At 71.6% G+C, this 92,908-nt stretch carries 84 protein-coding genes and 3 pseudogenes (1 of these 87 cut by a window edge); 54 read left to right on the plus strand and 33 right to left on the minus strand.

Annotated features, from left to right (window positions below; genetic code table 11):
- Positions 1-465, plus strand: partial view of an EF-hand domain-containing protein gene (locus tag ACH4F2_RS07540; RefSeq protein ID WP_398131748.1) — the 3' portion only. Its footprint begins 87 nt before the window's first position; only the last 465 of its 552 coding nucleotides appear in the window; its start codon lies beyond the left edge, outside the window; the stop codon is at positions 463-465.
- A gap of 983 nt (positions 466-1,448) precedes the next feature.
- On the opposite strand, the gene ACH4F2_RS07545 is transcribed toward ACH4F2_RS07540, so the two are convergent.
- Positions 1,449-1,757, minus strand: a complete 309-nt coding sequence (locus ACH4F2_RS07545; protein ID WP_398131749.1) for a hypothetical protein — start codon at positions 1,755-1,757, stop codon at positions 1,449-1,451.
- Between the two features lie 395 nt (positions 1,758-2,152).
- Between ACH4F2_RS07545 and ACH4F2_RS07550 the strand changes: the two genes are divergently transcribed.
- The 3 genes and pseudogenes from ACH4F2_RS07550 to ACH4F2_RS07560 all read left to right on the plus strand — a co-directional run.
- Positions 2,153-2,605 (plus strand): MarR family winged helix-turn-helix transcriptional regulator, encoded by a 453-nt coding sequence (locus ACH4F2_RS07550; protein WP_398131750.1) that lies wholly within the window; start codon positions 2,153-2,155, stop codon positions 2,603-2,605.
- A 428-nt stretch (positions 2,606-3,033) separates the two neighbouring features.
- A complete protein-coding gene (locus ACH4F2_RS07555) occupies positions 3,034-5,136 on the plus strand; it encodes a multicopper oxidase family protein (protein ID WP_398131751.1) in 2,103 nt (700 codons plus the stop codon).
- Positions 5,137-5,343: 207 nt separating this feature from the next.
- Positions 5,344-5,532 (plus strand): annotated as a pseudogene (locus tag ACH4F2_RS07560) (hypothetical protein); the annotation flags it as partial.
- 299 nt (positions 5,533-5,831) lie between these two features.
- Here the strand turns inward: ACH4F2_RS07560 and ACH4F2_RS07565 are convergent.
- On the minus strand, positions 5,832-6,521 hold the full coding sequence (locus ACH4F2_RS07565; protein ID WP_398131752.1) for a response regulator: 690 nt from the start codon (positions 6,519-6,521) through the stop codon (positions 5,832-5,834).
- Positions 6,518-7,816 (minus strand): sensor histidine kinase, encoded by a 1,299-nt coding sequence (locus ACH4F2_RS07570; RefSeq protein ID WP_398131753.1) that lies wholly within the window; start codon positions 7,814-7,816, stop codon positions 6,518-6,520. Before ACH4F2_RS07570 ends, ACH4F2_RS07565 begins: the two co-directional genes overlap by 4 nt.
- Before the next feature lie 220 nt (positions 7,817-8,036).
- Here ACH4F2_RS07570 and ACH4F2_RS07575 point away from each other — a divergent pair, with 220 nt between their 5' ends.
- Together ACH4F2_RS07575 and ACH4F2_RS07580 are read left to right on the plus strand one after the other, a co-directional pair.
- Positions 8,037-8,729, plus strand: coding sequence for an ABC transporter ATP-binding protein (locus ACH4F2_RS07575; protein ID WP_398131754.1), 693 nt, complete (start codon positions 8,037-8,039; stop codon positions 8,727-8,729).
- Entirely contained in the window at positions 8,726-11,176 is a 2,451-nt protein-coding gene (locus ACH4F2_RS07580) for an FtsX-like permease family protein (RefSeq protein ID WP_398131755.1), read from the plus strand. The genes ACH4F2_RS07575 and ACH4F2_RS07580 overlap by 4 nt, the downstream gene beginning before the upstream one ends.
- Positions 11,177-11,325: 149 nt before the next feature.
- Here the strand turns inward: ACH4F2_RS07580 and ACH4F2_RS07585 are convergent, their stop codons facing one another.
- On the minus strand, positions 11,326-12,678 hold the full coding sequence (locus ACH4F2_RS07585) for a class I SAM-dependent RNA methyltransferase (protein ID WP_398131756.1): 1,353 nt from the start codon (positions 12,676-12,678) through the stop codon (positions 11,326-11,328).
- 63 nt (positions 12,679-12,741) lie between these two features.
- A complete protein-coding gene (locus tag ACH4F2_RS07590) occupies positions 12,742-14,805 on the minus strand; it encodes an APC family permease (RefSeq protein WP_398131757.1) in 2,064 nt (687 codons plus the stop codon).
- Positions 14,806-14,880: 75 nt separating this feature from the next.
- Between ACH4F2_RS07590 and ACH4F2_RS07595 the strand changes: the two genes are divergently transcribed.
- The 3 genes from ACH4F2_RS07595 to ACH4F2_RS07605 all read left to right on the plus strand — a co-directional run bounded on the left by ACH4F2_RS07595 (position 14,881) and on the right by ACH4F2_RS07605 (position 16,704).
- Positions 14,881-15,111 (plus strand): hypothetical protein, encoded by a 231-nt coding sequence (locus ACH4F2_RS07595; protein ID WP_398131758.1) that lies wholly within the window; start codon positions 14,881-14,883, stop codon positions 15,109-15,111.
- A 244-nt stretch (positions 15,112-15,355) separates the two neighbouring features.
- Positions 15,356-16,027: an NAD-binding protein gene (locus ACH4F2_RS07600; RefSeq protein ID WP_398131759.1), complete on the plus strand. Its 672-nt coding sequence runs from the start codon at positions 15,356-15,358 to the stop codon at positions 16,025-16,027.
- Positions 16,027-16,704 (plus strand): potassium channel family protein, encoded by a 678-nt coding sequence (locus ACH4F2_RS07605; protein WP_398131760.1) that lies wholly within the window; start codon positions 16,027-16,029, stop codon positions 16,702-16,704. Before ACH4F2_RS07600 ends, ACH4F2_RS07605 begins: the two co-directional genes overlap by 1 nt.
- A gap of 585 nt (positions 16,705-17,289) precedes the next feature.
- Here ACH4F2_RS07605 and ACH4F2_RS07610 read toward each other — a convergent pair.
- Complete coding sequence (locus ACH4F2_RS07610; RefSeq protein ID WP_398131761.1) at positions 17,290-19,212, minus strand: FAD-dependent oxidoreductase; 1,923 nt, start codon at positions 19,210-19,212, stop codon at positions 17,290-17,292.
- A gap of 482 nt (positions 19,213-19,694) precedes the next feature.
- Here ACH4F2_RS07610 and ACH4F2_RS07615 point away from each other — a divergent pair, with 482 nt between their 5' ends.
- The 9 genes from ACH4F2_RS07615 (at position 19,695) to ACH4F2_RS07655 (ending at position 27,520) form a co-directional block, all read left to right on the plus strand.
- Positions 19,695-20,930: a SchA/CurD-like domain-containing protein gene (locus tag ACH4F2_RS07615; RefSeq protein WP_398131762.1), complete on the plus strand. Its 1,236-nt coding sequence runs from the start codon at positions 19,695-19,697 to the stop codon at positions 20,928-20,930.
- A gap of 113 nt (positions 20,931-21,043) precedes the next feature.
- Entirely contained in the window at positions 21,044-21,529 is a 486-nt protein-coding gene (locus tag ACH4F2_RS07620) for a cupin domain-containing protein (protein ID WP_398131763.1), read from the plus strand.
- Positions 21,526-22,797: a beta-ketoacyl-[acyl-carrier-protein] synthase family protein gene (locus tag ACH4F2_RS07625; RefSeq protein WP_398131764.1), complete on the plus strand. Its 1,272-nt coding sequence runs from the start codon at positions 21,526-21,528 to the stop codon at positions 22,795-22,797. Before ACH4F2_RS07620 ends, ACH4F2_RS07625 begins: the two co-directional genes overlap by 4 nt.
- Complete coding sequence (locus ACH4F2_RS07630) at positions 22,794-24,083, plus strand: ketosynthase chain-length factor (protein WP_398131765.1); 1,290 nt, start codon at positions 22,794-22,796, stop codon at positions 24,081-24,083. Before ACH4F2_RS07625 ends, ACH4F2_RS07630 begins: the two co-directional genes overlap by 4 nt.
- Positions 24,084-24,284: 201 nt before the next feature.
- Positions 24,285-24,554, plus strand: coding sequence for an acyl carrier protein (locus ACH4F2_RS07635; RefSeq protein ID WP_398131766.1), 270 nt, complete (start codon positions 24,285-24,287; stop codon positions 24,552-24,554).
- A 1-nt stretch (position 24,555) separates the two neighbouring features.
- The gene (locus ACH4F2_RS07640; protein WP_398131767.1) at positions 24,556-25,035 is read left to right on the plus strand and encodes an SRPBCC family protein; all 480 of its coding nucleotides are present in this window, start codon (positions 24,556-24,558) and stop codon (positions 25,033-25,035) included.
- 71 nt (positions 25,036-25,106) lie between these two features.
- Positions 25,107-25,442: a TcmI family type II polyketide cyclase gene (locus ACH4F2_RS07645; protein ID WP_398131768.1), complete on the plus strand. Its 336-nt coding sequence runs from the start codon at positions 25,107-25,109 to the stop codon at positions 25,440-25,442.
- A 267-nt stretch (positions 25,443-25,709) separates the two neighbouring features.
- Positions 25,710-26,630 (plus strand): DUF3152 domain-containing protein, encoded by a 921-nt coding sequence (locus ACH4F2_RS07650; RefSeq protein WP_398131769.1) that lies wholly within the window; start codon positions 25,710-25,712, stop codon positions 26,628-26,630.
- Positions 26,631-26,773: 143 nt separating this feature from the next.
- Positions 26,774-27,520 carry a DUF4142 domain-containing protein gene (locus ACH4F2_RS07655; protein ID WP_398131770.1) on the plus strand — a complete coding sequence of 249 codons (747 nt, stop codon included), beginning with the start codon at positions 26,774-26,776 and terminating at the stop codon, positions 27,518-27,520.
- 13 nt (positions 27,521-27,533) lie between these two features.
- On the opposite strand, the gene ACH4F2_RS07660 is transcribed toward ACH4F2_RS07655, so the two are convergent.
- Entirely contained in the window at positions 27,534-28,094 is a 561-nt protein-coding gene (locus ACH4F2_RS07660) for a MarR family winged helix-turn-helix transcriptional regulator (protein WP_398131771.1), read from the minus strand.
- A gap of 207 nt (positions 28,095-28,301) precedes the next feature.
- Here ACH4F2_RS07660 and ACH4F2_RS07665 point away from each other — a divergent pair, with 207 nt between their 5' ends.
- Together ACH4F2_RS07665 and ACH4F2_RS07670 are read left to right on the plus strand one after the other, a co-directional pair.
- A complete protein-coding gene (locus tag ACH4F2_RS07665) occupies positions 28,302-28,862 on the plus strand; it encodes a nitroreductase family deazaflavin-dependent oxidoreductase (RefSeq protein ID WP_398131772.1) in 561 nt (186 codons plus the stop codon).
- Positions 28,863-29,049: 187 nt separating this feature from the next.
- On the plus strand, positions 29,050-29,568 hold the full coding sequence (locus ACH4F2_RS07670) for a hypothetical protein (protein WP_398131773.1): 519 nt from the start codon (positions 29,050-29,052) through the stop codon (positions 29,566-29,568).
- Positions 29,569-29,613: 45 nt separating this feature from the next.
- Here the strand turns inward: ACH4F2_RS07670 and ACH4F2_RS07675 are convergent, their stop codons facing one another.
- On the minus strand, positions 29,614-30,843 hold the full coding sequence (locus ACH4F2_RS07675) for a Ku protein (RefSeq protein ID WP_398131774.1): 1,230 nt from the start codon (positions 30,841-30,843) through the stop codon (positions 29,614-29,616).
- A 78-nt stretch (positions 30,844-30,921) separates the two neighbouring features.
- On the opposite strand from ACH4F2_RS07675, the gene ligD reads away from it, so the two are divergent.
- Positions 30,922-31,803 carry a non-homologous end-joining DNA ligase gene (gene ligD / locus ACH4F2_RS07680; RefSeq protein ID WP_398131775.1) on the plus strand — a complete coding sequence of 294 codons (882 nt, stop codon included), beginning with the start codon at positions 30,922-30,924 and terminating at the stop codon, positions 31,801-31,803.
- A 53-nt stretch (positions 31,804-31,856) separates the two neighbouring features.
- On the opposite strand, the pseudogene ACH4F2_RS07685 reads toward ligD, so the two are convergent.
- Positions 31,857-32,277, minus strand: a pseudogene (locus ACH4F2_RS07685) (NERD domain-containing protein); the annotation flags it as partial.
- A 169-nt stretch (positions 32,278-32,446) separates the two neighbouring features.
- Between ACH4F2_RS07685 and ACH4F2_RS07690 the strand changes: the two are divergent.
- The 10 genes from ACH4F2_RS07690 (at position 32,447) to ACH4F2_RS07735 (ending at position 42,258) form a co-directional block, all read left to right on the plus strand.
- Positions 32,447-33,280, plus strand: coding sequence for a hypothetical protein (locus ACH4F2_RS07690; RefSeq protein ID WP_398131776.1), 834 nt, complete (start codon positions 32,447-32,449; stop codon positions 33,278-33,280).
- The gene (locus tag ACH4F2_RS07695; RefSeq protein ID WP_398131777.1) at positions 33,277-34,521 is read left to right on the plus strand and encodes an ATP-binding protein; all 1,245 of its coding nucleotides are present in this window, start codon (positions 33,277-33,279) and stop codon (positions 34,519-34,521) included. Before ACH4F2_RS07690 ends, ACH4F2_RS07695 begins: the two co-directional genes overlap by 4 nt.
- Before the next feature lie 119 nt (positions 34,522-34,640).
- Entirely contained in the window at positions 34,641-35,141 is a 501-nt protein-coding gene (locus ACH4F2_RS07700; RefSeq protein WP_398131778.1) for an SH3 domain-containing protein, read from the plus strand.
- 43 nt (positions 35,142-35,184) lie between these two features.
- Entirely contained in the window at positions 35,185-36,567 is a 1,383-nt protein-coding gene (locus ACH4F2_RS07705) for an FtsW/RodA/SpoVE family cell cycle protein (RefSeq protein WP_398131779.1), read from the plus strand.
- A gap of 16 nt (positions 36,568-36,583) precedes the next feature.
- Positions 36,584-38,041 (plus strand): penicillin-binding transpeptidase domain-containing protein, encoded by a 1,458-nt coding sequence (locus tag ACH4F2_RS07710; protein ID WP_398131780.1) that lies wholly within the window; start codon positions 36,584-36,586, stop codon positions 38,039-38,041.
- Between the two features lie 45 nt (positions 38,042-38,086).
- Positions 38,087-38,590 carry a DUF3291 domain-containing protein gene (locus ACH4F2_RS07715; RefSeq protein ID WP_398131781.1) on the plus strand — a complete coding sequence of 168 codons (504 nt, stop codon included), beginning with the start codon at positions 38,087-38,089 and terminating at the stop codon, positions 38,588-38,590.
- A 410-nt stretch (positions 38,591-39,000) separates the two neighbouring features.
- Positions 39,001-39,939: a diiron oxygenase gene (locus tag ACH4F2_RS07720; protein WP_398131782.1), complete on the plus strand. Its 939-nt coding sequence runs from the start codon at positions 39,001-39,003 to the stop codon at positions 39,937-39,939.
- 35 nt (positions 39,940-39,974) lie between these two features.
- Complete coding sequence (locus tag ACH4F2_RS07725) at positions 39,975-40,628, plus strand: TetR/AcrR family transcriptional regulator (protein ID WP_398131783.1); 654 nt, start codon at positions 39,975-39,977, stop codon at positions 40,626-40,628.
- Positions 40,629-40,679: 51 nt separating this feature from the next.
- Positions 40,680-40,991 carry a hypothetical protein gene (locus ACH4F2_RS07730; RefSeq protein WP_398131784.1) on the plus strand — a complete coding sequence of 104 codons (312 nt, stop codon included), beginning with the start codon at positions 40,680-40,682 and terminating at the stop codon, positions 40,989-40,991.
- A gap of 106 nt (positions 40,992-41,097) precedes the next feature.
- On the plus strand, positions 41,098-42,258 hold the full coding sequence (locus tag ACH4F2_RS07735) for an NlpC/P60 family protein (protein WP_398131785.1): 1,161 nt from the start codon (positions 41,098-41,100) through the stop codon (positions 42,256-42,258).
- On the opposite strand, the gene ACH4F2_RS07740 is transcribed toward ACH4F2_RS07735, so the two are convergent.
- Genes ACH4F2_RS07740 through ACH4F2_RS07760 form a run of 5 tightly spaced genes read right to left on the minus strand, consistent with a single transcriptional unit; the run spans position 42,222 to position 48,109 of the window.
- The gene (locus ACH4F2_RS07740; RefSeq protein ID WP_398131786.1) at positions 42,222-43,484 is read right to left on the minus strand and encodes a styrene monooxygenase/indole monooxygenase family protein; all 1,263 of its coding nucleotides are present in this window, start codon (positions 43,482-43,484) and stop codon (positions 42,222-42,224) included. The two genes, ACH4F2_RS07735 and ACH4F2_RS07740, sit on opposite strands and share 37 nt — an antisense overlap.
- 15 nt (positions 43,485-43,499) lie before the next feature.
- Complete coding sequence (locus ACH4F2_RS07745; RefSeq protein WP_398131787.1) at positions 43,500-44,141, minus strand: GTP-binding protein; 642 nt, start codon at positions 44,139-44,141, stop codon at positions 43,500-43,502.
- Complete coding sequence (locus tag ACH4F2_RS07750; protein ID WP_398131788.1) at positions 44,122-44,580, minus strand: DUF742 domain-containing protein; 459 nt, start codon at positions 44,578-44,580, stop codon at positions 44,122-44,124. The genes ACH4F2_RS07745 and ACH4F2_RS07750 overlap by 20 nt, the downstream gene beginning before the upstream one ends.
- Complete coding sequence (locus ACH4F2_RS07755) at positions 44,577-45,116, minus strand: roadblock/LC7 domain-containing protein (RefSeq protein ID WP_398131789.1); 540 nt, start codon at positions 45,114-45,116, stop codon at positions 44,577-44,579. The genes ACH4F2_RS07750 and ACH4F2_RS07755 overlap by 4 nt, the downstream gene beginning before the upstream one ends.
- Complete coding sequence (locus tag ACH4F2_RS07760) at positions 45,113-48,109, minus strand: nitrate- and nitrite sensing domain-containing protein (RefSeq protein WP_398131790.1); 2,997 nt, start codon at positions 48,107-48,109, stop codon at positions 45,113-45,115. Before ACH4F2_RS07760 ends, ACH4F2_RS07755 begins: the two co-directional genes overlap by 4 nt.
- Before the next feature lie 440 nt (positions 48,110-48,549).
- Between ACH4F2_RS07760 and ACH4F2_RS07765 the strand changes: the two genes are divergently transcribed.
- On the plus strand, positions 48,550-49,341 hold the full coding sequence (locus tag ACH4F2_RS07765; RefSeq protein ID WP_398131791.1) for a protein phosphatase 2C domain-containing protein: 792 nt from the start codon (positions 48,550-48,552) through the stop codon (positions 49,339-49,341).
- Positions 49,342-49,636: 295 nt separating this feature from the next.
- On the opposite strand, the gene ACH4F2_RS07770 is transcribed toward ACH4F2_RS07765, so the two are convergent.
- Positions 49,637-50,131 carry a MarR family winged helix-turn-helix transcriptional regulator gene (locus tag ACH4F2_RS07770; protein WP_398131792.1) on the minus strand — a complete coding sequence of 165 codons (495 nt, stop codon included), beginning with the start codon at positions 50,129-50,131 and terminating at the stop codon, positions 49,637-49,639.
- A gap of 252 nt (positions 50,132-50,383) precedes the next feature.
- Here ACH4F2_RS07770 and ACH4F2_RS07775 point away from each other — a divergent pair, with 252 nt between their 5' ends.
- Positions 50,384-51,211 (plus strand): lysozyme, encoded by an 828-nt coding sequence (locus tag ACH4F2_RS07775; RefSeq protein ID WP_398131793.1) that lies wholly within the window; start codon positions 50,384-50,386, stop codon positions 51,209-51,211.
- A 71-nt stretch (positions 51,212-51,282) separates the two neighbouring features.
- Here the strand turns inward: ACH4F2_RS07775 and lon are convergent, their stop codons facing one another.
- Positions 51,283-53,706: an endopeptidase La gene (gene lon, locus ACH4F2_RS07780; RefSeq protein ID WP_398131794.1), complete on the minus strand. Its 2,424-nt coding sequence runs from the start codon at positions 53,704-53,706 to the stop codon at positions 51,283-51,285.
- A gap of 186 nt (positions 53,707-53,892) precedes the next feature.
- Here lon and ACH4F2_RS07785 point away from each other — a divergent pair, with 186 nt between their 5' ends.
- The 5 genes from ACH4F2_RS07785 (at position 53,893) to ACH4F2_RS07805 (ending at position 61,109) form a co-directional block, all read left to right on the plus strand.
- Complete coding sequence (locus tag ACH4F2_RS07785) at positions 53,893-54,597, plus strand: spermidine synthase (RefSeq protein ID WP_398131795.1); 705 nt, start codon at positions 53,893-53,895, stop codon at positions 54,595-54,597.
- A gap of 122 nt (positions 54,598-54,719) precedes the next feature.
- Positions 54,720-55,460 carry a response regulator transcription factor gene (locus tag ACH4F2_RS07790; RefSeq protein ID WP_398131796.1) on the plus strand — a complete coding sequence of 247 codons (741 nt, stop codon included), beginning with the start codon at positions 54,720-54,722 and terminating at the stop codon, positions 55,458-55,460.
- A complete protein-coding gene (locus ACH4F2_RS07795; RefSeq protein ID WP_398131797.1) occupies positions 55,457-56,581 on the plus strand; it encodes a sensor histidine kinase in 1,125 nt (374 codons plus the stop codon). Before ACH4F2_RS07790 ends, ACH4F2_RS07795 begins: the two co-directional genes overlap by 4 nt.
- A gap of 294 nt (positions 56,582-56,875) precedes the next feature.
- A complete protein-coding gene (locus ACH4F2_RS07800) occupies positions 56,876-60,724 on the plus strand; it encodes a multifunctional oxoglutarate decarboxylase/oxoglutarate dehydrogenase thiamine pyrophosphate-binding subunit/dihydrolipoyllysine-residue succinyltransferase subunit (RefSeq protein ID WP_398131798.1) in 3,849 nt (1,282 codons plus the stop codon).
- Between the two features lie 202 nt (positions 60,725-60,926).
- On the plus strand, positions 60,927-61,109 hold the full coding sequence (locus tag ACH4F2_RS07805; RefSeq protein WP_005312030.1) for a DUF6104 family protein: 183 nt from the start codon (positions 60,927-60,929) through the stop codon (positions 61,107-61,109).
- Between the two features lie 308 nt (positions 61,110-61,417).
- Here ACH4F2_RS07805 and ACH4F2_RS07810 read toward each other — a convergent pair whose 3' ends face one another.
- Positions 61,418-62,233: a hypothetical protein gene (locus tag ACH4F2_RS07810; protein WP_398131799.1), complete on the minus strand. Its 816-nt coding sequence runs from the start codon at positions 62,231-62,233 to the stop codon at positions 61,418-61,420.
- Positions 62,234-62,370: 137 nt separating this feature from the next.
- Between ACH4F2_RS07810 and ACH4F2_RS07815 the strand changes: the two genes are divergently transcribed.
- Both ACH4F2_RS07815 and ACH4F2_RS07820 read left to right on the plus strand, forming a co-directional pair.
- A complete protein-coding gene (locus ACH4F2_RS07815; protein ID WP_398131836.1) occupies positions 62,371-63,321 on the plus strand; it encodes a DUF4097 family beta strand repeat-containing protein in 951 nt (316 codons plus the stop codon).
- A 1-nt stretch (position 63,322) separates the two neighbouring features.
- Entirely contained in the window at positions 63,323-64,399 is a 1,077-nt protein-coding gene (locus ACH4F2_RS07820; RefSeq protein ID WP_398131800.1) for a helix-turn-helix transcriptional regulator, read from the plus strand.
- 161 nt (positions 64,400-64,560) lie between these two features.
- Here the strand turns inward: ACH4F2_RS07820 and ACH4F2_RS07825 are convergent, their stop codons facing one another.
- The 4 genes from ACH4F2_RS07825 to ACH4F2_RS07840 form a co-directional block, all read right to left on the minus strand.
- Positions 64,561-65,124 carry a Clp protease N-terminal domain-containing protein gene (locus ACH4F2_RS07825; RefSeq protein WP_398131801.1) on the minus strand — a complete coding sequence of 188 codons (564 nt, stop codon included), beginning with the start codon at positions 65,122-65,124 and terminating at the stop codon, positions 64,561-64,563.
- The gene (locus ACH4F2_RS07830; RefSeq protein ID WP_398131802.1) at positions 65,124-65,333 is read right to left on the minus strand and encodes a helix-turn-helix domain-containing protein; all 210 of its coding nucleotides are present in this window, start codon (positions 65,331-65,333) and stop codon (positions 65,124-65,126) included. The genes ACH4F2_RS07825 and ACH4F2_RS07830 overlap by 1 nt, the downstream gene beginning before the upstream one ends.
- Positions 65,334-65,461: 128 nt before the next feature.
- Entirely contained in the window at positions 65,462-66,427 is a 966-nt protein-coding gene (locus ACH4F2_RS07835) for a zinc-binding dehydrogenase (RefSeq protein WP_398131803.1), read from the minus strand.
- A gap of 304 nt (positions 66,428-66,731) precedes the next feature.
- Positions 66,732-67,961 carry an NADP-dependent malic enzyme gene (locus ACH4F2_RS07840; RefSeq protein ID WP_398131804.1) on the minus strand — a complete coding sequence of 410 codons (1,230 nt, stop codon included), beginning with the start codon at positions 67,959-67,961 and terminating at the stop codon, positions 66,732-66,734.
- A 642-nt stretch (positions 67,962-68,603) separates the two neighbouring features.
- On the opposite strand from ACH4F2_RS07840, the gene ACH4F2_RS07845 reads away from it, so the two are divergent.
- From ACH4F2_RS07845 to ACH4F2_RS07855, 3 genes are read left to right on the plus strand one after another with little or no spacing between them, the layout of a single operon-like run.
- Positions 68,604-69,569 (plus strand): ABC transporter substrate-binding protein, encoded by a 966-nt coding sequence (locus ACH4F2_RS07845; RefSeq protein WP_398131837.1) that lies wholly within the window; start codon positions 68,604-68,606, stop codon positions 69,567-69,569.
- Between the two features lie 38 nt (positions 69,570-69,607).
- Positions 69,608-70,546 (plus strand): amino acid ABC transporter permease, encoded by a 939-nt coding sequence (locus tag ACH4F2_RS07850; RefSeq protein ID WP_398131805.1) that lies wholly within the window; start codon positions 69,608-69,610, stop codon positions 70,544-70,546.
- Positions 70,543-71,316 (plus strand): amino acid ABC transporter ATP-binding protein, encoded by a 774-nt coding sequence (locus ACH4F2_RS07855; protein ID WP_398131806.1) that lies wholly within the window; start codon positions 70,543-70,545, stop codon positions 71,314-71,316. The genes ACH4F2_RS07850 and ACH4F2_RS07855 overlap by 4 nt, the downstream gene beginning before the upstream one ends.
- Positions 71,317-71,472: 156 nt before the next feature.
- Here the strand turns inward: ACH4F2_RS07855 and ACH4F2_RS07860 are convergent, their stop codons facing one another.
- Positions 71,473-72,255: a class I SAM-dependent methyltransferase gene (locus ACH4F2_RS07860; protein ID WP_398131807.1), complete on the minus strand. Its 783-nt coding sequence runs from the start codon at positions 72,253-72,255 to the stop codon at positions 71,473-71,475.
- Positions 72,256-72,355: 100 nt separating this feature from the next.
- Here ACH4F2_RS07860 and ACH4F2_RS07865 point away from each other — a divergent pair, with 100 nt between their 5' ends.
- Positions 72,356-72,979: a CGNR zinc finger domain-containing protein gene (locus ACH4F2_RS07865; RefSeq protein WP_398131808.1), complete on the plus strand. Its 624-nt coding sequence runs from the start codon at positions 72,356-72,358 to the stop codon at positions 72,977-72,979.
- On the opposite strand, the gene sodX is transcribed toward ACH4F2_RS07865, so the two are convergent.
- Positions 72,889-73,320, minus strand: a complete 432-nt coding sequence (sodX, locus tag ACH4F2_RS07870; protein ID WP_398131809.1) for a nickel-type superoxide dismutase maturation protease — start codon at positions 73,318-73,320, stop codon at positions 72,889-72,891. The genes ACH4F2_RS07865 and sodX overlap by 91 nt on opposite strands.
- Positions 73,321-73,465: 145 nt before the next feature.
- Here sodX and sodN point away from each other — a divergent pair, with 145 nt between their 5' ends.
- Positions 73,466-73,861, plus strand: coding sequence for a superoxide dismutase, Ni (gene sodN / locus ACH4F2_RS07875; protein WP_064729779.1), 396 nt, complete (start codon positions 73,466-73,468; stop codon positions 73,859-73,861).
- A 174-nt stretch (positions 73,862-74,035) separates the two neighbouring features.
- Here the strand turns inward: sodN and ACH4F2_RS07880 are convergent, their stop codons facing one another.
- From ACH4F2_RS07880 to ACH4F2_RS07905, 6 genes and pseudogenes are all read right to left on the minus strand, one after another.
- Complete coding sequence (locus ACH4F2_RS07880) at positions 74,036-75,583, minus strand: hypothetical protein (RefSeq protein WP_398131810.1); 1,548 nt, start codon at positions 75,581-75,583, stop codon at positions 74,036-74,038.
- Positions 75,580-76,212 carry an ATP-binding cassette domain-containing protein gene (locus ACH4F2_RS07885; RefSeq protein ID WP_398131811.1) on the minus strand — a complete coding sequence of 211 codons (633 nt, stop codon included), beginning with the start codon at positions 76,210-76,212 and terminating at the stop codon, positions 75,580-75,582. Before ACH4F2_RS07885 ends, ACH4F2_RS07880 begins: the two co-directional genes overlap by 4 nt.
- 34 nt (positions 76,213-76,246) lie before the next feature.
- Positions 76,247-76,831, minus strand: coding sequence for a dihydrofolate reductase family protein (locus tag ACH4F2_RS07890; RefSeq protein ID WP_398131812.1), 585 nt, complete (start codon positions 76,829-76,831; stop codon positions 76,247-76,249).
- Positions 76,832-76,924: 93 nt separating this feature from the next.
- A pseudogene (locus tag ACH4F2_RS07895) lies at positions 76,925-77,344 on the minus strand (hypothetical protein).
- Positions 77,345-77,658: 314 nt separating this feature from the next.
- Positions 77,659-78,819 carry a family 2 encapsulin nanocompartment cargo protein polyprenyl transferase gene (locus ACH4F2_RS07900; RefSeq protein WP_398131813.1) on the minus strand — a complete coding sequence of 387 codons (1,161 nt, stop codon included), beginning with the start codon at positions 78,817-78,819 and terminating at the stop codon, positions 77,659-77,661.
- An 87-nt stretch (positions 78,820-78,906) separates the two neighbouring features.
- Positions 78,907-80,313 carry a family 2B encapsulin nanocompartment shell protein gene (locus ACH4F2_RS07905; RefSeq protein ID WP_398131814.1) on the minus strand — a complete coding sequence of 469 codons (1,407 nt, stop codon included), beginning with the start codon at positions 80,311-80,313 and terminating at the stop codon, positions 78,907-78,909.
- 328 nt (positions 80,314-80,641) lie between these two features.
- Here ACH4F2_RS07905 and ACH4F2_RS07910 point away from each other — a divergent pair, with 328 nt between their 5' ends.
- A complete protein-coding gene (locus ACH4F2_RS07910; protein WP_398131838.1) occupies positions 80,642-81,220 on the plus strand; it encodes an N-acetylmuramoyl-L-alanine amidase in 579 nt (192 codons plus the stop codon).
- A gap of 36 nt (positions 81,221-81,256) precedes the next feature.
- Positions 81,257-82,168, plus strand: a complete 912-nt coding sequence (locus ACH4F2_RS07915) for a 1-aminocyclopropane-1-carboxylate deaminase/D-cysteine desulfhydrase (protein ID WP_398131815.1) — start codon at positions 81,257-81,259, stop codon at positions 82,166-82,168.
- 86 nt (positions 82,169-82,254) lie between these two features.
- Here ACH4F2_RS07915 and ACH4F2_RS07920 read toward each other — a convergent pair whose 3' ends face one another.
- A complete protein-coding gene (locus tag ACH4F2_RS07920; protein ID WP_398131816.1) occupies positions 82,255-83,847 on the minus strand; it encodes a Na+/H+ antiporter in 1,593 nt (530 codons plus the stop codon).
- A gap of 61 nt (positions 83,848-83,908) precedes the next feature.
- Between ACH4F2_RS07920 and ACH4F2_RS07925 the strand changes: the two genes are divergently transcribed.
- The 3 genes from ACH4F2_RS07925 (at position 83,909) to ACH4F2_RS07935 (ending at position 85,906) form a co-directional block, all read left to right on the plus strand.
- Positions 83,909-84,169, plus strand: a complete 261-nt coding sequence (locus ACH4F2_RS07925) for a UBP-type zinc finger domain-containing protein (RefSeq protein WP_398131817.1) — start codon at positions 83,909-83,911, stop codon at positions 84,167-84,169.
- 250 nt (positions 84,170-84,419) lie between these two features.
- Positions 84,420-84,833, plus strand: a complete 414-nt coding sequence (locus tag ACH4F2_RS07930) for an anti-sigma regulatory factor (protein WP_003973726.1) — start codon at positions 84,420-84,422, stop codon at positions 84,831-84,833.
- Positions 84,830-85,906: an RNA polymerase sigma factor SigF gene (locus tag ACH4F2_RS07935; protein WP_398131818.1), complete on the plus strand. Its 1,077-nt coding sequence runs from the start codon at positions 84,830-84,832 to the stop codon at positions 85,904-85,906. The genes ACH4F2_RS07930 and ACH4F2_RS07935 overlap by 4 nt, the downstream gene beginning before the upstream one ends.
- A 72-nt stretch (positions 85,907-85,978) precedes the next feature.
- Here the strand turns inward: ACH4F2_RS07935 and ACH4F2_RS07940 are convergent, their stop codons facing one another.
- Positions 85,979-86,425 carry a hypothetical protein gene (locus ACH4F2_RS07940; protein WP_398131819.1) on the minus strand — a complete coding sequence of 149 codons (447 nt, stop codon included), beginning with the start codon at positions 86,423-86,425 and terminating at the stop codon, positions 85,979-85,981.
- Positions 86,426-86,572: 147 nt separating this feature from the next.
- Here ACH4F2_RS07940 and ACH4F2_RS07945 point away from each other — a divergent pair, with 147 nt between their 5' ends.
- Positions 86,573-87,541: a diacylglycerol/lipid kinase family protein gene (locus tag ACH4F2_RS07945; protein ID WP_398131820.1), complete on the plus strand. Its 969-nt coding sequence runs from the start codon at positions 86,573-86,575 to the stop codon at positions 87,539-87,541.
- 321 nt (positions 87,542-87,862) lie between these two features.
- On the plus strand, positions 87,863-88,120 hold the full coding sequence (locus ACH4F2_RS07950) for a WhiB family transcriptional regulator (RefSeq protein ID WP_003973730.1): 258 nt from the start codon (positions 87,863-87,865) through the stop codon (positions 88,118-88,120).
- Between the two features lie 217 nt (positions 88,121-88,337).
- On the opposite strand, the gene ACH4F2_RS07955 is transcribed toward ACH4F2_RS07950, so the two are convergent.
- Together ACH4F2_RS07955 and ACH4F2_RS07960 are read right to left on the minus strand one after the other, a co-directional pair.
- A complete protein-coding gene (locus ACH4F2_RS07955) occupies positions 88,338-89,813 on the minus strand; it encodes a sensor histidine kinase (RefSeq protein WP_398131821.1) in 1,476 nt (491 codons plus the stop codon).
- Between the two features lie 415 nt (positions 89,814-90,228).
- Positions 90,229-90,873, minus strand: a complete 645-nt coding sequence (locus ACH4F2_RS07960; protein ID WP_398131822.1) for a TetR/AcrR family transcriptional regulator — start codon at positions 90,871-90,873, stop codon at positions 90,229-90,231.
- A gap of 97 nt (positions 90,874-90,970) precedes the next feature.
- On the opposite strand from ACH4F2_RS07960, the gene ACH4F2_RS07965 reads away from it, so the two are divergent.
- Positions 90,971-91,732 (plus strand): SDR family oxidoreductase, encoded by a 762-nt coding sequence (locus ACH4F2_RS07965; protein WP_398131823.1) that lies wholly within the window; start codon positions 90,971-90,973, stop codon positions 91,730-91,732.
- Between the two features lie 143 nt (positions 91,733-91,875).
- Positions 91,876-92,661: a glucosamine-6-phosphate deaminase gene (nagB, locus tag ACH4F2_RS07970; protein ID WP_398131824.1), complete on the plus strand. Its 786-nt coding sequence runs from the start codon at positions 91,876-91,878 to the stop codon at positions 92,659-92,661.
- The last annotated feature ends 247 nt before the right edge of the window (positions 92,662-92,908 follow it).

The raw sequence follows: 92,908 nt of genomic DNA on the forward strand, positions 1-92,908 counted from the left end.
CGCGCCATGAGCGAGCGCTACATCGCCGCCAGAGACACCGCGCCGGACTCCGCGACCGCCCGCCGCCTCATCGAGGGAATGGACGGGTTCTGGACGAATGTGATCGCCCCGATGGATCAGGACGGTGACGGGAAGGTCGATCTGCGGGAGATGACCGAAGGCTTCAGGAGCGTACTGACCGACCCCGCCCTCTACCCTCAGCAGATCGCGCCGGTCACCAACTGCTTCTTCGACCTCGTCGACCTCAACGCAGACGGCAAGATCGACCAGGCCGAGTTCCAGCAGATGTTCGACTCGGTCGCCGGTGTGCCCGGCGAGGACTGCGCCACGGTCTTCGCCGCTCTGGACAGGGACGGCTCCGGTGGGCTGGATCGCGCCGAATTCCACCAGGCCCTGACCGAGTTCTTCTACGGCAACGACCCGGATGCTCCTGCCAACCACCTCTTCGGCAGGGTCACCGCCTGACAGCCCCGAATACCACCCGGGGTCCGACCGCCCACGCCACTGCTGGTGTGGGCGGTCGGCGTCGGGGCCCAGGCCGGGCAGTCCCTGGCGCGTCCCGTCGGTCGGCGGCCGACTCGTCGTTCTCGTCCCGCTCCGGCGCGTCCGGGTCGCGTAGCGGCCGCAGGGCACCGGCGGCCGGGGGCGAGGCGGTGAAGCTGCAGCGGCCGAGCATGTTCAGGTTGCGGTGCTTGAGCGGGGACAGCCGGGCGATGGCGATGCCCTCCTCGCGGAGCTCGTGGCCCTCCGCCGTACCGGACCAGCGCCGCCATGCGGTTCGGTGGGACCTGAGACAGCTTCAGCCGGCCGAGCCCATACACGCTGATCTCGCCCACGCGCTCCGGCGCGCGGGCGGCTGACGTCGCGCATCGGCCAGCGGTGGGCGTCGAACGAGCGCCAGGACGTCTCCTGAGTCACGCTCACAAGATCGAGGGCAGCCTTACCGGCGAGGCAGTGCGAGCTATCAGGTCAACCCTGCGACGCCGGCGCCGCGCGCCCCTGACCCCCGCGCCCGCCGGATACCCGGCGGGCGGACCTTCGCGTCCGCCGCTGCCGCTGGGAAGCCCGGCCTGCGCGTCCGCTCAGCCACTTCAGTCGGCATACGCAACCGCAGCCGCCCCGGCACAGCGGCGGGCCGGCCTTGGCTCGTCCTGGAACGTCCGACCTGCAGTGACGGCTCGACAGAACGAGCTTCACGGCGGACAGTGCCGGGGCGACATCGGACCACCCGGCCTCGCGGGCGAGCGAGCGGGAGCCCTCGGGATGATCCGGTTGCCGCAGTCTGAGAACTGGTCGCACTCGTCGAGCAGGATCAGCAGTCGGCGACGGGAGTCCCCGTCCAGCCAGGCCCGGAGCCCGAATGCCGGCGCGCACCCGCTCAGAGGTCTCCTGTCGCTTTCCGCGCCCCCGCGGCCGGTCATCGAGTACCTGTGCCACGGTCAGCTCTCTCAGGAGGACGCTCCACAGCGCCTCCGGCCCGCGCGCGAGCTGCCCTTGCCGATGTTCTCCTGGTCGAGGTTGACGTACACCGTCTGGTGATACCCGGGGCGCTGCTCCGTGAACAGTTCCCCGGCGTCGGCGAGCAGCGCCGACTTACCCAGGCCCCGGCCGCCGTAGAGGACCTGGGTGCCGCGCGGGTCGAGGATGCTCTTGCGTTCCGCGTCGCGGCCGTAGAACATCTCGCCGCCGATCCGGCCTCGCTTCGTGGCGTCCCTGGCGAATGATCGCCGTACGCGGTGGCGTCGTGCCGGGTCCACGCGTCCTTCATCGAGCGCAGGGTGTCGCAGACAGCCCGATGATCGTCGATGGTAGCCGTGCCTGCCGGGGTCGCGGTGACTTCGGGCTTGACCGCGTTGCAGTCCCGCACGCCGAGGTTCTTCGCATCGGAGACGGCGTCGAGCCATAGGTATCCAACGCCGGTGGCTGCGGCCAGCGTCAGCACCGTGACACTCGCAGTGATCTTGATGCGGCGACGGCGGTGCCTCCTCGAGACCGGGGCGGGGGTGAGGGCGGAGACGGTCTGCCTGCTCGGGTCGGTCTGTGCTGTGCTGATGGCATCCATGGTCAAGGGCTCCCATGGTAATTTCGTGGACAAAGTTACTGCATAGGCGAAGTTTCTGCTTGCAAGAAGGAATTAGGAGTGAGGCAACTCATGTCAACGCCGGCGAAGCGCCCAGACGCAGGCGCGATCTACCGCCAGTACCTCAGCGCGGTGCTGCTCCACAGTCATGCGAGCGCCCGCGCCTGCGGGCTCGGCGCAACCGACCTGTACGCGCTCAACATCCTGCAACTGACGGGCGCGATGACCCCCGGCGAACTCGCCGCGCGGACCGGCCTGACCACCGGGCCGACCACCCGGCTGATCGATCGCCTGGAGCAGGCGGGTTACGTGCGCCGCACCCCCGACCCCGTCGACCGGCGCAAGGTGACCGTCGACCCGATCAGTGAACCCGCGAACCTCGACCGCGTCATGGCCCCGGCGCGACAGAAGGTCGGTCAGATCCTCGGCCGGTATGAGCCCGAGCAACTCGACGTCCTGTTCGACTACTTCACCCGAGCCGCCGAGGCGTACCAGGAAGCCGCCGAGCAGTTGCGCGACGGGTGAGACGAGGCCCGGCTCTGCCCGCGACTTGAACCTCTCCCTGCGGCCACCCTTTGCCCTACCACCCGGGGCGAGCGGCCGCTGTCGCCCCACGTCGCGCCCCCCGTAGACAACCGGGCGGGCGCCGACGCGGCTCTGGCTCAGTTCGACGTGACCGTGACCCGCCCGCCCGGTGACACGGACGCCATGGGCGAACCCTGCACGTTCCCTTGGGAGTTGACACGCGATCCACTTCCCCCTAGTTTCTTCCTGAACGCAGAGACATCCTCACTGAAGAAACATCTCTCAAGAAGTTACCGCGGCGGATGCCGCGTCCTGCCCAATACGCACCGGCCGGCATTGACACCGCACCAGCCTGCGCCGTCAGCCATCGCTCGGGACCCCTGTGTCGCTCACATCCATCTGCATCCGTCCGATGAGGAGCATTTCCGTTGTTCGCCGCTCTGTATTGGGTCAATGCCGTGCTGACCGTCGTGGCCCTGGCGCTCTGGCTGCCGGCCGGGCACTTGACGAGCCGGCTGCGCAAGGCCCGGACGCTGGGACCATTAAGGTGCGTATCCTGGGCAGCACTGGCCGCAACACTCCTGGCAATCGTGCCGACCGCCACCACTGCGGCGCTCATCGGCGGAGCGCTGGCCTCCTACGGGACGGTCGTGATGGCCGATCGGCTGTACGTGCAATTCCCGATGCTCCTGGCTTCGCTCGCGGTCGTTCTCGTGAAGGGACTGCCCGGGCTGTGGCGCGCCGCCAGGACCAGCGGCGACCCGGCCGACCCGGTGCCGGTCGACCGCGCCCGCGCTGTCACCGACCCCTGGCTCGTCGTACCCGTGCAGATCAACGCCGTGGTCACGGCCATCAGCGCCTATCTGTGGTGGGTCTCCCCGCCGCTCGGCAGGACCGCGATGGTGTGGTGGGCCGTGCTGGTCGTCGCCGCACTGGCCCTCGTCATCCGCCAGCGTCGGCGACTCAGCGCTCTCACCTCTGAGAACAAGGGCGAGCCACGCCTGGTGTCGATGATGCGGATCGCCGCCGCAGTCCTCGCGGTGGCGGTCACGGTCGGCGGCGGGCTGATCTGGTCGGCCGAGAGGAGCAGGCTGCCCGAACGCCACTCGGCCAACGGCCACGGCGACTACGACCTCGGTGGCGGAACCGACGTACCCAGGGCGGCCATCGGTCAGACGACCACCGGCCACCAGCATGGTGCACACGCGCCCGCCGCCGTCTCCGGTCGGAGCGTCGACAGCCTCACCGAGCAGAACCTGTCGGGGCCTGTACGCCGCTTCACACTCACCGCCCGAACAGCCAGGATCCGCCTCGACTCGGGCCGCACCATCGACGCCTGGACCTTCAACGGAAGCTCCCCGGGCCCTGAACTACGGGTCCGTCAGGATGAGTTGGTCGAAGTCACCCTCACGAACACCGACATCAAGGCGGGGGTGACCCTGCACTGGCACGGCTACGACGTGCCCAACGCCGCCGACGGAGTCGCCGGCGTCACCCAGAACGCGGTGGCCCCCGGGCGCCGGATGACCTACCGGTTCCGGGCCAAGGACGCCGGCACCTACTGGTACCACTCGCACCAACAGTCGGACGAGCAGGTGCGACGCGGCCTCTACGGTGCGCTGATCGTCGAGCCCGCACCCGTGAAGGGGGCCGACATCGCTGTGCTGTACCGCGAGTGGGGCGCAGACACGGTGCCCGGTGGAGCGCGGGTCTTCGGTACGACGGACGGCCTTCGTCGGCAGCGAATCTCCCCCGGCACTCCGGTGCGGCTCCGGCTGGTCAACACCGCCAACGACCCCATCGAACTGACGCTGGCCGGCAGCCCGTTCCGGGTCGCCGCGATCGACGGCGGTGAGCTACACAGTCCCGGCGAGATCCGCGGCAAGACCCTGCCGATGGCGGCCGGCGGCCGCTACGACCTGACCTTCACCATGCCCGACCACCCCGTGGAGCTCCGCACGGACGGCACCGGCGGCCCCACCCTCGTACTCAGCCCGGACGGCCGGGGCCGCGCACCGGCACAAGCGGCGAACGACGTCTTCGACCCGGCTTCCTACGGCACGCCCGCGGCCACCCCGTTCGGCCCGGACACCCACTACGACCGGCACTTCACCCTGAACCTCGACTCCTCGTTCGGCTTCTTCGACGGGAAACCGGCGATGCGGTACCGCATCAACGGCCGGGTCTTCCCCGACATCCCGAACATGGTCGTCCGCGAAGGCGAGACCATCAAGATGACCTTCGTCAATCGCAGCTACGACCACCACCCCATGCACCTGCACGGGCACCACGTCCAGGTCTTGACCCGCAACGGACGTCCGGTCACCGGTACCCCCTGGCGGGTCGATTCCCTGAACGTGGCGCCGGGTGAGACCTACGAGGTCGCCTTCAAGGCCGACAACCCCGGCATATGGATGGACCACTGCCACAACCTGTTCCATGCCAAGGTCGGCATGATGCTCCATCTCGTCTACGCCGGGGTGACCACCCCCTACGAGTCCGGTACGGCCACCCCCAACCAGCCGGAATAGGAGCGCACCACCTCACCCGGACCGCGGCCGGGCTGACCGGCGGCGCCCACCAGGAAGCCACGAAGGGAACCTGGCGCGCCTCACCGGGAGGGCGGGCGGGGCGCGAGGAAGGCGAAGAAGAGGCAGCGTCAAGGAGCAGCAGCCCGGGACGGGCCCCGTCCCGCTGTTCACCCTCGCGGCGTGGGCCCGCGCCCGCCGCCGAAGGTGCTCGGCGCCCGGCGGGCGGCGGTGGTGCTGGGATGGGACAGTGCGTCCGTCTCCCGCGTCGAAGGGGCGAGGGCACGGCTGAAGAGGCTGGTGGAACGGGGCTGGCTGGTCGAAGTCGAACCGGGCAGGTTCACGCTGCCCGCAGCGGAGCGGGGTTCTGCTGCCGGGCGGCCAGGCGGCGGCTCATGAGGGTGGTCATCGACCACACAATGACGGCTTCGCTGGTGTCGGTGCGCCGTTCGTAGTCACGGACCAGGCGCGGCTGCGCAGGAACCAGGCGACCTTTCCCCCTCCTCTCCTCCCGCAGCCGGGCAGCCGCGTGACGGACATGCCGGAGCTGCACAGGCGGCTCCTGAGCCTGCCGGAGAAGCTTCCGTGTCGTGCGACGATTCCTCGCTCCGATGACCGCCTCGGATCTGGCACAACCACCACACCACCAACCAGTCATCTGGTCACTGACGGCCCACGACCACTGACCTCGGAATCAATCACCGGGGCGCCCCGCCCGGGGCGATCAGTCCCGTCTCGTAGGCAAAGACGACGGCCTGGACGCGGTCACGCAGGTCCAGCTTCGACAGGATACGGCCGACATGGCTCTTGACCGTGGTCGGGCTGAGGAACAGCCGGGAGGCGAGTTCGGCATTGCTGAGGCCCGACGCGAGCAGGCGGAGCACCTCGAGCTCGCGCGGGGTCAGGCCGGACAGATCGCGGTGCGGGGCGGTGGTCTGCGGTTCGTCGCGAGGGGCGAAGCGCTCGATCAGCCGACGGGTGATCGAGGGTGCGAGGAGAGCGTCGCCGGTCCGTACCAGGCGTAAGGCGGAGACCAGATGTTCGGGGGTGACGTCCTTGAGCAGGAAGCCGCTGGCGCCGGCCGTGAGCGCGGCGTAGACGTAGTGGTCGAGGTCGTATGTGGTGAGGATGATGACCCGCGTTCCGGCCGGGCCGACATCGCCGATGATGCGCCTGGTGGCCTCGATGCCGTCCATCTCCGGCATCCGGACGTCCATGAGGACGACGTCGGGCCGCGTACGGCGGACCGCTGCGACAGCCTCGGCCCCGTCGGCGGCCTCGGCCGTCACTTCGATGCCGTCCGCGGCCAGGATCATCTTGAAACCGGTGCGTACGAGAGCTTGGTCGTCGGCGATGACGGCGCGTAGCGGCGGCTGGTCCTTGTTCATACGGTGCTCCGTGGGATGTGGGCCGTGACCTGGTAGCCGCCGGCCGACGTCGGTCCGGCCGTCAGCTCGCCCCTGTAGACGGCCAGCCGCTCGCGCAGCCCCATGTGGCCACGGCCGTTGCTCTGCGCAGGCGGGGAGTCCTTGGCGCCGCCGGTGTCCGTGATCTCGATCTCCAGACAGTCGTCGGTGTAGCCGATGGCGACGGACGCCTGCGCGCCGCGGGCATGTCTGATCGTGTTGGTCAGCGCCTCCTGTACGACGCGATACGCCGCGAGATCCACCCCCGGTGGCAGCGGATCCGGCGGCAGCGACACCCCGACGCTCACGGGCGTACCGGCGCCGCGTACTCGTGCGACGAGCGCGTCGAGCTGTGCGAGCCCGGGCTGGGGCTCCAGGCCGTCGGGCCTCTCGTGGTCCGGGGCGGCCAGCAGTCCCATCACGTGGCGGAGTTCGGCCATGGCGGCCCGACCGCCCGCCTCGACGGCCAGCAGTGCCTCCTTGGACTGCTCGGGCGCCATGTCCATCACTTTGCGGGCCGCGCCGGCCTGGATCACCATCACGCTCACATTGTGGGTCACGACGTCGTGCAGTTCGGCGGCGATGCGGGCACGCTCCTCCTCAACGGCGCGGCGCATTGCCTCCTCCTGGGCGGCCTGCAGTTCTGTCACCCGGCCCCGGCTGGAGGCCAGCCGCAGTTGCAGGAAGCGGACGAGGCTGGCCAGCATGCCTGCCACCAGGAGCACGAATCCCGGGCTGGACCATCCGGGGAGCACGGGTTCCGCGTTGCGGAAAGCGAAGCCCGACAGCGCGGCGGCGATCACCAGGACGGCGATCGCCGTTATCCGGTAGCGGCTGTGTACGACGGCGCTGTAGGCGCCGATGACACAGGCCAGGACGGTGATCCAGGAGGCGGAGCTGCCGATGGCCAGTGCCGCACCCAGCACCACCACGAACAAGGTCAGCGGATACCGGCGCCGGGCTGCCAGCGGCAGCGTCGACAGGACAACCAGGGCCCAGGGCACGGAGGAGGGTTCTTCCTCCTCGGGCACCTGCCCAGGGTCGGGCGGCGAGGGCGGGGCCGGGACCCCGGTCCCGACGTCCACCGCAGGGGGGTTGATGTTCACCGGCCCGTCGCCGGGATAGCGCACCGCCACGAACAGGGCAATGACGGTCAGTACGACTGCCAGCACCACATCGGCGCGCACCGCTCGCCGGGACAGCGGGGCGGCCTTCGCCTCCGGGCGTAGCGCGTCGATGAGCTGCTGATGCCGGCTGCGCCGGTCTTCCGTCTCCATCCGTGCATTGTGCTGCGCTCTCCGCTCGGCCCGCGTCCGCCTGTCCGGCCAGGGCATTGCCCACGAGACCTACTTCTCAGGTAGGACTCCGTGGCCGAATCCTCCGCGGGAAGGGCCTGATGTCGGTTCCGCGGCCGACGCGCCCCATACGCGGGACTTCTAGGTTCGCAGGACCGGCAACGGCATGTGCCTCTCGCGACCGTAAGGACGGACAACTCGTATGCATCGAACGATCGAACTGGAGGGTGTGGCGAAGCGCTACGACAGCGCCGCCGCGCCGGCGCTCGGACCGCTCACGCTCAGCGTCGCCGAGGGTGAGGCCCTTGCCGTGACCGGCCCCTCCGGCAGCGGCAAGTCCACGCTGCTGAACCTCGTCGCCGGCCTGGACAAGCCGACCGATGGCGCCGTGATCGTGGCCGGGCGACGGATCGACCAGTTGAGCGAGCACGCCCTCGCCAAGTTCCGTCGCGAGCACATCGGCATGGCCTTCCAGTTCTTCAATCTTCTCGACGACCTCACCGTCACCGACAACATCCAGCTCCCGGCCCAGCTGACCGGAAGCAGTCGGCGCGCGGCCGCGGTCCGCGCGGGTGAGCTCATGGAGATGCTGGGCATCCAGAAGCATGCCCGCGCCTACCCGGGCCGACTGTCCGGAGGTGAGCGTCAACGGGTCGCGGTCGCCCGGGCGTTGGTCAACCGACCCGCGCTGCTGCTCGCCGACGAGCCCACCGGTTCGCTCGACACCGCCTCGGGCCAGGACGTCCGCAAGCTGCTGATGGAGCTGCACCGCGCCGGACAGACCATCGTGCTGGTGACGCACGACCTGTCCCTCGCGGAGGCATGCGCGAGCCGCACGATCCACCTGGTCGACGGTCACGTCGCCCTCGACTCCTACGCGCAGGCCGTCCGATGAGCCTGTTCGGTAGCGGCGCGATGGGCCGGGTCGTACGTTCCGGGATGGGCCGGCGGCGGGTGCAGACAGTGGTGATCGCCGTGGCCACGATGATGGCCGTGGCGTCGGCCGTGGTCGCCGGGTCGCTGATGGTCGCCGCGGCCGCGCCCTTCGACAACGCCTTCAAAAAGCAGCGAGGTTCGCACATCACCGCCCAGTTCGATCCCGTGAAGGCGAGTGCGGCGGAGCTGGCGAGGACCGGGAAGCTGCCCGGCGTCGCCGCGAGCGCGGGACCGTACCCGTCCACGTCGCTCCGTCCGGTGGACCGGGCGGGCTTCCGACTGCCGACGCTGACCCTGGTCGGACGGTCCGGTCCGGACGGCGCCGTGGACCGGGTGGATCTGAAGTCCGGCCGGTGGGCACAGAAACGAGGCGAGATCGTGCTCGACGCGTCGTTCGAGGGACCCGCCATCGAGATCGGCGCCCCCATGAAGGCTTCGGACGCCGAGGGCGCCCCGACCCTTTCGATCGTCGGCTTCGCCGTGTCGGCCAGCAAGACCGCCGACGCCTGGGCGACCCCCGCGCAGGTCGACGCGCTGGCGTCGGAGGGCAACCCTGTCACGGCTCAGATGCTCTACCGCTTCGACTCCGCGAGCACGAAGCAGCAGATCCTCGCCGACCGGAAGAAGCTCGCCGACTCCGTGAGCTCCGGGGCACTGCTGGGTACCCAATCCTGGCTGGACACCAAGCGCGCCGCTGATCAGGGTGCCGCGGCGACCGTCCCGTTCGTGATGGCTTTCGGCGCGCTCGGCATCGTGATGTCGGTGATCATCGTCAGCAGTGTGATCAGTGGCGCGGTCGGCACCAGTCTGCGCAGGATCGGCATCCTCAAGGCCATCGGCTTCACTCCGCGAGAGGTCGTATGCGCCTACGTGGCCCAGGCGCTGATCCCGGCCGTCGTAGGCATCGCCCTGGGTGTCGTCCTGGGCAACCTCCTTGCCGTGCCCCTGCTGTCCGACACCGAGTCGGTGTACGGCGGCGTCTCACTCTCGGTGGCCTGGTGGGTGGATGTCTCCGTGCCGGCCGCCGCCGTGGTCGTCGTGGGGCTCGCGGCTCTGATTCCCGCGCTGCGGGCCGGAAGGCTGCGTACGGTCGAGGCCATCGCGGTCGGCCGGTCGCCGCGCACAGGGCGCGGCCAGTGGGCGCATCGGGCGATGGGGTTGCTGCCGCTGCCGCGACAGGTGACCTACGGTCTCGCCACTCCCTTCACGCATCCCGTACGTACCCTCTCGATGCTGCTCGCGGTGGCGTTCGGCACGGTCGCGGCGACGTTCGCGGTGGGGCTGACCTCGTCCCTCAACGCGATCGGCACCTCCCAGGACCCCGAGAACCGTGCTGCGGTCACGGTCACGACGACCAAGGCGATCGAAGTCGCTCCTCCCCCGCCGCCTCCTGTAGGGGGTAATGCGGCGGACCCGCCTCGCCCTGGCGGCAGCGAGTCAGGCCCGCCTCCCGTGGAGGACAGCGCGGCAACCACGCCCAAAAAGCCCAAGGTCGCCGATCCGGCGAAGGTGCGGTCCGCCGTCACGTCACAGCCGGACACGGAGTCGTACTACGGCAAGGCCCAGACCGAGGTCGCCGTGGCCGGGGTCTCCGGCTCGATTCAGGCCGGCCTCTACGAGGGCGATTCGCGCTCCGGCAGCTACGAGATGCTCTCCGGACACTGGATCACCGGTAAGGGGCAGGTCGTGGTGCCCTCCCGCTTCCTGGAGAGGACCAGCACCAAGATCGGTGACACGGTGCGGGTGACCTATGAGAAGGAGACCGCGAACCTGCGGATCGTGGGCGAGTCCTTCGACACGTCGGGCAGCCGGCTGGAGATCCACGCGGACATGGCCAACTTCGCGTCGGCCGAGCCCAGTACCTTCCTCGTCGAGACCAAGTCCGGCGTCTCCGCCGACGCATACGCCCAGAAGGTCGCCGCAGTCGTACAGCCACTGGGGGGCGACGCAACGACCGGTTCCGAGTCGGGGCAGGACGGCACCATCCTCATCATGTCCGCGATGGCGGTGCTGCTCACCCTCATGCTGATCACCGTGGCCGGTCTCGGCGTACTCAACTCCGTGGTCCTCGACACCCGGGAACGCATCCACGACCTGGGCGTCTGCAAGGCGATCGGCATGACGCCGCGGCAGACCATGGGCCTCGTGCTCGCCTCGGTGGCCGTGATCGGCGTGATCGGCGGGCTGATCGGCGTCCCTGCGGGGTACGCGCTGCACCACGTCGTCATGCCGGTGATGGGGCGGGCCGTAGGCACCAGCCTGCCCTCGCTCGTCCTCGACGTGTACGGGCCTTTCCAGCTGCTCCTGCCGGGGCTCGGCGGGGTCGTGATGGCGGTGCTGGGCGCGCTGGTCCCGGCCGGCTGGGCGGCCGGGGCCTGTACGGCCACGGCGCTGCGCACCGAGTAGCGTCCACCGGAGCGCGAGCCGCGTCGCCCATGCAGGCACCTTGCTCACGAATGCGCAGGTCAGCGAGTTGTATAGATAGGTCCGCCCGCTCGAACCGCTGCACGGAGGGAAACAGGTCGAGCAACCCACCCGCACCACAGAACCGCAGGTCAGGACCCCTTGCCCGTAGGTTCGAGGATGGCGACGCACTCAACGTGCGACGTCATCGGAAACAGATCGAACACCCGCAGCATCCGCACCCGGTATCCCCCGTCCCGGAAGTACCCCAGGTCCCGGGCCAGCGCCGCCGGGTCGCACGCCACGTACGCGATCCTCCGCGCACCCAGCGACGAGATGTGCTCCACGGTCTTCCGCCCCGCCCCCGCGCGCGGCGGGTCGAGAACGATGAGATCCACCTCGTCGATCCCGGTGCGCGGCAGGACGGACTCGACCTTGCCCTGCTCGATCCGCACCCGGTCGAAGCCGGCCAGGTTGTGCCGGGCGTCCTCGACCGCGCGTTTGCCGGACTCGATGCCGAGGACCGCGCCCTTGTCACCGACCCGGTCGGCCAGCGCGCCGGCGAAGAGACCGACACCGCAGTAGAGGTCGAGGGCCATGTCACCCTTGCGGGGCAGCAGGCCCTGCATGACCGCGAGGACCAGGGTGCCGGCGGCCTTGGGGTGGACCTGCCAGAAGCCGCCGCTGCCCACCCGGTAGGTGCGGTCGTCCGCGCGTTCGCGGACGAAGGGGCGGCCGTGGACGCGGTGGACGCCGCCGTCCTTCTCCCCGACCCGCATGACCGACACCGGGCGGTCGAGCTCGACGATGGGCAGGCGGGCGCCCGGCTTCGGGGTGAGGATGACCTGACGGTCCTGCGAGCCGCTCGCCGCGATCGCCTCGACGGACTCCATGCCCGTCCAGTCCCGCTGCTCGATGCCCAGCTCGCTGACGCCCTCGGCGGCGATCATGCAGTGGTCGATCGGCTGGACCTCGTGCGAGCGGTGCTTGCGCAGGCCCGCACGGCCCTCGGCGTCCACGGCGTACTGCACGCGGGTGCGCCACGACGGCACCTGGCCGGCGGGCACCTTGTCGCCCTCGGCGGGCATCACCGTGCCGTCCCAGCCGGCCTCCTCGGGCGTGAGGCCCGCGAGGCGCTTCAGCTGCTCGGCGACGACCTCGCCCTTCAGGCGGCGCTGGGCACCCGGCTTGGCGTGCTGCCAGTCGCAGCCGCCGCAGCGGCCGGGGCCGGCGAAGGGGCAGGGGGCCTCGATGCGGTCCTTGGAGGCGTCCAGGATCTCGACCGCGTCGGCGCGCAGGAAGCGTGCGCCCTCCTCGCCCTCGGTCACCCGGGCCACGACCCGCTCACCGGGCAGCGCGTGCCGGACGAACAGCACCTGGCCCTCGGACGTGCGGGCGATGCAGTGACCGCCGTGGGCGACGGGGCCGATCTCGACCTCGTACTCCTGTCCCACCAGCGAGACCGCCTGGGACTCCGCCTGCGATTTCTTCGGTTCTGCCTGCATGGCGGGGTGACTCCAGAGAACGGGACGACAAGGGAAAGGGTGAAACGACAGCAGCCGTCCAGTCTACGTCGACGACGAGGAGTCCTTCGCCCGGTCGTGCTGCGCCGGACCGCGCCGGACCGCACCGGGCGCGTTCCAGTCCTGCCGCTTGCGGGCGCGCCGCTTGGCGGCCTCGGAGGACTGGAGCTGGTAGGGGACGGAGGTGACCATGACGCCGGGGGTGAAGAGGAGGCGGCCCTTGAGGCGCAGCGCGCTCTGGTTGTGCAGCAGGTGCTCGTACCAGTGGCCGACCACGTACTCGGGGATGATCACCGAGACCGCGTCGCGCGGGGACTCCTTGCGCAGGCTCTTGACGTACTCGATGACCGGGCGGGTGATCTCGCGGTACGGCGAGTCCAGCACCTTCAGCGGTACGGCGATGCCGCGCCGTTCCCACTCGTCGCGCAGCGCCTTGGTCTCCGCCGGGTCGACGTTGACGCTGAGCGCCTCCAGGCTGTCGGAGCGCATGAGCTTGGCGTAGGCGAGGGCGCGCAGGGTCGGGCGGTGGATCTTGGAGATGAGGACGACGGAGTGGACGCGGGACGGCCGCACCATGTCGTCGCTCTGTGCCTCGGCGGGGTCCTCGGGGGCGGCGATCTCCTCGGCGACGCGGTCGTAGTGCTTGCGGATGGCCGTCATCGTCGCGAAGAAGATGCACATGCCGAGCAGGGCGACCCAGGCGCCGTGCGTGAACTTCGTGGCCAGCACGACGACCAGGACCAGTCCGGTGAAGAAGGCGCCGAAGGCGTTGATGGCCCGGGAGCGGATCATGCGGCGGCGCGCGGCCTGGTCCTTCTCCGTGGCCAGGTGGCGGTTCCAGTGGCGGACCATGCCGATCTGGCTGAGCGTGAAGGACACGAACACGCCGACGATGTAGAGCTGGATCAGCCGGGTGGAGTCGGCGCCGTAGATGAAGACGAGGAGCATCGCCGCGCCTGCCAGGAGCACGATGCCGTTGGAGAAGGCCAGGCGGTCGCCGCGGGTGTGCAGCTGGCGCGGCAGGTAGCGGTCCTGGGCGAGGATCGAGCCGAGCAGCGGGAAGCCGTTGTACGCGGTGTTCGCGGCGAGGAAGAGGACGAGCGCGGTGGCGGCGGCCAGCACGATGAACAGGAAGCTGCCCTCGCCGAAGACCGCCTCGGCCACCTGCGAGATCACCGGGTGCTGGACGTAGTCCGCGCCGAGCGGGACGCCGTTGTGGACGAGGTCGGTGGCCGGGTTCTCCGACATGCGCACGTCGGTCGCCGCGGCCAGCGCGATGATGCCGCAGAACATGGTGACGGCGAGCAGGCCCATGAGCGCGAGCGTGTTGCCCGCGTTCTTCGACTTGGGCTTGCGGAAGGCCGGGACGCCGTTGGAGATCGCCTCGACGCCGGTGAGCGCGGCACAGCCGGAGGAGAACGCCCGCAGGAGGAGGAAGACCAGGGCGAAGCCGGCCAGGCCCTGGTGTTCGGGCTTGATCTCGTAGTCCGCGGTCGGGGAGCGCATGGTGTCGTCGAGCACCAGGCCCCGGAAGGCTCCCCACACGATCATGATGAAGACGCCCGCGACGAAGACGTACGTCGGAATCGCGAACAGGCTGCCCGACTCCTTGACCCCCCGCAGGTTCATCAGTGTCAGCAGCAGGATCACGGCGACCGCGCAGAGGACCTTGTGCTCGACGACGAAGGGGATCGCGGAGCCGAGGTTCTCGATGCCGGAGGAGATGGAGACCGCCACGGTCAGGACGTAGTCCACGAGCAGCGCGCTCGCCACCGTCAGGCCCGCCTTGGGACCGAGGTTGGTGTTCGCCACCTCGTAGTCGCCGCCGCCGCTCGGGTAGGCGTGCACGTTCTGCCGGTAGGAGGCGACCACCGTGAACATCAGCACGACGACCGCGACCGCGATCCAGGGACTGAAGTGGTACGCCGACACGCCCGCGATGGACAGGACCAGCAGCACCTCGCCGGGCGCGTACGCCACGGAGGAGAGCGGGTCGGAGGCGAAGACGGGGAGGGCGATGCGCTTCGGCAGGAGCGTTTCCCCCAGCCGGTCACTGCGCAGTGCGCGCCCGATCAGAATCCGTTTGGGCACGTCGGTCAGTTTGGACACAACAGAGGATCGTAAGGGTTCGAACGGGCGGCCGCCCACCCGCCACCCCCGATCCGTCCACCGTCTGCTCTACGGGTGAACTCGGCGATGGTGCGGCTGCGGATTCCGCAGGTGATCGGGTTCGCATGCCTATATGACAAGCACCGTCCGATTGCCGTTCGCTTCCCGGCGGTTGCCGCCCCTGGAGGTTCCATGCACCTGATCGCAGAGCTGATCGGCGGCGCCGTCACGCTCGTCGGCCTCGGAATCCTGACTCTCGCCAGCATCCGCAGCATCGGCCGACGGGGGCCGTCGGCCAGAGGGTGAGACGGCCCCTGCTCCCCCTGGAGGCTTGCCGATACGTTGGGTGCGCACAGGGAATCCCGGCTCCCCGGACGGGGAAACCGGCTTCCCGGGGCCCCGAGAGGCGTCAGCGCCGGTGCTCACCGGCATGATGGTTCCCCCGCGGCCCGCACACTGGCCGCGACGTGTCGCCAGGCGAGCCGAAAGAGAGACATGAGCAGGACATCCACAGAAGCCGGCGGGCCCGCGGAAAGCGGGGTGTGAGGCGATGCACATCGTCATCATGGGCTGCGGGCGCGTGGGCTCCGCCCTCGCGCAGACCCTGGAGCAGCAGGGGCACACGGTCGCCGTGATCGACCAGGACCCCACCGCCTTCCGCCGCCTCGGTTCCACGTTCGGCGGCCGCAGGGTCACCGGTATCGGCTTCGACCAGGACACCCTGCGCGAGGCGGGCGTCGAGGAGGCCGGCGCCTTCGCGGCGGTCTCCAGCGGTGACAACTCGAACATCATCGCCGCCCGCGTGGCCCGCGAGATGTTCGGCGTGGAGAACGTCGCCGCCCGTATCTACGACCCCCGCCGCGCCGAGGTCTACCAGCGTCTGGGCATCCCCACGGTCGCCACCGTCCGCTGGACGGCCGACCAGATGCTGCGCCGGCTGCTCCCCTCGGGCGCCGAGCCGCTGTGGCGCGACCCCACGGGCGGCGTCCAGCTCGCCGAGGTGCACACCTCGGCGTCCTGGGTCGGCCACAAGATCAGCCGGCTCCAGGAGGAGACCGGTGTGCGGGTGGCGTTCCTCACCCGGCTCGGGGAGGCCATCCTGCCGACCTCGCAGACGGTGTTGCAGGAGGGTGACCTGGTGCACGTGATGATGCGCACCGACGAGGTCCACAAGGTCGAGGCGGCGTTCGCCAAGGGTCCCGAAAAGGAGGCCGGTCACTGATGAGGGTCGCCATTGCCGGAGCCGGTGCGGTCGGCCGCTCGATCGCGGGCGAGCTGCTGGAGAACGGCCACGAGATCCTGCTCATCGACAAGGCGCCGACCGCCATCTCGGTCGAGCGCGTCCCGATGGCGGAGTGGCTGCTCGCCGACGCGTGCGAGATCACGTCCCTGGACGAGGCGGCGCTGCAGCGCTGCAACGTCGTCATCGCCGCGACGGGCGACGACAAGGTCAACCTGGTCGTCTCCCTGCTGGCCAAGACGGAGTACGGCGTTCCGCGCGTCGTCGCCCGGGTGAACAACCCGAAGAACGAGTGGCTGTTCAACGAGTCCTGGGGTGTGGACGTCGCCGTCTCCACCCCGCGGCTGATGTCGGCCCTGGTCGAGGAAGCGGTGAGCGTCGGTGACCTGGTCCGGCTGCTGCGCTTCAGCCACGGCGACGCCAACCTGGTGGAACTGACGCTGCCGGAGGAGTCGGCGCTGGCCGGCATCCAGGTCGGCGACGTGGAATGGCCCGAGGACACCTCGCTGGTCACGATCATCCGCGGCACCCGGGTGCTGACGCCGTCCCCGGAGGACTCCCTGGAGGCCGGCGACGAGCTGCTGTTCGTGGCGGCGCAGGCCCGCGAGGAGCAGCTGGAGGACCTGCTGTCGGCCCGGCGCGGCGACGCCGCGCGCTGAGCGGACGCAGGGCCCGGGGTCGGGGGGGGGGGGGGGGGGGGGGGGGGGGGGGCGGCCCCCCCCCCCCCCCCCCCCCCCCCGTCCCCCGTCGTTTCCTACGGATCTGGCTCATGGAGTCCGAGGCGCAGCGGGACCCGCTGTCCCACGGGTACTTCTTGCCCAGGCAGACGTACACACGGACCGTCCCGCTGCCCGCCCCGACTTCGGAGGGAGCCGAGGCCGTGGTGGAGCCGTGCCGGCCGAAGGACAGCCAGGTCTTCGTCATCCGGTCGGCGCGGTGAGGTTGAGAGTCGACCTCACCGTTCGAGCATGACCCTCTACCGTGCCGGCTGGGCGGGCTCACCCGGTTCGGCCCCGGCATGGGTGCGTTGATCGCGCGCAGAAGGCTGTGACCGTATGACCACGCTCACTCCGAGGGCCGCAAGCGGCTGCTGTGACCCCGCAGGGCAGAAGTCAGGGGCCCGACTCCGAGGAGTCGGGCCCCGTCTGCGGCGACACCGTCCGGCACGGCCGGCCCGGCACGGTCATCGCCTCCCGGCCTGAGGGCATCGCGCCCGGTGCGCGGTGCTCAGTGACCGGTCTGTGTCAGGCGCGGGACAGGACCGTGTTCACCACCTGGCGCAGCATCGCCTCCGGGTCGGGGGCCGGGCCCGGGGAGCGCCAGGCCACGAAGCCGTCGGGGCGGATCAGGACCGCGCCGCCGTGGGTCACTCCGTGGGCCTTCGCCCAGTCGGTGTCCTCGTCGTCCGGGGTCAGGTCTGCCTCCGGTGTCCTGCCCACGCGGTACGACTTGAGCGGGACCCGCATGTCGGACGCCAGGCGCGTCGCCGCCTCGTGCCAGCCGGTGGGCTGTGCGGCGTCGCTGAGCAGGACCAGGGAGTCCTCGTAGAGGTCCAGGGTGGAGACGCGGGTGGTGGTGCCGGTCTGGTGGAGCCAGAGGTGGGGGGCTCTGCTGCCGGGGGCGCCGGTGAGGTCCAGGCCGTCCGGGACCACCGGTGCTCCCGGGTCGGCGCCGACCACCGCGCCCTGGGTGTAGCGGTAGCCGAGGGCGACGTTGAGGATGCCGCCCTGGGGGCCACCGCCCGGACCGCCGGGACCGCCACCGGGGCCTCCGGCCGGGGCGCCGCCGGGGCCACCGCCCGGACCGCCGGGACCGCCACCCGGGCGTCCGGCCGGGGCACCGCCGGGCCCTCCGCCCGGGCCACCGGGACCGCCACCGGGGCCTCCGGCCGGGGCACCGCCAGGGCCACCAGGACCGCCGGGGCCTCCGGCCGGGGCACCGCCAGGGCCACCGCCAGGACCGCCAGGAAACCCAGCCGGGCCCCCGCCCGTCATCCCCGGCGGAGGTGCGAACCCCGGGTGGCTGTGTTCCACCGAGCGGCCCGCGGCTCGGGCGCTGGTGGCCTCCGCGACCGGGCGGCGTTCCGCGTCGTAGGTGTCCAGGAGGCCCTCGCCCGCCCAGCCCTCCAGGACCGCGGCCAGTTTCCAGGCGAGGTTGTGGGCGTCCTGGATACCGGTGTTGGAGCCGAACGCGCCGGTGGGTGACATCTCGTGGGCCGAGTCGCCGGCCAGGAGCACCCGGCCGGAGCGGTAGCTGCGGGCGACGCGCTGGGCGGCGTGCCAGGGGGCCTTGCCGGTGATCTCGATGTCGAGGTCCGGGGCGCCGATCGCGCGGCGGATGTGGGCGGCGCAGCGCTCGTCGGTGAAGTCCTCGACGGTCTCGCCCTGTTCGGGGTGCCAGGGGGCGTGGAAGACCCAGTTCTCCTGGTTGTCCACGGGGAGGAGGGCTCCGTCGGCCTCCTCGTCGGTGAGGTAGCAGACGATGAAGCGGCGGTCGCCCACGACGTCGGCGAGGCGGCGGGAGCGGAAGGTGACGCTGACGTTGTGGAAGAGGTCGCCGGGGCCGCTCTGGCCGATGCCGAGCTGTTCGCGGACGGGGCTGCGGGGGCCGTCGGCGGCGACCAGGTAGTCGGCGCGGATGGTGGTGTGCTCGCCGGTCTCCCGGCTCTTCACGATCGCGGTGACGCCCTCGGCGTCGGCCTCGAACGACAGCAGTTCCGTACCGAAGCGCAGGTCGCCGCCGAGGTTGGTGGCGTGGGTGAGGAGTTCCGGCTCCAGGTCGTTCTGGCTGCACAGGCACCACGCGCTGGGGCTGAAGCGGGCCAGTCCGCCCCCGGGGTCGATATCCTTGAGCAGCCACTCCCCCGCGTCTTCGACCAGGCTGCGCGTCTGGAAGATGCCGTGGTTCTCGGCCAGGGTGGCGGCGGCCTTCCTGATGTCCGGCTCGGTGCCGGCCACCCGGAAGATCTCCATCGTGCGGACGTTGTTGCCGCGCCCACGGGGGTGGATGGAGGTGCCGGCGTGGCGCTCAACCAGGGTGTGCCGGATGCCCAGCCGCCCCAGGAAGACCGAGGTCGACAGGCCCACCAGGGATCCGCCGACGATGAGGACCGGGACTCGATGGACCCCGGGGGCGGCTCCGCCTGACCGGTCGGCTCTTTCGTTCATTGTTCGTCCTCCGTTGTGGCGAACGTCCGTCGTCTTGTGCCGTGACGGACGTCGTCTTCCGTTGCGACGGACGTGGTCCTTCGTCATGACGGACGCCGTCCTCCGTGGTGACGGACGTGGTCCTTCGTCATGACGGACGCCGTCCTCCGTGGTGACGGACGCCGCCCGCCGTCGTGACGGACGCCGCCCTCCGTGGTGACGGACGCCGCCCTCCGTTTGTCGGACCGTCGTCGCGTGACTCGCCCCGCGACAGGTGTGCGCGAGGGTCTTCATACATGCCCCGTGCGACCCGATGAGGCCCGCGGCGGCTCAGGCTTCACCCGCTTAACCCGTCTGGTTCGCGGTCCTCCCGGGCACGACTCACGATCGTGCTTACTGCGACCGCCGCACCACGCCGGAGCCATGGCGCGCGCCGCGACGATCGCCCCCAGTCCACGAGAAAACCAGTCCAAGAGAAACATCCCGGAGAAGAGGTGGGCCGGATGACGGTCTCTCCCGTCGTAGCGACGGAAACCGTGTCGGCGGATGCCCAGACCACAGGCGCCACGGTGGCCTCGGCCGCCGTGCATGCGGGCGGCGTGCCGATATCCGCGTTCGACGGATCCCGCGTGCGGGTCGTCCTGATGCTGGACATCCACGACGGAACGCAGCAGGAGTTCCTGGACGCCTACGACGGCATCCGCGACCGGGTCGCCGCCGTCCCGGGACACGTCAGCGACCAGCTGTGCCAGTCACTGGACAATCCCACCCAGTGGCTCCTCACCAGCGAATGGGAGAGCGCGGTCCCCTTCCTGGCCTGGGTCAGCAGCGAAGAGCACCTCGACACCGTCGGGCCCCTCCAGGACTATGTGCGCGACACCCACTCCCTGCGCTACAGCGTCCTGCGGGAGACCACCGGCGCACAGCCTCCGTCCGCCGCGGCCGGTGAGCCGCCGCAGTCCGCTCCCCGGATCGGGGAGGACGTCGTACGGCACGCCCTGACGTTCACCGTACGGCCCGGCAGCGAGGGCGAGGTGGCCCGGCTGCTGGCCGACCACGCGCCGCCCGACGCCCGCGTCGACGAGTCCGGACGGCTGCTGCGCACCTCGGTCTTCCTGCACGGCAACCGGGTCGTGCGGGCCGTGGAGGTGCGGGGCGACCTGCAGACCGCACTGCGCCACGTCGCCCAGCAGCCCGGGGTGCGGGCCGTCGAGGAGGCCCTCAACCCGTATCTGGAGCAGGTCCGGGACCTCCGCGATCCGCGGTCCGCCCGGCAGTTCTTGACCCGGGCCGCCATGCCGGCCGTCCACCGCATGACGTCCCGCGTCCCGGCCGACGCCCGCGACGTGCGGATCGGGCTGCTCTACCCGGCCCGGGCCGGCGCCGGTCCGGAACTGGCCCGGCTGCTGGCCCACCAGGACGCGGCCGCCGTCCACGCCCCGGACAGCCCGGTCCGCGCCGCCACCGTCTTCCACCGCGACGACCTCGTCGTGCGGATCGTCGACGTGGCCGGCGATCCGGCCGACGCGCCCGGGTACGTGCTGGGCCTGCACACGTCCGCCGACACCACCGGGGCCACCGGAACCGGCGGGACCGCCGGGGTCGCCGTGGCCGAGCAACTGCTGGACACCGTCGCCGCCGGCGTCGACGGGCCCCTGACGGACCCCCGCACGCTGTCCCTGCTGCTGGCGCGGGCCCGCATGACCCTCCTGACCGACCGGCTCTCGGACGCCTCCTGAACCGGGCGACCGACCACGCGGCCGGGCCGGGCCCAACGGCGCGCCCGCCGTCCGCGCGGACCCTCCGACCTCTCCGACGTCCCACCGCCTCCCGTCATCCCGGAGTGAACGACATGACAGACCAGCAGGTACGCATCGTCTCCCTCGGCGACATCGCGCCGAACCGCCGCCGCGGCGGAGACCTCCGCGCCCTTCTCACGCCCACCACCGCCGGGTCGACCAGCGGCTTCATGGGTGTGGCCATGGTGCAGCCCGGTGACCGGATCGCCGAGCACTACCACCCGTACTCCGAGGAGTTCGTGTACGTCACCGACGGCGCGCTCGAGGTGGACCTGGACGGGGTGCCGCACTCCCTCTCCACCGGGCAGGGGGTGCTGATCCCGCAGGACATGCGCCACCGCTTCCGCAACGTGGGTGACGTCGAGGCCCGCATCGTCTTCCACCTGGGGCCGCTGGCCCCGCGGCCGGAGCTGGGGCATGTCGACACCGAGGACGCCGCGGGCAACGCCCTCCCCCACGACCGGGACCACGCGGGATGCGCAGGGCACGCAGGGCACGAGCGTCCCGCCCCCGCCACCGCGGCCGAGGCGGTGTCATGACCCGGCGTCGGGTCGCCGTCACGGGTATAGGCGTCGTCGCCCCGGGCGGGATCGGCGTGCCCCAGTTCTGGGGGCTGCTGTCCGACGGCCGTACGGCGACGCGCCGCATCTCCCTGTTCGACCCCTCCGCGCTGCGTTCGCAGATCGCCGCCGAGTGCGACTTCGAACCGTCCGAGCACGGGCTGGACATCGCCACCGTCCAGCGCAACGACCGCTACGTTCAGTTCGCGCTCGTCGCCGCCGCCGAGGCGGTGCGGGACGCGCACCTCGACATGGCGCGGGAGGACCCCTGGCGGGCCGGCGCCACGCTGGGCACGGCGGTCGGCGGCACCACCCGGCTGGAGCACGACTACGTTCTCGTCAGCGAGCACGGCTCGCGCTGGGACGTGGACGGCCGGCGGGCCGAGCCGCACCTGGAGCGGGCCTTCACCCCGGCGACGCTGTCCTCGGCCGTGGCCGAGGAGTTCGGCGTGCGCGGGCCGGTGCAGACCGTGTCCACCGGGTGCACGTCCGGCCTGGACGCGGTGGGGTACGCCTACCACGCGGTCGCCGAGGGACGCGTCGACGTGTGCCTGGCGGGCGCGGCGGACTCGCCGATATCGCCGATCACCATGGCCTGCTTCGACGCCATCAAGGCGACCTCGCCCAGCAACGACGACCCCGCGCACGCCTCCCGGCCCTTCGACGCCGACCGCAACGGCTTCGTCATGGGCGAGGGCGCGGCGGTGCTCGTCCTGGAGGACCTGGAGCACGCCCGGGCCCGTGGTGCCGACGTGTACTGCGAGATCTCCGGCTACGCCACCTTCGGCAACGCCTACCACATGACCGGGCTCACCAAGGAGGGCCTGGAGATGGCGCGGGCCATCGACACGGCGCTCGACATGGCCGAACTGGACGGCTCCGCCATCGACTACGTCAACGCGCACGGCTCCGGCACCCAGCAGAACGACCGGCACGAGACCGCGGCCGTCAAACGCTCGCTGGGCGAGCACGCCTACGCGACGCCGATGAGCTCGATCAAGTCCATGGTGGGCCACTCGCTGGGCGCGATCGGCTCGATCGAGCTGGCCGCGTGCGTGCTGGCGATGGCCCACCAGGTGGTGCCGCCCACGGCCAACTACACGACCCCCGACCCCGAGTGCGACCTGGACTACGTGCCGCGCGAGGCACGGGAGCGGACGCTGCGGCACGTGCTGTCCGTGGGCAGCGGCTTCGGCGGCTTCCAGTCCGCCGTCGTACTGAGCGGTTGTGAAGGAGGGCTGCGATGAGCGGACCACAACGGACCATGCGCCGTCAGCAGGACGGAACCAGGCGGGCCGTCGTCACCGGACTCGGTGTGGTGTCCCCGCACGGCATCGGTGTCGAGGCGTTCTGGAAGGCGGTCGAGGACGGCGCCAGCAGCCTCGGCCCCGTCACCCGCGAGGGCTGCGGCCATCTGCCGCTGCGGGTCGCGGGCGAGGTACGCGGCTTCGACGCGGCCGACACGGTCGAGGACCGCTACCTCGTCCAGACCGACCGGTTCACCCACTTCGCGCTGACCGCCACCCACCTCGCCCTGGCCGACGCCCGGTTCGGGCGCGCCGACGTCGAGTCGCCGTACTCGGTGGGCGTGGTCACCGCCGCGGGGTCCGGCGGCGGCGAGTTCGGGCAGCGGGAGCTGCAGAACCTGTGGGGCCAGGGGTCGCGGTACGTCGGCCCGTACCAGTCGATCGCCTGGTTCTACGCGGCCAGCACCGGCCAGGTCTCCATCCGCAACGACTTCAAGGGCCCCTGCGGGGTCGTCGCCGCCGACGAGGCGGGGGGTCTGGACGCCCTGGCGCACGCGGCGCTCGCCGTACGCAACGGGACCGACACGGTGGTCTGCGGCGCGACGGAGGCGCCGTTGGCCCCGTACTCGGTCGTCTGCCAGCTGGGCTACCCCGAGCTGAGCCGCGCCACCGAACCCGACCGGGCCTACCGCCCGTTCACCAGCGCGGCCTGCGGGTTCGCGCCGGCCGAGGGCGGTGCCGTGCTCCTGGTGGAGGAGGAGGAGGCAGCCCGGAACCGCGGGGCCGACGTGCGGGCGACGGTGGCCGGGCACGCGGCGACCTTCACCGGTCCCTCCCGCTGGGCGGAGTCCCGGGCCGGGCTGGCCCACGCGATCGAGGGCGCGCTGGCCGAGGCGGGCTGCCGGCCCGAGGAGGTGGACGTGGTGTTCGCGGACGCCCTCGGCGTCCCGGAGGCCGACCGGGCCGAGGCCCTGGCCCTCGCCGACGCGCTCGGCCCGCACGCCCGGCGCGTGCCGGTCACCGCGCCCAAGACCGGGACCGGGCGGGCGTACTGCGCGGCGCCGGTGCTGGACGTGGCGACCGCTGTGCTCGCCATGGAACACGGGCTGATCCCGCCCACCCCGCATGTGTTCGACGTGTGCCACGACCTGGACGTGGTGGCCGGCCGCGCCCGCCCCGCCCAGACCCGCACGGCCCTGGTCCTCGGCCGCGGGCTCATGGGCTCCAACTCGGCGCTCGTCCTGCGGCACGGCGGCACCGGCACCGCGCCGTCCGCGCACGGATGACCAAGGACCGGCCACCGGTGACGGACCCCCGGTCGCCGGTGACGGCCACCGGCCACCGGTGACGGCCACTGGCTGACGGCCGGCGACCGGCGGCCGGCCGATGACCGGGCCGACGACCGGCCCGGCCCGACCCGACCACTGCCCACCCCCAGTGAGCGCCGCTTCCGGGCGAGCGCCGACCCGAGTGAAGGAGCACCCCGCATGACCGACCAAGTGGACTACCAGGTGACCGTCGACGAGCTGGCGGCGCTGATGAAGCGCACCGCCGGCGTACACGTCGACCCGGTCACCCTCCAGCAGCAGGCCGACGCCGGTTTCGACACCTTCGGCCTGGACTCCCTCGGCCTGCTGGGCATCGTGGCCGAGCTGGAGAAGCGGTACGGGCTGGGCCTGCCGGAGCAGGCCGAGCGCTGCAAGACGCCCGAGGATTTCCTCGCGCTGATCAACGGCGCCCTGAAGACGGGAGTGTGACGTGGCAGGCCACACCGACAACGAGATCACCATCGCCGCGCCGATGGAGCTGGTCTGGGACATGACCAACGACATCGACGACTGGCCCCGGCTGTTCAGCGAGTACGCCTCCGTGGACGTGCTCGACCGCGACGGCGACCGCGTCACGTTCCGGCTCACCATGCACCCGGACGCGGACGGCAAGGTGTGGAGCTGGGTCTCCGAGCGCGTCGCCGACCCGACGACCCGCACCGTCCGCGCCCACCGGGTCGAGACCGGCCCCTTCCAGTACATGAACATCGTCTGGGAGTACGCCGAGACCGCGGACGGCACCCGGATGCGCTGGATCCAGGACTTCGCGATGAAGCCGGACGCGCCCGTGGACGACGCCTGGATGACCGACAACATCAACCGCAACTCGCGCACGCAGATGGCCCTGATCCGGGACCGGATCGAGCAGGCGGCGGGCGAGCGGCGTCCCGCCTCGGTGCTCGCCGACTGACACCGGCCGACACCGGCCGCCACCGACCCGCACCGACGACACCGACTGACACCCACGGAGGGCACCTCCCCATGCACCACACCCTGATCGTCGCCCGGATGGCACCGGGTGCGGCACCGGACATCGCGAAGGTGTTCGCCGAGTCCGACAGCGGCGAGCTGCCCCACCTGGTGGGAGTCAACCGGCGCAGTCTCTTCGAGTTCGGTGACGGCGTGTACCTGCACCTCATCGAAAGTGATGAGGACCCGGCCCCCACCATCGGCAGGCTGACCGGGCATCCGGAGTTCCGCCAGGTCAGCGAGCGGCTCGAGCCGTACGTGTCGGCGTACGACCCGGCGACCTGGCGCGGTCCCAAGGACGCGATGGCGCGCTGCTTCTACCGGTGGGAGCGGACCACCGTCGGCTGACGGACCGCTGCTGCCCACACCTCGTCGGGGCTGCCCGGGTTCTTCCCGGGCAGCCCCGACGCACGTGTGCGCGTACGACGGCGGTGAAAGGGCTCGCGGACCTTTCGGGGCACCGAAGGGTTGTACCGCCGGGACCGAACACCCGTGTGAGAAGGGCCACTTGTGTCCGAGGATGTTTTCGTACGTCCTTCCGCTTTGATCTTTAGTACAAAAGCACACAGGAGTCCACTGTGCGCACCCCGCCGATCAGCAGAGAGGACGCACGTCGTGGGCCGATCCACAGGCCGCCGTTCCCGCCGAGGAAGCACCTCGGAGAACGATGGGCGAGTATCCCGCGCCCGCAGGCGGCGGCGCCGCAGATCCGCCAGGATGGTCCTGGCCGGCCTGACCTTCGGTGCCGTACTGCTCGCGGGAGGCGCCGCCGTCGCGTACTGGCGGGACACCCGGCCCCCGGCGACGGACGACCAGAGGGCCGACGTCGCCGACGCCCTGGACGCCGTCGAGCACACGGCCGCTCCCGACGCCGCCGGAGGGGCGCCGTCCGGCTCGCCGGGCGCCTCCGCGTCGCCGTCGCCGAAGGCCTCCCCGTCGCCCTCTCCCTCCCCCTCCACCATCGCCATTCCCGCGAGCGGCCCCGGCACCTTCGTCACCGCGAAGGCCGACGGCACGACCGTGGGCACCGGCAGCCGGGTACGCCGTTACAAGGTCCTGGTCGAGGAGGGCGTCGACATCCGGGCGACCGCCGCCGCGGACGAGATATCCGACGTGCTCGCGAACCGCCGCGGCTGGACCCAGGACGGGAAGAACTCCTTCCGGCTGGTGAGCTCCGGCTCGTACGACTTCGCGGTGAAGATCGCCACGCCGGGCACCGTCGACGAGATCTGCGGCGCCTACGGCCTGCAGACCCGGGGCGAGGTGAACTGCGCGGTCGGCACGGACGTCGTGGTGAACCTCAAGCGCTGGGTGCTGGGCTCCCCTCAGTTCGACGGCCCGATCGGCGAGTACCGGGCGCTGATCATCAACCACGAGGTCGGCCACCGCCTCGGCCACAACCACGAGACCTGCCCCGGCCCCGGTCTGCCCGCCCCGGCGATGATGCAGCAGATCAAGGGCCTCAAGGGATGCGTCGCCAACGCCTGGCCCTACGACAGCGACGGCGACTACCTGGGCGGCCCCTCGGTCCCTTGATCGAATCCGATTCCCTGCCGGAGCGGTGATAGATCCGCCCGCCGTTTCCGTACCTCCTGGCGAACACGTACGAGTACAAGCACGAGTACGAGTACGAGTACGAGTACGAGTACGAGACTCTCGCGTCGTCCCCTGGAGGCACCATGCGTCTGTCCCGCAGCAGGATCGGAGTCGTCGTCCTGTTCGGTGCGATGACCCTGACCCTCACCGCGCTGGCCTTCCCGGCCATGCTCGGTCTGGACAGGGCCGACGGCAACCAGGACCGGGTCATCGCCGGCACCAGGTTCGGGCCGCTCACCGAGGCGGACCGGGACTTCGTGGTCAAGGTCCGGGCCGCCGGGCTGTGGGAGTACCCGCTGGGCGAGATCGTGATGGAGCGCGGTACGACCAAGGCGATGAAGACGGCCGGCGAGCATCTGGTCGTCGGTCACGCCGGACTGGACGCGATGTGCCGCGAGATCTCCCCCGAACTGGGCATCACGCTGCCCAACCGGGCCTCCCCGCAGCAGGAGGGCTTCGTGGCGACGGTGGAGGCCAAGAGCGGCGGGGAGTTCGACTCGTCGGCGGTCAACATCATGCGGGTGACCCACGGTCAGATCTTCCCGGCGATCGCCAAGATCCGGGCCACCACCAAGAACACGCTCGTGCGGCAGCTGGCCGACCTGGCCAACGACACCGTCCTGGACCACATCACGGTGCTGGAGAAGACCGGGCTGGTCGAGTACGACAAGGTCACCTTCCTGCAGACCGGCCCGGCGAAGCTGCCGAGGGAGAAGGTCACGCCGCCCCCTCCGCAGCCGGGAGAGCGGGTGCTGGTGCTCAAGCCGCGGCCCGACCTGAACGTGAACACGTCCTCCCCGACGCCCGCTCCCTCGCCGGCGGCCCCTTGACGCCCTGAACGGGTCAGGCGCCGTCGGCCGCCGTGACGTCCGCGGTGATGTCCGCGGTGACGTCCGCGGCCCAGCCGAGCGGATGCGGCTGGGGGTCGTCCGGCGCCGGGGCGAGGGGCTCGCCGCCGGCCTCGCTGAAGGCGGTGAGCGCCTCGACGAGGGCCGCCCGCTGGTGCGGCGCGAGCCGTTCGACGATCGCGGTGATCTCGGCGCGGCGCCGGGCGCTGACGTTCGCGACGGTGTGCCGGCCCTCGTCGGTGAGGCGGAGCAGGGTCTCGCGCCGGTTGTGGGGGTTGGTCTGCCGGTCGGCGAGCCCGGCCGCGATCAGCCGGTCGACCATGCGCATCGCCGTCGACGGGGCGACCTGGAGGTGGTCGGCGAGCGCGACCAGTTTGGTGGCCCCCCTGGTGGAGAGCACCATCAGCATCCGGAACTGGGGCAGCGTGACCCGTTCCTCCACTTCGGCGAGGGACCTCGCGGAGACGGCCACCAGCAGTCGCGACGCGGCCAGCACGGCCCTGGTGACCGCGTCGACATCGTCCGTGCCCCCGACGGGCATCTCACGCTCCGGCATGTGTCCTTTCTACCGCGCCGGAGTCCCTGCTCACCCACCCGACCGGAACAAGGGAGCCGGCCCCGGCAACCGGACCGGCGCGAACGGAACGGCGACCACTGCCCAACCATCTTTCCCCTGTGCAAAGGTGGAAGCGGAAGGCGGTTCCCGCCCCGGACCTGCACCGGTCGCCCGCGAGAGCCCGAACCCCGAACCCGGAGGGTGCCAATGGCACGCACGGACATCACATCCCGTCGGCCCCGGCGGCCCGCCGGCCGGTGGCGCACCGCCGCACGCCTGCCGATCCTCCTCTTCCGCGCGGGACTCGGGCCGCTCTTCGGGAAGCGGCTGCTCCTGCTGCACCACGTCGGCCGGATCAGCGGCCGGGACCGCCGGGTGGTCCTCGAAGTGGTCGCCCACGACTCCTGTGAGACCGGCTCCGGCGAGTACGGCTCTTTCGAGTACGGCTGCGCCGAGCCGCCCGGGCAGAGTTGGACCGTCGCCTCAGGCTTCGGTCCGCGGGCGGACTGGTACCGGAACCTGCGTCAGCAGCCCAAGACGGTCATCCAGTTCGGCAACCGCCACCACGCCGTCACCGCCCACTTCCTGACCGCCGAAGACGGCGCCGGGATCATGGCGGAGTACGCCCGGCGGCATCCGGGAACGGCCCGGCGGCTCTGCGCGTTCATGGGATTGGCGGTGGACGGCGGCGAGGCGTCGTTCCGCGAGGCCGGACGGGCCATTCCCTTCGTGCGGCTCGTCGCGGCCTTCGGAGACCGCCGGCCTTGACCAGCGGCCGCCGGGTCGGTGGCGGGCGGAGGAGAGCGGCCGGGGACCCTGGCGATCACTTTTTGCACTGTGCAATGATCCGCCCGAGGGCCGCGGTCCGCCGGCACTCCCGCCCGGCCGCCGTACAGGCCGGAGGAAGAGAAGCCGTACGGGCCGAGGAAGAGAAGAAGAGAGGAAGAGCGGGACCATGACCGCTTCCGGGCCGGGCAGCGGCGCCACGCCGGACGAGCCGGACCGTACGCCTGCCGTTCCGGAGTACGTCTGGCGGCAGTTCCTGGAGGACGACGAGCGCGCCATCCGCGCCTCCGCCCCCAGAGAGCCCGCCGCGCGCGAGCGGACTCCCGGATGGCCGCCCGGGCCACCCTGCGACGTGGTCGGCGAGCCGTGGCAGCCGGAGGATCCGTGGACCGGCCCGGCCTGGCGCGAGCTGGGCGGCCGCGCCCGGGTCCGGCGGGTCGGCCGGGTGGTCGGCACCGCCGCCGCGGTCGCCCTCGCCCTGACCGCGTGGTCGCAGTTGTCCACCGGGCCCGGCGCCCCGGGCGGCGAACCGGCCGACACGATCGGACGGCACCTGGAGGAGAGTCCGCTCCTGCCGACAGCGGCCTCCCTCGCGCCGACGGCGTCCGGTTCCGCGAGCCCCGCGGTCTTCGAACCCGCCCCGTCCGCCGTCCCCCGGACGTCGGCCTCCCCCTGGACGATCGGCTGACCGCTCGCCGGCGCGCCGCTCCCGCGGTTCCCGTCCCGGAAGGCGTCAGGCGCTGCGCGTGCGGGACGCCGCCTTCCTGGCGGTGCTCTTCGGCGCGGAACTCTTCGCGGACCGGGCGGACTTCGTCGCCGGCTTCCCGGTGGCGGAGGCCGTCGCCTTCTTCGCCTCCGTCTTCCGCGTCTCCGTCTTCCGCGTCTCCGTCTTCCGCGTCTCCGGCTGCTGCCTCTCTGCCGCCTGCGTCCCCGTCTTCCGTGTCTCCGTCTTCCGTGTCTCCGTCTTCCGCGCCTGTGCCTTCTGCGCGGCCGGCTCCTTCGCGGCCGGCTCCTTCACAGATGTCTTCCTCGCGGACGTCTTCTTCGCGGCCGTCTTCTTCGCCGCCGTCGACGTCGACTTCTTGCCGCCCGTCTCCTTGGGCGTCCGCCGGGACGACGTCCCGCGCCGCGGCAGGGTCCTGACCTCGGCCTCGGCCTCCTCGGCCGGTCCGGCCCCTTCTTCCCCGCCCCGGGACTGCCGCGCCGCCCGCACGCTGTTCTCCAGCGCGGCCATCAGGTCCAGCACCTTCCCGGGCGGCGCCGCCTCCGGAGTCGCGGGGGGCGCTTCCCCGGCGGCCTTCGCGGCGATGACCTCCTCCAGGGCCTCGCGGTACTCGTCGTGCAGATCGTCCAGGTCGATCTCACCGAGCGTGTCCATCAGGGCGTCGGCGAGGTCCAGCTCCCGGTCCCGGACGGTGACACCGGCGTCGTGGGCGATGCCCTCGGGGGCGCGCACCTCGTCCGGCCAGAGCAGGGAGTGCATCGCGATGGCGTCGCCGGTGACCCGGAGCATGCCGAGGCGCTCACGGCCCCGCAGCGCGAACTTGGCGATGGCGACCCGGTTGCTGCGCCCCAGCGCCTCGCGCAGCAGCGTGTACGGCTTGGCGGCGGGGGCACCGCTCGCCGCGAGGTAGTACGCGGAACCCATCTGGAGCGGATCGACGCGCTCCTCCGGCACGAAGGCCACGATCTCGATCGTCCGCGCGGTCGGGACCGGCAGCTGGGCCAGGTCCTCGTCGGTGATCGGGATCATCGAGCCGTCGGCGTCCTCGTAGGCCTTGCCGATCTCGTCCTGGCCGACCTCCCGGTCCTCCAGCTCGCATACCTTGCGGTAGCGGATCCGGCCGCCGTCCTCCGTGTGGATCTGGCGGAAGGAGACCGCATGGCTCTCGGTCGCGTTCATCAGCTTGACCGGGATGCTGACCAAACCGAAGGAGACCGCGCCGTTCCAGATGGATCGCACGTGCAGCACCCTTTCCTGTCGGTCGGCCACCGGACGACCGCCGGGCGGTTTGTCCGTATTTCATGAGATTCTCATGGTATGGCGCCTATCACTGAGGTGGAGGGGCGACGGGTCGCCCTCAGCAACCTGGACAAGGTGCTGTATCCCGCGACCGGCCTCACCAAGGGCGAGCTGCTGCACTACTACGCGACGGTCGCCGAGGTGCTGCTGCCGCACCTGCGCGACCGTCCGGTCTCCTTCCTGAGGTACCCGGACGGCCCGGACGGCCAGGTGTTCTTCACCAAGAACGTGCCGCCGGGTACGCCCGACTGGGTCACCACGGCCGAGGTGCCCCGGTCGGAGGGACCGGCGCGGATGGTGCTGGTCCAGGACCTGGCGAGCCTGATGTGGGCGGCGAACCTGGTGACCGAGTTCCACACGCATCAGTGGACCGCGGACGACCCCGACGAGGCCGACCGGCTGGTGTTCGACCTCGACCCCGGGCCGCCCGCGACCGTCACGCACTGCTGCGAGGTCGCGCTGTGGCTGCGGGAACGGCTGGCGGCGGACGGGATCGAGGCGTACGCCAAGACGTCCGGGGCGAAGGGGCTGCATCTGCTGGCGGGGGTGCGGGGGTCGTCGTCGGAGCGGGTGTCGGAGTACGCGAAGGCGCTCGCCGTGGAGGCGGAGCGGGCCCTGCCGAGGCTCGTGGTGCACCGGATGACGCGCAGCCTGCGGCCGGGGAAGGTGTTCGTCGACTGGAGCCAGAACGCCGCCCGCAAGACCACGGCCACTCCGTACACGATGCGGGCCCGCTCCGATCCGGCGGTCTCCACGCCGGTGACGTGGGACGAGGTGGCCGGGTGCCGGCGGGCGGAGCAGTTCGTCTTCCGGGCCGAGGACGTCGGGCCGCGAGTGCGGGACCACGGCGACCTGCTGGCGCCGCTGTTCGACCGGCGGCGTGCGGCGGCCCTGCCCTGATCCGCGACGGTCCTCCACCCGGGGCCCGTGACCGCCCGGGCCCTCCCGGGCTCTCAGACGCACGCCCAGGTGGCTCGGTCCCGGGCCATGGCGTGCCGGGCCTCCACGTCCGCCGGCCTGAGCGTCCCGCCCGGGCGGGCGAGGTCCGGCAACTCCTCGTCGGTGAGGACGCGGACCGAGCGGGGCGCGCCGTGACGGCCACGTGCGCCGGGCCGACGATGACGAGGACGGGGTGCACCTCGGCCGTCAGGGCGCAGGAGGCCCGGTCGGCGTCGGCGCGGACCCGGCGCAGCGGGGGGAACGGTTCACGACGGCCCAGCGCGACCAGGGGCTCGGTGATGTGGACGCGCTGCCTGCGGGCGGGCAGCGCGTGGACGGCGTAGAGGCCGCCGGGCCGATCACCAGGTGGTGGACGCGGTCGCCGCCGGGCAGCGGGACGGAGTGCAGGGTGTGCCGGCCGGCGCCGTCCAGTCGGCCCTCCTCCCGCAGGCGTGAAGAACCGGACGGGTGTTCGGTGGCCCAGTGTGCCGACACACGGGCAAAATGGACGCCCGTACGGTCTCCATCAGTCCGTAGCAGTCCGCAGTAGTCCATAGCAGTCCGTGCAGGCCACCAGTGACGATCACCGAACCCCAGGAGTGCAGTGCTCCCGAGCCGCCGTGGGCGCCCCGCCCGCGCCCACGCCGCCCTCACGCTGCTCCTGGCGACCGCGGCGGCCGGGGCGCTGGCCGCCTGCGGTGACTCGGGCGGGCTGCGGAGCGCGGGCGCGACACCGGCCGCGCAGAGCCCGGCCCGGCTCTGGCCCGACCTGACGCCGGCGTCGAGTCCGGCCTACGACATCGGCGAGGTGGACAACGAGGTCGTCAAGGGCGTCACCGCGCCCGGCGGCGACATCCGCGAGGCGGATCCGGTGGCCGCCGTACGGGCGGAGATCACCGCGCACCCGGACGACTACGAGGGGGACGGGGCGCCGTACCGGGAGACGGCCCGCCGGATGGCGGACTGCGGTGCGGCCGGAGCCGGCAGTGCCGACGGCCAGGGCGGCCGGTGCCCGGTGCTCAGGCCGTACTACCGCGACCTGACCGGCGACGGGCGCCCGGAGATGACCCTGGGCTTCCGGCTGCTGCCCGAGAAGCTGACCGCCGTGCGCGTCTACACGGTGGAGAAGGACCGGCTCGTGCGGGTCATGTCCTACGACGACGCCGTGAGCGCGGTCGAGCTGGCCGGGCGGGCGGTGATCGTCCGGTCGCCGTCGGAGGTCGCGGGCTACGAGTACCGGCTGCAGTGGACGTGGGACCCCGACCAGCGGGCCATGCTCCTCACGAGCGACGAGATGCTGCGCACGGACGACGGCGGGAAGCACACGGAGCGTCCGTCCCCGTCCGCCTCCTCGCCCCGGCCCCCGTCCCCGTCCGCCTCCGCCTCCGCCTCCCCGTCGGCGGCCCGGTACGCGTCGCCCTCGGCGAGTGCCCGGTGAGACTCGCCCTCCCCCGCTGGGCAGGCCCGCTCGCGGTGAAGGCCGCCGTCTTCATCACCGTGATGTGCTGTGCGCTCGCCGCGCTGCTCGGCGTCCTGGTGCACGTCTCGGTGACCAACCAGACGGTGGGCCAGGCACGCGACGTCGCCCTGTCCCGGCTGGGGGAGGCGACCAAGGCGTACGAGGCCGGGGACCCGCTGCGGCGGGGCGCAGGCGTCGATCCGCCGGGGCTGCCGGAGCGGCTGCGGGAGCTGGCCGTGTCGGGCCGGCGCGGCACGATGGCCACCGAGCACGACGGGCACCCCACGATGTGGGCGGCGGGCCCCGCCGCGGGCGGCCGGGCCCTCGCGGTGCGGGTCGACCACACGCAGGGACAGCGCACCATCGACGGCCTGGACGGCGCGATCGTGTGGTCGTCGGCGCTGGCGATCGGGGCGACGCTGCTGGTGGGCGCCTTCGCCGTGACGCGGGTGACGCGGCGGCTGCACACGACGGCGCGGGTGGCCCGGCGGATCAGCGCGGGCGACCTCGACGCGCGGGTCGGCGATCCCCGTGCGCAGGATCCGACGCGCCCGCAGGACGAGGTGGCCTCGGTCGCCGCAGCGCTGGACTCCATGGCGTCGTCCCTGCAGGGCAAGCTGCTCGCCGAGCAGCGGTTCACCGCGGACGTGGCGCACGAGCTGCGCACCCCGCTCACCGGCCTGCACGCGGCGGCCGAGCTGCTGCCGCCGGGCCGCCCGACCGAACTGGTCCAGGACCGGGTGGCGGCCCTGCGCACGCTCACCGAGGACCTGCTGGAGATCTCCCGGCTGGAGAGCGGGCGGGAGCGGCTGGAGGTGGACCCGGAGGCGCTGGGCGCGCTGGCCGGGCGGGTCGTCCGGGGCTCCGGCACCGACACGCGCGTGGACGTCGTACGGGACGCGCGCGTGGAGACGGACCGGCGGCGGCTGGAGCGGGTGCTCGGCAACCTGGTCGCGAACGCCCACCGGCACGGGCGGGCGCCGGTGGTGCTGACCGTGGACGGGCCGGTGATCACCGTACGGGACCACGGGGACGGCTATCCGGAGTACCTCCTCGCCCACGGGCCGCAGCGGTTCCGCACCGAGGGCGGATCGAAGGGGCACGGGCTCGGGCTGACCATCGCCCTGGGTCAGGCGGAGGTGCTCGGCGCACGGCTGGAGTTCACGAATCCGCCGGACGGCGGGGCCCTGGCGACCCTGTCCCTGCCTCAGCAGCCCTGACCGGCCGCAGCGGACCGGCCGGTTCCCCGATGGCGCAGTGCGGCGGGCGGTCCGCACCGGGCGCTCCTAATGTGGCGGTTAGTCACCTGAAGACCCGTTCGTTCCCGGGAGGAACTCCCATGCCCCTGCTGTCCGCACGCTCCCCGCGTTCACCACTCCTGCGCGGCCTGGCCACCGCCGTCGCCGTCGGCGCACTCGCCACCGCCGTCGCCGTCACGCCCGCCGTCGCGAACGACGAGTGGGGCGGCGGGGACTCCGGCTCCGGCAGCGCCACCGCCGACCCTTCCGGCGGCAACGGCGGCGGGAACGGTGGTGGCGGCAACGGCGGCAACGGCGGCGGCGGCAACGGCGGCGGCGGCGGCGGGAACGGCGGCCGCCAGGAGCAGGGCCGCTACCGGGGCGTCGTCACGGCCGACCGGCTCGCCCTGCGCACCTCACCGGCCCACGGCTCGCACGTCATCCGGTACGCCCACCGGGGCGAGACCGTCCACATCTACTGCAAGACCCCCGGCGACAAGGTGAAGGGGAACCCCCTCTGGTACCTCCTCACGGACGGCACCTGGGCCTGGGGCGCGGCCCGCTACATCGACAACATCGGTCCCGCGCCGCGCTGGTGCTGATGTGAACGACCCCCACACCACACCATTTGGGTAAGTTCCGGACATGACCAAGGCCGGAACCGGAACCGGAATCACCGTGGCACAGGCGGACACGCCCGCTCCCGTCGCCCGTCTCCCCCGGCGCCGCGGCATCGAACTCGCGCTCATCCTCGTGGCCGTCCTGCTGTCGGTGTTCGGGTACTGCAACGTCGGTCTCGCCCAGCACGGCACCCTCCCGCCCGGCGCCGCCGGTTACGGCGCCGGGCTCGGCGTGCTCGCGCTCCTCGCCCATCTGGCGGTACGGCTGCGCGCCCCGTACGCCGACCCCCTGCCGCTGCCCATCGGCGTGCTGCTCAACGGCCTCGGCCTGGTGCTGATCTACCGGCTCGACCTGGAGACGCCGGGCGACCGGGCGGCCCCCACCCAGCTGGTGTGGTCGACGCTGGGCGTCGGACTGTTCATCGTCGTCGTCCTGCTGCTGCGCGACCACCGCGTGCTCCAGCGCTACGCCTACGTGTGCGTCGCCGCCGCGCTCGTCCTGCTCACCGTGCCGATCTTCTTCCCGGCCGTGAACGGCGCCCGCATCTGGATCCGGGTCGAGGGCTTCTCCATCCAGCCCGGCGAGTTCGCGAAGGTGCTCCTCGCGGTCTTCTTCGCCGCCTACCTGGCCGCGAACCGCAGCGCGCTGGCGTACGCGGGCCGCCGCGTGTGGCGGCTCCAGCTGCCCACCGGCCGCGTCCTCGGCCCGATCGTGGCGGTGTGGCTGGTCAGCGTCGGCGTCCTGGTCCTGGAGCGCGACCTCGGCACCTCGCTGCTGTTCTTCGGCCTGTTCGTCGTCCTGCTCTACGTCGCCACCGGCCGCACCGGCTGGATCGCCGTCGGCCTGCTGCTCGCGTCGCTGGGCGCGGTCGCCGTGGGCTGGCTGGAGCCGCACGTGCACAGCAGGGTGGAGGACTGGCTGCGGCCCTTCGCGTCGATCGAGGCCGGGCAGGGGCCGGGCCAGCTGGCCCAGTCGCTGTTCGCCTTCGCGGCGGGCGGCGTGACCGGCACGGGCCTCGGCCTCGGGCACTCGGTCCTGATCGGCTTCGCCGTCAAGTCCGACTTCATCCTGGCGACGGCCGGGGAGGAGCTGGGCTTCCTCGGACTGACCGCGATCTTCCTGCTGTACGGGCTGCTGGTGGAGCGCGGCTACCGGGCGAGCCTCGCCGCGCGCGATCCGTTCGGCCGGCTGCTCGCGGTCGGCCTCTCCTCGATCGTGGCGCTCCAGGTGTTCGTCATCGCGGGCGGGGTGACCGGGCTGATCCCGCTGACCGGCATGGCGATGCCGTTCCTGGCGCAGGGCGGCTCCTCGGTCGTCACCAACTGGGCGATCGTGGCGCTGCTGATCCGGGTCAGCCACGCGGCCCGCAGCCAGGCCGGCCAGGCCGACGGGCGGGCGGCACCGTGAGAGCCGGGGAGCTGCGGTGACCCGGCACATCCGGCACGCCGCCGCCTTCTGCGCCCTGCTGCTGGTCGCCCTGCTGGTGAACGCGGCCCGGGTGCAGATCGTCCAGGCCCCGGAGTACGACGACAACCCGGCCAACCGCCGCCCGGACATCGCCCGCTACCAGCAGCCGCGCGGCGACATCCTGGTCGGCGGCGAGCCGGTCACCGGCTCCCGGGACACCGGGGAGCACCTGCGCTTCGAGAGGACGTACCTGGACGGGCCGATGTACGCGCCGATCACCGGCTTCGCCTCGCAGGCCTACGGGACGACGCTGCTGGAGCACGCCGAGGACGGCCTCCTGTCCGGTGCCGACCCGCTGCTCGCGCCGCTCCCCCTCTGGAACGACGTCACGGGCACCCACAACCCGGGCGGCGACGTCGTGACGACGATCAACGGGGCCGCACAGCGGGCCGCGTTCGAGGGGCTCGGCCGGCGCAAGGGGGCGGTGGCCGCGATCGAGCCGTCCACCGGGCGCATCCTGGCGCTGGTCTCCACCCCGTCGTACGACCCCCAGCAGCTGTCCGGGAACAGCGCGGCCGCCACCCGGACCTGGGACCGGCTGAACGGCGACCCGGACCGGCCGATGCTCAACCGGGCCGTACGCCGGACCTACCCGCCGGGCTCGACCTTCAAGGTGGTCACCGCGGCGGCGGCACTGGACGCGGGCGCGGTCCGGGACCTCGACGCGCCGACCCGCTCCCCCGACCCGTACACGCTGCCCGGGACCCGGACCCGGCTGACGAACGAGGCCGACGACTGCCGGGACGCCACACTGCGCGAGGCGTTCGAGTGGTCCTGCAACACGGTGTTCGCCAAGCTCGGCGTCGACGTGGGCGTGACGGACATGGCGGCCTCGGCGGAGGCCTTCGGCTTCAACGACGCCAAGCTGCGCGTCCCCTTCGCCGTCTCGCGGAGCACCTTCGACACGTCGGTGGACCGGGCGCAGCTCGGGCTGTCGTCGATCGGGCAGTACAACACGCGGGCGACTCCACTGCAGATGGCGATGGTGGCGGCGGCGGTGGCCAACGGCGGACAGGTGCGGTCGCCGTTCCTGGTGGAACGGACCCTGCGGGCGGGCGGCAGCCTGGTGGCGACGGCGGGGTCACGGCCCTCCCGGGAGGCGATGCGGCCGAAGACGGCCGCGCTGCTGAAGGAGCTGATGACCGGCGTGGTGGAGAACGGCACCGGCGCGAACGCCGCGATCCGCGGCGCCACCGTCGGCGGCAAGACCGGCACCGCCCAGCACGGCGTCGGCAACTCGGGCACGCCGTACGCCTGGTTCGTCTCCTGGGCGCAGGGCGACGACGACCTGGAGCCGAAGGTGGCGGTCGCGGTGGTGGTCGAGGGCTCGGCGTCGGACCGCGAGGACGTCAGCGGCAGCGGACTGGCGGCGCCGATCGCGCGTGAGGTGATGGAGGCGGTGCTCACGTCGTGAGACAGGGGTACCCCGACGCGGACGGCCCGACCTAACGTTCGGTACATGACTGATGCCGCATACGAACTCGCCCAGGTCAACATCGCCCGCCTCAAGGCCCCGCTGGACTCCCCGCAGTTGAAGGACTTCGTGGACGCCCTCGACCCGGTGAACGCCGCGGCGGATGCCGCCGAGGGCTTCGTGTGGCGGCTGCAGAGCGACTCGGGCAACGCGACGGACGTGCCGTTCTTCGGCGACGACTGGCTGATCGTCAACCTGACGGTGTGGCGGGACGCGGACGCCCTGACGGCGTTCATGTACCAGGGGCTGCACCGGGAGATGCTGGCGCGGCGCCGGGACTTCTTCGAGCGGCTCGCGGAGGCGGTCACGACCCTGTGGTGGGTCCCGGCGGGGCACCGGCCGACGGTCGCGGAGGCGGAGTCGCGGCTGCTGCACCTGCGGACGCACGGGCCGACCCCGTACGCCTTCACGCTGCGGACCTCGTTCCCGGCGGGGGCGTCGGTGCCGGTGACGGGTGCGGTTCCGGAGGGGCTGGGCTGCTCGGTCTAGCGGCGGCGGTCGTTGAGCGTCACCGTGAATTCCCGGTGGACCTCGAGATCGTCCGGCGCCTGCTCGCAGAGGACCCGGTCCAGCAGACTGACCGTGCGCGTACGGAACTGGTCCGCGGACCCACGAAGACAGACTTCCGTCGAGCAGCTCCGTAAGCGGAGGCAGGTGGGGTAGCTCGTCGAGGTCGTCCGCCAGCCACCCTCCGGCGGACGGGGCCACTCGGAGCGAACGCCAATGCGGCGCTCCATCGGGTGACCCCACACCAAGCGCCTTGACGCCCACCCCGCCTTTACTCCCGGTGAACAAGTCCCGCCCAAGGGCTTGACGAGCTTACTGACACGCAGTCTCATAAGACGGAGCGAGTGAGAGTAACCGCGGGTAACTGGACCGTTCGACGAGGTGGGACAACCATGACGACCCTGACGGAAGCCGACGCGCTCGACGGCCTGCGCGACGCGCTCGGCCTGCTCAAGGACCGGGAGCAGGTGGCCGAGCGGCTGCTCGCCTCTTCCGCCAAGCACTCCTTCGACCCGGACAAGGAGCTGGACTGGGACGCGCCGTTCGAGGACGGCAAGTGGTTCTGGCCACCGGAGCTGGTGTCGCTGTACGACACCCCGATGTGGAAGCGGATGAGCGAGGAGCAGCGCATCCTGCTCTCCGGGCACGAGGCCGCCGCGCTCGCCTCGCTCGGCATCTGGTTCGAGCTGATCCTTATGCAGCTGCTGGTGAGACACATCTACGACAAGTCGGCGACGAGCGCGCACGTGCGCTACGCGCTGACCGAGATCGAGGACGAGTGCCGGCACTCGAAGATGTTCGCCCGGCTCATATCGCGCGGCGAGACGCCGTGGTACCCGGTGAGCCCCATGCACCAGCATCTGGGGCGCCTGTTCAAGACGATCTCCACCACGCCCGGCTCCTTCACCGCCACGCTGCTCGGCGAGGAGGTCCTGGACTGGATGCAGCGGCTGACCTTCCCCGACGAGCGGATCCAGCCACTGATCCGGGGCGTCACGCGCATCCACGTCGTGGAGGAGGCCCGGCACGTGCGCTACGCCCGTGAGGAGTTGCGCCGCCAGATGGTGACGGCGCCCAAGTGGTCGCAGGAGTTCACCCGGATCACCTCCGGCGAGTTCGCCCGCGTCTTCTCCGTCGCCTTCATCAACCCCGAGGTGTACACGAACGTCGGCCTGGACAAGCGTGAGGCCCTGGCCGAGGTCAAGGCCAGCGGCCACCGCCGCGAGATCATGCAGACCGGCTCGAAGCGCCTCACCGACTTCCTGGACGACATCGGCGTGCTGCGGGGTGTCGGGCGGCGGCTGTGGAAGTCGTCGGGGCTGCTGGCGTAGCCGCCGGACGGGGCCGCGCCGATTAGGCTGCGGTCATGACCCCGCAGGCCTCCACCCCCGCCTACCGCCGGCTCAGCGTCGAGGAGCGCCGCGTCCAGTTGCTCGGCGCGGCGCTCGCCCTCTTCGCGCACCGGCCGCCGGAGGAGGTCTCCCTGGACGACGTGGCCGAGCAGGCCGGGGTCTCGCGGCCACTGGTGTACCGGTACTTCCCGGGCGGCAAGCAGCAGCTGTACGAGGCCGCGCTCAGGTCGGCAGCCGACGAGCTGCGGCTGTGCTTCGACGAGCCCCGCGAGGGGCCGCTGCTGGCCCGGCTGTCCCGGGCCCTGGACCGCTATCTCGCCTTCGTCGACCAGCACGACACCGGCTTCAGCGCCCTGCTGCGCGGCGGCAGCGTGGCCGAGACCTCCCGGACCTCGTCCATCGTGGACGGCGTACGCCGGGCCGCCGCCGACCACATCATGAGCCACCTGGACGTCACCGAACCCGGTCCCCGGCTGCGGATGACCGTACGGATGTGGATCACGGCGGTGGAGGCGGCCTCGCTGATCTGGCTGGACGAGGACAAGCAGCCGCCCCTCGACGAGCTGCGGGACTGGCTCGTGGAGCAGTTCCTCGCCGTACTGACGGTCACCGCCCGCCGCGACCCGCAGACCGCGGTGCTGGTCGAGGCGCTGGCGGCGGACATCTGACACCGGCGCGCGAGCTCTGACACCGGCGCGCGGATCGCTGACACTGGTGCCGTGAAGAGCGAAGACACCCCCTTCGAGGGCGGCCCCATGGACGGGCGGGTGCTGCCCGTGCTGGTCGGGATGACCGGGCACCCGCCGAAGACCTACCGCATCCCCGTACCGGATCCGGACGGCGGCCCGCCCACCGTGCTCGTGTACCGGCGGGTGCCCCGGGACTCCCGGGGCGGGTTGCGGCTCGCCCGCTGGAAGTACGCGTACGACCCCGAGGGCCGCAAGAGCTCCGCCCGGAAGTGGCCCTGGTCCAAGCCGGACGCCGATCCAGACGCCACGCCGGGTGGCAAACCGGACGACGCCCACGGGTGACCCCGTTGCGCCGAACCGCGCACACTCGGCGCGCGGAGCCCGCGAACACGTCACATGCTCGCCGTGCGGAGCGGACGAGCCGCCCCGCGGCCCCGGAGGTGATGGCGTGTCAGGAAGGTTTCTGCGTCTGGTGTGCACGGCGGCGGTGACGGCCGGGATCGCCCTCGCGCCCGTGCCCGCCACGGCCGACCCCGAGCCCGGCGGCGCCGGCGGCGACCGGTCCGTGGCCGGTCTGCTGACGGACCTTCAGCGGCTGTACCGGGAGGCGGAGAAGGCCGCCGAGACCTACAACGGCACCGAGGAACGCCTGAAGGAGCAGCGCACCCTGGTGAGGCGGCTGGACGCCGCGCTGTCCCGGACCCGGCTCTCCCTGCACGACAGCCGCGGTGCGGCCGGACGGCTGGCCCGGCAGGAGTACCGGAACAGCAGCGGCCTCTCCCCCTATCTTCGGCTGCTGCTGGCCCGCGACCCGCAGCACGCGCTCGACCAGGGGCACGTGATCGGCCGGCTGGCCCGGCAGCGTGCCGAGACGGTGGGCCGCCTGACCGGCGCCGAGCAGAAGGCCGACGCGCTGGCCGAGCGGGCACGCAAGGCACTGGACAGGCAACTCGCCCTCGCTGAGCGGCAGGAGGAGGAGCGGGACGACGTACGCGAGAGGCTGCTCGCCGTCGAGGAGCTGCTCGCCTCCCTCACCCCCGAGGAGCTGGCCGCGCTGGCGGAGTTCGAGAAGAGCGGGATCACCGAGGCGCAGGAGCGGTTCATGGCGTCCGGTGCGCTCGGCGACGACGACAAGCCCTCCGCCGAGGGCGACCGGGCGGTGCGGTTCGCGGTGGAGCAGCTCGGCAAGCCGTACGAGTGGGGCGCGGAGGGCCCCGCGTCGTACGACTGCTCGGGGCTGACCTCCGTGGCCTGGGCGCGGGCCGGGGCACCGATCCCGCGGACCAGCCAGGAGCAGTGGGCGCGGCTGGAGCGCGTGCCGCTCGGCCGGCTGCGACCCGGTGACCTGGTCGTGTACTTCCCCGAGGCCACCCATGTGGCGATGTACCTCGGCGACGGGATGGTCGTCCAGGCGCCGCGCCCCGGCGCCGAGGTCAAGGTGTCACCGATCGCCGCCAACCCGGTCCTGGGCGCCGTACGGCCCGACCCCGGCGGGGAGCCGCTGCGGCGGTACACGCCGCCGAGGCTTCCCGAGGGGGTGACGGACGGGTCCGACGAGGGGTACGCGGCCGGCTACGCGCCCGCGGCGCCCGAGACCTCCATGAGGTAGCCCTCGGTCTTCGCCGGGTCGTAGAAGAAGTTCTCGAAGTCGGCCGGGTCGTCGAAGCCGTTGGCGAAGCGGTCGGCGACCGGCTGGAGCTGGGTGCCGGCGCCGATCAGGTTCAGGACGTGCTCCGGCGGCGGGGCGAGCATGCTGTTGGTCCACTTGGTGACGTGCTGGGCCGTCTCCCAGTAGCGGTCGAAGGTCTGCCGCATCCAGGCCTCGTCGAACTCCTTCTCCCCCTGCTCCAGGATGGAGGCGAGGTAGGAGGCGGCGCATTTGGAGGCGGAGTTGGAGCCCTGGCCGGTGATCGGGTCGTTGGCGACGACCACGTCGGCCACGCCGAGCACCAGGCCGCCGCCGGGCAGGCGGCCGACCGGGTTGCGGACGGTGGGGGCGTAGCGGCCGGCGAGGGTGCCGCCGGCGTCGGTCAGTTCGACCTTGGTGGCCCGCGCGTACTCCCAGGGGAGGAACCTCTCCATGAGTTCCAGGGTCAGGGAGAGGTGCTCCGAGGGGTCCTTGACGTCCTTGAAGGCGTCCAGCGGGCCGCCGGGTATGCCCTCCCAGAAGAGGATGTCGGCGCGGCCGGACGTCGTGAACGTCGGCATGATGAACATCTCGCCGACGCCGGGGACCAGGTTGCAGCGGATGGCCTCCATGTCCGGGTGCTCCGGGCGCGGGCCCATCCCGTGGACGTAGGCCACCGCGAGCGCGCGCTGCGGCTCGGTGTACGGGGAGCGGGACGCGTCGCGGCCGAACATCTGGACCAGCTCGCCCTTGCCCGCCGAGACGAGGACGAGGTCGTAGGCGCGGGAGAAGTAGTCGAGGTCGCCGACGGCCGCGCCGTGGATGACGAGCTGGCCGCCGCGCTGGGCGAAGGTCTCCATCCAGCCGGCCATCTTCACCCGCTGGTCCACCGACTGCGCGAAGCCGTCGAGGTGCCCCACCCAGTCGATCGCGCGCTGCGACGGGCCCGGGTCGAAGGAGCCGGGGGCCGCCACCGAGACACCGAGTCCTTCGATCTTCGGGGCCTGGGACTCCCAGAAGTTCAGCTGGAGGTCGCGCTCGTGCTGGAGTGCCGTGTGGAACATGCACTGCGTCGACATGACCCGGCCGGTGCGGATCTCGTCCGCGGTCCGGTTGGACATCAGGGTGACCTCGTAGCCGTGCGACTGGAGGCCGAGGGCGAGCTGGAGACCGGACTGGCCGGCTCCGACGACGAGTATCTTCCGCATGCGGTGTTCCGTCTCCTACTCGGGGGTTTCGTCGAGCGCGTGGCCCACGAGGGACAAGAGGGTCTCGATGGCCGAGATCCGACGGCGCGCATCCATGATCATTACAGGTATGTGCGCGGGGATCGTCAACGCCTCCCGCACGTCCTCCGCCTCGAACAGCTCGCTGCCGTCGAAGTGGTTCACCGCGACGACGTACGGCAGTGAGCAGCTCTCGAAGTAGTCCAGCGCGGGGAAGCAGTCCTTCAGGCGGCGGGTGTCGGCCAGCACGACGGCGCCGATCGCGCCGCGCACCAGGTCGTCCCACATGAACCAGAACCGCTGCTGGCCCGGCGTGCCGAACAGGTAGAGCACCAGGTCGTCGTCGAGCGTGAGGCGGCCGAAGTCCATGGCCACGGTGGTGGTGAGCTTGCCCGGGGTGGCGGTGAGGTCGTCGGTCTCCTCGCTCGCCTCGGTCATCAGCGCCTCGGTCTGCAGGGGCGTGATCTCCGAGACGGTGGTGACCAGCGTGGTTTTGCCGACGCCGAAGCCGCCCGCGACGACGATCTTCGTGGCGACGGGCGCGCGGGTGCGGTCCGTCTGCCAGGGCCGCACGGGCTCGTCGGGGTCGACGAGGGGGGAGACGCCGTAGGCGGCGGCGTCAGAGACGACGGAGTCCACTGAGCACCCTTTCGAGCAGAGCGCGGTCCGGGCGGCCCGCGCCGTGGCCGGTTCCGGTGCCGTACACACGGATCTTTCCCTGGTCCGCGAGGTCGCTGATGAGCACGCGGACCACGCCGAGCGGCATCTTCAGCAGCGCGGCGATCTCGGCCACCGTACGCATACGGCGGCACAGTTCGACGATGGCCCGCATCTCCGGCATCACGCGGGAGGTGAGCGACCCGTTCGTCAGTTCCTTGCGCTCCTCGGCGGCTTCGAGCGCGGCGGTGCCGGCGGTGGCGCCGACGAACGTCTCCACGAGCAGGACGTGGCCGAAGCGGGTACGGCCGCCGGTGAGCGAGTAGGGGCGCACGCGGGCGGGCTTGCGGTCGGCGCCGCGCACGGGGAGGGCCTTCGGGTGCTTCGGGAGCTTCGGGTTCTTGCCGGGGCCCTTGCTCATCGGACACTCCCCGTCGGCTCGGACTCCAGGGACTGCCGCAGCTCACTGCGGAGTTCGGGGGTCAGGACATGACCGGCGCGGCCCACGAAGAGCGCCATGTGGTACGCGATGACGCTCATGTCGGCGTCCGCGGAGCCGTGCACGCCGAGCAGCGAGCCGTCGCTGATCGACATCACGAACAGGCTGCCCTCGTCCATGGCGACCATCGTGTGCTTCACCTGGCCGAAGCCCACCAGCCGGGCGGCGCCGACGGTCAGGCTGCCGACGCCGGAGACGACGGTGGCGAGGTCGGCGGCGGAACCGCGCGGGCCGGCGCGGCGCACGGCCCGGACCTCGCGGGCCGCGGTGACGGGGGTCCCCCCGCGGGAGCCCGTTCGAGCGTGGGGGAGCTCCTGGTCGGAGGAGAGCAGGAGCAGGCCGTCGGAGGAGACCACCGCGACAGAGAGGATGCCGGGCACCTCCTCGACCAGGTTGGTCAGCAGCCAGTGCAGATTGCGGGCTTCACTACTGAGTCCGAAGGTACTGGGAGCGGTCAACTGCTTGCCTCCTCGACAGTGCCCCCCGTGGCTTCCTCGGTTGTCCCTGCTGCGGCGTTCGGCGCCTGGTTGTGTCCGGTACGGTCGGCGAGCTCCGCCTCGACGTCGCGGCGGCCTGCCTCCGCCCCCCGGCGGAACCCTCCCAGGCGGCGGCGGAGCGCGTCGGCGTCCACGGAGCCCGCCGTGCGCGGCCTGGGTACCGCCGCGGGCGTGCTGACCTTGGGGGTCCGCTTGGGCAGGCCCTTGTCGGTGACGGGCTCGGCCGGTTCGGCGTCCTCGGTGTCCTGGACGTCCTCGGTGTTGTCGACGTCCTCGGTGTTCTGGGCCGGCGCGATGCCCTCGTCCGGCGCGGTGCCCTCGTCCGGCGCGCGGTCGTGGGCGTCGGGACCGATGGCGTAGGGGTCGGGTGCGGGCTCCGGTTCCGGCGCCCGGAACTCCGCCTGCGCCTGCGCCGGCAGCAGGAGGGCCATCGTGGTGTCGTCGGGGAGGTCGTGGCCGGGAGTGGTCTCGGCCTCTGAGGCCTTCGCCTCGTCGGCCTTCGCCTTCTGGGTGGGCTCCGGATCGACGGCGTCGGCCGCGTCCGCCGCGTCCGCCGGGGCCTCGGGCTCCTCGGAGCTCTCGCGCTCCGCCGGCCCTTCGGGGCCCTCGAGGCCCTCGGAGCCCTCGGAGCCCTCGGAGCGAGAGTCCTGCGCCCCGTCGGCCTCCGCACGTCGTACGGCCTGTTCCGCCGAGGCGACGAGCGGGTCCGTGCCCTTCTCCGCGCGGCCGTGCAGGACGTTGGAGTTGGCCTCCGCGTCGGCGCCCGGCAGGGAGAAGGAGCCCGTGCCCTCGGGCATCGGCACGGCCGGGACGAGCGCGGCCGGGGGTGCCGCGGCGAGCAGCGTCTTCGGCAGGACCACGACGGCCGCGACACCGCCCTGCTTCTGCTCCCGCAGCCGCACGCGCGCCCCGTGCCGGTGGGCGAGCCGGGCCACCACGTACAGGCCGAGCCCGAGGCCGTCCTCGCCCTCCTGGTCGTAGGGCGCGTCCGGGTCGAAGTCGGTGAGGCGGGCGTTGAGGCGCTCGAGCCGCTCGGTGGCCATGCCGATGCCCTCGTCCCGGACGGAGAGCATCACCTCGCCGTTCTCCAGCAGCCAGCCGGAGACCTCGACGGGCAGGTCCGGCGGCGAGAAGGAGGTGGCGTTCTCCATCAGTTCGGCCAGCAGGTGGGAGAGGTCGTCGGCCGCGAACCCGGCCACGTGCGCGTGCGGCGGCAGCGCGGCGATGCGGACGCGTTCGTACCGCTCGATCTCGCTGACCGCGGCCCGGACCACGTCGACCAGCGGCACCGGTGAGGCGCTGTGCTGGACGTGCTCGGTGCCGGCGAGGACGAGGAGGTTCTCGCTGTGGCGGCGCATGACCGTCGCGAAGTGGTCGAGCTTGAACAGGGTGGCGAGGCGCTCCGGGTCCTGCTCGCGTTCCTCGAGGCTCTCGATGACCGCGAGTTGCCGCTCGACCAGGCCGAGGGTGCGCAGCGCGAGGTTCACGAAGGTGGAGCCGATGCTCTTGCGCACCACGTCCAGCTGGGCGGCCGACGCGGCGAGTTCGGCCCGCAGTTCCTCGCGGGCGTCGGCCATCCTCTGCCGTTGACCGACGAGGTGCTTGCGGTCGGACTCGAGTGTGTTGACGCGGTCGGCGAGCATGGCGGCGTGCGCGTGCAGGGCGTTGACGGAGCGGACGACCTGGGCGAACTCGTCGTTGCGGCCGGTGAAGGTGACGGCCTCCTCGGCCGTCGGGTCCTGCGCGCCGGCCAGCCGCGCCGAGCCGCGTCGCAGCACCGAGAGCGGGCGGGTGAGGGTGCGGGCCATGGCGGTGGCGATGCCCACGGCCAGCAGGAGCAGGGCGCCGAGAGCGGCGATCCGGATCTCCAGCTCGGTGACGTCGTCGTCGCGCAGCTGCTCCAGAGCCGTGGTGCGCTTCTCGTAGAGGGCGGACTCGGCGCCGCGCATGGCGTCGACGCGGGCCGAGAGCGCGGCGTCCACCCTCTTGGTGCTGGTCTTGAGGTCGTTGTCGGAGAGCGTCGGCTCGTTCGTGAGCCCGGCGAGGTACTTGTCGGCGGAGTTGACCTCGGGGCCGGCGACCGTGGCGTCGAAGCTGTCCCGCGCCTCCTTGGGCGCTCCCTCGCGGAAGTCGGCGAGCGCGGCGTCGGAGCGCACCCGGGCCTGCTGGGCGGCGGCGGCGAGCTCGTCGCGCTGCTCGGTGTCGGCGTCCGAGGAGGTGGTCGTCTCGGTCGGCAGGCCCGTGATCGGGTCGATGACGGTCTCGGTGCTGCTCGGCACGTTCAGGGCCGCGAGGAGCAACCCACGGGTGGCGGCGGCCTGCTGGACGGCGGTGTCCAGTTCGGCGAGGGCGTACGCACCGGCGCCCGCGCGGGGCGGCATCCGCTCGGCCAGCTCCTCGGCCAGGGCGTGGAGTTCGGCGATCGCCTCCGAGTACGCCTCGTGCGCCTGGAGAGCGGTGCTCTTGCCGGTGAGCGCCGCCCTGCGCAGCGCCGCGACGGCGTCGAGGTCCTCGCGCAGGGAGGCGGGCGTGTCGGTGTCGGCACGCAGTTCCTCCACCTGCCGGTCGACGCGGGCGCTGCGCTGTTCGGAGGGCGCCTTGGACTTCGGGCGGCCGGCGGCGATGTAAGGGGTGACCTCGTCGCGCTCGTCGGCCAGGGAGTGGGCGAGGGTCAGCGCGCCCTGGGTCCGCTCGGCGAGCGTCACCAGTTCCTGGGAGTCGTGCAGTTGCCCGGAGGCGGCCACGACCGACGGTGCTCCGGCTCCGGCGATGGCGGCGGCCACGACGGCCACGGCGACGATGAGGCGGTTGCGTACGTGGGTCGGGCGGCCCTTGCCGACGGGGGCCCGAGGCGGCGCCGGGGTGGAGGTGCCGGGGGTGTGTTCCGCGCTCCCCGCGGGGGCCGTCTGCTTGCCTGTGCGACGAGGCCGCGTCTTCTGCACCGGTGCTCGCATTCCTGACTCGTGTACCCGTGGGCCCGGGTGGCGCTCCGTCAACTGACCGGCCGGCGCGTGCACCCTCCGCCACGCTCTGGGCTCTTCCCAGGCCGCCGACTGCGCATCGGGCGGGATGACCGCGTGAGCAGGGCAGGCCCTCCACCGGTTCCCGACCCTCCCAGTGCCGGTGGGCGGTGGGCGTGCATCATCCGACCCGCCACCCGAAGGAGTGAACCTCGGAGGGGAGTTGGTGGGCAAGTTCCGTCGGCTCGTGCGACACGCCCGTGCGGCGCGCCGGTTGGACGTCTGCGACGGGCGGTGGCACTATGTGCCGCCGCGCGTTGCCGGAGTGCGGAATTCCAACCCAAATCCGGCGCCTGACCTGCGCCGCTGCGTCGATACCCGGGAAGTTGACAGCCTCTTGCGGACACTGTGAAGGGGTCGTGCAGACTGGCTGGATGCGTACGGAACTCGTCTCGGAACCCGGCCTCGCCGCCCACCCCAACGAGGACTTCGCGAGCGTCGGGCTGCCCGCCTCGGGGCAAGGCGGTTCGCTCGTCGTGCTGGACGGCGTGACACCGCCGCGGACCGGGACGGGCTGTCTGCATTCCGTTCCCTGGTTCACCGCGCGCCTCGGCGGAGCCCTGACCGAACTGACCGTTTCACTCCCGGATCTCCCCCTCGTCGAAGCCCTGTCCCGCGCCATCGCTCGTACCTCGGCGGCGCACGCGGAAACCTGTGACCTTTCTCACCCGCGGACTCCGCAGGCGACCGTGGTCCTGGCCCGCTGGTCCCCCGCCACCGTCGAATACCTGGTCCTGTCCGACTCGGCCCTGTTGGTGGAGGCCCCCGGCGGCGGGGTCACGGCGGTCCTGGACGACCGGCTGGCCCGGCTGCCCCGCTCGGCTCTCGCCACGGACGCGCTGGTGGACGCGGGCTACCGCAACAAGGAGGGCGGCTTCTTCACCGCCGCGGCCGACCCGGCGGTGGCGGCGCGGGCGGTGACGGGGGTGCTGCCGCGCGGGGAGGTGCGGACGCTGGCGGCGCTGACGGACGGAGCCGCGCGTTGGGTGGAGACGTTCCGGGAGGGCGACTGGACGGACTGCCTCGCGCTGGTGCGGAAGCAGGGCGCACAGGCGCTGCTCGACCGCGTGCGGGACCTGGAACGCGCGGACGCGGCGGGGGCCCGGGAGTTCCTCGGACGCGGCAAGGCGCACGACGACGCCACGGTGGTGTACGCGGAGCTCTGAACGCCGGGGGCTCCGGCTCTGCTTCTGCCCGGCAGCTCGAGGGCCCCGGGCACGCTTCTCGCCGAGGGCTCCGGCCCTGCTACTGCCAGGGACGCCCGGGAGCTCCGGCCCTGCTCCTGCCGGGGTCCCGGGGCTCCGGCCCTGCTACTGCCGGGGGCCCGGGGGCTCCGGTCCTGCTACTGCCGGGGGGCCCGGGGGGGGGGGCTCCGGGAACGCTTCTCGCCGAGGGCTCCGGCCCTGCTACTGCCAGGGACCCGAGGGCTCCGGGCACGCTTCTCGCCGGGGGGCCGCGGTCCTACTTCTCCATACCCCGGTTCAGCTCGTGCAGCAGCCGGGCGAGTTCGGTCACCTCACGCGGGTCCCAGTCGGCGAGCCGGCCGGCGTACCGCGCGCGGCGGGCCTCCCGCACCCGGCCGACGCGTGCCTGGCCCTCCGGGGTCAGGGTGACCAGCCAGGCGCGGCCGTCGGCGGGGTCGGGTTCCCGGGCGACGAGGCCGAGGTCCTCCAGGGCGCGCAGCTGGCGGGACATCGTCGCCTTGCCGACGCCGATGTAGGCGGCGAGTTCCGTGGCCCGCTGCCCCCCGCACTCGCCGAGCCGTACGAGAAGGCCGTACGCGGAGGACTCCAGGTCGGGGTGGACCTCCCGGGCCATCTCGCCCTGGCTGGCGCGGGCCCGCCGGAGCAGGACCGTCAACTCCCGCTCCAGTGCCAGGAACTCCGGTTGGTTCACACCACTGCCGGACACTTCGGCGTCGACTCCGCGACCGCCGCCGTTCCCGTCTTCGTGCACGTCAGCCCCTGCCTCGATTTTCCCGGTCCTGAAAGTTTCCGCCACGGGCCGGCATCACCGCAGCTCGGCAAGTATTTCGCAGGCTTAGACCACCGGAAGCTTCCGGTCCCTCTTCCCACCCCCGTTCTACGTGCGTAGCGTCTTCACCCGGACCCCTGGATGGCATGCTCACGCCACCGTGCCGCGCCACCCGTGGGTTCTCCCCACTCACGCATCCCCCACCGAGCACCACCGAGCCATCGGAGGCACGTCATGCTCGTGCACAGATCCGGATCGGCCCGCGGGCGGCGCTTCGCCGTCACCGGGATCCTGCTCGCCGCGTTCTCCCTGGTGTTCACCCTCCCCGCGCACTCCTCGTCGGCCGCCGACATCCCGCCGCGCGGCTCCGCCCACATGGGCATGGGGGTCCTGGAGCACGACGGGCGGCACGGCACCCCGGTGCCGGGCGACGCCACCCAGACGGAGGGCGTCGACGTCTCCAGCCACCAGGGCAACGTCGCCTGGTCGACCCTGTGGAACAGCGGGGTCAAGTGGGCCTACGTCAAGGCCACCGAGGGGACGTACTACACCAACCCCTACTTCGCCCAGCAGTACAACGGCTCGTACAACGTCGGCATGATCCGCGGCGCCTACCACTTCGCCACCCCGGACACCACGAGCGGCGCCGCCCAGGCCAACTACTTCGTCGACCACGGCGGCGGCTGGTCCCGCGACGGCAAGACGCTGCCGGGCGCGCTGGACATCGAGTGGAACCCGTACGGGGCCACCTGCTACGGCAAGACGCAGAGCCAGATGGTCTCCTGGATCCGGGACTTCCTGAACACCTACAAGGCCCGCACCGGCCGCGACGCCGTGATCTACACGGCCACCAGCTGGTGGACCCAGTGCACGGGCAACTACGGCGGTTTCGCGGCGAACAACCCGCTGTGGGTCGCCCGGTACGCCTCCACCGTGGGCACGCTGCCGGCCGGCTGGGGCTACTACACGATGTGGCAGTACACCTCGTCCGGGCCGACGGTCGGGGACCACAACAAGTTCAACGGCGCCCTGGACCGCGTCCGGGCGCTCGCCAACGGCTGACACACGACACGTACGACGAAGGCCCGGGCCCCTCACGGGACCCGGGCCTCCGCCCCTTCCGGCAGCGTCCGTCACGCCGCGACCGGAACCTCCGACCCCACACCGCTCGTCGCCGGTGCGAGCGCCAGTTCCAGGACCTGGCGGACGTCGGTGACGGCGTGGACGTCGAGCTTGTCCAGCACCTGGGCCGGGACGTCGTCCAGGTCGGGTTCGTTGCGCTTGGGGATGATCACCGTGGTGACGCCCGCCCGGTGCGCCGCGAGCAGCTTCTGCTTGACCCCGCCGATCGGCAGCACGCGGCCGGTCAGCGACACCTCGCCGGTCATCGCCACGTCGGTGCGGACCAGCCGCCCGGAAAGCAGTGAGGCCAGCGCCGTCGTCATCGTGATGCCGGCGCTCGGGCCGTCCTTGGGCACCGCGCCCGCCGGGAAGTGGATGTGAACGCCGCGTTCCTTCAGGTCGGCCACCGGCAGCTCCAGCTCGGCGCCGCGGCTGCGCAGGAAGCTCAGCGCGATCTGCGCCGACTCCTTCATCACGTCGCCCAGCTGACCGGTCAGGGTGAGACCCGCCGCGCCCGTCTCCGGGTCGGCCAGCGACGCCTCGACGTACAGGACGTCGCCGCCGGCGCCGGTCACCGCGAGGCCCGTGGCCACGCCCGGCACCGAGGTGCGGCGCTCGGCCGGGTCCTGGGCGGACTCGGGCACGTGGTGCGGCCGGCCGATCAGGGCGCGCAGGTCGCCGTCCGTGATCGTGAACGGCAGTTCCCGCTCGCCCAGTTCGTGCTGGGCCGCCACCTTGCGCAGCAGCCGGGCGATCGACCGCTCCAGGGTGCGCACGCCCGCCTCGCGGGTGTACTCGCCTGCCAGCTTGCGCAGGGCGCCCTCGTCGACCGTGACCTCGTCCTTGTCGAGCCCGGCCCGCTCCAGCTGGCGCGGCAGCAGGTGGTCGCGGGCGATGACGATCTTCTCGTCCTCGGTGTAGCCGTCGAGGCGGACCAGCTCCATGCGGTCCCGCAGGGCCTCCGGGATGGCCTCCAGGACGTTGGCGGTGGCGAGGAAGACCACGTCGGACAGGTCGAGCTCGACCTCCAGGTAATGGTCCCGGAAGGTGTGGTTCTGGGCGGGGTCGAGGACTTCGAGCAGGGCGGCGGCCGGGTCGCCCCGGAAGTCCGAACCCACCTTGTCGATCTCGTCGAGGAGCACGACCGGGTTCATCGACCCGGCCTCCTTGATGGCGCGGACGATCCGGCCGGGCAGCGCGCCGACGTACGTACGCCGGTGGCCGCGGATCTCGGCCTCGTCGCGGACGCCGCCGAGGGCGACGCGGACGAACTCGCGGCCCATGGCGTGGGCGACGGACTCGCCGAGGGACGTCTTGCCGACGCCGGGCGGGCCGACGAGGGCCAGTACGGCGCCCCCGCGCCGCCCGCCGACGACGCCGAGACCCCGGTCGCCGCGCCGCTTGCGCACCGCCAGGTACTCGGTGATCCGCTCCTTGACGTCGTCCAGGCCCGCGTGCTCGGCGTCCAGTACGGCCCGGGCCCCCTGGATGTCGTAGGCGTCCTCGGTGCGGACGGTCCACGGGAGTTCGAGGACGGTGTCGAGCCAGGTGCGGATCCAGGAGCCCTCGGGCGACTGGTCGGAGGACCGCTCCAGCTTGTCGACCTCCTTGAGCGCGGCCTCGCGGACCTTCTCGGGCAGGTCGGCGGCCTCGACGCGGGCGCGGTAGTCGTCGGACTCCTCGCCCTCCCGCTCGCCGTTGATCTCGCGCAGCTCCTTGCGCACGGCCTCGAGCTGGCGGCGCAGCAGGAACTCCCGCTGCTGCTTGTCGACGCCCTCCTGGACGTCCTTGGCGATGGTCTCGGCGACGTCCTGCTCGGCCAGGTGGTCGCGCAGCTGCTGGGTGGCGAGCCTGAGGCGGGCGACCGGGTCGGCGGTCTCCAGGAGCTCGACCTTCTGCTCGGTGGTGAGGAAGGGCGAGTAGCCGGAGTTGTCGGCGAGCGCGGAGACGTCGTCGATGGCCTGGACGCGGTCCACGACCTGCCAGGCACCGCGCTTGCGCAGCCAGGCGGTGGCCAGCGCCTTGTACTCCTTCACCAGTTCGGTGACCAGGCCGGGCAGGGGTTCGGGCACGGTCTCGTCGACACGCGTGCCCTCCACCCACAGCGCGGCGCCGGGGCCGGTGGTGCCGGCGCCGATCGTCACCCGGGCCCGTCCGCGGATCAGGGCGCCCGGATCGCCGTCGGCCAGCCTGCCGACCTGCTCGACCGTGCCGAGGACGCCGGTCCCGGCGTAGGTGCCGTCGACGCGCGGGACGAGCAGGACCCGGGGCTTGCCGGGCTCGGCCCCGGCGGCGGCCTGGGCGGCCTCCACCGCGGCGCGTACTTCGGTGTCGCTCAGGTCGAGGGGGACGACCATCCCGGGCAGCACCACCTCGTCGTCGAGCGGCAGCACGGGCAGGGTGAGCGGTGTGAAGGCTTCGGACTCAGCAGCCATGATCTCCCCTTCGGCAGTCAAGTTGAGTTACATCGACTCAATGAAAGGGAGTCCATGATTGTTCCCCAAAGCGTGTTCGCTCTGAGCGATCAAGGAGCGGAGGGCGGAGGCGCTTCGGCCCGCTTCGGACCCTGTGGGTGAGAGCACGGCCGGACCGCCCGGCATTCCCACTGCCAGGATGGGTCGATGCCCATCACTTCCCATGACTCCCACGACCACGGCATCCCCGAAGTGCTGGACCGTCGCGAGGGCCCGCACGGTGAGGTCGTCCTGCGCCGGCACGGGGCGTTGCTGCAGATCATCGCGAACGGCTGCTTCCTGATGGACACCTCCGACGGGCGCTCGGAGCGACGGCTGGTCGACGCGGCGGCCGACGCCCTCACCCCGGGTGGCGGGCGGAGTGCGCCGCACCTGCTCATCGGCGGGCTCGGCGTCGGCTTCTCGCTCGCACACGCGGCCGCCGACCCCCGCTGGGGCCGGATCGCGGTCGTCGAACGCGAGCGCGCCGTCATCGACTGGCACCGGGACGGCCCGCTGGCCCCGCTGTCCGCCGAGGCCCTGGCCGATCCGCGCACGGAGATCGTGGAAGCGGATCTGGTGCGGTACGTCAATGAGACGTCCGACACATACGACGCGCTCTGCCTCGACATCGACAACGGCCCCGGCTGGACCGTCACCGAGGGCAACGACGGGCTCTACTCACCCCTCGGACTGGCGGGCTGCGCACGGGTGTTGAGGCCCCGCGGGGTGCTTGCCGTCTGGTCCGCGCAGCCCTCTCCGGAATTCGAAGAAACCTTGCGTAATGCCGGGTTCCAGCAGGTGCGTACCGAAGAGATCCCCGTTGCCCGGGGCGTTCCGGACGTCGTCCACCTCGGCGTCGGACCTGGATAGCAAAGGCGCGGTGAATCCCCGTACGCTGCTGACCTGACGCGGTCATTCAAGCGTCAATCGCAGTCATGCGCAGACGAGGGATCACCCCACTGATTCCGGTAAGCACACCTCAGGGGCGGGCGATGGAGCAGACACAGACCTCCCACAACGGCACGGCGACGGCTACCCCGGGCGCCCAGCGCCGGGTGCTGGTGGTCGAGGACGACCAGACGATCGTGGACGCCATCGCGACCCGCCTGCGCGCCGAGGGGTTCCTGGTGCAAACGGCGGGCGACGGTCCGGCCGCCGTCGACACGGCCGAGGCATGGCAGCCCGACCTGCTGATCCTCGACATCATGCTGCCCGGCTTCGACGGCCTGGAGGTCTGCCGCCGCGTGCAGGCCGCGCGGCCGGTGCCGGTGCTGATGCTCACCGCGCGCGACGACGAGACCGACATGCTGGTCGGGCTCGGCGTGGGCGCCGACGACTACATGACCAAGCCGTTCTCGATGCGCGAGCTGGCCGCGCGCGTGCACGTGCTGCTGCGCCGGGTGGAGCGGGCCGTCGTGGCCGCCTCGACGCCGCGCAGCGGCATCCTGCGCCTCGGCGAGCTGGAGATCGACCACGCGCAGCGCCGGGTACGGGTGCGCAGCGAGGACGTCCACCTCACCCCCACCGAGTTCGACCTCCTGGCCTGCCTGGCGAACACCCCGCGCGCGGTGCTCTCCCGGGAGCAGCTGCTGGCCGAGGTGTGGGACTGGGCGGACGCCTCCGGCACCCGGACCGTGGACAGCCACATCAAGGCGCTGCGCCGCAAGATCGGGGCCGAGCGGATCCGTACGGTGCACGGCGTGGGGTACGCGCTGGAGACGCCGGCGCCATGAGCGCAGGGCGGGAGGCCGCACGGAGGAGTCCTGGCCCCCGGAGCACCGGGGAACCCTGGGGCGGCGTACGCCCGTTCTCGATCAAGACCAAGCTGGGCGCGCTGGTCGTCACGTCGGTGCTGATCACCACCGGCCTCTCGGTGATAGCGGTGCACACCAAGACGGAGCTGCGCTTCATCACGGTCTTCTCGATGATCGCCACACTGCTGATCACCCAGTTCGTGGCGCACTCGCTGACCGCGCCGCTGGACGAGATGAACGCCGTGGCCCGGTCCATCTCGCACGGCGACTACACGCGCCGGGTCCGCGAGAACCGCCGCGACGAGCTGGGCGACCTGGCCGTCACCATCAACCGCATGGCCGACGACCTGGAGGCCCAGGACCTCCAGCGCAAGGAGCTGGTGGCGAACGTCTCGCACGAGCTGCGCACCCCCATCGCGGGCCTGCGCGCGGTGCTGGAGAACATCGTCGACGGGGTCACCGAGGCCGATCCGGAGACCATGCGGACGGCGCTCGGGCAGACGGAGCGGCTCGGCCGGTTGGTGGAGACGCTGCTGGACCTCTCCCGCCTGGACAACGGCGTCATACCGCTGCGCAAGCGGCGCTTCGAGGTCTGGCCGTACCTCTCCGGCGTGCTGAAGGAGGCCAACATGGTCGCTTCGGCACGCGCGGGCATCGCTTCCGGGTCCGGCAGCCACACCCGCACCGACGTGCACCTGGCCCTCGACGTCTTCCCGCCCGACCTGACCGCGCACGCCGACCCCGAGCGCATCCACCAGGTCGTCGCCAACCTCATCGACAACGCGGTCAAGCACAGCCCGCCGCACGGCCGGGTGACGGTCAGGGCGCGGCGCGGGGACCTTCCGGAGTCGCTGGAGCTGGAGGTTCTCGACGAGGGCCCCGGCATTCCGCGCTCGGAGTGGCGCCGGGTGTTCGAGCGGTTCAACCGGGGTTCGGTGTCCCGGCCGCACGGTCCGGGCAGCGACGGCGGCACCGGGCTGGGCCTGGCGATCGCGCGCTGGGCGGTGGATCTGCACGGCGGCCGGATCGGAGTGGCCGAATCCGAGCGCGGCTGCCGCATCCTGATCACCCTTCCGGGTCTCCCCCCGGCATCGAATTGACGTAGGGTTCGAAGCGGAGCGTCAAGATCCACTGCCGTCCGCACCGGCGGACACGTGTGATCAGGCGCAGTCCAGGTAGAGACCCGCGTCCTCTCGGCGCCGGGTCCCGGTCTCCCCTTCCCGCATGCAGCGGAACCTCGCTTATTTCCCGCCATTTACAGCGCCGAAACGCGGTCTGCGATGTGACTTACGCGACGATGAACGGCCCGGTCTGACCTTCCGGGTCCGGGAGGCGTAGCCTTGATTCCCGCTGTCCACCATCTTGTGAAGAAGCGGAAGAGGGCGGTTCTCGCCGTGTCGCCACAGTCCCCCAGTAACTCGAGCATCTCGACCGACACCGACCAAGCGGGCAACGCGGGCAAGAACCCCGCGGCCGCGTTCGGTGCCAATGAGTGGCTCGTCGACGAGATCTATCAGCAGTACCTCCAGGACCCGAACTCCGTGGACCGAGCCTGGTGGGACTTCTTCGCCGACTACAAGCCGGGCGCGCCCGCGGCCCAGGCCGCCTCCGGTGCCACGGGCTCCGGTGCCACGAGCGCGGACTCCGGCAGCGCGCCGCAGGCCGCCCCCGCACCGCAGGCGCAGGCTCCCGCCCAGGCTCCGGCCCAGGCCCAGCCCCGGACGGCGGCCCAGCCGGCCGCCGCAGCCGCGAAGCCGGCCGCGCAGCCCGCCGCTGCCGCACCGGCGGCTCCGGCCGCTCCGGCCCCGGCCAAGCCCGCCGCCAAGCCGCAGGCGAAGGCCGCCGCGCCCGCCAAGGAGGCCACCGCCTCCCCCGAGGGCCCCGAGCTGGTGACCCTGCGCGGTCCCGCCGCCGCGGTCGTGAAGAACATGAACGCCTCACTGGAGCTGCCCACGGCCACGTCCGTGCGCGCGGTCCCTGTGAAGCTGCTGTTCGACAACCGCATCGTCATCAACAACCATCTCAAGCGCGCCCGGGGCGGGAAGATCTCCTTCACGCACCTGATCGGCTACGCGATGGTGCAGGCCATCAAGGCCATGCCGACGATGAACTACGCGTTCGGCGAGAAGGACGGCAAGCCGACCCTCATCAAGCCGGCGCACGTCAACCTCGGTCTCGCCATCGACCTGGTCAAGCCCAACGGCGACCGCCAGCTGGTCGTCGCGGCGATCAAGAAGGCCGAGACGCTGAACTTCTTCGAGTTCTGGCAGGCCTACGAGGACATCGTCCGCCGCGCCCGCGACGGCAAGCTGACGATGGACGACTTCACCGGCGTCACGGTCTCCCTGACCAACCCCGGTGGCCTCGGCACCGTCCACTCGGTGCCGCGCCTGATGCCCGGCCAGGCCGTCATCATGGGCGTCGGCTCGATGGACTACCCGGCGGAGTTCCAGGGCACCAGCCAGGACACGCTGAACAAGCTCGGCATCTCGAAGGTCATGACGCTCACGTCGACCTACGACCACCGGGTCATCCAGGGCGCCGCCTCCGGCGAGTTCCTGCGCCAGGTCGCCAACCTGCTCCTCGGCGAGAACGGCTTCTACGACGAGATCTTCGAGGCGCTGCGCATCCCCTACGAGCCGGTCCGCTGGCTCAAGGACATCGACGCCTCGCACGACGACGACGTCACCAAGGCCGCCCGCGTCTTCGAGCTGATCCACTCCTACCGGGTCCGCGGCCACGTCATGGCCGACACCGACCCGCTGGAGTACCAGCAGCGCAAGCACCCCGACCTGGACATCACCGAGCACGGGCTCACCCTGTGGGACCTGGAGCGCGAGTTCGCGGTCGGCGGCTTCGCCGGCAAGTCGCTGATGAAGCTGCGCGACATCCTCGGCGTGCTGCGCGACTCGTACTGCCGCACCACCGGCGTCGAGTTCATGCACATCCAGGACCCGAAGCAGCGCAAGTGGATCCAGGACCGCATCGAGCGCTCGCACACCAAGCCGGAGCGCGAGGAGCAGCTGCGCATCCTGCGCCGGCTGAACGCCGCCGAGGCGTTCGAGACGTTCCTGCAGACCAAGTACGTCGGCCAGAAGCGGTTCTCCCTGGAGGGCGGCGAGTCCGTCATCCCGCTGCTGGACGCGGTCATCGACTCGGCGGCCGAGTCCCGCCTGGACGAGGTCGTCATCGGCATGGCCCACCGCGGCCGGCTGAACGTGCTCGCCAACGTCGTCGGCAAGTCGTACGCGCAGATCTTCCGCGAGTTCGAGGGCAACCTCGACCCGAAGTCGATGCACGGCTCCGGCGACGTGAAGTACCACCTGGGCGCCGAGGGCACCTTCACCGGCCTGGACGGCGAGCAGATCAAGGTCTCGCTGGTCGCCAACCCGTCGCACCTGGAGGCGGTCGACCCGATCGTCGAGGGCGTCGCCCGCGCCAAGCAGGACATCATCAACAAGGGCGGCACCGACTTCACCGTCCTGCCGGTCGCGGTCCACGGCGACGCGGCCTTCGCGGGCCAGGGCGTGGTGGCCGAGACCCTGAACATGTCGCAGCTGCGCGGCTACCGCACCGGCGGCACGGTCCACGTCGTCATCAACAACCAGGTCGGCTTCACCGCCGCCCCGGAGTCGTCGCGTTCCTCCATGTACGCGACGGACGTGGCCCGCATGATCGAGGCCCCGATCTTCCACGTGAACGGCGACGACCCGGAGGCCTGCGTCCGCGTGGCGCGCCTGGCCTTCGAGTTCCGCCAGGCGTTCAACAAGGACGTGGTGATCGACCTCATCTGCTACCGCCGCCGCGGTCACAACGAGACCGACAACCCGGCCTTCACCCAGCCGCTGATGTACGACCTGATCGACAAGAAGCGCTCGGTGCGCAAGCTGTACACCGAGTCCCTCATCGGTCGCGGCGACATCACCCTGGAAGAGGCCGAGCAGGCTCTGCAGGACTACCAGGGCCAGCTGGAGAAGGTCTTCACCGAGGTCCGCGAGGCGGCTGCCCAGCCGTCCGCCGCGGAGCCCTCGGACCCGCAGGCCGAGTTCCCGGTCGCCGTGAACACCGCGGTCACCGCCGAGACCGTCAAGCGGATCGCCGAGTCCCAGGTCAACATCCCCGACCACGTCACCGTGCACCCGCGGCTGCTGCCGCAGCTGCAGCGCCGGGCGGCGATGGTCGAGGACGGCACGATCGACTGGGGCATGGGCGAGACCCTCGCCGTCGGCTCGCTGCTCCTCGAGGGCGTCCCGGTCCGGCTGTCCGGCCAGGACTCGCAGCGCGGCACCTTCGGCCAGCGCCACGCGGTGCTCATCAACCGCGAGACGGGCGACGAGTTCACGCCGCTGCTGTACCTGGCCGAGGACCAGGCCCGGTACAACGTGTACAACTCCCTGCTCTCCGAGTACGCGGTGATGGGCTTCGAGTACGGCTACTCGCTGGCCCGCCCCGACGCGCTGGTGATGTGGGAGGCGCAGTTCGGCGACTTCGTCAACGGTGCGCAGACGGTCGTGGACGAGTTCATCTCGTCGGCCGAGCAGAAGTGGAACCAGACCTCCGGCGTCACCCTCCTGCTGCCGCACGGCTACGAGGGCCAGGGCCCGGACCACTCCTCGGCCCGCCCGGAGCGGTTCCTCCAGCTCTGCGCGCAGAACAACATGACGGTCGCGATGCCGACCCTTCCGTCGAACTACTTCCACCTCCTGCGGTGGCAGGTGCACAACCCGCACCACAAGCCGCTGGTCGTCTTCACCCCGAAGTCGATGCTGCGCCTGAAGGCCGCGGCGTCGAAGGCGGAGGAGTTCACGACGGGCCAGTTCCGCCCGGTCATCGGCGACGACTCGGTCGACGCGGCCGCGGTCAAGAAGGTCGTCTTCTGCGCCGGCAAGGTCTACTACGACCTCGACGCCGAGCGGAAGAAGCGCGGCATCACGGACACGGCCATCATCCGCATCGAGCGCCTGTACCCGCTGCCGGGTGCCGAGCTCCAGGCGGAGATCGCCAAGTACCCGAACGCCGAGAAGTACCTGTGGGCCCAGGAGGAGCCGGCGAACCAGGGTGCCTGGCCGTTCATCGCGCTCAACCTGATCGACCACCTGGACCTGGCGGTCGGCGCCGACGTCCCGCACGGTGAGCGTCTGCGGCGCATCTCGCGCCCGCACGGCTCGTCCCCGGCCGTGGGTTCCGCCAAGCGGCACCAGGCCGAGCAGGAGCAGCTGGTGCGTGAGGTGTTCGAGGCCTGAGCCTGAACAACCGGCCTGACGTCGCAGGGCCCGGCCCCCGGGAGACCGGGGCCGGGCCCTGCGGCGTACGTACCCGTACCGGCGGCCGGGAGCGTGCGGGCGCGGGTACGGGCGCGCCTATCCTGGGACCAGCGGTTTCCCACGGAACCCCATCCCCTGTTCGACTCAGTCGGTCCAGCCGACCCATCCGACGGAGAGCACGTTGTACTTCACCGACCGCGGCATCGAGGAACTGGAGAAGCGGCGCGGCGAGGAGGAGGTCACCTTCGAGTGGCTCGCCGAGCAGCTGCGGACCTTCGTCGACCTCAACCCCGACTTCGAGGTGCCGGTGGAGCGGCTGGCGACCTGGCTGGCGCGGCTGGACGACGAGGACGACGAGGAGTAGTTCCACGGGGTACGCCGCCGCGTCCGGGAGGCTGTCCCCTCGCCGCGTCCCGCAGGTTGCCCGCTGCCACGGCCCCGGTGGCTGTCCGCCGCCACGGTCCCAGAGGCTGCCCACCGCCACGGTCCCAGAGGTGAGCCCCGCTACGGTTGCAGAGGCTGTCCGCCACCACGGCCCCAAAGGTGAGCGCCCGCCACGGTCCCAAAGGTCAGGCCCCGCCACGGTCCCAAAGGTCAGGCCCCGCCACGGCCCCAAAGGTGAGGCCCCGCCACGGCCCCGGAGGCTGTCCGCCACCACAACCCCAGTGGCTGTCACGGACTCCGTGTCAGCCCGTACGCCATCCCCAGCGCTCCGTGCGCGACCAGAAGCACCCCCGCCGTGATCCAGCCCCCGCTGCGGCGCCGCAGAGCCCAGGCGGTGAGCGGCAGCCCGGCCGCCATCTGGGCCAGGGCCAGGGCGCGGGCTCCGGGTCCGCCCACCCAGGGCATCCAGGGGGCGAGACGGCTTTCGCCGGCGGTCGGGCGCCGCCCGGCGGCCTCGGTCCGCGTGACGCCGGGCAGGGCGCGGGCGGCGGCGCCGAGGCGGTCGGCGGATTCGCCGGGGACGAGACCGGCGGGGAGGGCGACTCCCGCGCGCGTGAGGACCGCGAGCAGTCCGCGCATCCTGGTACGGGCGTCGGCCTCGGGGTCGGGCCTCGTCAGCCGGTCCAGCGACTGGAGGTCCAGTACGGGGTCCAGGCCGAGACGGCCGGCGAACGTGCGCATCGCCTCGTCCTCGCCGGCCGGGGTGCCGTCCGCGAGCCACACGTAACCGACGGTGCGGCGGAAACCGGACGCGAGGGTGCAGCCGGCCCGGTCGGCGTCCCACCACAGGGCGATCACGGGCCACGGGGCGCCGACGGCGAGCGCCGCCGCCCAGCCGGTGAGCACCCGGTCGACCGGTTCGTCGCCGTGCCGCCAGGGTCCGCCCTGGGGGACGAGCACGCTCCACTCCTCGCCGGCCCGGAGCAGCGGCATGCGTTCGCCCAGGAGCGGGACGACGACGGCGACCGAGTCCGGCGCGGCGCGGCACAGGAGCAGGGCACCCGAAGCGGAGGCGGAGGCAGATACGGACTCTTCCGTCGGCATGTTCACAAGCTAGGGCAATCGAGGCTCCCCGTCCGAGCACGGATCACCGGAACGTGTCCCTTGACTTTCCAGGCCCGCGATATATCGTGAATTAGGGAGGACGCGATATGGCGCGTTCGGTCGAGGAGGTCTGCACCATGCCCGAGTGGTCCGTCGCGGAGCCCAGGAAACTCACCTTCGACGAGTCCGTGAGCGAGCTCCAGGTACGCATCGTCAATGGAACAGTGAACGTCGTGGGCACGGACGAAGGTTCCGCCCGCCTGGAGGTCTCCGAGACCGAGGGACCACCCCTGATCGTGACCCACCAGGACGGCGTGCTCACCGTGGCCTACGAGGACCTGCCCTGGAAGGGCTTCCTCAAGTGGCTCGACCGCAAGGGCTGGCGCCGCAGCGCGGTGGTCTCCCTGGCCGTGCCGAGCGGCACCCGCGTGGAGGTCGGCGTGGTCGGTGCCTCGGCCGTCATCTCCGGGCTCGACGGGCGCGCCGAGGTGAAGGGCATCACCGGGGACACCACGCTGGTGAGCCTCGCCGGCCCGGTCCGCACGGACACCGTCTCCGGGAATGTGGAGGCACAGGCCCTCCGCGGAGACCTGCGCTTCAACTCCGTCTCCGGCGACCTGACGGTGGTGGAGGCGGGGTCCTCCGTCCGGGCGGACTCCGTGAGCGGGTCGATGATCGTCGACCTGGACACGGCCGGCGGCCCCACCGACATCAACCTGACCAGCGTCTCGGGCGAGATCGCCATCCGGCTGCCCCAGCCCGCCGACGCCCGGGTGGAGGCGAACACGGCCAGCGGCACGGTCTCCAGCGCCTTCGAGGACCTCCGGGTGGGCGGCCAGTGGGGTGCCAAGAGGATCACCGGCCGGCTCGGCGCGGGCAACGGCCGGCTGAAGGCCACGACCATCTCCGGCTCGATAGCCCTGCTGCGCCGTCCGGCAGCGGAGGACACATCGTGGGATCGGGGGCCCGAGGACACCGGCCCGGAGGGCGACGCGCAGGACAACTCGGGGGACAATTCCGCTTCCGGCCAGGATCACGGCGCCACCGACGCCCCGGCCGATGGCACGACCGAAAAGAAGGTGCTCTGACATGCCCCCCGTCTTCGCGCACGGCCGCCTCCGTCTCTACCTCCTCAAGCTCCTGGACGAGGCCCCGCGCCACGGCTACGAGGTGATCCGGCTCCTCGAAGAGCGCTTCCAGGGCCTGTACGCGCCATCGGCCGGCACGGTGTACCCGCGCCTGGCCAAGCTGGAGGCCGAGGGCCTGGTCACCCACACCACCGAGGGCGGCCGCAAGGTGTACGCCATCACCGACGCCGGCCGTGCCGAGCTGGCCGACCGCAGTGGTGAACTGGCCGACCTGGAGCTGGAGATCCGGGAGTCGGTCGCCGAGCTCGCCGCCGAGATCCGGGCCGACGTGCGCGGCGCCGCGGGTGACCTGCGCCGGGAGATGCGAGCCGCGGCCAGCGCCGCCCGTCGGGGCTCCGGCCCGGGGGCGCACGGCGAGGGCGACGACTCCTCCGCCGGCACCGCGGACACCGCGGACACCGACGACAAGGAGGCCTGGCGCGCCGCCAAGGAGGAGATGCGGCGCGTCAAGCAGGAGTGGAAGGAGCAGGCCCGCCGCGCCAAGGACGAGAGCCGCCGCGCCCGAGAGGAGGCCCAGCGGGCCCGGCACCAAGCCAAGGAGGCCCAGGAGCGGGCCCGGGCGCAGGCGCAGGAGGAGGTGCAGCGCATCGCCCAACGGGTCCAGCAGCAGGTCCAGGACCACTTCTCGCGGGGCGACTGGCCGACGGGGCTGCGCGAGGGCCTGAGCGAACTGGCCAAGGAGGTCGGCGACTTCGGGAAGGACTTCGGTAAGGAGTTCGGCAAGGACTGGGGATTCGGGCGCACCGACACCGGCCCGAACGCGCACCGGCCCGAGTACTCCGCGACCCGCGAGGACTTCCCGGCCGATTACGCCCCCTCCTGGGCCCACGAGGACACCGCGGATTCCACCGGCGACCCGGCCCGCGACCTGGACCGGCTGCTCGACCGCTTCCGGGACGACATCCGGGACGCGGCCCGGGACCACGGCGTCACTGCCGACCAGCTCCGCGACGCCCGTCTCCAGTTGTCGACGGCCGCGGCACACATCGGGGCGGCACTGCGGGCACCGAAGGCCTGAATCCCGAAGGTACTTGTCCCGAAGGCCTGGGCCCCGACGTGCTCCCCTGACGCGGCACCCCGACGCGGCCCCGACGCCACCCCCGGGGCGGCACTCGGCGCGGCACCCGGCGCGGCTCCCCGGCACACTGCCGGAGGCGCCCCGCCGGGGCGCCGCGCACGTCAGGCGCAGGCCTCCCCAGCTCCGCCGCCCAGCACCCTGGTCAGCGACTCGTGGGTCACCCCGAGGTCGGCGAGCACCTCGGCGGGCACGCCGGGGCGGACCGTGAGGGCGAGGAGGATGTGCTCGTCCCCGATATGCCGCTCGCCCCGGGCGACGGCGGCCCGCAAGGCCTGCTCCAGTACCTCCTTGGCACCCTTGCCGAAGCTGCGGCGCCCGGACCACCAGCGCTTGTCCTTCCGGTCACCGGACATCGCACCGACGCCATGAGCCTCCTCCACCCGGGCGACGATCTCGGAGACGTCGATCCCCAGCCCGGCGAGGGCGTCGGTCTCGGCCCGCGTCAGCCCGGCACGGCGCCGCGCCTCCGCCAGGGCCTGCCGTACCTCCTCCTTGCGTTCGCCGACGCCGAGCGCCGACAGCGCGAAGGACGCGCGACTGCCCTCCCGGTCCAGCAGGGCGAGCAGCAGGTGCTCGGCGTCGACGGTCTGCGCCCGCGCCCCCTCGACGTGCTCGACCGCCCCCTGCACCACGGCCCGGGCATCCTTCGTGAATCGCTCGAACATCAACGCCTCCCGTACTTCTTGTGCACGGCCTGCCTGCTGACCCCGAGTTCCCTGGCGATCTCCTGCCACGACCACCCCTGACTGCGCGCGCTGCGCACCTGCACCGCCTCCAGCTGCTCCAGCAGCATCCGCAGTGCGGCGACGGCCCGCAGCCCGACCCGAGGGTCGCGGTCACCCGCACGCGCGGCGAGATCCGTTGCTTCACTCATGCTGTCAATGTAGGTTGACACTCTGTGGATCGTCAACCCCGGTTGACATGCTGGAGTGGTTCGGAGAGCGCGAACGGCGGGCCCGGAAAACCGGGCCCGCCGTAGGAGATCCTGAGAACGCGTGAGGATCAGGAGCCGCTGAGCACGATCTTGCCGAACTGCTCTCCGGAGGCCATCCGCTCGAAGCCCTCGCGAGCCCGGTCCATCGGCAGGACCTCGTCGATGACGGGACGCACGCCGGTCGCGGCGCAGAAGGACAGCAGGTCCTCCAGCTCGTCCCTGGTACCCATCGTGGAGCCGACGATCCGGAGCTCCAGGAAGAAGACCCGGGTCAGTTCGGCATGGGAGGGCCGGTCGCCGCTGGTGGCGCCGGAGATGACGAGCGTGCCGCCCGGCCGCAGCGACTTCACCGAGTGGGACCAGGTGGCGGCGCCCACGGTCTCGATGACGGCGTCGACCCGCTGCGGCAGCCGCGCGCCCGGCTCGACGGCCTCCACGGCGCCCAGCTCCACGGCCCGTTTCCGCTTGGCCTCGTCCCGGCTGGTGGCGAAGACCCGCAGTCCCGCCGCCTTGCCCAGCACGATCGCGGCCGTGGCGACCCCGCCGCCGGCGCCCTGTACCAGCACCGAGTCACCGGGACGCACCCCGGCGTTGGTGAACAGCATCCGGTACGCCGTCAGCCAGGCGGTCGGCAGACAGGCGGCCTCCTCGAAGGAGAGCTCCTTCGGCTTGGGCAGGATGTTCCAGGTCGGCACGGCGACCTGCTCGGCGAACGTCCCCGGGTAGCGCTCGGTGAGGATGGAGCGAGGCTCCTTGGGACCGACCCCGTGGCCCGTCTGACCGATCACGGAGTGCAGGACGACCTCGTTGCCGTCCTCGTCGACACCGGCGGCGTCGCAGCCGAGGATCATCGGCAGCCGGTCCTCCGGGAGGCCGACGCCGCGCAGGGACCACAGGTCGTGGTGGTTGAGGGAGGCGGCCCTGACATCGACGACGCTCCAGCCGGGACGGGCCTCGGGAGACGGGCGCTCTCCCAACTCCAGGCCGGTCAGCGGCTGGTCGCGGTCGATTCGGGCGGCGTAGACAGCGAACATGACCTTGACGATAGGTTCCCCACCCGCCATCCGAAACCGTCCGCCCCTGTGACACACGCCCTCTTGTCACCCGGCCGCCCCCACCCCGCGCCACCCAGCCGCGCCACCCCCGCGCCGTCCGGCTCCGCCACCCGACCGGCGCCACCCTCGCGCCGTCCGGCTCCGCCACCCCCGCGCCACCGGGCCGCACCCACCGCCCCGCGCCCCCCTCGTTGCTCCGCTCCCGCCCCCGCCCCCGCCCCCGGGAAAGAGAACGGCCCCGTCCGCCAAGGACGAGGCCGTTCACTGCTCAGTCGTCACACCGTCACCGGCGCGCGACCCCTTCGGCACGGGCCGCCGCCGCCACCGCCGCCGTCACGGCGGGCGCGACGCGCTCGTCGAACGGGGACGGGATGACGTAGTCCGCGGCGAGGTCGTCGCCCACCACGGAGGCCAGCGCCTCGGCCGCCGCGAGCTTCATGCCCTCGGTGATCCGGGACGCCCGCACCTGCAGCGCGCCCGCGAAGATGCCCGGGAACGCCAGCACGTTGTTGATCTGGTTCGGGAAGTCCGAGCGCCCGGTCGCGACGACCGCCGCGTACTTGTGGGCGACCTCCGGGTGTACCTCGGGGTTCGGGTTGGCCATCGCGAAGACGAACGCACCCTTCGCCATCGAGGCGACCGCCGGCTCCGGCACCGTACCGCCGGAGACGCCGATGAAGACGTCGGCGCCCGCGAGGGCGGCCTCCAGCGAGCCGGACAGCCCCGCCTTGTTGGTGAAGGCGGCCAGCTCCCGCTTGACCGGGGTCAGGTCGTCCCGGTCCGCCGACACGATGCCCTTGCGGTCCGCGACCGCGACGTCCCCGATGCCGGCCTCCACCAGCATCTTGGCGATGGCGACACCGGCCGCGCCCGCGCCCGAGATCACCGCGCGCAGCTCGCCCAGGGTCCGCCCGCTCAGCCGAGCGGCGTTCCGCAGGGCCGCGAGCGTCACGACGGCCGTGCCGTGCTGGTCGTCGTGGAAGACCGGGATGTCGAGGCGCTCCTGGAGCTTGCGTTCGATCTCGAAGCACCGTGGCGCCGAGATGTCCTCCAGGTTCACGCCGCCGAAGGAGGGCGCGAGCCGCACCACCGTCTCGACGATGTCGTCGGCGTCCGTGCAGTCGAGCGCGATCGGGACCGCGTCCACACCGCCGAACTGCTTGAAAAGGATCGCCTTGCCTTCCATCACCGGAAGGGAGGCCTCGGGCCCGATGTCCCCGAGTCCCAGCACCGCCGTACCGTCCGTCACGACCGCCACGACCGACGACTTCCACGTGTAGTCGTGGACGAGGTCGGGCTGCTCGGCGATCGCGCTGCACACTTTCGCGACGCCGGGCGTGTACGCCAGGGACAGGTCGTCCTTGTCGCGGACCGGCACGGTGGCCTGCACGGCCATCTTGCCGCCGCGGTGCAGCGCGAACGCGGGGTCGAAGGAGTCGAGGGGCTCCGTGCCCGCCTCCTGCTCCGTACTGGCGTCGCTGTCGCTGCGAGGATTGACGATCTCCGCTGCCACTTTGTCTTACCCCTTAAGAGTTCATGGTTTGAGGGTTTGTCCACTCCTGGTGAGGAATGGGCGGGCACCGCGCAGGGAGACGGCCGACTGGGTCACACGGGCCCCTGCGCGACGGGCACGCCGCACACGCGCCCTGAGCCCCTGATGAGGGGTGTAAAGAACCTTCTTACCCGACGGACACCCCCGACGACGAGCCCGATAAGCGCAAGCTCACATGTCGGACCTCGAACGCCGCATGCCGGTGACATGACTCATAGCCAGGGATCCGGACAACTTCTCGACACCCCTTGACAGGCCTGGAGAACACACTCCCAAAGGTCGCACGCGCGAGCGAACAGTGCCTGCATATCGAGGAATGCCGAAGATCTTCCGGCCGGAAGGGTTGATTCCCGTAAAGGTTCGGTCGTGATGTACCGACCTGGTGTGGTTCGGGGGGTCACCCGTTATCCGATTTTGACATGGCGTCCCCCCTGAATGGCCGAGTCCGAATGGCAAGATGCCGTAATCACACGAGGTCGCGACACTCGAAGGCGTGTGCTCTCGTCGACCCACCGCGCCTGCCGGTCCCCCGGCCGGCGTCCCGCCCCCATCGGCAACTCCACCGCCCCCATCGGCAACTCCATCATCCGCCGGAGGACCACCATGACCGCACGCTCCACCCGTCGTACGACCGCCGCGCACTCCCGGACAGCAGCGGTCGGTGCGATCGCGGTCGCAGGCGCTCTGCTGCTCGTCGGATGCGGCGACCAGACCAAGGACAACGACTCCGGCAACGAGAGCTCGTCGAAGAGCGCCGCCCCGCTGGCCGACAAGCTGCCGCAGTCCATTCGCGACAAGGGCGTCATCAAGGTCGGTTCCGACATCGCCTACGCGCCGGTCGAATTCAAGGACGACTCCGGCAAGGTGGTCGGCATCGACCCGGACCTCGCCGAGGCGATGGGCAAGCAGCTCGGGGTGGAGTTCGAGTTCCAGAACGCCACGTTCGACACCCTCGTCGGCGGTCTCGCGTCCAAGCGCTACGACATCGCCATGTCGGCCATGACCGACACCAAGCAGCGCCAGGAGGGCATCGACGCCGACACCGGCAAGAAGGTCGGCGCGGGCGTCGACTTCGTCGACTACTTCACGGCGGGCGTCTCGCTCTACACCAACAAGGGCGACGACCAGGGGATCAAGACCTGGGACGACCTGTGCGGCAAGACCATGGCCGTGCAGCGCAACACCTTCTCCCACGACCTCGCCAAGGAGCAGGCGACGAAGTGCGGGAAGGACGGCAAGAAGACCCTGAAGATCGAGGACTTCGGCACCAACCCCGAGGCCGAGACCCGGATGCGTTCCAAGGGCGCGGACGTCGTCTCAGCCGACTTCCCGATCGCCGCCTACTCCGTGAAGAACTCCGGCGGCGGCAAGTACTTCGAGATCGTCGGCGACCAGGTCGAGGCGGGCCCCTACGGCATCGCCGTCGCCAAGGGCAACACCGAACTGCGCGACGCGCTGCAGGCCGCCGTCCAGGCGCTCATCGACAACGGCGAGTACAAGAAGATCATCGACAAGTGGGGCGTCGCGGACGGCGCGATCACCGAGGCCAAGATCAACGGCGGTTCCTGAACCGGCCCTGTTCGACTCGGCTCTGAAAGGCTCCACCCGTGACTGTTGACGTCAGCAAGACGGACGGTCCCGACGCGACGCCCCCCGCCGGGCCGGAGGCCATCAAGGCCATCCCGGTCCGGCACCCGGGGCGGTACGTGTCCGCGGCCGTCGCACTCGCCCTCCTGGGCGCGGTCGTCTACGCCTTCGCGCAGGGCAACATCAACTGGGGCGCGATCCCCGAGTACTTCTTCGACGACCGCATCCTCAAGGGCGTCTGGAACACCCTGCTCCTGACGGTGCTGTCGATGGCGATCGGCATCGCCGGCGGCATCCTGCTCGCCGTGATGCGCCTGTCGAAGAACCCGGTGACCTCGTCGATCGCCTGGTTCTACATCTGGTTCTTCCGCGGCACCCCGGTCCTGGTCCAGCTCTTCGTCTGGTTCAACCTCGGCCTGGTGTTCGAGTACATCAACCTGGGTCCGGTCTACAAGGACTACTGGTCCTCGTTCATGACGCCGCTGCTGACGGCGCTGCTCGGCCTGGGGCTCAACGAGGCCGCGTACATGGCCGAGATCTGCCGCGCCGGCCTGCTCTCGGTCGACGAGGGCCAGACGGAGGCGTCGCACGCGCTCGGCATGAGCCAGGCGAAGACGCTGCGCCGGATCGTGATCCCGCAGGCGATGCGCGTGATCGTGCCGCCCACGGGCAACGAGGTCATCAACATGCTGAAGACCACCTCGCTGGTCTCGGCGGTGCAGTTCGCCGACCTCTTCAAGCAGGCTCAGGACATCGGGCAGGGCGCGGGCTCGACGGTGGAGATGTACTTCCTCGCCGCCGCCTGGTACCTGATCATGACCTCGATCCTGAGCGTCGGGCAGTACTACGTCGAGCGGTACTACGCCCGCGGTTCCAGCCGCACCCTGCCGCCGACGCCGTTGCAGCGCTTCAAGGCGGCTGTCCTGCCCACGCGCCGCCCGAAGGGAGTCACGGCATGACGCAGTCCTCCCCCGCCATGGTCAAGGCCGAGGGCGTCCACAAGTCCTTCGGCGCCGTGGAGGTCCTCAAGGGCATCGACCTGGAGGTGAAGTCCGGCGAGGTGTTCTGCCTCATCGGCCCTTCCGGCTCCGGCAAGTCGACCTTCCTGCGCTGCATCAACCACCTGGAGAAGGTCAACGCCGGCCGGCTCTACGTCGACGGCGAGCTGGTCGGCTACCGCCAGAAGGGCGACAAGCTCTACGAGCTCAAGGACAGCGAGGTCGCCCTCAAGCGCCGGGACATCGGCATGGTCTTCCAGCGCTTCAACCTGTTCCCGCACATGACGGCCGTGGAGAACGTCATGGAGGCGCCGGTACAGGTCAAGGGCGTGGGCAAGACCCAGGCCAGGGAGCGGGCACGGCAGCTCCTGGAGCGCGTGGGCCTGGGCGACAAGGCGGGCAACTACCCCTCGCAGCTCTCCGGCGGCCAGCAGCAGCGGGTGGCGATCGCCCGGGCCCTGGCGATGGACCCGAAGCTGATGCTGTTCGACGAGCCGACCTCGGCCCTGGACCCGGAGCTGGTCGGCGACGTCCTCGACGTCATGCGCGACCTCGCCGAGTCCGGTATGACGATGGTCGTCGTCACCCACGAGATGGGCTTCGCCCGTGAGGTCGGCGACAGCCTGGTCTTCATGGACGGCGGCGTGGTGGTCGAGTCGGGCAACCCCCGCGACGTCCTGACGGACCCGCAGCACGAGCGGACGAAGGCGTTCCTGTCCAAGGTCCTCTGAACGCCCGCGGGCACGGCGAAGGGGGCGGTACGGATCTCTGTACCGCCCCCTTCGGGTTGTCCCCGGAGCGCAGCCGGGGGTGGGTCGCTGCCCCGGAGCTCAGCTCGGGGTGGGCCGCTGCCCGCCCGCGGCGTACGGGCCGTATCCGCCGCCCCGTTACTTGACCGCCAGCAGCAGCGTGTCCGAGGGCGAGCACCACACCGGCCGCGCCTCGCCGAAACCCTTCTCGCGCAGCACGCGCGCGTGCCACGCCGCCGAGGGCATGTCACCGTCGGCGTGCTCGCCGTAGATCTCGAAGCGTCGGGCGGTGGGCCCGGCGAGGACCGGGTCCTCGGCGGCGAGCTGCCACCACTCGGTCCAGTCGAGCGCACCTTGCGACTTGGCTGCCTCCATCCGCGCGTGCCGCTGGGCACGCTCGGCCGCGTTGATCCTGGGAGTCGTCTCGTCGATCATGTGATCCGCGTTCATGAAGACACCGCCGTCGCGGACCAGTTCCGCGACCCGACCGTAGAGGGCCGCGAGGGGTTCGGCGTGGAGCCAGTGCAGGGCCGTGGCGGTCAGGACGGCGTCGTAGGAGTCGTACGGCAGCTTCGCCGTCCAGTCGGGGTCCTTGAGGTCGGCGCTGACCAGACGGACCCGCTCGTCGCCCGCGAAGGTGCCCTCGGCGATGGCGAGGAGCGCGGGGTCGAGGTCCACGCCGGTGCTGGTGGCATCCGGGAACCGGGCGAGCAGCCGGGCCGTGATGGTCCCGGTGCCGCAGGCGAGGTCGAGCACGCGCGGTGCGGGACCGACCAGGGCCTCGACCATGTCCAGCATGATCCGGAAGCGTTCCTCGCGGTCCGGCATGTACCACTCCTGCTGCCGGTCCCAGCTGACCTGCCAGGCATGCCAGTCGGTGGCGGTCGTGGTGGTGGTGATGGTGATGTCCGCGTCCGTCATCGAGCCCCTCCGTCATGTGCGTGACGTAATACCCTGTAAGCACGATCAGCTGTTACCTGACCGCAGGCACGACCATAGAGCCCCTCCGTAAGGACTACAAGTGGAACTGGCCTATTACTCGGATTACGCCGTTCGTCTCGTCAACACCGAGGAACCGGTCCGGGGGCAGGACTCCCTGACCTCGGTCGAGGCCGTCCGTGAGCTCTTCGGCGCCAACCAGTCCGCGGCCCGGCGTGCCACGGACGCCGACGTGACCCGGTTCCGTTCGGTGCGGGGGCGGCTGCGGGCGGTCTTCGAGGCGGCCGACGGCGGCGACGAGACCCTTGCCGTGGACCTTCTGAACTCCCTCCTGCTGGAGTTCCCGGTGAGCCCGCAGATCTCCGGCCACGACCACCGCGACGACGACGGCAGCCCGCTGTGGCACATGCACCTGGCGGACCATCCGTCCAACGCGACCGCCGGTTTCGCCGCCATCGCGGCGATGGGCCTGGCCTTCCACCTCACCGAGTACGGCGTGGACCGCCTGGGCCTGTGCGAGGCGGCCCCCTGCCGCAACGCCTACCTGGACACGTCCACCAATCGCTCCCGGCGCTACTGCTCCGACCGCTGCGCCACCCGCGCCAACGTGGCGGCCTACCGGGCCCGCAAGCGCCTGGAGGCGGACCGGGCCACCGGCCTGAGCGCCGACAGCGCCCAGCGGACCACGGCGAGCGGCGAGCGCTGACCCGGCCTCAGCGGCCGGTACCGCAGCCGCGCCCTGCCGAGCACCAGCTCCTGGGGGACGGCCCCGTAGTCGGTACTGTCCCCGCCCGCGAACGCGTTGTCCCCGAGCACCCACCAGCCGGCACCGCGCCGCTCGACGGCCCGTTTGACCACGAGCAGGTCCTGTTGGAAGGGATGCCGCAGCACCACCACGTCACCCGGCCGGACCCTGGCCCCCCAGTGCACCAGGAGCACGTCCCCGTGGTGCAGCGTGGGCACCATCGACGGCCCGGTCACCTCGGCCGGTCCGAAGGGCAGGGCCCCTCTCGCGCGTTCGGTCTCCTGCGACAACTGCTCCGGCATGACCCGGCACCTCCCCGGTCTTTCCTCCACCAGTCTCAGTCTCACCCCGGACTTTTGTCCTAAGCCCACGGGGGCACTCGCGAAAACGCGCCTCCCAGGGAGTAATGTCCCCCCTGAGAAGACGATCACGAGGAAGGAACGCTGCATGCTTTCCCGCCTGTTTGCCCCCAAGGTCACGGTCAGCGCCCACTGCGACCTGCCCTGCGGCGTGTACGACCCGGCCCAGGCCCGCATCGAGGCGGAGTCGGTGAAGGCCGTCCAGGAGAAGATGGCCGGCAACGACGACCCGCACTTCCAGGCCCGCGCCACGGTCATCAAGGAGCAGCGCGCCGAGCTCGCGAAGCACCACGTCTCCGTGCTGTGGAGCGACTACTTCAAGCCCCCGCACTTCGAGAAGTACCCGGAGCTGCACCAGCTGGTCAACGACACCCTGAAGGCCCTGTCCGCGGCCAAGGGCTCGACCGACCCGGCGACCGGCCAGAAGGCCCTGGACTACATCGCCCAGATCGACAAGATCTTCTGGGAGACCAAGAAGGCCTGATCCTCGATCATGCCGCTTGACCTGCGGTTTCTTTGGTCGCACGGTCTTCCGGTCCGCACCCGGTCCGCGGTACGCCGAGCACGGCGTCCACGACGGTCCGGGTGCGGTCCTTTTCCGGGGTCGCGCGGGTGGACGGCGGGTGGACGTGGGCCCGCGGCGTGAGGCCGCCGCCCCTCACACCCGCCTGAGGCGGGAGAGCAGCCCCCGGTGCGCCCATCCCGTCCGACGCAGACCCGTCCAGACGCAGCAGGCGGCCACGGCGAGCGCGAATGCCGCAGCACCGGGCGCGGACGGGGCCGCGTCCATCACGGCGACGCCGATCAGCACCGCGACGACTCCGTCGAACTGCCAGGCCGCGATCATCAGCCCGGAGAGGTCGCCGAAGGGCGTGACGACGGGGAGGAGCAGTGAGAGCGGCAGGTGCAGCTTCATCTCACGCAGGAACCTGGCGGCGAGGACCAGAACCACCGATCCCGTGCCGAGCAGGGCCGTGTCCGTCAGGCGTCCGCTGTGCAGCGGCCAAGCGATCACGATCGCAAGGCCGCCTCCCAGGCAGGTTCCTGCCACTACTGCGGCGACGGGCCAGGAGAGCGTGCGAGCGAGCACCCCGCCCCACCGCTCACCGAACAGCGGGGGCAGGGCCAACTCGTCGCGCAGTCCGCGCCATGTCTCGCTCACCCAGCCGGCTCCCAGGTACACACAGACTGATCCAGCCACCCACGACAACAGGGCCGGGCCGCCTCCCGATCCGGCCGTCCCGACCGTCAGCGCGGCACCACCGGCCGGCAGGAGCAGCACGGCCGCTGTCGCACGACCGGGCGTTCGCAGCGCTCGGACCGCCCCCTGGGCGAGATGGCCGCGAAGGCGTCCGTCCGGACGGGCCAGAGCCGTGGTGAGCCCGCGCGGCTCCGGCCGGTACAGGTCGAGCGCGTGGTGGAGCGTACCCGTCAGCACGTATGCCTGGGCTTGGGAGGCACGCGCCGACTCGCGGGCGAGTCTTGCCAGGTCTGCCGTCCGGATCGCCCGGAGGGCCGCCCACCCGAGGGGTGCGGACGTGGCCACCAGCACGCCGGCGACGAACCAGAGGCCGTCCCCGCCGTCCGGAGCCGCCATGTGGCTCGACGCCGCCACGACCAGCGCCACGGCGCCCGCGGCGGAAGCGAGCACGAGGTTGTCGGGCGCCCCTCGCACCTGACCCCACAACCAGGCCACCGCGGCGAGCGCACTGAGCCCCACGGCGACCGCGAGCCCCTGCGCCCCGGTGTCGAGACGACGGAACAGGTCGGTCGTGAGATACACCGCCGTGCACGCCGACAGCAGCGTCGCCGCGCCCGCGTACACCATTCGCCGCCGGGCCATCGTGCCGAGGTAGTACGCCGGGGACAGGTCGGTGGACATGAACACGTGCAGTACGAAGGGCTGGAGCACCAGCGGCCCCCAGAACCGGCCGGCGAGCTGGGCCCCCCAGCACGCCGTCACCGCCGACGCGCACGCCACGGGCGTCGCCTCGGCCAGAGGTCCCACGGAGACGAGCGCCGGGGACGTGCTCGCGGCGTGCACGGCCGGCGCCAGGAAGAAGACGCCGAACAGGGCTGTGAGGTAGACGGTGTAAGCGCGGCCGCGCACCGTGGCACGGTCACCGCGGCGAGCGTACCGGTGCCGTACGGCGGCGACGCGGTCTTGGGCGTCCGCGCCGGGCGCCACGGCGTTCCGGGTCGTCATCCGAGCTCCACGCGGCCGTGGCACGCGTTCACCAGCGCGGGCTCGTGGGTGGCGACCAGGAACGCGGTGCCCTGCTCCGCCCGCTCGGTGAGCAACGCGGCCATCAGGTCGACGCGGTGGCTGTCGAGGTGCCGCTCGGGCTCGTCGAGCAGTACGACGCCGGCGGGGCGGACCAGGGTCAGGGCGAGGCTGAAGAGTTGCGACTGCCCGGACGAGACCTGATGGGGAAACCGCTCGCCCAGCGAGGACAGCCCCAGCCGGTCCATGACCCGCTCCGCGCGTTCGGTGGTGTGCGGAGCATTGCCGTACCAGGAGGCGGCGATCAGTGTCACCTGCTCGCGAAGCGTCATGTCGCGGGCGACGGGGATCGGTTCGACGAGCGACGCCACGAGCCGCCGGTGCGACGGCTTCGCCATGTCGGCGGGCTCCCCCGCCACCGAACACGTACCTGCCGTGAGGCTGCGGCTGCCCAGGAAGGCGCGCAGGAGCGTGGTCTTCCCGGAACCGTTGCCTCCCGTGACACACCAGACCTCGCCCGGCCGCACGGCGAACGTCGTGGGCGCGAGCAACGTGGTGTCGTCCAGCGCGACCGTCGCGCCGTCTGCCGCGAGCAGCGGAACATCGGTCACATCCGCTCCAGGTATCCCGACCACGGCCGTCGACTCAGCGCTTCCTGTCGTACGTCCGTACCACGACGCCGTTGCCGAAGGTCCGCATCGTCTCCGGAACGAACTCGGAGATCTGGAAGCCGGAGCCGAACATCGGCATGCCCGCGCCCAGCACCACCGGGTACGTCTTGATGACCAGTTCGTCGACCTCGTCGATCAGCTCGCCGGCGACGGCCGAGCCGCCGCACAGGTAGATGCCGAAGGCGCTGTCCTCCGCCTTCAGTGCGCGGACCTTGCCGGCCAGGTCCGCCCGGATGATCTCCACGTTCGGGTCGGGTGACTCCGTGAGCGTGCGCGAGGCCACGTACTCGCGCAGATGGGCGTAGGGGCTGGTGATGCCCTCCTTCAGGGCCAGGTCGTAGCTGGCCCTGCCCTGGATGATCGTGTCGAACCGCTTGTTCGGCAGGTCGTCGATCCCGAGGGGCCGACGGCCGTGGGTCGGCAGCGTCTCCGGGTACTCCGACGTCAGGAACGCGAGGAACTCCTCGTCGACGAACGGCACCATGAAGGACGCGTCACCGTCCGGGCCACCGATGAAGCCGTCGATCGAGCAGGCGATGAAATACGTGAGCTTGCGCAAACCAGTCCCCTTCGTCTTAGACCACTTCATTCATAGTACTCCACACGTAGTGGTGTAGTCGACGGGTTTGGCCGGCGCGCTCCCGGATCGGCGTCAACGGTCGGACAGTCGCCGTGGCCGGGCGGCCGCCACCGGCTGCGGCTCGCGCCGCATCGGCCACGTCCGGGGGCCGTCCGGCAGATCCAGGGCCCGGCCGGTGAACGTGAAGCCGAGGCGTTCGTACAGCCCCAGGCTGCGGGCGCTGCTCGCCTCCGGACAGGCGGGCAGCGCCTCGCGGTCGCAGCGGTCACGGGCAGCCACAGCGCGCAGGCCGCGCCGTCCTCGGTGGTCGAAGCACCCGCCGGCGAGCACGGCATCGGTGAAGGCGGCCATGAGCCGGTGATGGGTCCGGCGGCGGTGCTCCTCGTCGGGGAAGACCCTGCTGCTCACCGGATCGTCCTGGAAGGCCTCGTCCAGCAGCCCGACGACCAGCTCCCGGTCCTCCTCCCCCGCCTTCCGGATCACCACTCTCATGCCCGTCCGCCCCTTCGGCTCAACATCGCTCGCGTGTAAGGCGGTTGAGCCTAGCCGCTGCGCTTGGACGGACGGCGGGAGGCGGGAGACGAGGGGAGGCGGAAGGCGGAAGGCGGGAGGTATCTTCCGGCGGCGGCCCCACACCGTGAGAAGGGGGCGGGCCCCGCACACCGTGGGGAAGTGCGGGACCCGCCTGACCGGAGCCCTTGGCGGTGCGGCCGTACGTCGGTCAGGTCCGTACGGTCCTGCACGGGCTCCGGGGTCATGCGTGGCCGGCCGGGCGTTCCGCTCTCGCCGGGCCGGCCAGGGGGCCGTCAGGTGCTGCGCCGGGTCACGAACTCGGCCAGCGCGAGCAGTCCGCCCGCGGCCTCCGGATCGGGCACCGCCCGGGCCAGTTCCTGCATGGCCCTCGCCATCCGGTCGGCCGCCTGGGCCTGCGCCCAGTCCCGGCCGCCCGCCCGCTCCACGGCCAGTGCGGTGCGCTCCAGGTCCTCCCTGCCCTCGTCGTACGGCGCCGCGTACAGCTCGGCGAGTTCGGCGGCGGCCGGGGTGCCGGAGGTGAGGGCGGCGACCACCGGCAGTGACTTCTTGCGGGCGGCCAGGTCCGCACCGGCCGGCTTACCGGTACGGCGCGGGTCGCCCCATATGCCGATGACGTCGTCGATGAGCTGGAAGGCGAGTCCCGCCTCGCGGCCGAAGGCGTCCAGGGCCTCGACGTCCTCGTCGGCGGCACCGGAGTACAGCCCGCCGAGGGCACAGGCACATCCCAGCAGGGCGCCCGTCTTGGCCTCGGCCATGGCGAGCGTCTCGTCGAGGGTGACGTCGCCCGGGGCGCGCCGCTCCATGGCCGTGTCCGCGTGCTGGCCCTCGCACAGCTCCATGACGCAGTCGGCGAGCCGGGCGGCCGCCGCCGCGGACGCCGGGTGCGGGTCCGCCGCGAGCAGCCGCAGGGCCAGCGCCTGGAGTGCGTCCCCCGCGAGGATCGCGTCGGCGTCGCCGAACACGGTCCACGCGGTCGGCCGGTGGCGCCGGGTGGCGTCACGGTCCATCACGTCGTCGTGGAGCAACGTGAAGTTGTGGACGAGCTCCACCGCCGCCGCGGCCCGCACCGCCCCCGCCCTGGCCCCGGCACCGCCGAGCGCGGCGGCCGAGGTGAGTACGAGAGCGGGGCGGATCGCCTTGCCCGCGTTGCCCTCCGCGGGTGTGCCGTCCGCGTGCTCCCACCCGAAGTGGTAGAGCGCGACCCGGCGCATCGAGGCGGGCAGAGACACGATGGCGGACCGCAGTTCCGGGTCGACCGACGCCCGGGACTCCCGCAGCAGCCCCGCGGCCTCGTACCCGTCGGACACCGTCGCCCCCCGCCCGTCGGATGTCGTCCCCGGCTCCTTCTCCCGCTGCGTGCCGATGGGCTCGTGCCTCTCCAGCGTCCCGGTGGGGCGGAGCGTCTCGCCGGCGCCGTGCCGAGCCTCTGTCATGGACTCACCTCCCCCATAAGCGCACCTCCGTACCCCCGGGGTGTACCCGCCGGGAAGGGCGGGGACACGGCGTGCGGGAGACTGGCGTCACTGCCAGCGGCCGATCTCGACGTTCTCCAGGACGCCGAGTGCGTCCGGCACGAGGACCGCGGCCGAGTAGTAGGCCGTGACCAGGTACTTGATGATGGCCTGCTCGTTGATGCCCATGAAGCGCACCGACAGACTCGGCTCGATCTCGTCCGGGAGGCCGGTGGCGCGCAGGCCGATGACGCCCTGATCCTGCTCGCCGGTGCGCATCGCGATGATCGAGGACGTACGGGCCTCGGTGACCGGGATCTTGTTGCACGGGTAGATCGGCACACCGCGCCAGGTCGGGATGCGGTTGCCGGCGATGTCGATGGTCTCGGGGACGAGTCCGCGCCTGTTGAGTTCGCGTCCGATGGCGGCGATCGCACGCGGGTGGGCGAGGAGCAGCTTGGTGCCGCGGCGGCGGCTGAGCAGCTCGTCCAGGTCGTCCGGGCCGGGCACGCCGTCGTGCGGCTGGATCCGCTGGTCGTACTCGCAGTTGTGCAGCAGACCGAACTCGCGGTTGTTGACCAGCTCGTGCTCCTGTCGCTCCTTCAGCGCCTCGACGGTCAGCCGGATCTGCTGCTCGGTCTGGTTCATCGGCTGGTTGTAGAGGTCGGCCACGCGCGAGTGGATGCGCAGCACGGTCTGGGCGACGCTCAGCTCGTACTCACGGGGCCGGGCCTCGTAGTCGACGAAGGTGTGCGGGATGTCCGGCTCGCCGCTGTGGCCGGCGGAGAGGTCGATGGCCTTCTCGCCGAGCTTGTTGGTGCGCTGCCGGGGGATCGAGCGCCGCTCCTCGAGGTGCGTGCGCAGGGAGTCCGCGCGCTCCGCGATCTGCTCCACCTGCTGGCGGGGCAGCACCAGCACCGTGCAGGCGGTGACGGTGCGGGCGGTGTACTCCCAGATGGCGTCCCCGTCGAGCAGCGCCTGGTCGCCGAAGTAGGCGCCGTCGGCGAGGACGCCGAGCACCGCGTCGTCGCCGTAGGGGCCGGTGCCGACCTTCTCCACCTTGCCGTGCGCCAGCAGGTAGACCTCGTCGGCCTGGCCACCGAACGAGACGATCACCTCACCGGGGCCGAACTCCCGCTGCTCACAGCGCTGCGCGAGTTCCGAGAGCACCTCCTCGTCCTCGTACGACCGCAGGGCCGGCAGCTCGCCCAGCTCGGCGGGGATGACCTCGACGCGGTCGCCGGTCTTCACGAACGTCACCCGGCCGTCGCCGACGGCGAAGGTCATACGCCGGTTCACCCGGTACGTACCGCCCTGGACGTCCACCCAGGGGAGCGTGCGCAGCAGCCAGCGGGAGCTGATCTCCTGCATCTGAGGAACGGACTTGGTCGTGGTGGCCAGGTTCCGCGCGGCCGCCGTGCCGAGACTCTGCTGCGGCCTGGTCTGCTCGGTGCGGACCTCTTCGCCTACCGACATAAGGAATTGCCCTCCCGGTCGTGCCGAACGACTGTGCCCGGCATCGTTGTGCGGGCACCAGCCTTTCTCACGGAACGTGCCGGTGCTATTACCCGAACGAGCGGGAATGGATCACCGGAGACCGGGGCAGGTACGAAGGCCTGTTCAACGTCTCGGCGTCTTGCCCGGTCCTGTTCGAAACTGTTGGCCGGGACAGGATTGTCCGGATCGGATCGCACACGGCTCGAACAAGTACTAGGGAGCAGTCCGTTTCGGTACAAGCACGGTACGAGACGGTCGCGCCGTGCGGTCGTCGCACAGCGTGAAGGAGTCGGCCGTGGCCTCACCCATGTCCGCGAGCAGTTTCCTCAAGGCACTGAAGTCAGAGGGCCTCACCGTCGTCCAGGTCGGCGACTGGCGGGACCACAACCGCAACCACAAGGGCCCCTGGGGGCCCGTGCACGGCGTGATGATCCACCACACGGTCACCAAGGGCAGCAAACGGACCGTCGAGATCTGCCGCAAGGGATACGAGGGCCTGCCGGGGCCGCTGTGCCACGGGGTCATCACCAAGGACGGCAAGGTCCACCTGGTCGGGTACGGCAGGGCCAACCACGCCGGGCTCGGCGACGACGACGTCCTGCGCGCGGTGATCGCGGAGAAGGGGCTGCCCCGGGACAACGAGACGAACACCGACGGCAACCGGCACTTCTACGGCTTCGAGTGCGAGAACCTGGGCGACGGCGACGATCCCTGGCCGGCGGCGCAACTGGAGGCGATCGAGCGGGCCGCCGCGGCGGTCTGCCGCCACCACGGGTGGAATGAACGATCCGTCATCGGCCACCTCGAATGGCAGCCGGGGAAGGTCGATCCGCGGGGGTTCACGATGGCGTCGATGCGGGGGCGGATCCGCGACCGGCTGAAGTGACCCGCGCGCCGCGCGCGGCGGCGTGACAATGGGAGAGTGAACGGCACCGACACCGCCTTGGACCCCGCCTCCCTGCGCCCCCGCCTGCCCTCACCGTTGCAGGAGGTCGCCGACGGGCGGTTCGAGCGTCATGGTGTCCGGTTGCTGCTCAAGCGGGACGATCTCATCCATCCCGAGCTGGTCGGCAACAAATGGCGCAAACTCGCGCCGAATTTCGCCACGGCGGACGGCCGTACCGTCGTCACGTTCGGCGGCGCCTACTCCAACCACCTGCGCGCCACGGCCGCCGCCGGCCGGCTGCTCGGTCTGTCCACGGTGGGCGTGGTACGCGGTCACGAACTGGCCGGCCGGCCGCTCAATCCCTCTCTGTCCCGGTGTGCGGCCGACGGCATGCGGCTGCACTTCGTCGACCGCTCGACGTACCGTCGCAAGACCGAACCGGCGATTCTGGCGGCCCTCCTGCGCTCGGCGGACGCCGAGGACGCGGTCGTCGTCCCCGAGGGCGGCAGCAACGCGGAGGCCGTCCGCGGCTGTCGGGCGCTCGGCGAGGAACTGGGCGAACACACCGACGTGGTCGCTCTCGCCTGCGGCACCGGCGGCACGCTCGCCGGTCTGGCCGCAGGCCTCTCCCCGGGCCGCAGCGCGCTCGGGATACCGGTGCTCAAGGGCGGCTTCCTGGCCGACGACATACGGCGCCTCCAGGACCGCGCGTTCGGAGGGCCCCGCGGCACCTGGAGCCTCGACGACCGCTTCCACGGCGGCGGCTACGCCCGCACCACTCCCGAGCTCGACTCCTTCGCCGAGGACTTCGAGCACCGCCACGGCCTCCCCGTGGAGCGCCTGTATGTCGCCAAGATGCTCCACGCCGTGCTCACCCTCACCCAGGAGGGCGCCTTCCCCCGTGGGACGACCCTGACGGCGGTCGTCACCGGCCGCCCCTTTCCCTGAGCAGACCCCTTCGGATGCCACGGGGCCGCCGCGTCCGGCCTCGCCGGCACAGGACCGGCATGCCCGGCGGCCCGGCCCGCCGGCCTCTACGCCGGCTCCCGGTACGCCGCCGCCTCCTCCAGGTCCAGCCGGCGCAGCAGCGTCCGCAGCATCTCGTCGTCGATGTAGCGGCCGTCCCGCAGCCGGACGAAGACCTCCCGCTCGGCGCCGATCATCTCCCGGGACAGCCGCCGGTAGGTGTCGTCGACGGTCTCGCCGGTGACGGGGTTGGCCTGCCCCAGCCGTTCCCAGACGGCGTTGCGGCGACGCTCCAGGACCGTCCGGAGGCGGTCGGCCAGCGGGGCCGGCAGGGCATTGCGCTCGTCGGCGAGGAGATCGTCCAGGCGCTGCTCGGCGGCGCGGGAGGCCTGTGCCTGGGCATTGGCCTCCGCCAGGGTCTCTGCCTGTACGTCGTGTGCGGGGAACTTCAGCAGGCGGATCAGCGGCGGCAGGGTGACGCCCTGGACGACGAGCGTGCCGATGACCGTGGTGAAGGTGAGGAACAGGATGAGGTCGCGCTCGGGGAAGGGTTCGCCGCCGTGCACGGTGAGCGGAATGGAGAAGGCGATCGCCAGCGAGACCACGCCCCGCATCCCGGCCCAGCCGATCACGAACGGCCCCTTCCAGGAGAGGTCCCCCTCTCGCGCGCGCACGCGTGCCGACAGCCGCGGCAGGAAGGTCGCCGGATACACCCACACGAATCGCGCCACGGCGACCACCACGAAGACGGCGACCGCGTACCAGGCGACGTCGGCGCCCTCGTACGCCCCGAGCCCCCTGAGGACGACGGGCAGCTGGAGCCCGATCAGGGCGAACACGGCCGACTCCAGGACGAACGCGACCATCTTCCACACCGCTTCCTCCTGGAGACGGGTGGCGAAATCGACCTCCCACGCGCGATGGCCGAGAAAGAGCGCGACGACCACCACCGCGAGCACCCCCGACGCGTGCACCTGCTCGGCGACGGCGTAGGCCACGAACGGGATCAGCAGGGAGAGCGTGTTCTGCAGGAGCGCCTCCCTCACGTGCGTGCGCAGCCAGTGGAGCGGCACCATCAGCACCAGTCCGACGCCGACGCCGCCGATGGCCGCGATCAGGAACTCCACGATCCCACCGGCCCACGTGGCGCCCTCACCGACCGCCGCGGCGAGCGCCACCCGAAAGGCGGTGATCGCGGTGGCGTCGTTCACCAGGGACTCTCCCTGGAGGATCGTGGTGATCCGGGAGGGCAGCCCCACGCGCCGCGCGACCGCCGTGGCCGCGACGGCGTCCGGCGGTGCCACCACCGCACCGAGCACCAGGGCCGCGGTCAGCGGCAGGCCGGGCACGATCAGGTACGCGGCGCAGCCGACGACGAAGGTGGCGAAGAGCACGTAGCCCACGGAGAGCAGCGCCACGGGCCGGATCTGGGCCCGCAGGTCGAGGTAGGAGCTGTCGGTGGCCGCCGTGTGGAGCAGTGGGGGCAGCAGCAGCGGCAGGACGATGTGCGGGTCGAGGGTGTAGTCGGGCACGCCGGGTACGTAGCTCACCGCCAGGCCCGCCGTGACCAGCAGCAGCGGCGGCGGCACCGGCACGCGCCGCCCCGCCGCGGCGACCGCGGCGCTGCCCGCCACCAGCAACAGCAGCGGCATCACGTCCATCGTCCTCGCCCGCCCTCGTTTTCCGCGCGGCCTTCCGCACACCCGACGTAACCTGGCAATCATGAAACAGTGCACGCACGCCGACGTGCTGCCGCACCCGGAACCGCCGCCGCGGACCGAGACCTGCCCGGAGTGTCTGGCCGAGGGCACGGATCCGGTGCAGCTGAGGCTGTGCCTCGTCTGCGGTCACGTCGGCTGCTGCGACTCCTCGCCGAGGCAGCACGCGACGGCGCATCACAAGGACACCGGCCATCCTGTGATGCGCACCTTCGAGCCCGGGGAGAACTGGCGCTGGTGCTTCGTCGACCACGTCCTCGTGTGACCTCTTCCCGGGACGGTTCGACCGTCTGACGCCTGGGTACGTCAACCCGGCGCGCGCTCTTCCGATTTGGGCCCGCCGAACCCCTAGCCACTGTGCGTGTTCATGTGTTTACTATGAGTGACAGCAAGGGGTTGGGGTCTCGGGGACAGGAAACTTCGGAGCGCGATAACGTCACCGCTGAACCACGTGTCGCGTTACCCCGAGGGGCGACCCTCGGCCCTGTAACGCTTGTACCACCTTGGAGGTGAGGGTGTCCCAGATCGCAGGCGAGCCCGCGACCCAGGACTTCGTCGAAGTCCGGCTGCCGGCCGCGGGTGCCTACCTGTCGGTGCTGCGTACGGCGACGGCCGGCCTCGCAGCCCGTTTGGACTTCACCCTCGACGAGATCGAGGACCTGCGCATCGCAGTCGACGAGGCCTGCGCGATCCTGCTTCAGCAGGCCGTGCCCGGCTCGGTGCTCAGCTGTGTATTCCGCCTCGTCGACGACTCGCTCGAGGTCACCGTCTCGGCGCCGACCACGGACGGCCACGCCCCCTCGCGGGACACCTTCGCGTGGACCGTGCTGTCCGCTCTCGCCGGCAAGGTCTCCTCCGCCGTGGACGAGGACAAAACCGTTTCGATCAGCCTCTACAAACAGCGCGGCGCGGGACCCGGGCCGACGTGAGGAACGGGGACGGGCCGGTGCGGGACGAAGAGCGCGGGACAGGGGAGCTGCCGGCCGAGGGCACACGTTCTGAGAACGAGGCCCGACGCATGGCGGACGGCATCGACGGCATCCCCGAGCAGGCCCGGCCGCATCCGGAGGACGAGACCTCGCCCGAGGCCGTCCTCCCGGGCGACGGGCAGCGGACCGGGGGCAATCCCGTCCGGCCCGTCCGAGCGGAGGCGCGGGCTCGGGAAAGGGCAACGGGCGGGACGATGAGCGAGCACGAGCGACACTCCGAGGACGGCGCGCCGGGGGCACGAGGCACGCGGCACGACCCGCAGGACCGCAGCGGGGCGCGTCTCCTGTTCGCCGAGCTGCGCACGCTGGAGAAGGACAGCCCCGAGTACGCGGAACTGCGCAATCGGCTGGTCCGCATGCATCTGCCGCTCGTCGAGCACCTCGCGCGCCGCTTCCGCAACCGCGGTGAGCCCCTGGACGACCTCACCCAGGTCGCCACCATCGGGCTGATCAAGTCGGTCGACCGGTTCGACCCGGACCGCGGTGTGGAGTTCTCCACGTACGCGACGCCGACGGTCGTCGGCGAGATCAAGCGGCACTTCCGGGACAAGGGATGGGCGGTGCGCGTCCCGCGCCGGCTGCAGGAACTGCGGCTGGCCCTGACCACGGCCACGGCGGAGCTCTCGCAGCTGCACGGCCGTTCCCCCACGGTCCACGAGCTCGCCGAGAAGCTGGCGATCTCGGAGGAGGAGGTCCTGGAGGGTCTGGAGTCGGCCAACGCCTACTCCACGCTGTCCCTGGACGTCCCGGACACCGACGACGAGTCCCCGGCGGTCGCGGACACCCTCGGCGCCGAGGACGAGGCCCTGGAGGGTGTCGAGTACCGGGAGTCGCTCAAGCCGCTGCTGGAGGACCTGCCTCCGCGCGAGAAGCGGATCCTGCTGCTGCGCTTCTTCGGCAACATGACCCAGTCGCAGATCGCGCAGGAGGTCGGCATCTCGCAGATGCACGTGTCGCGGCTGCTGGCGCGAACGCTGGCACAGCTGCGGGAGAAGCTGCTGGTCGAGGAGTAACCGGTCAAGGAGCAGCCGGGCCGCCCGAAGACGACCGGACCGTTGTCCCGTCCGGTCACCGTCGGGCAGCGGTCACTTCTCGGCGCTCCTGGGTCCCCGGATGCCGAGGGCCTGGGTGGTTGCGGGGTTCACGAGCAGCACGAGCGCCGTGACGGCCACGACCCCGAGCACGATGCCCGCCGGGATGGCCACACTGTCGGCCTGCAGCAGGTTGTAGGCCACCGGCAGCGCCATGATCTGCGTGATGACGGCGGGCCCACGGCTCCAGCCCCGTCGGCCGATCAGTCCGCGGGCGGCGAGCAGCGGCAGCAGGGCGAGAACGATCAGGGTGATGCCGCCGGTGATGGCCGAGGTCCGGTCGTCGGGGTGGCCGGTGAGACCGCCCACCAGCATCCAGGCGCCACCGACGACGAGCGCCAGCCCCTCCAGTGCGGCCAGCGCGGCCGCGGCGGTCAGCCGGCCGGGACGGGGGCCCGCCTCTTCGGCGGCTACGGGGGTGGGTTTCTGGTCACTGCTCACCCCTGAAGGGTAGCCCTCGGCGCACCGGGTCCCGTGGGCGCGTCCGGCGCACCGCACACGATCCGGCGTGTCACGCGCCACCCCGCGCCCGCGGCGATCTCCACCTCGGACTGGGCCGGGTACCACCCAGTAGGTACCCTGCAGACCATGCGTGCACTTCTCGTGGTCAATCCGGCGGCAACCACCACGAGTGCGCGTACGCGCGACGTGCTGATCCACGCCCTGGCGAGCGAGATGAAGCTCGAGGCGGTCACCACCGAGTACCGCGGTCACGCCCGCGACCTCGGACGGCAGGCGGCGCGGAGCGACGACATCGACCTGGTGGTGGCCCTCGGCGGTGACGGCACGGTGAACGAGGTCGTCAACGGTCTGCTGCACGCCGGCCCCGACCCGGAGCACCTGCCCGGTCTCGCGGTGGTGCCCGGTGGCTCCACCAACGTCTTCGCCCGCGCCCTCGGACTGCCCAACCACGCAGTGGAGGCGACCGGGGCCCTGCTGGACGCACTGCGTGAGGGCAGCGAGCGGACCGTCGGGCTGGGCCTGGCCTCGGGTACGCCGGGCTCGGAGGACGAGGCGGTCCCGGCCCGCTGGTTCACCTTCAACGCCGGACTGGGCTTCGACGCCGGCGTGGTCGGCCGGGTCGAGCAGCACCGCGAGCGCGGCAAGAAGTCGACACACGCCCTCTACGTCCGCCAGGTGGTGCGCGCGCTCATCGGTGAGCCGCACCGTCGCAGCGGAACGATCACCCTGGAGCGGGCCGGCGAGGACCCGGTCACGGATCTGGTGCTGTCCATAGTCTCGAACACCTGCCCCTGGACGTTTCTCGGCAACCGTCCGATCTACGCGTCGCCCAGGGCCTCGTTCGACACCGGGCTCGACGTCTTCGGCCTCAGGCGCCTGTCGGCGGCGGCGGTCGCCCGGTATGGCACCCAGTTGCTCACTTCGTCCCCCGAGCGCGGCCCCCGGGGCCGGCACGCCGTCTCCCTGCACGATATGACCGAGTTCACCTTGCATTCGAAGGTGCCGCTCCCCCTCCAGATGGACGGTGACCACCTGGGGCTGCGGACAAGCGTGACGTTCACAGGCGTTCGTCGTGCACTGCGTGTGATTGTGTGAGCAGAAGGGGCGAAAGTCCTTTCACTCGAACGTTTAGACCAGGGTCCACCCCATGGAAGTACGGCTGTGACCTAGTCGACACCGCAGAATCTAAAAAAACTTTCCGGAAGGGGTTGTATCCGCCGCCGAGGTTTGCGAGTCTCTACTTGGCGATCGGGACGGCCCGCAACACCGGCCTCCACAGATCACCAGAACCCCTCTTCAAACCACAGGACCACGCCCGGGCAACCTGGCGGTAGGCCCTTCCCTTGTTGAGGGATTCGTGAAAGCGTTCACATTCACAAGCATCCCTGCATGTAATACCAAGGAGAGGTAGCAGCCATGGACTGGCGTCACCGCGCCGTTTGCCGCGAGGAAGACCCCGAGCTCTTCTTCCCCATCGGCAACACCGGTCCTGCGCTGCTGCAGATCGAGGAAGCCAAGGCCGTCTGCCGTCGCTGCCCTGTCATGGAGCAGTGCCTGCAGTGGGCGCTCGAGTCCGGCCAGGACTCCGGCGTCTGGGGTGGTCTCAGCGAGGACGAGCGCCGCGCAATGAAGCGCCGTGCCGCCCGCAACCGGGCTCGTCAGGCCTCCGCCTGACCATCCACCCCTGCTGACAGCCTGAGCTTGGCGGCGCGTGTGCCTGACGGCATTACTTCGTAGACAGCGAGTACGCAACCCCCCGCTCCCGAGCCGCAGCACGCAGTACCCCGATGCGATCGCACGAGCACTGGCCTCGGACCTTCACCGGTCCGGGGCTTTTTGCTGTCCGGCTTTTGCTGTCCGGCCCCGCGGCCTGCTCCCCCGCGGGCGCCGACTACTTCGCCGTGGGCACCGGGATGTCCAGGATCACCCGGGTGCCGCGCTCCGGCGCCGGGACCATGTCGAAGGCGCCGCCCAGCTCCCCCTCGACCAGGGTGCGGACGATCTGCAGTCCGAGGTTGCCGGATCGGTGCGGGTCGAAGTCCTCGGGCAGACCGACACCGTCGTCCTGGACGGTGACGAGGAGCCGGGCCTCCTTCGTCGTACCGCCACGGACCGCGGAGACCTCGACCGTGCCGGTGTCGCCCTCGCGGAATCCGTGCTCCAGAGCGTTCTGCAGAACCTCGGTCAGCACCATCGACAAGGGGGTCGCGACCTCGGCGTCCAGGATGCCGAAGCGACCGGTGCGCCGGCCGGTGACCTTGCCCGGCGAGATCTCCGCCACCATCGCCAGCACACGGTCGGCGATCTCGTCGAACTCCACGCGCTCGTCCAGGTTCTGGGACAGCGTCTCGTGCACGATCGCGATCGACCCGACCCGGCGTACAGCCTCCTCCAGCGCCTCGCGGCCCCGGTCGGACTCGATGCGCCGGGCCTGGAGGCGCAGCAGTGCCGCCACCGTCTGGAGGTTGTTCTTCACCCGGTGGTGGATCTCCCGGATGGTGGCGTCCTTGGTGATCAACTCACGCTCACGGCGGCGCAGTTCCGTGACGTCGCGCAGGAGCACCAGCGAACCGATGCGGGTGCCCTTGGGCTTGAGGGGGATGGCGCGGAACTGGATCACCCCGTCGTGCGCCTCGATCTCGAACTCGCGCGGCGCCCAGCCGCTGGCCACCTTGGCGAGCGCCTCGTCCACCGGTCCGCGCGACGGCGCGAGTTCGGCGGTGGTCCGGCCGAGGTGATGGCCGACCAGGTCGGCGGCGAGACCCATGCGGTGGTACGCCGACAGCGCGTTCGGAGAGGCGTACTGGACGATGCCGTCCGCGTCGAGCCGGATCAGGCCGTCACCGACACGGGGCGAGGCGTCCATGTCGACCTGCTGGTTCTCGAACGGGAAGGCGCCGGCCGCGATCATCTGCGCGAGGTCCGAAGCGCTCTGCAGATACGTGAGTTCCAGGCGGCTCGGGGTCCGGACGGTGAGCAGGTTGGTGTTGCGGGCGATGACGCCCAGGACGCGCCCCTGACGTCGTACGGGGATGGACTCGACGCGGACCGGGACCTCCTCTCGCCACTCGGGGTCGCCCTCCCGCACGATCCGGCCCTCGTCCAGGGCGGCGTCCAGCATGGGGCGCCGGCCGCGCGGAACGAGGTGGCCGACCATGTCGTCCTGGTACGAGGTGGGTCCGGTGTTGGGGCGCATCTGGGCGACGGAGACGTAACGCGTGCCGTCGCGGGTGGGGACCCACAGGACCAGGTCGGCGAAGGAGAGGTCGGAGAGGAGCTGCCACTCCGAGACCAGCAGGTGGAGCCACTCGAGGTCGGAGTCGTCGAGTGCTGTGTGCTGGCGTACGAGTTCGTTCATGGAGGGCACGTGGCTGAGCGTACCTGGCGGTACGGACAGCGCTCGAAACCAGCCGGGTCGCACCGTCGCCGGTGCCGGATCCGCCCTGGAACACCCGCGGGCCGCGGCGCCTGAGAGGGACCCTCAGCCCTCCCGGCACCGCAGCCCGGAGCAACAACGGCCGTGGGGTGTGCGGTCCCGGTCGGCCGAAGGATGAGGAGCCGGGGCAGTCAGGGCAGAGAGCTCCGGTTCCTCGGTCCGCCCTCCTGTGCGGGGAAGGCGGAAGCCTGACGATCACGTCGTACGAAGGTCACGGCAAGTGTCTCAGTGGCTATTGTGGACTAGACCACTCGCCGTGTCCATGTAGTGGGCGGGAGTTTGTCGTCGTCGCGTCCGTCGGCTGCTCGGACATCCGAGCAGTCGGCCAAAGCCTAACCCTGTTGGCTCACACACGGGGCCAGACGGCCAGGGCAATTTCCGCGAGCGCCTCCAGCTCCGCCCGGCTCGCACCGTCACGCGCCTGCTGGGACATGCCCTGGATCATGGCGCCGGTGAACCGGGCGAGAGCGGCCGCGTCAGTGTCCGGCGGCAGCGCCCCCGCGGCGACGTCGGCGCCGATCCGGTCCTCGATCCCGGCGATGTTGGCGTTGCGCCGCTCGCGCAGGGACTCCTCGACCTCGGAGGTCGAGCAGTTGGCGGCCGCGTGGATGACGAGGCAACCGTGCGGCCGGCCGGGGGCCGTGTATTCGGCGGCGGCCTCGCGCAGCATCCGCTCCACCCCCGCCCGGGCGGTCGGCTCCTCGGCCAAGGCGCGGGTACCGAAGGAGCCGTACCGCACGCCGTACTCCTGGACGACCTCCTCGAAGAGCGAGCGCTTGTCGCCGAAGGCGGCGTACAGACTCGGGGCGCCGATGTCCATGGCCCGGGTGAGGTCCGAGACCGACGTGGCCTCGTACCCGTGCTCCCAGAAGGCCATCAGCGCCTTTTCCAGGGCCGTCGCGCGGTCGAAGGAGCGGGGGCGGCCACGGGTCCTGGCCGCGGCACCGCGAGCCGGGGCGCCCGCCTGTCCGGTCTTCTCGCTGCTCACCATGGAGTGCATTTTATAGCGAGCACTAGAGAAATGACGCCGGCCTGTTGTACGGTCCTTTCTGTAGCGACCACTAGTTAATTTCGGAGGGGGCGCCGACATGGGCGTGCAGGGGGCACTCGCGGGCCGGACGGCTCTCGTCACGGGGGCGAGCAGGGGCATCGGGCGAGGGATCGCGGAGCGGCTGGGGCGGGACGGCGCACGCGTCGCCGTGCACTACGGCAGGAATGAAACGGCGGCGAAGGAGACGGTCGCCGCGATCGAGGCGGCGGGCGGCTCGGCGTTCGCGATCCGGGCGGACCTGCGCGCCCCCGGGGCGGCCGAGGCGTTGTGGGAGGAGTTCGACCGGCACGCCGACGGGCTGGACGTCCTGGTGAACAACGCCGGGATCGGCAACACGCGCCCCATCCGAGAGATAGCCGAGGAGGAGTACGACGCCGTCTTCGCGGTCAACGTGAAAGCGCCGTTCTTCATCCTCAAGCACGGCATGGAGCGGCTGCGCGACGGCGGCCGGGTCGTCAACATCTCCTCGGGGCTGGCCCGTACCGCGGTGATGCCGGACAACATGGCGTACGCGATGACCAAGGGCGCGCTGGACGTGTTCTCGCGTGACCTCTCCAAAGTCCTGGGCACCCGCGGCATCACGGTGAACTCGGTGGCGCCCGGGATCATCGACACGGACAACACGGCCGAGCTGCTGCACGGGAGCGCGGACGGCTGGGACCGGGCGGCGGCACTCTCCGCCCTGGGCAAGGTGGGGGCGCCGGCCGAGGTGGCCGACGTGGTCGCGTTCCTCGCCTCGCACGGAGGCAGGTGGGTCACGGGGAGCTGGGTGGACGCGACGGGAGGTTCGCTGACATGACACCGGCGTGAGGCCACCGCCGCCCCGTCGCACCGCGTGACCGTTTCGACGCGCCCGCGGGGCCCGGCTCTGTTAGATTGGTCTAAACCACATGGCCAGTCCCGGACCCCGGGTGAGTCCCCTCTTCGAAACGGCAGGCAAGCGTGGAAGTTGTCATCGTTCCGGACGCCAGGGCAGGCGGCGAACTGATAGCCGACGCAATGGCGCAGCTGCTGCGACGCAAGCCCGACGCCCTGCTCGGGGTGGCCACCGGCTCCACGCCGCTACCGGTGTACGAGGCGCTGGCGGCGAAGGTGCGCTCGGGCGCCGTGGACACCGCGCGGGCGCGGATCGCCCAGCTCGACGAGTACGTGGGGCTGCCGGCGGAGCACCCGGAGTCGTACCGCTCGGTGCTGCGGCGCGAGGTGCTCGAACCTCTCGGCCTCGGCATGGACGCGTTCATGGGCCCCGACGGCACGGCGGCGGACGTGCAGGGCGCGTGCGAGGCGTACGACAAGGCGCTGGGCGGGGCCGGCGGGGTCGACCTCCAGTTGCTGGGGATCGGGACGGACGGGCACATCGGCTTCAACGAGCCGTGCTCCTCGCTCGCCTCGCGTACCCGGATCAAGACGCTCACCGAGCAGACCCGCGTCGACAACGCGCGGTTCTTCGACGGTGACATCGACCAGGTGCCGCACCACGTGATCACGCAGGGCATCGGCACCATCCTGGAGGCCCGGCACCTGGTACTGCTCGCCACCGGCGAGGGCAAGGCGGACGCGGTGGCCGCGAGTGTCGAGGGACCGGTCGCGGCCGTGTGCCCGGCGTCCGCGCTCCAGCTCCACCCGCACGCCACGGTCGTCGTCGACGAGGCCGCGGCCTCCAAGCTGAAGCTCGCCGACTACTTCCGGCACACGTATGCCCACAAGCCGGACTGGCAGGGCATCTGATCCCACCCTGATCCCACCCGGTCCCTCGGGACCGGACAGCAGTGTGCGTGAAGGGCGCCGTCCCGGTGGACGGCGCCCTTCACCGTCTCCGGCGAGCAGCGCGCCGAGCGCCCGGACGGTCCGGTGTGGCCGGGGGGGGGGGGCGGCCCCCCCCGGGGGGGGGGGGGGGCCCCCCGGGGGGGGGGGGGGGCCCCCCGGGGCCCCCCCCCCCCGGGGGGGGCGCCCCCCCCCCCCGGGGGGGGGGGCC

Origin of the sequence: Streptomyces sp. NPDC017890 (assembly GCF_044328675.1) — a bacterium.
Classification (GTDB): Bacteria; Actinomycetota; Actinomycetes; order Streptomycetales; family Streptomycetaceae; genus Streptomyces.

Excerpts from the sequence above, each read along its gene's own strand:
- ACH4F2_RS07550 (WP_398131750.1), top strand. The coding sequence starts at position 2,153 with ATGTCAACGCCGGCGAAGCGCCCAGACGCAGGCGCGATCTACCGCCAG.
- ACH4F2_RS07565 (WP_398131752.1), bottom strand. The coding sequence starts at position 6,521 with ATGAACAAGGACCAGCCGCCGCTACGCGCCGTCATCGCCGACGACCAA.
- ACH4F2_RS07570 (WP_398131753.1), bottom strand. The coding sequence starts at position 7,816 with ATGGAGACGGAAGACCGGCGCAGCCGGCATCAGCAGCTCATCGACGCG.
- ACH4F2_RS07575 (WP_398131754.1), top strand. The coding sequence starts at position 8,037 with ATGCATCGAACGATCGAACTGGAGGGTGTGGCGAAGCGCTACGACAGC.
- ACH4F2_RS07580 (WP_398131755.1), top strand. The coding sequence starts at position 8,726 with ATGAGCCTGTTCGGTAGCGGCGCGATGGGCCGGGTCGTACGTTCCGGG.
- ACH4F2_RS07585 (WP_398131756.1), bottom strand. The coding sequence starts at position 12,678 with ATGCAGGCAGAACCGAAGAAATCGCAGGCGGAGTCCCAGGCGGTCTCG.
- ACH4F2_RS07600 (WP_398131759.1), top strand. The coding sequence starts at position 15,356 with ATGCACATCGTCATCATGGGCTGCGGGCGCGTGGGCTCCGCCCTCGCG.
- ACH4F2_RS07605 (WP_398131760.1), top strand. The coding sequence starts at position 16,027 with ATGAGGGTCGCCATTGCCGGAGCCGGTGCGGTCGGCCGCTCGATCGCG.
- ACH4F2_RS07610 (WP_398131761.1), bottom strand. The coding sequence starts at position 19,212 with ATGAACGAAAGAGCCGACCGGTCAGGCGGAGCCGCCCCCGGGGTCCAT.
- ACH4F2_RS07615 (WP_398131762.1), top strand. The coding sequence starts at position 19,695 with ATGACGGTCTCTCCCGTCGTAGCGACGGAAACCGTGTCGGCGGATGCC.
- ACH4F2_RS07620 (WP_398131763.1), top strand. The coding sequence starts at position 21,044 with ATGACAGACCAGCAGGTACGCATCGTCTCCCTCGGCGACATCGCGCCG.
- ACH4F2_RS07625 (WP_398131764.1), top strand. The coding sequence starts at position 21,526 with ATGACCCGGCGTCGGGTCGCCGTCACGGGTATAGGCGTCGTCGCCCCG.
- ACH4F2_RS07630 (WP_398131765.1), top strand. The coding sequence starts at position 22,794 with ATGAGCGGACCACAACGGACCATGCGCCGTCAGCAGGACGGAACCAGG.
- ACH4F2_RS07635 (WP_398131766.1), top strand. The coding sequence starts at position 24,285 with ATGACCGACCAAGTGGACTACCAGGTGACCGTCGACGAGCTGGCGGCG.
- ACH4F2_RS07645 (WP_398131768.1), top strand. The coding sequence starts at position 25,107 with ATGCACCACACCCTGATCGTCGCCCGGATGGCACCGGGTGCGGCACCG.
- ACH4F2_RS07655 (WP_398131770.1), top strand. The coding sequence starts at position 26,774 with ATGCGTCTGTCCCGCAGCAGGATCGGAGTCGTCGTCCTGTTCGGTGCG.
- ACH4F2_RS07660 (WP_398131771.1), bottom strand. The coding sequence starts at position 28,094 with ATGCCGGAGCGTGAGATGCCCGTCGGGGGCACGGACGATGTCGACGCG.
- ACH4F2_RS07665 (WP_398131772.1), top strand. The coding sequence starts at position 28,302 with ATGGCACGCACGGACATCACATCCCGTCGGCCCCGGCGGCCCGCCGGC.
- ACH4F2_RS07670 (WP_398131773.1), top strand. The coding sequence starts at position 29,050 with ATGACCGCTTCCGGGCCGGGCAGCGGCGCCACGCCGGACGAGCCGGAC.
- ligD (WP_398131775.1), top strand. The coding sequence starts at position 30,922 with ATGGCGCCTATCACTGAGGTGGAGGGGCGACGGGTCGCCCTCAGCAAC.
- ACH4F2_RS07700 (WP_398131778.1), top strand. The coding sequence starts at position 34,641 with ATGCCCCTGCTGTCCGCACGCTCCCCGCGTTCACCACTCCTGCGCGGC.
- ACH4F2_RS07705 (WP_398131779.1), top strand. The coding sequence starts at position 35,185 with ATGACCAAGGCCGGAACCGGAACCGGAATCACCGTGGCACAGGCGGAC.
- ACH4F2_RS07715 (WP_398131781.1), top strand. The coding sequence starts at position 38,087 with ATGACTGATGCCGCATACGAACTCGCCCAGGTCAACATCGCCCGCCTC.
- ACH4F2_RS07720 (WP_398131782.1), top strand. The coding sequence starts at position 39,001 with ATGACGACCCTGACGGAAGCCGACGCGCTCGACGGCCTGCGCGACGCG.
- ACH4F2_RS07725 (WP_398131783.1), top strand. The coding sequence starts at position 39,975 with ATGACCCCGCAGGCCTCCACCCCCGCCTACCGCCGGCTCAGCGTCGAG.
- ACH4F2_RS07740 (WP_398131786.1), bottom strand. The coding sequence starts at position 43,484 with ATGCGGAAGATACTCGTCGTCGGAGCCGGCCAGTCCGGTCTCCAGCTC.
- ACH4F2_RS07750 (WP_398131788.1), bottom strand. The coding sequence starts at position 44,580 with ATGAGCAAGGGCCCCGGCAAGAACCCGAAGCTCCCGAAGCACCCGAAG.
- ACH4F2_RS07760 (WP_398131790.1), bottom strand. The coding sequence starts at position 48,109 with ATGCGAGCACCGGTGCAGAAGACGCGGCCTCGTCGCACAGGCAAGCAG.
- ACH4F2_RS07765 (WP_398131791.1), top strand. The coding sequence starts at position 48,550 with ATGCGTACGGAACTCGTCTCGGAACCCGGCCTCGCCGCCCACCCCAAC.
- ACH4F2_RS07775 (WP_398131793.1), top strand. The coding sequence starts at position 50,384 with ATGCTCGTGCACAGATCCGGATCGGCCCGCGGGCGGCGCTTCGCCGTC.
- lon (WP_398131794.1), bottom strand. The coding sequence starts at position 53,706 with ATGGCTGCTGAGTCCGAAGCCTTCACACCGCTCACCCTGCCCGTGCTG.
- ACH4F2_RS07785 (WP_398131795.1), top strand. The coding sequence starts at position 53,893 with ATGCCCATCACTTCCCATGACTCCCACGACCACGGCATCCCCGAAGTG.
- ACH4F2_RS07790 (WP_398131796.1), top strand. The coding sequence starts at position 54,720 with ATGGAGCAGACACAGACCTCCCACAACGGCACGGCGACGGCTACCCCG.
- ACH4F2_RS07795 (WP_398131797.1), top strand. The coding sequence starts at position 55,457 with ATGAGCGCAGGGCGGGAGGCCGCACGGAGGAGTCCTGGCCCCCGGAGC.
- ACH4F2_RS07810 (WP_398131799.1), bottom strand. The coding sequence starts at position 62,233 with ATGCCGACGGAAGAGTCCGTATCTGCCTCCGCCTCCGCTTCGGGTGCC.
- ACH4F2_RS07815 (WP_398131836.1), top strand. The coding sequence starts at position 62,371 with ATGCCCGAGTGGTCCGTCGCGGAGCCCAGGAAACTCACCTTCGACGAG.
- ACH4F2_RS07820 (WP_398131800.1), top strand. The coding sequence starts at position 63,323 with ATGCCCCCCGTCTTCGCGCACGGCCGCCTCCGTCTCTACCTCCTCAAG.
- ACH4F2_RS07825 (WP_398131801.1), bottom strand. The coding sequence starts at position 65,124 with ATGTTCGAGCGATTCACGAAGGATGCCCGGGCCGTGGTGCAGGGGGCG.
- ACH4F2_RS07830 (WP_398131802.1), bottom strand. The coding sequence starts at position 65,333 with ATGAGTGAAGCAACGGATCTCGCCGCGCGTGCGGGTGACCGCGACCCT.
- ACH4F2_RS07835 (WP_398131803.1), bottom strand. The coding sequence starts at position 66,427 with ATGTTCGCTGTCTACGCCGCCCGAATCGACCGCGACCAGCCGCTGACC.
- ACH4F2_RS07845 (WP_398131837.1), top strand. The coding sequence starts at position 68,604 with ATGACCGCACGCTCCACCCGTCGTACGACCGCCGCGCACTCCCGGACA.
- ACH4F2_RS07855 (WP_398131806.1), top strand. The coding sequence starts at position 70,543 with ATGACGCAGTCCTCCCCCGCCATGGTCAAGGCCGAGGGCGTCCACAAG.
- ACH4F2_RS07860 (WP_398131807.1), bottom strand. The coding sequence starts at position 72,255 with ATGACGGACGCGGACATCACCATCACCACCACCACGACCGCCACCGAC.
- sodX (WP_398131809.1), bottom strand. The coding sequence starts at position 73,320 with ATGCCGGAGCAGTTGTCGCAGGAGACCGAACGCGCGAGAGGGGCCCTG.
- sodN (WP_064729779.1), top strand. The coding sequence starts at position 73,466 with ATGCTTTCCCGCCTGTTTGCCCCCAAGGTCACGGTCAGCGCCCACTGC.
- ACH4F2_RS07880 (WP_398131810.1), bottom strand. The coding sequence starts at position 75,583 with ATGACGACCCGGAACGCCGTGGCGCCCGGCGCGGACGCCCAAGACCGC.
- ACH4F2_RS07900 (WP_398131813.1), bottom strand. The coding sequence starts at position 78,819 with ATGACAGAGGCTCGGCACGGCGCCGGCGAGACGCTCCGCCCCACCGGG.
- ACH4F2_RS07905 (WP_398131814.1), bottom strand. The coding sequence starts at position 80,313 with ATGTCGGTAGGCGAAGAGGTCCGCACCGAGCAGACCAGGCCGCAGCAG.
- ACH4F2_RS07910 (WP_398131838.1), top strand. The coding sequence starts at position 80,642 with ATGTCCGCGAGCAGTTTCCTCAAGGCACTGAAGTCAGAGGGCCTCACC.
- ACH4F2_RS07920 (WP_398131816.1), bottom strand. The coding sequence starts at position 83,847 with ATGGACGTGATGCCGCTGCTGTTGCTGGTGGCGGGCAGCGCCGCGGTC.
- ACH4F2_RS07925 (WP_398131817.1), top strand. The coding sequence starts at position 83,909 with ATGAAACAGTGCACGCACGCCGACGTGCTGCCGCACCCGGAACCGCCG.
- ACH4F2_RS07945 (WP_398131820.1), top strand. The coding sequence starts at position 86,573 with ATGCGTGCACTTCTCGTGGTCAATCCGGCGGCAACCACCACGAGTGCG.
- ACH4F2_RS07950 (WP_003973730.1), top strand. The coding sequence starts at position 87,863 with ATGGACTGGCGTCACCGCGCCGTTTGCCGCGAGGAAGACCCCGAGCTC.
- ACH4F2_RS07960 (WP_398131822.1), bottom strand. The coding sequence starts at position 90,873 with ATGGTGAGCAGCGAGAAGACCGGACAGGCGGGCGCCCCGGCTCGCGGT.
- ACH4F2_RS07965 (WP_398131823.1), top strand. The coding sequence starts at position 90,971 with ATGGGCGTGCAGGGGGCACTCGCGGGCCGGACGGCTCTCGTCACGGGG.